At 74.9% G+C, this 113,417-nt stretch carries 100 protein-coding genes and 1 pseudogene (2 of these 101 cut by a window edge); 44 read left to right on the forward strand and 57 right to left on the reverse strand.

What is annotated here, in order from left to right; translation table 11 throughout:
- The 3 genes from ACI79P_RS04670 to ACI79P_RS04680 all read left to right on the forward strand — a co-directional run.
- Positions 1-319, forward strand: the 3' portion of a protein-coding gene (locus ACI79P_RS04670; protein WP_456579860.1) for a hypothetical protein. Its footprint begins 305 nt before the window's first position; only the last 319 of its 624 coding nucleotides appear in the window; its start codon lies off the left edge, out of view; it ends in the stop codon at positions 317-319.
- Positions 320-579: 260 nt separating this feature from the next.
- A complete protein-coding gene (locus tag ACI79P_RS04675; protein ID WP_456579861.1) occupies positions 580-813 on the forward strand; it encodes a hypothetical protein in 234 nt (77 codons plus the stop codon).
- Between the two features lie 51 nt (positions 814-864).
- Positions 865-1,071: a tautomerase family protein gene (locus ACI79P_RS04680; RefSeq protein WP_456579862.1), complete on the forward strand. Its 207-nt coding sequence runs from the start codon at positions 865-867 to the stop codon at positions 1,069-1,071.
- A gap of 21 nt (positions 1,072-1,092) precedes the next feature.
- On the opposite strand, the gene ACI79P_RS04685 is transcribed toward ACI79P_RS04680, so the two are convergent.
- On the reverse strand, positions 1,093-1,479 hold the full coding sequence (locus ACI79P_RS04685) for a hypothetical protein (RefSeq protein ID WP_456579863.1): 387 nt from the start codon (positions 1,477-1,479) through the stop codon (positions 1,093-1,095).
- Positions 1,480-1,626: 147 nt separating this feature from the next.
- Between ACI79P_RS04685 and ACI79P_RS04690 the strand changes: the two genes are divergently transcribed.
- From ACI79P_RS04690 to ACI79P_RS04700, 3 genes are all read left to right on the forward strand, one after another.
- A complete protein-coding gene (locus ACI79P_RS04690; RefSeq protein WP_456579864.1) occupies positions 1,627-2,427 on the forward strand; it encodes an alpha/beta fold hydrolase in 801 nt (266 codons plus the stop codon).
- Positions 2,428-2,435: 8 nt separating this feature from the next.
- Positions 2,436-3,323 carry an alpha/beta fold hydrolase gene (locus tag ACI79P_RS04695; protein WP_456579865.1) on the forward strand — a complete coding sequence of 296 codons (888 nt, stop codon included), beginning with the start codon at positions 2,436-2,438 and terminating at the stop codon, positions 3,321-3,323.
- Positions 3,324-3,443: 120 nt separating this feature from the next.
- Positions 3,444-4,688 carry an MFS transporter gene (locus ACI79P_RS04700; protein WP_456579866.1) on the forward strand — a complete coding sequence of 415 codons (1,245 nt, stop codon included), beginning with the start codon at positions 3,444-3,446 and terminating at the stop codon, positions 4,686-4,688.
- Positions 4,689-4,748: 60 nt separating this feature from the next.
- Here the strand turns inward: ACI79P_RS04700 and ACI79P_RS04705 are convergent, their stop codons facing one another.
- Positions 4,749-5,867, reverse strand: a complete 1,119-nt coding sequence (locus tag ACI79P_RS04705; RefSeq protein WP_456579867.1) for a hypothetical protein — start codon at positions 5,865-5,867, stop codon at positions 4,749-4,751.
- An 87-nt stretch (positions 5,868-5,954) separates the two neighbouring features.
- The gene (locus tag ACI79P_RS04710) at positions 5,955-6,845 is read right to left on the reverse strand and encodes a hypothetical protein (protein WP_456579868.1); all 891 of its coding nucleotides are present in this window, start codon (positions 6,843-6,845) and stop codon (positions 5,955-5,957) included.
- Positions 6,846-7,175: 330 nt separating this feature from the next.
- On the opposite strand from ACI79P_RS04710, the gene ACI79P_RS04715 reads away from it, so the two are divergent.
- Entirely contained in the window at positions 7,176-8,888 is a 1,713-nt protein-coding gene (locus ACI79P_RS04715; protein ID WP_456579869.1) for a putative bifunctional diguanylate cyclase/phosphodiesterase, read from the forward strand.
- 123 nt (positions 8,889-9,011) lie between these two features.
- Positions 9,012-10,250: a polyhydroxyalkanoate depolymerase gene (locus ACI79P_RS04720; protein ID WP_456579870.1), complete on the forward strand. Its 1,239-nt coding sequence runs from the start codon at positions 9,012-9,014 to the stop codon at positions 10,248-10,250.
- Between the two features lie 19 nt (positions 10,251-10,269).
- On the opposite strand, the gene ACI79P_RS04725 is transcribed toward ACI79P_RS04720, so the two are convergent.
- From ACI79P_RS04725 to ACI79P_RS04740, 4 genes are all read right to left on the reverse strand, one after another.
- Positions 10,270-11,400, reverse strand: a complete 1,131-nt coding sequence (locus tag ACI79P_RS04725; protein WP_456579871.1) for an aromatic ring-hydroxylating oxygenase subunit alpha — start codon at positions 11,398-11,400, stop codon at positions 10,270-10,272.
- Positions 11,397-12,548, reverse strand: a complete 1,152-nt coding sequence (gene solA / locus ACI79P_RS04730; protein ID WP_456579872.1) for an N-methyl-L-tryptophan oxidase — start codon at positions 12,546-12,548, stop codon at positions 11,397-11,399. Before solA ends, ACI79P_RS04725 begins: the two co-directional genes overlap by 4 nt.
- 2 nt (positions 12,549-12,550) lie before the next feature.
- The gene (locus tag ACI79P_RS04735) at positions 12,551-14,980 is read right to left on the reverse strand and encodes a GcvT family protein (protein WP_456579873.1); all 2,430 of its coding nucleotides are present in this window, start codon (positions 14,978-14,980) and stop codon (positions 12,551-12,553) included.
- A gap of 155 nt (positions 14,981-15,135) precedes the next feature.
- A complete protein-coding gene (locus ACI79P_RS04740) occupies positions 15,136-15,909 on the reverse strand; it encodes an IclR family transcriptional regulator (protein ID WP_456579874.1) in 774 nt (257 codons plus the stop codon).
- A gap of 112 nt (positions 15,910-16,021) precedes the next feature.
- Here ACI79P_RS04740 and ACI79P_RS04745 point away from each other — a divergent pair, with 112 nt between their 5' ends.
- Positions 16,022-16,243: a FitA-like ribbon-helix-helix domain-containing protein gene (locus tag ACI79P_RS04745; protein WP_456561283.1), complete on the forward strand. Its 222-nt coding sequence runs from the start codon at positions 16,022-16,024 to the stop codon at positions 16,241-16,243.
- The gene (locus ACI79P_RS04750) at positions 16,240-16,623 is read left to right on the forward strand and encodes a type II toxin-antitoxin system VapC family toxin (protein ID WP_456579875.1); all 384 of its coding nucleotides are present in this window, start codon (positions 16,240-16,242) and stop codon (positions 16,621-16,623) included. The genes ACI79P_RS04745 and ACI79P_RS04750 overlap by 4 nt, the downstream gene beginning before the upstream one ends.
- A gap of 36 nt (positions 16,624-16,659) precedes the next feature.
- Here the strand turns inward: ACI79P_RS04750 and ACI79P_RS04755 are convergent, their stop codons facing one another.
- Both ACI79P_RS04755 and ACI79P_RS04760 read right to left on the reverse strand, forming a co-directional pair.
- Positions 16,660-19,896 (reverse strand): DEAD/DEAH box helicase, encoded by a 3,237-nt coding sequence (locus ACI79P_RS04755; protein ID WP_456579876.1) that lies wholly within the window; start codon positions 19,894-19,896, stop codon positions 16,660-16,662.
- Between the two features lie 117 nt (positions 19,897-20,013).
- Positions 20,014-20,547: an NUDIX hydrolase family protein gene (locus tag ACI79P_RS04760; protein WP_456579877.1), complete on the reverse strand. Its 534-nt coding sequence runs from the start codon at positions 20,545-20,547 to the stop codon at positions 20,014-20,016.
- A 117-nt stretch (positions 20,548-20,664) separates the two neighbouring features.
- Here ACI79P_RS04760 and ACI79P_RS04765 point away from each other — a divergent pair, with 117 nt between their 5' ends.
- The 7 genes from ACI79P_RS04765 to fmdA all read left to right on the forward strand — a co-directional run bounded on the left by ACI79P_RS04765 (position 20,665) and on the right by fmdA (position 30,449).
- Positions 20,665-22,599 (forward strand): primary-amine oxidase, encoded by a 1,935-nt coding sequence (locus tag ACI79P_RS04765; RefSeq protein WP_456579878.1) that lies wholly within the window; start codon positions 20,665-20,667, stop codon positions 22,597-22,599.
- Positions 22,600-22,706: 107 nt separating this feature from the next.
- Positions 22,707-27,191 carry an HAD-IC family P-type ATPase gene (locus ACI79P_RS04770; RefSeq protein ID WP_456579879.1) on the forward strand — a complete coding sequence of 1,495 codons (4,485 nt, stop codon included), beginning with the start codon at positions 22,707-22,709 and terminating at the stop codon, positions 27,189-27,191.
- A gap of 85 nt (positions 27,192-27,276) precedes the next feature.
- Positions 27,277-27,516, forward strand: coding sequence for a ribbon-helix-helix domain-containing protein (locus tag ACI79P_RS04775; RefSeq protein WP_456579880.1), 240 nt, complete (start codon positions 27,277-27,279; stop codon positions 27,514-27,516).
- Positions 27,516-27,842, forward strand: a complete 327-nt coding sequence (locus ACI79P_RS04780) for a type II toxin-antitoxin system PemK/MazF family toxin (RefSeq protein ID WP_456579881.1) — start codon at positions 27,516-27,518, stop codon at positions 27,840-27,842. The genes ACI79P_RS04775 and ACI79P_RS04780 overlap by 1 nt, the downstream gene beginning before the upstream one ends.
- A 228-nt stretch (positions 27,843-28,070) precedes the next feature.
- Positions 28,071-28,355, forward strand: a complete 285-nt coding sequence (locus ACI79P_RS04785) for a zinc ribbon domain-containing protein (RefSeq protein ID WP_456579882.1) — start codon at positions 28,071-28,073, stop codon at positions 28,353-28,355.
- A gap of 86 nt (positions 28,356-28,441) precedes the next feature.
- On the forward strand, positions 28,442-29,125 hold the full coding sequence (locus ACI79P_RS04790) for an AmiS/UreI family transporter (RefSeq protein ID WP_456579883.1): 684 nt from the start codon (positions 28,442-28,444) through the stop codon (positions 29,123-29,125).
- 70 nt (positions 29,126-29,195) lie between these two features.
- Positions 29,196-30,449: a formamidase gene (fmdA, locus tag ACI79P_RS04795; RefSeq protein ID WP_456579884.1), complete on the forward strand. Its 1,254-nt coding sequence runs from the start codon at positions 29,196-29,198 to the stop codon at positions 30,447-30,449.
- A 58-nt stretch (positions 30,450-30,507) separates the two neighbouring features.
- Here fmdA and ACI79P_RS04800 read toward each other — a convergent pair whose 3' ends face one another.
- The 4 genes from ACI79P_RS04800 to ACI79P_RS04815 form a co-directional block, all read right to left on the reverse strand.
- Positions 30,508-30,987, reverse strand: a complete 480-nt coding sequence (locus tag ACI79P_RS04800; protein WP_456579885.1) for a hypothetical protein — start codon at positions 30,985-30,987, stop codon at positions 30,508-30,510.
- 192 nt (positions 30,988-31,179) lie between these two features.
- Positions 31,180-32,613, reverse strand: coding sequence for a DUF4407 domain-containing protein (locus ACI79P_RS04805; protein ID WP_456579886.1), 1,434 nt, complete (start codon positions 32,611-32,613; stop codon positions 31,180-31,182).
- 120 nt (positions 32,614-32,733) lie between these two features.
- Entirely contained in the window at positions 32,734-33,036 is a 303-nt protein-coding gene (locus ACI79P_RS04810) for a hypothetical protein (RefSeq protein WP_456579887.1), read from the reverse strand.
- A gap of 111 nt (positions 33,037-33,147) precedes the next feature.
- Positions 33,148-33,738, reverse strand: coding sequence for a TIGR03086 family metal-binding protein (locus ACI79P_RS04815; RefSeq protein WP_456579888.1), 591 nt, complete (start codon positions 33,736-33,738; stop codon positions 33,148-33,150).
- 54 nt (positions 33,739-33,792) lie between these two features.
- Between ACI79P_RS04815 and ACI79P_RS04820 the strand changes: the two genes are divergently transcribed.
- The 3 genes from ACI79P_RS04820 to ACI79P_RS04830 all read left to right on the forward strand — a co-directional run bounded on the left by ACI79P_RS04820 (position 33,793) and on the right by ACI79P_RS04830 (position 35,813).
- A complete protein-coding gene (locus ACI79P_RS04820) occupies positions 33,793-34,212 on the forward strand; it encodes a DUF1810 domain-containing protein (RefSeq protein WP_456579889.1) in 420 nt (139 codons plus the stop codon).
- Between the two features lie 90 nt (positions 34,213-34,302).
- Complete coding sequence (locus ACI79P_RS04825) at positions 34,303-35,337, forward strand: glutathione S-transferase family protein (RefSeq protein WP_456579890.1); 1,035 nt, start codon at positions 34,303-34,305, stop codon at positions 35,335-35,337.
- A gap of 50 nt (positions 35,338-35,387) precedes the next feature.
- A complete protein-coding gene (locus ACI79P_RS04830) occupies positions 35,388-35,813 on the forward strand; it encodes a hypothetical protein (RefSeq protein ID WP_456579891.1) in 426 nt (141 codons plus the stop codon).
- Here ACI79P_RS04830 and ACI79P_RS04835 read toward each other — a convergent pair.
- The 3 genes from ACI79P_RS04835 to ACI79P_RS04845 are packed head-to-tail and all read right to left on the reverse strand — an operon-like array spanning position 35,810 to position 39,585.
- Entirely contained in the window at positions 35,810-36,961 is a 1,152-nt protein-coding gene (locus tag ACI79P_RS04835) for an acyl-CoA dehydrogenase family protein (protein ID WP_456579892.1), read from the reverse strand. The genes ACI79P_RS04830 and ACI79P_RS04835 overlap by 4 nt on opposite strands.
- Positions 36,958-38,007 carry an LLM class F420-dependent oxidoreductase gene (locus ACI79P_RS04840; protein WP_456579893.1) on the reverse strand — a complete coding sequence of 350 codons (1,050 nt, stop codon included), beginning with the start codon at positions 38,005-38,007 and terminating at the stop codon, positions 36,958-36,960. Before ACI79P_RS04840 ends, ACI79P_RS04835 begins: the two co-directional genes overlap by 4 nt.
- Before the next feature lie 45 nt (positions 38,008-38,052).
- Positions 38,053-39,585 (reverse strand): class I adenylate-forming enzyme family protein, encoded by a 1,533-nt coding sequence (locus tag ACI79P_RS04845; protein ID WP_456579894.1) that lies wholly within the window; start codon positions 39,583-39,585, stop codon positions 38,053-38,055.
- Positions 39,586-39,727: 142 nt separating this feature from the next.
- Between ACI79P_RS04845 and ACI79P_RS04850 the strand changes: the two genes are divergently transcribed.
- The 4 genes from ACI79P_RS04850 to ACI79P_RS04865 all read left to right on the forward strand — a co-directional run bounded on the left by ACI79P_RS04850 (position 39,728) and on the right by ACI79P_RS04865 (position 43,524).
- Positions 39,728-40,318, forward strand: a complete 591-nt coding sequence (locus tag ACI79P_RS04850) for a DUF6318 family protein (RefSeq protein WP_456579895.1) — start codon at positions 39,728-39,730, stop codon at positions 40,316-40,318.
- 301 nt (positions 40,319-40,619) lie between these two features.
- The gene (locus ACI79P_RS04855) at positions 40,620-41,231 is read left to right on the forward strand and encodes a hypothetical protein (RefSeq protein WP_456579896.1); all 612 of its coding nucleotides are present in this window, start codon (positions 40,620-40,622) and stop codon (positions 41,229-41,231) included.
- Between the two features lie 93 nt (positions 41,232-41,324).
- On the forward strand, positions 41,325-42,794 hold the full coding sequence (locus tag ACI79P_RS04860; RefSeq protein ID WP_456579897.1) for a DUF222 domain-containing protein: 1,470 nt from the start codon (positions 41,325-41,327) through the stop codon (positions 42,792-42,794).
- Positions 42,795-42,903: 109 nt separating this feature from the next.
- Entirely contained in the window at positions 42,904-43,524 is a 621-nt protein-coding gene (locus ACI79P_RS04865) for a hypothetical protein (protein WP_456579898.1), read from the forward strand.
- A 10-nt stretch (positions 43,525-43,534) separates the two neighbouring features.
- Here ACI79P_RS04865 and ACI79P_RS04870 read toward each other — a convergent pair whose 3' ends face one another.
- From ACI79P_RS04870 to ACI79P_RS04900, 7 genes and pseudogenes are all read right to left on the reverse strand, one after another.
- Positions 43,535-44,587 carry a hypothetical protein gene (locus tag ACI79P_RS04870; RefSeq protein ID WP_456579899.1) on the reverse strand — a complete coding sequence of 351 codons (1,053 nt, stop codon included), beginning with the start codon at positions 44,585-44,587 and terminating at the stop codon, positions 43,535-43,537.
- Positions 44,588-44,606: 19 nt separating this feature from the next.
- On the reverse strand, positions 44,607-45,635 hold the full coding sequence (locus ACI79P_RS04875) for a hypothetical protein (RefSeq protein ID WP_456579900.1): 1,029 nt from the start codon (positions 45,633-45,635) through the stop codon (positions 44,607-44,609).
- Positions 45,632-47,077 (reverse strand): annotated as a pseudogene (locus tag ACI79P_RS04880) (UGSC family (seleno)protein). Before ACI79P_RS04880 ends, ACI79P_RS04875 begins: the two are co-directional and overlap by 4 nt.
- Positions 47,074-48,153 (reverse strand): acyl-CoA dehydrogenase family protein, encoded by a 1,080-nt coding sequence (locus ACI79P_RS04885; protein ID WP_456579901.1) that lies wholly within the window; start codon positions 48,151-48,153, stop codon positions 47,074-47,076. The pseudogene ACI79P_RS04880 and the gene ACI79P_RS04885 overlap by 4 nt, the downstream one beginning before the upstream one ends.
- Positions 48,150-49,286: an acyl-CoA dehydrogenase family protein gene (locus tag ACI79P_RS04890; protein ID WP_456579902.1), complete on the reverse strand. Its 1,137-nt coding sequence runs from the start codon at positions 49,284-49,286 to the stop codon at positions 48,150-48,152. The genes ACI79P_RS04885 and ACI79P_RS04890 overlap by 4 nt, the downstream gene beginning before the upstream one ends.
- 68 nt (positions 49,287-49,354) lie before the next feature.
- Positions 49,355-50,092 (reverse strand): enoyl-CoA hydratase/isomerase family protein, encoded by a 738-nt coding sequence (locus tag ACI79P_RS04895; RefSeq protein WP_456579903.1) that lies wholly within the window; start codon positions 50,090-50,092, stop codon positions 49,355-49,357.
- 31 nt (positions 50,093-50,123) lie between these two features.
- Positions 50,124-52,268, reverse strand: coding sequence for an acetate--CoA ligase family protein (locus tag ACI79P_RS04900; protein ID WP_456579904.1), 2,145 nt, complete (start codon positions 52,266-52,268; stop codon positions 50,124-50,126).
- A 104-nt stretch (positions 52,269-52,372) separates the two neighbouring features.
- Between ACI79P_RS04900 and ACI79P_RS04905 the strand changes: the two genes are divergently transcribed.
- Entirely contained in the window at positions 52,373-53,071 is a 699-nt protein-coding gene (locus ACI79P_RS04905; protein ID WP_456579905.1) for a TetR/AcrR family transcriptional regulator, read from the forward strand.
- A 139-nt stretch (positions 53,072-53,210) separates the two neighbouring features.
- Here the strand turns inward: ACI79P_RS04905 and ACI79P_RS04910 are convergent, their stop codons facing one another.
- The 4 genes from ACI79P_RS04910 to ACI79P_RS04925 are packed head-to-tail and all read right to left on the reverse strand — an operon-like array spanning position 53,211 to position 56,550.
- The gene (locus tag ACI79P_RS04910; RefSeq protein ID WP_456579906.1) at positions 53,211-53,984 is read right to left on the reverse strand and encodes a fumarylacetoacetate hydrolase family protein; all 774 of its coding nucleotides are present in this window, start codon (positions 53,982-53,984) and stop codon (positions 53,211-53,213) included.
- Entirely contained in the window at positions 53,984-54,772 is a 789-nt protein-coding gene (locus ACI79P_RS04915; protein ID WP_456579907.1) for an SDR family oxidoreductase, read from the reverse strand. Before ACI79P_RS04915 ends, ACI79P_RS04910 begins: the two co-directional genes overlap by 1 nt.
- Positions 54,773-54,776: 4 nt before the next feature.
- Positions 54,777-55,631: a fumarylacetoacetate hydrolase family protein gene (locus ACI79P_RS04920; RefSeq protein ID WP_456579908.1), complete on the reverse strand. Its 855-nt coding sequence runs from the start codon at positions 55,629-55,631 to the stop codon at positions 54,777-54,779.
- A gap of 31 nt (positions 55,632-55,662) precedes the next feature.
- Positions 55,663-56,550, reverse strand: coding sequence for a dihydrodipicolinate synthase family protein (locus ACI79P_RS04925; RefSeq protein WP_456579909.1), 888 nt, complete (start codon positions 56,548-56,550; stop codon positions 55,663-55,665).
- Positions 56,551-56,684: 134 nt separating this feature from the next.
- On the opposite strand from ACI79P_RS04925, the gene lhgO reads away from it, so the two are divergent.
- Positions 56,685-57,905, forward strand: a complete 1,221-nt coding sequence (gene lhgO / locus ACI79P_RS04930) for an L-2-hydroxyglutarate oxidase (RefSeq protein WP_456579910.1) — start codon at positions 56,685-56,687, stop codon at positions 57,903-57,905.
- A 10-nt stretch (positions 57,906-57,915) separates the two neighbouring features.
- A complete protein-coding gene (locus ACI79P_RS04935) occupies positions 57,916-59,157 on the forward strand; it encodes an MFS transporter (protein ID WP_456579911.1) in 1,242 nt (413 codons plus the stop codon).
- Positions 59,158-59,163: 6 nt separating this feature from the next.
- On the opposite strand, the gene ACI79P_RS04940 is transcribed toward ACI79P_RS04935, so the two are convergent.
- The 8 genes from ACI79P_RS04940 to ACI79P_RS04975 all read right to left on the reverse strand — a co-directional run bounded on the left by ACI79P_RS04940 (position 59,164) and on the right by ACI79P_RS04975 (position 68,984).
- Positions 59,164-60,057 (reverse strand): DUF1932 domain-containing protein, encoded by an 894-nt coding sequence (locus ACI79P_RS04940; RefSeq protein WP_456579912.1) that lies wholly within the window; start codon positions 60,055-60,057, stop codon positions 59,164-59,166.
- Positions 60,054-60,737 carry an RraA family protein gene (locus ACI79P_RS04945; protein WP_456579913.1) on the reverse strand — a complete coding sequence of 228 codons (684 nt, stop codon included), beginning with the start codon at positions 60,735-60,737 and terminating at the stop codon, positions 60,054-60,056. Before ACI79P_RS04945 ends, ACI79P_RS04940 begins: the two co-directional genes overlap by 4 nt.
- Positions 60,738-60,796: 59 nt before the next feature.
- Positions 60,797-62,080: an MFS transporter gene (locus ACI79P_RS04950; protein ID WP_456579914.1), complete on the reverse strand. Its 1,284-nt coding sequence runs from the start codon at positions 62,078-62,080 to the stop codon at positions 60,797-60,799.
- The gene (locus ACI79P_RS04955) at positions 62,073-64,247 is read right to left on the reverse strand and encodes an Ldh family oxidoreductase (protein ID WP_456579915.1); all 2,175 of its coding nucleotides are present in this window, start codon (positions 64,245-64,247) and stop codon (positions 62,073-62,075) included. Before ACI79P_RS04955 ends, ACI79P_RS04950 begins: the two co-directional genes overlap by 8 nt.
- On the reverse strand, positions 64,244-65,083 hold the full coding sequence (locus ACI79P_RS04960) for a DUF6282 family protein (protein ID WP_456579916.1): 840 nt from the start codon (positions 65,081-65,083) through the stop codon (positions 64,244-64,246). Before ACI79P_RS04960 ends, ACI79P_RS04955 begins: the two co-directional genes overlap by 4 nt.
- Positions 65,084-65,110: 27 nt before the next feature.
- Positions 65,111-67,354: a TRAP transporter permease gene (locus ACI79P_RS04965; RefSeq protein ID WP_456579917.1), complete on the reverse strand. Its 2,244-nt coding sequence runs from the start codon at positions 67,352-67,354 to the stop codon at positions 65,111-65,113.
- Entirely contained in the window at positions 67,351-67,884 is a 534-nt protein-coding gene (locus ACI79P_RS04970; RefSeq protein ID WP_456579918.1) for a hypothetical protein, read from the reverse strand. Before ACI79P_RS04970 ends, ACI79P_RS04965 begins: the two co-directional genes overlap by 4 nt.
- Before the next feature lie 80 nt (positions 67,885-67,964).
- The gene (locus tag ACI79P_RS04975; RefSeq protein WP_456579919.1) at positions 67,965-68,984 is read right to left on the reverse strand and encodes a TAXI family TRAP transporter solute-binding subunit; all 1,020 of its coding nucleotides are present in this window, start codon (positions 68,982-68,984) and stop codon (positions 67,965-67,967) included.
- Between the two features lie 209 nt (positions 68,985-69,193).
- On the opposite strand from ACI79P_RS04975, the gene ACI79P_RS04980 reads away from it, so the two are divergent.
- The 3 genes from ACI79P_RS04980 to ACI79P_RS04990 all read left to right on the forward strand — a co-directional run bounded on the left by ACI79P_RS04980 (position 69,194) and on the right by ACI79P_RS04990 (position 71,982).
- Complete coding sequence (locus ACI79P_RS04980) at positions 69,194-69,919, forward strand: GntR family transcriptional regulator (protein ID WP_456579920.1); 726 nt, start codon at positions 69,194-69,196, stop codon at positions 69,917-69,919.
- A gap of 31 nt (positions 69,920-69,950) precedes the next feature.
- Positions 69,951-70,706: an SDR family NAD(P)-dependent oxidoreductase gene (locus ACI79P_RS04985; protein WP_456579921.1), complete on the forward strand. Its 756-nt coding sequence runs from the start codon at positions 69,951-69,953 to the stop codon at positions 70,704-70,706.
- Between the two features lie 67 nt (positions 70,707-70,773).
- Positions 70,774-71,982, forward strand: coding sequence for an MFS transporter (locus tag ACI79P_RS04990; protein ID WP_456579922.1), 1,209 nt, complete (start codon positions 70,774-70,776; stop codon positions 71,980-71,982).
- 10 nt (positions 71,983-71,992) lie between these two features.
- Here ACI79P_RS04990 and ACI79P_RS04995 read toward each other — a convergent pair whose 3' ends face one another.
- From ACI79P_RS04995 to ACI79P_RS05020, 6 genes are all read right to left on the reverse strand, one after another.
- The gene (locus ACI79P_RS04995) at positions 71,993-73,216 is read right to left on the reverse strand and encodes a CaiB/BaiF CoA transferase family protein (protein WP_456579923.1); all 1,224 of its coding nucleotides are present in this window, start codon (positions 73,214-73,216) and stop codon (positions 71,993-71,995) included.
- A 4-nt stretch (positions 73,217-73,220) separates the two neighbouring features.
- A complete protein-coding gene (locus tag ACI79P_RS05000) occupies positions 73,221-74,291 on the reverse strand; it encodes an acyl-CoA dehydrogenase family protein (RefSeq protein ID WP_456579924.1) in 1,071 nt (356 codons plus the stop codon).
- The gene (locus tag ACI79P_RS05005; RefSeq protein ID WP_456579925.1) at positions 74,291-75,451 is read right to left on the reverse strand and encodes an acyl-CoA dehydrogenase family protein; all 1,161 of its coding nucleotides are present in this window, start codon (positions 75,449-75,451) and stop codon (positions 74,291-74,293) included. Before ACI79P_RS05005 ends, ACI79P_RS05000 begins: the two co-directional genes overlap by 1 nt.
- A gap of 113 nt (positions 75,452-75,564) precedes the next feature.
- Positions 75,565-75,867, reverse strand: a complete 303-nt coding sequence (locus ACI79P_RS05010) for a hypothetical protein (RefSeq protein ID WP_456579926.1) — start codon at positions 75,865-75,867, stop codon at positions 75,565-75,567.
- 72 nt (positions 75,868-75,939) lie between these two features.
- The gene (locus ACI79P_RS05015; protein WP_456579927.1) at positions 75,940-78,183 is read right to left on the reverse strand and encodes a SpoIIE family protein phosphatase; all 2,244 of its coding nucleotides are present in this window, start codon (positions 78,181-78,183) and stop codon (positions 75,940-75,942) included.
- Between the two features lie 19 nt (positions 78,184-78,202).
- Entirely contained in the window at positions 78,203-79,003 is an 801-nt protein-coding gene (locus ACI79P_RS05020) for an alpha/beta fold hydrolase (RefSeq protein WP_456579928.1), read from the reverse strand.
- A 267-nt stretch (positions 79,004-79,270) separates the two neighbouring features.
- Here ACI79P_RS05020 and ACI79P_RS05025 point away from each other — a divergent pair, with 267 nt between their 5' ends.
- Together ACI79P_RS05025 and ACI79P_RS05030 are read left to right on the forward strand one after the other, a co-directional pair.
- The gene (locus ACI79P_RS05025; RefSeq protein ID WP_456579929.1) at positions 79,271-80,026 is read left to right on the forward strand and encodes a hemerythrin domain-containing protein; all 756 of its coding nucleotides are present in this window, start codon (positions 79,271-79,273) and stop codon (positions 80,024-80,026) included.
- A gap of 391 nt (positions 80,027-80,417) precedes the next feature.
- Positions 80,418-82,739: a HelD family protein gene (locus ACI79P_RS05030; RefSeq protein WP_456579930.1), complete on the forward strand. Its 2,322-nt coding sequence runs from the start codon at positions 80,418-80,420 to the stop codon at positions 82,737-82,739.
- A gap of 85 nt (positions 82,740-82,824) precedes the next feature.
- On the opposite strand, the gene ACI79P_RS05035 is transcribed toward ACI79P_RS05030, so the two are convergent.
- Genes ACI79P_RS05035 through ACI79P_RS05045 form a run of 3 tightly spaced genes read right to left on the reverse strand, consistent with a single transcriptional unit; the run spans position 82,825 to position 86,416 of the window.
- Positions 82,825-84,054, reverse strand: coding sequence for a cytochrome P450 (locus ACI79P_RS05035; protein ID WP_456579931.1), 1,230 nt, complete (start codon positions 84,052-84,054; stop codon positions 82,825-82,827).
- A gap of 38 nt (positions 84,055-84,092) precedes the next feature.
- Positions 84,093-85,715, reverse strand: coding sequence for an SIR2 family protein (locus tag ACI79P_RS05040; RefSeq protein WP_456579932.1), 1,623 nt, complete (start codon positions 85,713-85,715; stop codon positions 84,093-84,095).
- 41 nt (positions 85,716-85,756) lie between these two features.
- The gene (locus ACI79P_RS05045; RefSeq protein ID WP_456579933.1) at positions 85,757-86,416 is read right to left on the reverse strand and encodes a hypothetical protein; all 660 of its coding nucleotides are present in this window, start codon (positions 86,414-86,416) and stop codon (positions 85,757-85,759) included.
- 115 nt (positions 86,417-86,531) lie between these two features.
- On the opposite strand from ACI79P_RS05045, the gene ACI79P_RS05050 reads away from it, so the two are divergent.
- Entirely contained in the window at positions 86,532-87,383 is an 852-nt protein-coding gene (locus ACI79P_RS05050; protein WP_456579934.1) for a DUF1206 domain-containing protein, read from the forward strand.
- A 35-nt stretch (positions 87,384-87,418) separates the two neighbouring features.
- Entirely contained in the window at positions 87,419-88,285 is an 867-nt protein-coding gene (locus ACI79P_RS05055; RefSeq protein WP_456579935.1) for a DUF1206 domain-containing protein, read from the forward strand.
- Here the strand turns inward: ACI79P_RS05055 and fabG are convergent.
- The 3 genes from fabG to ACI79P_RS05070 all read right to left on the reverse strand — a co-directional run bounded on the left by fabG (position 88,282) and on the right by ACI79P_RS05070 (position 90,870).
- Positions 88,282-89,043: a 3-oxoacyl-ACP reductase FabG gene (gene fabG / locus ACI79P_RS05060; RefSeq protein ID WP_456579936.1), complete on the reverse strand. Its 762-nt coding sequence runs from the start codon at positions 89,041-89,043 to the stop codon at positions 88,282-88,284. The two genes, ACI79P_RS05055 and fabG, sit on opposite strands and share 4 nt — an antisense overlap.
- Positions 89,044-89,133: 90 nt before the next feature.
- A complete protein-coding gene (locus ACI79P_RS05065) occupies positions 89,134-90,345 on the reverse strand; it encodes an acetyl-CoA C-acetyltransferase (RefSeq protein ID WP_456579937.1) in 1,212 nt (403 codons plus the stop codon).
- 120 nt (positions 90,346-90,465) lie between these two features.
- Positions 90,466-90,870 carry an STAS domain-containing protein gene (locus ACI79P_RS05070; RefSeq protein WP_456579938.1) on the reverse strand — a complete coding sequence of 135 codons (405 nt, stop codon included), beginning with the start codon at positions 90,868-90,870 and terminating at the stop codon, positions 90,466-90,468.
- Positions 90,871-91,086: 216 nt separating this feature from the next.
- Between ACI79P_RS05070 and ACI79P_RS05075 the strand changes: the two genes are divergently transcribed.
- Both ACI79P_RS05075 and ACI79P_RS05080 read left to right on the forward strand, forming a co-directional pair.
- Positions 91,087-91,410: a hypothetical protein gene (locus tag ACI79P_RS05075; RefSeq protein ID WP_456579939.1), complete on the forward strand. Its 324-nt coding sequence runs from the start codon at positions 91,087-91,089 to the stop codon at positions 91,408-91,410.
- Between the two features lie 211 nt (positions 91,411-91,621).
- On the forward strand, positions 91,622-91,993 hold the full coding sequence (locus ACI79P_RS05080; protein ID WP_456579940.1) for a hypothetical protein: 372 nt from the start codon (positions 91,622-91,624) through the stop codon (positions 91,991-91,993).
- Here ACI79P_RS05080 and ACI79P_RS05085 read toward each other — a convergent pair.
- A complete protein-coding gene (locus tag ACI79P_RS05085) occupies positions 91,951-94,983 on the reverse strand; it encodes a sacsin N-terminal ATP-binding-like domain-containing protein (RefSeq protein WP_456579941.1) in 3,033 nt (1,010 codons plus the stop codon). The two genes, ACI79P_RS05080 and ACI79P_RS05085, sit on opposite strands and share 43 nt — an antisense overlap.
- Positions 94,984-95,118: 135 nt before the next feature.
- Here ACI79P_RS05085 and ACI79P_RS05090 point away from each other — a divergent pair, with 135 nt between their 5' ends.
- The 3 genes from ACI79P_RS05090 to ACI79P_RS05100 all read left to right on the forward strand — a co-directional run bounded on the left by ACI79P_RS05090 (position 95,119) and on the right by ACI79P_RS05100 (position 98,788).
- Positions 95,119-95,547, forward strand: coding sequence for an ATP-binding protein (locus tag ACI79P_RS05090; protein ID WP_456579942.1), 429 nt, complete (start codon positions 95,119-95,121; stop codon positions 95,545-95,547).
- 65 nt (positions 95,548-95,612) lie between these two features.
- Positions 95,613-97,166 (forward strand): aldehyde dehydrogenase family protein, encoded by a 1,554-nt coding sequence (locus tag ACI79P_RS05095; protein WP_456579943.1) that lies wholly within the window; start codon positions 95,613-95,615, stop codon positions 97,164-97,166.
- Entirely contained in the window at positions 97,163-98,788 is a 1,626-nt protein-coding gene (locus ACI79P_RS05100) for a GMC family oxidoreductase (RefSeq protein WP_456579944.1), read from the forward strand. The genes ACI79P_RS05095 and ACI79P_RS05100 overlap by 4 nt, the downstream gene beginning before the upstream one ends.
- Before the next feature lie 100 nt (positions 98,789-98,888).
- Here ACI79P_RS05100 and ACI79P_RS05105 read toward each other — a convergent pair whose 3' ends face one another.
- Both ACI79P_RS05105 and ACI79P_RS05110 read right to left on the reverse strand, forming a co-directional pair.
- Positions 98,889-100,208 carry an MFS transporter gene (locus tag ACI79P_RS05105; RefSeq protein ID WP_456579945.1) on the reverse strand — a complete coding sequence of 440 codons (1,320 nt, stop codon included), beginning with the start codon at positions 100,206-100,208 and terminating at the stop codon, positions 98,889-98,891.
- A 380-nt stretch (positions 100,209-100,588) separates the two neighbouring features.
- On the reverse strand, positions 100,589-101,605 hold the full coding sequence (locus tag ACI79P_RS05110; protein WP_456579946.1) for a hypothetical protein: 1,017 nt from the start codon (positions 101,603-101,605) through the stop codon (positions 100,589-100,591).
- A gap of 189 nt (positions 101,606-101,794) precedes the next feature.
- Here ACI79P_RS05110 and ACI79P_RS05115 point away from each other — a divergent pair, with 189 nt between their 5' ends.
- Both ACI79P_RS05115 and ACI79P_RS05120 read left to right on the forward strand, forming a co-directional pair.
- On the forward strand, positions 101,795-102,226 hold the full coding sequence (locus tag ACI79P_RS05115; protein ID WP_456579947.1) for a helix-turn-helix domain-containing protein: 432 nt from the start codon (positions 101,795-101,797) through the stop codon (positions 102,224-102,226).
- A gap of 243 nt (positions 102,227-102,469) precedes the next feature.
- The gene (locus ACI79P_RS05120; RefSeq protein ID WP_456579948.1) at positions 102,470-104,053 is read left to right on the forward strand and encodes a DEAD/DEAH box helicase; all 1,584 of its coding nucleotides are present in this window, start codon (positions 102,470-102,472) and stop codon (positions 104,051-104,053) included.
- A 138-nt stretch (positions 104,054-104,191) separates the two neighbouring features.
- Here ACI79P_RS05120 and ACI79P_RS05125 read toward each other — a convergent pair whose 3' ends face one another.
- From ACI79P_RS05125 to ACI79P_RS05150, 6 genes are all read right to left on the reverse strand, one after another.
- Positions 104,192-105,199: a sugar phosphate isomerase/epimerase family protein gene (locus ACI79P_RS05125; protein WP_456579949.1), complete on the reverse strand. Its 1,008-nt coding sequence runs from the start codon at positions 105,197-105,199 to the stop codon at positions 104,192-104,194.
- Between the two features lie 25 nt (positions 105,200-105,224).
- Entirely contained in the window at positions 105,225-106,394 is a 1,170-nt protein-coding gene (locus ACI79P_RS05130; protein ID WP_456579950.1) for a Gfo/Idh/MocA family protein, read from the reverse strand.
- A gap of 68 nt (positions 106,395-106,462) precedes the next feature.
- The gene (locus tag ACI79P_RS05135; protein WP_456579951.1) at positions 106,463-107,488 is read right to left on the reverse strand and encodes a substrate-binding domain-containing protein; all 1,026 of its coding nucleotides are present in this window, start codon (positions 107,486-107,488) and stop codon (positions 106,463-106,465) included.
- Positions 107,489-107,592: 104 nt separating this feature from the next.
- Positions 107,593-108,792: an ABC transporter permease gene (locus ACI79P_RS05140; protein WP_456579952.1), complete on the reverse strand. Its 1,200-nt coding sequence runs from the start codon at positions 108,790-108,792 to the stop codon at positions 107,593-107,595.
- Positions 108,789-110,387 (reverse strand): sugar ABC transporter ATP-binding protein, encoded by a 1,599-nt coding sequence (locus ACI79P_RS05145; protein ID WP_456579953.1) that lies wholly within the window; start codon positions 110,385-110,387, stop codon positions 108,789-108,791. The genes ACI79P_RS05140 and ACI79P_RS05145 overlap by 4 nt, the downstream gene beginning before the upstream one ends.
- A gap of 261 nt (positions 110,388-110,648) precedes the next feature.
- Entirely contained in the window at positions 110,649-111,812 is a 1,164-nt protein-coding gene (locus tag ACI79P_RS05150) for an ROK family protein (RefSeq protein WP_456579954.1), read from the reverse strand.
- A gap of 137 nt (positions 111,813-111,949) precedes the next feature.
- Between ACI79P_RS05150 and ACI79P_RS05155 the strand changes: the two genes are divergently transcribed.
- The gene (locus ACI79P_RS05155; protein ID WP_456579955.1) at positions 111,950-112,453 is read left to right on the forward strand and encodes a hypothetical protein; all 504 of its coding nucleotides are present in this window, start codon (positions 111,950-111,952) and stop codon (positions 112,451-112,453) included.
- Here the strand turns inward: ACI79P_RS05155 and ACI79P_RS05160 are convergent.
- Positions 112,443-112,991 (reverse strand): helix-turn-helix domain-containing protein, encoded by a 549-nt coding sequence (locus ACI79P_RS05160; RefSeq protein ID WP_456579956.1) that lies wholly within the window; start codon positions 112,989-112,991, stop codon positions 112,443-112,445. The genes ACI79P_RS05155 and ACI79P_RS05160 overlap by 11 nt on opposite strands.
- Positions 112,992-113,045: 54 nt before the next feature.
- On the opposite strand from ACI79P_RS05160, the gene ACI79P_RS05165 reads away from it, so the two are divergent.
- Entirely contained in the window at positions 113,046-113,393 is a 348-nt protein-coding gene (locus ACI79P_RS05165; RefSeq protein WP_456579957.1) for a hypothetical protein, read from the forward strand.
- Position 113,394: 1 nt separating this feature from the next.
- Positions 113,395-113,417: the start of an alpha/beta hydrolase family protein gene (locus tag ACI79P_RS05170; RefSeq protein WP_456579958.1), read on the forward strand. It continues 913 nt past the right edge of the window; only the first 23 of its 936 coding nucleotides appear in the window; its start codon is at positions 113,395-113,397; its stop codon lies beyond the right edge, outside the window.

Here is a 113,417-nt window from a genome sequence, read left to right on the forward strand (position 1 = left end):
TGACAACGCCTGCGCCCGGGTCACCTGGTCCCGCGTCGACCCGGACCGCATCGACAAGGTCCTCGACGTCTTCCGCACCGACCTCATCCCGCGCATGGACGAGATGCCCGGCTTCTGCAGCCTCAGCCTGATGCTCGACCGGCAGACCGGCGACAACTCCCTCACCGCCGTCTACACCGACCGCCGCGCCCTGGAGGCGACCCGCCAGCGAGCCATGTACCTCCGCGACGAGTTCCGCCGGGCATTGCGCATGTCGGCCACGGACGTGGCCGAGTTCGACGTCGTCCTGCACCACCTGCGCGTCCCCGAGTTGGTCTGACCCGCACCGGCTGCTGACCGCACCGGCGACAGCCGCCTCGGCGGATCCCGGATCCGGCGGGTGCCAGGCCATCGGCCAGGGCGTCAGCACGCTGGCCAACACGGTCTTTCCGGAGGGTCAGTTCGTCGAGAACGCATCCACGGTGGCGACGTCGGGGCCGCGAGCCTTCCCGAAGGTGATCGTCCACCCGGAGCAGGACGCCGCCTGCCCGTAGGGCACCACCGGTCATGCAGTCCCTGCCGCCCGCCGATGAGGCAGCCATGACCAGTCGACACGTCGGTCCTGCGGAAGCGGCACACGCTGCGGCGGCCAGCGCCATCCAGGAGCTCTACGACGAGGCGCTCCGTCACCTCGACGCCGTCGCCCGCTCGCTGGAGGCGGCCGCCCCGGCGGCGCAGGAGGCCGGCCAGCCGCAGGAGCCCTCCACGGATGGGGTCCATCCGACCCTGGAGCTCCCCCGCCGGCTGCTCTCGCCGGTGGCCGACGCGGCCTGACCCTCACCGCGCCGAGTGGTCGTCCGCGGCCGGCTGGGTTAGGGATACCTCATGCCCTTCATCCAGATCACCATGATCGCCGGCCGCACCGAGCAGCAGAAGCGCGACCTGCTCGCCGCGGTCAGCCAGGCCACGACCGACAGCATCGGCGCTCCGCCGGAGACGGTGCGGGCCTGGATCGTCGAGGTGCCGCCCACCGACATCGCGGTGGCCGGCGAGACGCATGCCGATCGCCGCGCGAAGGCCGACCAGACCTGAGGCGCCGGACGCCGGAGTGCGTCAGTCGTCCAGCGAGCGGATCCACAGCGCCGCCGCGCCGTAGGCCAGCGAGCTGACGACGGCGCGCGTGGTGGTCCGGCCGCCGGCCTTCCCCGCGGTCGCCAGCGCGGTCAGCGTGTCGAGCGCGTTCATCGCCGCGACCGCCATCAGCCCGCGGTCGACCTCCTCGTCGGTCTTCGCGGTCAGCGCCAGCGCCGAGACCACCAGCGCCCGGCTGCCGAAGAGCCGCTGCAGCTGCAGCCCCGACGGCGTCACCGGGACGCCGTAGCCGTTCGCCACCTTGCGCGGCGCCAGGACGCTGATCGCCCCGAACGCGACCCCCACCGCACCCAGCGCCTGCGCCATCGACTTCTTCGACGTCTCCGCCGCGGTCTTCTTCTTGGCCATCGTCAACTCCCGGAACGAAGAGGGACGGCGTGCGCTCACCGCCACCGGCCACTCAACCAGCGGCGTCTCCGACCCGCAGCGCGAGCGACCCCGCCCGCGGCTAGCGTCCGAGCCATGACCGTCCGGCCGACCCGCGACCGGTAGACCGTGCCCGTCGAGCTGCAGCACCGCGCCACCCGCTGGGGCGCCATGCGCAGCCGCGTGGCCGGCACCGCACGACCCGGCGTCCCTGTGCTCGTCGTCGTCCACGGCCTCGCGGTGGCCGACTACCTCGAACCCGCCGTCCGCGAGCTCGGCACCTGGACCCGCGCCCACCTGGTCGAGCTGCCCGGCTTCTCCGGCAGCGCCGACCCGCCGCGGCCCATGGACGTCGCCGACCACGCCGACGCCGTCGTCGAGTGGCTGGCCGCGAGTGAGATGACCGACGTCGTCCTCGTCGGGCACTCCAGCGGCACCCAGGTGGCCGCGCACGTCGCCGTCCGGGACCCCGACCGGGTGCGGGCGCTGGTGCTCGCCAGCCCGACCATCGACCCCGCCTACCGCAGCATGCGCCGCGTCCTGCTCGCCTGGCGCCGCAACCACGAACTCGAGCCGCCCGACCTCGACGTCGCCCACACCCCCGACCGCCGGCGCGCGGGGCTGCGCCGGGTCCGGCACGCCCTCGCCGTCCACCTCCGCGACCCCCTGGAGGACACCGTCGAGCGCGTCCCCCAGCCGGTGCTCGTCCTGCACGGCGACCGCGACCGCCTCTGCACCGAGGCCTGGGCGCGCGAGCTCAGCGAGCGGGCCAGGGACGGCCGGTTCCGCAGCGTCCCCGGCGCGCACAGCTTCGTCTGGACGGCGCCGCACGCCTGGTCCACCCCGATCGCCGAGCTCGCCGGCGTCCCGACGATTGACCCCTCGCCACCCGGCCGCCACGATGACCCGACCGCCGACCGAGAACCGTGAGGGACACCATGAGCAGCACGGAGACGATCCAGATCCCGCACCTCGGTGGCTCGACCATCGGTCACCGGTTCGGCAAGGCCTACGACCCGTCGCTCCCGACGCTGGTGATGGTCAACTCCTTCACCACCTCCGTCGAGCTGTACCGGCCGCAGTTCGCCGACGAGCAGCTCGCCGCCACCGCCAACCTGCTCGCGATCGAGCCCTACGGGCACGGGCAGACCCGCGCCACCTACCGGCAGTACACCTACTGGGACACCGCCATCGCCGGGCTGCAGGTGCTCGACGCGCTCGGCATCCCCGACGCGTTCGTCCTCGGCACCTCGCAGGGCGGCTGGATCGCGGCCCGCATGGCGATGCTCGCCCCCGACCGGATCAAGGGCATCGTCCCGCTCGGCACCTCGATGGACTTCGAGAGCGAGCGCAGCCGCGAGCTGGGCTGCTGGGACGGCGTCGAGTTCTGCACCCCCGCCATCGACGCCCTCGCGCAGCCCGTCGGCGACGACTGGGTCGTCCCGACCGAGCTCGTCGACGCCACCCTCGCCGAGGGCATGGGCGACGACGTCCCGGACGACGAGCGCGCCTTCTGGCACAAGACGCACCAGCAGAACTACACCGGCGACGCCGGGCGCGAGCGGCTGCGCATCAGCAGCATCAACCTGCGCGACCGGGACGGCCTGCACGGCCGGCTGGACAGCGTCCGGTGCCCCGTCCTGTGGATGCACGGCACGGCGGACCGGGTCTACTCCGTGGAGAACGCCGTGGAGGAGATCAAGCTGTTCGTCGACAGCCCCCACGCCGAGCTCCGCGTCGTCGACGGCGGCCACCACTTCCTCAGCGCCACCCACCCCGAGGTCGTGAACCCCGCGACGGTCGAGTTCATCGACCGCTGGAAGTAGCCCTCGTCAGCCGGCGGCGCGCTAGGGTCGGCCCCGTCCCGAACGTCCGTGTGTAACTACCTGCTGCCGGCCCCGCCGGCGGATCAAGGCGGCACGCCCCGATCCGCAGCAGCAGAGGTCATGTTCCGCACGCGCCCCACCGACTCCGCGGTCATCCGCTCCGCCGGTCTCTCCTACTTCCCGCTCGCGTTCGTCGCGCGGCTCCCCTTCGCGATGATGATCGTCGGGGTCCTCACCCTGGTGGTTGCCGAGCGCGGCTCGGTCAGCCTCGGCGGGCTCAACTCCGCCGTCGCCGGCATCGGCACCGCGTTCGCCGGCCCGCTCCTCGGTGCCGCGGCCGACCGGTTCGGCCAGCGCCGCGTGCTCGTCCCCGTGAGCCTGGTCCACGCGGCCCTGCTCGGCGCCTTCCCGCTGGTCGTCGCGAGCACCGCCGCCGACGCCGCCGTCCTCGCGCTCTCGGTGCTGATCGGCATGTCCGCCCCGCAGGTCGCCCCCATGTCGCGCACCCGCCTGATGGCCGTCATCCGCCGCTCGGTGCACCGCGACCACCGCCGGCGGGCGCTGGACGGCACCATGGCCTACGAGTCCGCCGCCGACGAGATGGTCTTCATCGTCGGCCCGTTCCTCGTCGGGCTGCTGGCCACCGCGATCGCCCCGTGGGTCGCCATCGCCGGCGCCGCCGCCCTCACCCTCGTCTTCGTCACCGCCTTCGCGCTGCACCCCACCGGCCGGCTCCAGCCCGGCGCGCAGCACGGCAGGGCAGACCGGGCGCCCGCCCGCGAGCTGGCCCGCTTGCCGCTGCTCACCGTCGTCGCCGGCACCCTGGGCGTCGGCCTCTTCTTCGGTGCCACCCTCACCTCGCTCACCGGCTTCCTGGCCGCGGACGACGGCAGCGGCGAGCGGGCCGGCCTGCTCTACGGCGTCATGGGCATCGGGTCGGCCGTGCTGGCGCTGGGCACCGCGGCGCTCCCCCGGCGCTTCTCCCTGCGAGCGCGCTGGGCCACCTTCGGCACCCTGCTGCTCGCCGGCGCGATCCTCTACGCGACCGCGCGTTCGGTGCCGGCGCTCGTCGTCGCCCTCGCCGTCCTCGGCTGCGGGATCGGGCCGACGCTGGTCACCCTCTACAGCGTCGGCGCGCTGCTCAGCCCGGCCGGCCGCTCGGCCACCACCATGACGATGCTCAACTCCGCGGTCGTCGTGGGGCAGGCGCTCGCGGCCGCGGTGACCGGCGCCGTCGTCGACCGGCTCGGCGTGGGGACGGCGCTCGCCGCACCGGCGGTGGCCGCCGCGCTCGTGGTCGCCGCCGGCCTCGCGCACCGGGCGCCCCGGACGGGCGTCGCGGAACGGGAGCTCGTGCCCGCCTGAACCCGGGCGCAGCCCGACGGGCCCGACCACCCGTGGGTGGCCGGGCCCGCCGTCCCGGCATCAGCTGCGGACGGCGACCCGGCGGCGGCTGAGCAGCGTCAGTCCGATACCGAGGGCGACGGCCAGCAGCCCGGCGAACAGCGCCGGGTAGGCGGCGCTGCCGGTGTAGGCCAGCGCCGAGTCGCTACCGGCGGCAGCGCCGGCGGTCTTCGTTCCAGCGCTGTCCCCGTCGCCCGTCGACACCGTGGTGCTCGCAGGAACCACGCCCGGGTGAGCGACCGGCGGACCGGACGCCGGCCGGACGGGCGCAGCCGGCGCGACCGGGGAGCCCGGCGCGACCGGGGTGCCCGGCGGGACCGGGGTGCCCGGCGCGACGGGGGTGCCCGGCGCGACCGGGGCGGTGCACGTGGTGCCCGCACCACCCAGGACCGCGAGGCCGATCCCGCAGACCCTCACGGGCGCATCGACGCCGACGACCGGGTCGGTGCCGTCGGTCGAACCACCCGCGGCCGGAGCCGGGGCGGCGCAGTCCGCGGCGGCGTCACCGAGGACACCGGCGGCGAGGCCGCAGACGGTGATCGGCGCGTCGACGCCGACGACCGGGTCCGTGCCGTCCGTCGAACCACCCGCGGCCGGAGCTGGGGCGGCGCAGTCCGCGGCGGCGTCGCCCAGCACGCCGACGGCGGTACCGCACACGGTGACCGGGACGTCGGCATCCACGAGGGAGGCACCGGCGTCGGGCTGTGCCGCCGGGGCGGCACCGGGCGAGGAACCACCGGCGGTGGCGTCGCCCAGCACCCCGACGGCGTTGCCGGTCACGGTCACCGGCACGTCGGCGTCGACCACCGAGCCGGCGGACCCGCCGGCCGCCGGAGCGGCCGCGGGCTGGGCCGCATCCACCCCGGCGACGTCGGCGGCGTTCCCGCCGATGCTGATCGGCGCCTCGACCGCCAGGTCGCCGAGGTCGACGCCCACCGTGCCGTCGAGCGCCGGCAGGTCGATCTCGGCCGGCGTGGTCCCGGGCGCGGTGCCCAGCACCGCCACTGCGTTGTCGGTGACGGTGACCGGGACGGTCACCGCGACCGCGTTCTCGTCGGCGGACGCGAGGCCCGTGCCGGCGGTCAGCAGACCGCCGGTGAGCAGGGCCGTCTGCAGCCCGCGCTTCATCCACACGTTCATGAGCGATGTCCTTCTCTCTGACTGAGGGACCGGTCCGTCGGACCGGGTGGGATGGCCGCGGTCAGCGCAGGGCTGACCGGGGCGCCCTCAGTCGGGAGCGAAGGAAGGGTCGAGCGCGCGGTCGGCTGCCGTGCCGCGTGCGCCGTCGGCCGCGGCGTGCAGCGCGGCCGGGTCGACGAGACCGGCGGCCGGCGGTTCGTCCGCCGCCGGCTGGTCCGAGGACGACGGCCCGGAGGCCGCCGCCGGTGCCGGTGCGCCGGGCGGCAGAACCGGTCCGGGCACCGGCACGTGGCTCCCGCCGGGGACAGGGGCGGGAACGGCGGTGACGGCGTCGTCCAGGTACTGGGCGACGCCGACCCGAGCGGCCGCAGCGCGCTCGGCGGTCGAGGGATCGGAGCTGGTCGGGACGGCGGACTCCGGACCCGTCGAGGAGGCGGCAGGCGCCCCCACGACGGGCGAGCCGGTGATCACCCCGGCGGCGATCGGCGCGCCGGTCGCCGCACGCGTGGGTTCCACGACCTCACGGAGCACGGGCGCCAGCACCGGGGAGACCGCGGTGCTCACCGGCTCCAGGACCGGGGAGACGGAGTCGACCACCGGCGCGGTGACCGGCTCGACCGCACGGAGGACGGGCACGACCACGGTCTCCCCGACCGGCGCCAGCACGTCCGTCACCGGCGCGATGCTCCGGACGACCGGCGCCTCGCCCGCCGGCGCCACGGTCGCGTCGACGACGGGCGCCACGACGGGTGCGACCGGAGAAGCGACCGGCGCCGGCAGGCTGCCGGCTTGCTCCGCGATGTCCTGCACCGGGGCGGTCAGCGGAGCGAGGGGCGAGGGCGAGCCATCCGCGGCCGCCGACGCCGTCGCCGAACCCGCCACCCAGAAGCCGACACCGAGGCCGACCAGCACCAGCGTGCGCCGGCCCAGCGGGGGTCCCCAGGGCCGGCGGAGGGCGGCGGTCACACGCATGGCCATGCCGCCCCCCAACCGTCCGTGATCGATGCCTCACAGGCAGTCAAGACCTCGGTGCGCACAGCCGCCATCCGAACCGTGTCGCTCGATGGGGTGACGGCACCAGCCACCCCTCGCCGTGCGTGAGCATCGGCGCGAGTGAACGACATGCGCCCGCCGCTGCAGAGCCAGCGCATCGTGCCCGACGTCGTCCCCTGACCGGTCGCGGCGGGAACCACGAGGCGACCCACCGGTCCCCCCGGACGGGTGAGTGGGGTCAACGGCCCGCAGGTTCCGGTCGATGTCGTTCCCATGAGGTGGTCTGACGTCCCCGAGGTGGCGACACCGCGCGTCATGACGCAGACCGCCGCCGTCCTGTACCTGATCGGCGGCGTCGCCGGCATGCTCGCCACCCTCGGCACCGACCCCGGCGACCCGTCGCGCACCGCCCTGTTCGCCCTCGCCGGAGGCGTGCTCGTCGGCTCCGGGATCGCCTTCCGATGGGGACGGAGCTGGCCCCGGCAGGCCTTCCACGTCGCCATCGGCACGGCGACCACGGTCATCCTCGTCGCCGTCACCCTGAGCCCGGACCCGGTGACGGCGGTCGTGATCGGCTCCCTGGCCAGCTTCATCGCGATCGACGCCTGCTTCTTCAGCCTCCGTCTCGCCGTCGTCCACGTGGTCGCCGTCCTCGGGACCCTCACGGCCGCCCTCCTGCTCCGCGGCGACATCGCCCTGCCCACCGCCCTGGCGCTCGACGCGGTGGCCATCGGACTGAGCACGATCACCCGCGGCCTGGTGGTGCGCGCCTCCAGCGCCAGCCGCGACCCGCTCACCGGCCTGGCGAACCGGCGCGGCTTCGACCAGGCGATGGACGAGGCGATGGGAGCGGCGGCCCGCACCGGCGAGCCGATGTCGGCAGCGCTCCTCGACCTCGACCACTTCAAGGCCCTCAACGACTCCCAGGGCCACGACGCCGGCGACCGGATCCTGCAGCGGGTGGCCGACGTCTGGCGCACGGCCCTGCCGGCACCCGCCGTCCTCGCCCGGCACGGGGGTGACGAGTTCGCCCTGCTGCTGCCCGGGCTGACCGGGCCGGCCGCCCTGGACGTCGTCAGCCGCGTCCGCGCCCTGCACCCGGACATCGGCATGTCGTGCGGCGTGGCCGAGCACCGCCCCGGCGACAGCGCCGCGCAGCTCATGCGCCGCGCCGACCTGGCGCTCTACGGCGTCAAGACGGCCGGCCGGGGCGGGTGCCGGCTCGAGTGCGGCCCCACCTCCGACCTGGCCACCGATCTCGCCGCGGCGCTCGACACCGGCGCGGTGGCGGTGCACTACCAGCCGGTCCTCGACCTGCGCACCGACGAGGTGGTCGGCGTCGAGGCACTGGCCCGCTGGACGCACCCCCAGCGTGGCCCGGTGCCGCCGGGCGAGTTCGTCGCCGTCGCCGAGCAGCACGGCCTGATGCCGCGCCTCGGCGAGCACGTGTTCCGGACCGCCTGCACCGAACTGGCCGCGCTGCACGCCGCCACGGGGCGGCGCCTGCACCTCGGCATCAACGTGTCCGGGCGCGAGCTGTCCGACCCGTCCTACGTGCGGCGGGTCCGCGCCGTGCTGGCCGAGACCGGCTGGCGGTCCGACGACACCGTGCTGGAGGTGACCGAGAGCCTTCTGGAGGCGGAGTCCTCCCTCGCCGTGGCGACGCTGCACGAGCTGCGCGCCCTGGGGTTCGTCGTCGCCATCGACGACTTCGGCACCGGCTACTCGTCCCTCAGCCGCCTGGACACGCTGCCCCTCGACGTCCTCAAGCTCGACGCGTCGTTCACCGCGACGATCACCAGCTCGCCGCGGCGGGCCACGATGCTGCGCAGCATCGTGGGCATGGCGCACGGCCTGGGTCTCGACGTCGTCGCCGAGGGCGTCGAGACGGCGGAGCAGGACGCCGAGCTCCGCGCGGTCGGCTGCCGCTTCGGCCAGGGCTGGCACTTCGGCCGGCCCGCACCCCTGGCGGACGTCGTCGCGTCGCTGGACGACCGGTCCGCCCGCACCCCGGCCCTGCGGGCCTGACCAGGTCCCTTGCGCGACGCGCAGGAGCGAGCCGCCCTCGTGCGCGGCGTACGGCTCGTGGCCCGGTTACCGTGACGTGACGCAGATCTCACGCTGCGCCCGACGACGGAACAGGCGGATCGCATGCTCTACAGCGCCTACCAGTGGAACCGGCGGGCCACGGCGCCCCTCCTGACCGCATCGCAGCTGACCGCCCGGGCACTGGAGGCCGTCCCCGCCCCGCTGGCCCGTACGCCGGCCGTCCGCCACGTACGCGCGGCCTGCGACGTCCTCGGCCACGCGCGTCCGACGCACGACCGCCCGGCGTTCGGCATCGAGTCGGTGCTCATCGACAACGAGCCCGTCGCCGTGCAGGAGCGCCCGACGATGCGGACGCCGTTCGCCACCCTCCTGCACTTCGAGAAGCCCTCGGTCGCCGGTCAACCGCGGGTGCTCGTCGTGGGGCCCATGTCCGGGCACTTCACGACGCTGATCCGCCCGACGATCCACACCCTCCTCGCCGACCACGACGTGCACGTCATCGACTGGCACAACGCCCGCGACATCCCGGTCGAGCACGGCCCGTTCGGGCTGGACGAGTACATCGAGCACGTGATGGAGGCCGTCCGGTTCCTCGGTCCGGACACCCACGTCGTCGCCGTCTGCCAGCCCGCCGTGCCCGTGCTGGCCGCGGTGGCCCTGCTCGCCGCCGCGGACGACGCCGCTCAACCCCCGAGCGTCACGCTCATGGCAGGACCCATCGACACCCGGGTCAACCCGAACCGGGTCAACACCAGGGCCGCGACCAAGCCGCTCTCCTGGTTCGAGCGACGCGTCGTCGACACCGTGCCGAAGGGATACGCGGGCGCCGGGCGCCGGGTGTACCCGGGCTTCGTCCAGCTGACGGCCTTCATGTCGATGCACCCGATCCGGCACCTGTCCGCCCACGGGCGGCTCTACCGCGACCTGGTCGCCGGCAACACGGAGCGGGCGGCCGCCACACGGGCCTTCTACGACGAGTACGGCGCCGTCATGGACGTGCCTGCGGAGTTCTACCTCGAGACCGTCGGCCGCATCTTCCAGGAGCACGCCCTGCCGACCGGCCGACTGTCCTGGCGGGGGCAGCGCGTGGACCCCCGCGCGATCAGCCGGACCGCCCTCCTCACCGTCGAGGGCGAGAACGACGACATCTGCTCACCCGGGCAGACGGTGGCCGCCCACGAGCTGTGCAGCGGCATCCCGCAGGAGAACAAGCACCACCACCTGCAGCCGGGGGTCGGGCACTACGGCGTCTTCAGCGGATCCCGCTGGGAGGCGGAGATCTACCCGGTCGTCCGTGCCTTCATCGACCGCTCCTCCCAGCGGCTGGCGGCTCCGGCCTGAGCGACCAGCCCGTCGAGGCTCAGCCCTCGCCGAGCCGGTCGCGCAGCCAGTCGTGGAACAGCGCGAGGTGGTGCTCGACGGGCACCAGCACGCCGCCGGCCGCGTAGGCCCGCGAGCTCATGCCCGGCTGGGTGCGCTCGCAGGCGGCGAAGTCCTGCTGGTTGACCCGGTGGAACAGCTCCACCGACCGGGAGACGTCCAGCCCGGCGGCGACGACCTCGGGCGCGTACAGCCAGTCGCACTCGACCACCGTCCGGTCCACCGCGAGTGGGGTCATCCGCAGCAGGATGACGTGGTCGGGCACCAGGTTGAGGAAGACCGCCGGCTTGATCGTGGCCGCGTAGTACCGGCGGTCCCGGTCCGGGTCGATCCCCGGGAGCGCGGGGAACCCGGCGCTCCCGTCCACGGTGAAGCCCTCGGCGGCGGCGGCGAACTCCGCCCCGTGCCCGACGAAGGACTGCGCCGCGTACCCCCGGCTGAACTCCGGCAGGACGTCGGTGAGCTCGGGGTGGATCGTCGCGCAGTGGTAGCACTCCATGAAGTTCTCGACGACGAGCTTCCAGTTGGCCGCGACGTCGTAGCGGATCCGCCGGCCCAGGGCCAGCCGCCCGACGTCGTACTCCTCGATCGCCGCGGGGTCGCCGAGCCGCTCGGTCACCGCGCCGACGACGTCGTCCTCGAAGGACGGCGGGTCGTCGGCCAGGCACACCCACGCGTAGCCCAGCCACTCGCGCAGGTGCACCGGCACCAGGCCGTTGGCGACCCGGTCGACGTCGGGCATCCGTGCCAGGTTGGGTGCGGCGACCAGCTCGCCGTCCAGCCCGAAGGACCACGCGTGGTACGGGCAGCGCAGCGTGCGGGTCACCTGCCCCGACTCCTCGCTGCACAGCTGCGCCCCCCGGTGCCGGCACACGTTGAGGAACGCCCGCAGCGCGCCGTCCCGGCCGCGCACCACCAGCACGCTCTCCCGGCCGACCTGCACCCGCCGGAAGCTGCCGGCGGCGGCGACCTCGTCGGTGCGGGCCACGCACTGCCACATCACCTCGAACACCCGCTCCTGCTCGCGCGTGAACAGCGCCGGGTCGGTGTAGTACCGCCCGGCCAGGGTCGGCATCAGGCTCGCGGACGCAGCAGGGAGGGTGGCGGTCATGGGGTGGCCTCCAGTGCGGGCCGGCGGGGGTCGAACAGGCCGATCGGGTGCTTCGTCTCTCCCGTGGTGGCGACGTCGGCGAGGATCTCCCCGATCACCGGCACGAACTTGAAGCCGTGCCCGGAGAAGCCGCAGGCCACGGTCACCTGCGGGTGCGCGGGGTGCGGCGCGATGACGAAGTGCTCGTCGGGGGTGGTCGTGTACATGCACGTCGCGGCCTTCAGCAGCTCGCCCGGCAGGGTCGGCAGCACCCCCGCCAGGTGCCCCGCCATCGCCGCGACCTCCTCGGCGTGCACCTCCCGGTCGATCGTCTCCGGCGTGCACGGGGTCCCTCGCCGGAAGAAGGCCACCTTCGCCCCGCCGTCCGGGCCGTCGATCGCCGGGAAGCCGTAGACCTGGGTGCCGTCGGCCGCCTCGTGGATGTAGATCGGGTGCCGGTCCGGGGTCCAGGCACCGGTGCCGCCGGGGGGCTGGAACCAGTACATGACCTGGCGCTCCACGGTGAGCGGGACGCCGAGGTCGGCCAGCACCTCGGGCGCCCACGAGCCGGGGCTGACCACGAGCGCGCCCGCCTCGTACTCCCCCGCCGCCGTCCGCACCCGCACGCCGCCGCCCGGCGTCGCCGTCCACTCCAGCGCCGGCTCCTGGAAGCGCAGCTCGGCGCCGCGGGAGAAGGCCAGGTCCAGGTGCGCGGCCACGGTCGCCTCCGGCCGGGCGAACCCGGCCGCGGCCTCGAACAACCCGACCTCGTCGTCGGCCGGGGTCAGCGTCGGGAACCGGCGGCGGACCTCCGCGGCGTCGAGCAGTTCGTGCGCCAGCCCCCACTCCCGGGCGGCACCCAGGCTGCCGGCGACGGTGCGGCTGTCGGGCCGGCCGAGGAACACCCCGCCGGTGCGCACCAGCACGTCGGTGCCGGAGTCGGCGCACAGCTGGTCCCACAGCTCGTAGGCGCGCAGCAGCAGGGGCACGTAGGCCGGGTCCTCGAAGTAGGCCTGCCGGGTGATCCGCGAGCCGCCGTGGCTGGAGCCCTGGTCGTGCGCCGGGCCGAACCGCTCCAGCCCCAGCACCCGCTGCCCACGGGCGGCCAGGTGCGCGGCGGCCGCGCTGCCCATGCCGCCCAGCCCCAGGACGATGACGTCGTAGGTCATGGTCAGCACCTCATCCGGGCGCCGGCGGGGTCGACCAGCGGGTCGGCGGCGACGGTCGCCGGGACCGGCTCCCCGAACCAGTCGATCGTCACCGCGGTGCCGGGGCCCGCCACCGACGCCGGCAGCCAGGCGTAGGCGATCGACCGGCCGATCGTGTAGCCGACACCCGCGCTGGTGACGTGGCCGACCGGTGTCCCGCCCACCCGCACCGGCTCGCGGCCCAGCACCGTCGTCGCCGGGTCGTCGAGGACGAGGCAGGCCAGCCGCCGGTCGTGCGGACGGCGTTCCAGCGCCTCCCTGCCGACGAAGTCCTCGCCCTCGCGGACGGCGAACGACAGCCCCGCCTCGACCGGGTCGTGCTCGGTCGTCATGTCGACCCCCCACGCGCGGTAGCCCTTCTCCAGCCGCAGGCTGTCGAACGCCCGGCGTCCGGCGGCGACCACCCCGTGCCGCTGCCCGGACTCCCAGAGCGCGTCCCACAGCCGCAGCCCGGTGGCCGCCTCGGTGTACAGCTCCCAGCCGAGCTCGCCGACGTAGGAGATCCGCAGCGCGGTCACCGGCACGCCGTCGACGGACAGCTCGCGCGCCCGGAACCAGCCGAACGCCTCGTGCGAGACGTCGGTGCGCGTCAGCACCTGGAGCACGTCGCGGGCCCGCGGCCCCCACAGCCCGATGCCGCAGGTGCCCGCCGTGGTGTCCCGCAGCTGCACCGACCCGTCGTCCGGCGCGTGCTGCCGGAACCAGTCGAGGTCGAGCGGGCCGTTGGCCCCCACCTGGAACCGCTGCTCGCCCAGCCGGGCGACCGTCAGGTCGCTGCGGATCCCGCCCGCGCCGTCCAGCAGCAGCGTGTAGGTCACCCGGCCGACGGGCCTGGCGACGTCGTTGGTGGTCAGCCGTTGCAGGAAGGCGCAGGCCCCCGGACCGGTCACCTCGATCCGGGTGAGCGGCGTCATGTCGTACATCGCGCCGTGCCTCCGGGTGGCCAGCGCCTCGGCGGCCACGGTCGGCGACCACCACCGCGCCGCCCAGGGGTGCCGCGGCGGCAGGTCCAGCCCCTCGGCCAGCGGCGCGTTGGCCTCGAACCACAGCGGCCGCTCCCAGCCGCCCGCCTCGGTGAAGACGGCGCCGAGCTCCTGCTGCCGGCCGTAGAACGGGCTGGTGCGCAGCGGGCGCAGCACCGCGGGCGGGTCCAGCGGGTGGACGACGTCGTAGACCTCGACGAACTGCTGCGCCCCGCGCCCGGCCACGTACTCCGGCGAGAGCTGCACGTCGGTGAACCGGTGCAGGTCGCACTCGTGCACGTCGGTGCGCGGCTGGCCCTCGACCAGCCACTCGGCCAGCGCCTTCGCCACGCCCGCCGAGTGGGTCACCCACACCGCCTCGGCGACCCAGAAGCCGGGGAGGTCGCGGTGCTCGCCGAGCAGCGGCATGCCGTCGGGGGTGAAGGAGAAGACGCCGTTGAAGCCGTCGGCGACCTCGGTGGCGGCGAGCCCGGGCAGCAGCGCCAGGCTCTGCTTCCAGGCGTCGGCGAAGTCGTCGGGGGTGAAGGGCAGGCAGCTGTCCGGGTGCTGCTCGGTCTCCGCGGCGGTGACCGGCATCGGCCGGTGGCCGTAGGAGCCGATGCCGATCCGGTCGCCGTGCTCCCGGTAGTAGAGGTCGGCGTCCTGGTGCCGCAGGATCGGCGCGCTGATCTCCCGGGTGGCGCCGGCCAGCGCCGGCACCGGCGCCGTGGTGGCGTACTGGTGCGCCAGCGGCTGCAGCGGCACGGTCAGCCCGGCCAGCGCGCCGACGTCCGGGCCCCAGAAGCCGGCGGCGCAGACGACGACGTCGGCCGGCACGAAGCCCTGGTCGGTCTCCACGCCGCTGACCCGGCCGCGTTCCTGAGCGACCCCGGTGACGCGGTGCCGGGCGAGGAAGCGGGCGCCCCGCTCGATCGCCCGCCGCGCCTGCGCCTCCCCGGCCGGCACCGCGTGCGCCAGCCCGTCGCTCGGCACGTGCAGCCCGCCCAGCACGGCGGCCGGGTCGAGCAGGGGGTGCAGCCGGGCGCACTCCTCCGGGTCGACCAGCCGGGCCTCGATGCCCCACGAGGTGGCCAGGCCGTGCCGGCGGGCCAGGTCGGCCCAGCGCTCCGGCGTCGTCGCCGCCTCCAGGCCGCCGACCGGCCGGAAGACGGGTGCGCCGTCGAGCGCGAGGCCGCCCAGCTTGCCGACGGTGTAGCTCGCGAACTCGGCCAACGTCTTCGAGGGGTTGGTCTGGAAGACCAGGCCCGGCGCGTGCGAGCTCGATCCGCCGGCCGCGAACAGCGGCCCCCGGTCGAGCACGGTGACGTCGGTCCAGCCACGAGCGGTGAGCTCGTCGGCCAGCGAGCACCCGACGATCCCGGCGCCGATGACCACGACGCGGGGCGACGTCCTGCGGGGAGCCATGTCCATGGCCACGCCCTTCGCTCGTTGCGGATCCCGCAACGGCCCGCGGGATGCGCAACAGCCTCCGGAAGGGCTCCGCACCCCGTCAAGAGGCGTCCGCGTGTCGTCGCGCGTCCTGACACGGTGTTCACACCGCCGACACGGAACGCCGATCCCGCCACTCAGCCCAGCTGCCGGCCGGTCTCCGTGGCGACGGCGCACAGCCGCTCCGCGACCTCGGCGAACCGGTCGCGCGGCAGCCGGTAGGACGGCGCCGAGACGCTGAGCGCGGCGACCAGCCGCCCGTCCGGCGCGCACACCGGCGCAGCCACCGCGTTGAGGCCCAGCTCGAGCTCCCCCTCGGTGGCCGCCCATCCCTGCTCGCGCACCCCGGCCAGCACCTCGTCGAGGACCGCGACCTCGGTGATCGTCGACGGCGTGTAGCGCTCCAGCCGCGCGGCGGACAGGGTCGCGCGCGCGGCCGCCGGCCCGAAAGCCAGCAGCACCTTGCCGCTGGAGGTGGCGTGCAGCGGGGTGCGCCGGCCCACCCAGTTCAGCACGCCCACCGAGGCGCTGCCCTGCACCTGGCTGATGTTGACCGCGCTGTCGCCGTCCAGGACCGCGAGGTTGACCGTCTCGTCGAGCTCGGCGGCCAGCCGCTCGCACACCTCGCGCCCCAGCCGGGTGAGGTCCAGCTGCGCCGCGCTCGCCCCGGCCAGGCGCACCAACCCGAACCCGAGCCGGTAGGTGCCCCGCTCCCCCAGCTGCTCGACGAGCCCGTGGGCCTCCAGGGTGGCCAGCAGCCGGAAGGCGGTGGACTTGTGCACGCCCAGCTCGGCGCCGAGGTCGGTGACACCCGCGCTGCCGCGGTCGGCCAGGAGGGAGAGCATCGCCAGCGCCCGATCGACGGACTGGACGAGCGGGGGCTGCCCCTCGCCGTCCGCACCGTTGCGCATGACGCAACGCTAGCCGAGGACGTGCCCCCGCGGGGAGAGGGCAGGCGCTGGGCGCAGCTGCCGCGAACGAGGCTGTGTCGCATCCTGCTAGCACTGGGCTAGCATCTTGTCCATGCGGACGCTGTACCTGCGCAACGTGCCGGACGACGTCGCCGAAGCCCTCGAAAGGCTCGCGGCACGCGAGGGCATGTCGGTGAGCGCGGTCGCCCTGCGGGAGCTCACGGAGGTTTCCCGCCGGGCGGACAACCCCCGGCTGCTCGCCTCCCTGCCCGATCTCGGCGTTCCTACCGCCGACCTCCTCGCGGACATCGACGACGACCGCGCTGCGCGGTGATCGTCCTCGACGCGTCAGCCGCCGTGTCCGCGTTGCTGAACGACGGCCAGGCGCGGGCGGTCGTCACCGTCGAGTCGCTGCACGTGCCGCACCTGATCGATCCCGAGATCGCGCAGGCGCTCCGACGGCAGGTGGCCAACCGGACCGTGCGCCCCGACGACGGCTGGCGGGCGCTCGACACCTGGCGGCGGCTGGGTGTCACACGACATCCGGTCACCGGGCTGCTCGACCGGGTCTGGCAACTGCGGGACGACGTCTCCGCGTACGACGCCTCCTACGTTGCGCTCGCCGAAGCGCTCGGCTGCGCGCTCCTCACGGCGGACGGACGGCTCAGCCGCGTCCCGGGGCTGCGCTGCACGGTCACCGTCGTCCCGCGCTGACCCACCGATCCGGCCGCGGCCGGACGGACGACAGCCTCAGGCGAACAGGCCGCGGATGTCCTCGGCGGTCATCGCCCCGGAGAGCGTCCCGCCGTCGTCGTCCAGCACCCGGGAGAAGAGGTCGCGCTTGCGCTCCTGGAGCGCCAGCACCTTCTGCTCGATGGTGTCGGCGGCGACCAGCCGGTAGACCATCACCGTCTTGTCCTGCCCGATCCGGTGCGCGCGGTCGATGGCCTGCGACTCGGCCGCCGGGTTCCACCACGGGTCGAGGACGAACACGTAGTCGGCCTCGGTCAGGTTCAGCCCGAACCCGCCCGCCTTGAGGCTGATCAGGAAGACCGGTGCGCCGCCCTCGCGAAACTCCGCGATCCGCCGCGCCCGGTCCCGCGTGCGCCCGTCGAGGTAGGCGTAGGGCAGCCCGGCCTCGTCCAGCCGCCGGCGCACCGTGCCGAGGAAGCCGGTGAACGAGCTGAACACCAGCGCGCGGTGCCCCTCGGCGACCACCTCCTGCAGGTGCTCGAGGAACGCCTCGGCCTTGCTCGACCGGATGCCGGCGTAGGCGTCGTCCACCAGCGAGGCGTCGAGCGCCAGCTGCCGCAGCAGGGTGAGCGACCGGAAGATCGTGAATCGGTTGCTCTGCAGGTCGTCGACCAGGCCGAGCACCTTGCGCCGCTCCCGCTGCAGGTGGGTGTCGTAGACCTTGCGGTGCTTGGGGTCGAGCACCACCTCGAGCACCTGCTCCTGCTTGGGCGGCAGCTCGGCGGCGACCTGCTCCTTGGTGCGGCGGCGCATCAGCGGCCGGATGCGGCGGCGCAGCGCGGCCAGCACCTCCGGGTCCCCGCCGCGCTCGATCGGGTTGCGGTAGTGCTCGGTGAACCGCTGCGGGCTGGGGAAGAGCCCCGGCGCGACGATCGAGAGCATCGCCCAGAGGTCCATCAGGTTGTTCTCCACCGGCGTGCCGGTGATCGCCAGCTTGAACCGCGCCGGCAGCCGCCGGGCCGCCGCGTACGTCTTCGCCTGGTGGTTCTTCACGAACTGCGCCTCGTCCAGCACCAGCCCGCGCCACGGCAGCGCCCGGTACTCCTCCTCGCCGAGCCGCAGCAGGGTGTACGAGGTCACCACCAGGTCGGCGCCGTCCACCGCCTCGGCCAGGGCGGTGCCGCGCTTGCGGCCGGTGGCCTCGACGGTGCGGACGACGAGACCCGGCGCGAACCGGGCCGCCTCCCGCGCCCAGTTCCCCACCACGCTCGTCGGCGCCACCACCAGCACCGGCGCGGTCAGCTCCCCGGCCTGCTTCGCCCGGCACACCAGCGCCAGGGTCTGCAGCGTCTTGCCCAGCCCCATGTCGTCGGCGAGCACCCCGCCGAGCCCGGCGTCCCAGAGCACCGAGAGCCACTGGTAGCCCTCCAGCTGGTAGGGGCGCAGCCGGGCGGCCAACCCGGCGGGTGCCTCGGGCGGCGGCGCGTCGTCGACGTCGAGCAGCGCCGTGACGTCGCGCGCCCACCGCTCGCTCTGCTCGGCGACCACGCCGAGCTCGACCAGCTCCTCCCAGAGCCCCGCCTGGTAGCGGGTGATCCGCAGGCCGGGCCGGTCGGCGTCCTGCAGCGCCCGCGCCTCCTCGATCAGCGCGCGCAAGCGGTCGAACTCGGGACGGCGGACGTCGAACCAGGTGCCGCTGGGCAGCAGCAGGTGCTCCTCCCCCGCCGCCAGCGCCGCGAACAGGAGCGCGAACGGGATGTCCTCGTCGTCCACGCTCACCGTCACGCCGAGGTCGAACCAGTCGCCGTCCTCCCCGTCGGTGGCCGACACCGCCACCACCGGCGCGGCCTCGGACCGCCGGTACTCCACCGGCTCGCCGGTCACCTCGACGAGCACCCCGGCGTCCTCGAGCCGGGGCTGGAACTCGGTGACGAGGACGGCGACGTCCATCCCGGCGAGCTCGGCCTTCTCGATCGGCCGTGGCCGCGGGCCGACGTGCCAGATGCGCAGCAGCCGCTCCGGCGGAGCCGGCAGGGCGCGCAGCAGCTCGTCCTCCGCGGCGACGTCACGCCCCGGGCCGGTGGTGGCGACGGCATCGTGCGCCAGCGGCAGCCGGGGAGCGTCGTCGCCGTAGCGGACCCACCAGGTGAGCCGCGCCCGCTGGCCGGGCAGGTGCTCGACGGAGAGCCCCAGCCGGGGCCGTGCCACCTCCGGCAGCTCCACCGACCCGTCCGACGAGCGCACCGGCAGCGCGCGGCGCAGCGCCGGGTAGAAGGCGGTCAGGAAGCGGTCGCGGTCGGCCGCCGGCACCTGCACCGGACCGCTCTCCGCCAGCCGCTCCGCGCTCCGGGGCACCTGCTGCAGGGGCACGAGCACCAGCCCGTCCCGCGGGACGAGCTCCGCCGGGACGCCGTCGGTGCCGGCGACCAGGGCGGCGCCGTGCGGTGGGCTGCCGATCAGCAGCACCGACCCGACCGGGATGCGCAGGTCGTGCACCTCCACGACCGCCTGCAGCCGCAGGTCGCCGCCCTCGTCGCGGACGTCCACGGCCAGTTCCCCCGGCTCGCCGACCCGCACGGGGCCACCCCTCTTCGTCAGCAGGGGCACCCCGACGTCCACCGCCTGCCGCAGCGCCGGCCACAGCGCGGGACCGATCTCCTCGAGCAGCACCGGCGGTTCACCCGACCCGTAGTAGTAGCCGGGCCCGTCCGCCGCCTGGTGCGCCCGGTGCAGCCCGCGCAGCGCGGCCGCGTGCGCGGGGTCGCGCTCGGACCAGGAGTCGTGCTCGAGGTCCCGCCACGACACCCCGGTGCGGACCCACCGGCCCCTCGCGCCCGGCACGACCGGCCGCAGCCGCACCGACGCCGGGGGGCGGCCGGCCGCCGTCTCGACGTCGAACCGCAGGCCCACCGGGGTGCTGGAGCCCGGCGGCGTGGTCTGCAGCAGGTCGCCGAGGACGAGCTCCCAGTCGGGTGTCCGGGCAACCGGCGGTGGCGCCGCGGCTGCCAGCCGGGCGGTCAGCAGCACCGCCGCGACGTGCTTGCAGTCGTACCCGACGGGGCAGCTGCACTCGCCCCACCACCGGGCGGCAGCGGCGTCGTGGTGCGCCACGGTCTGGTAGATGCGGCCCTGGCTGCCGATCACGATCCCCGCGAGCTCACCGCCCGTGCGGGAGCGGGAGACCTGGGACACGCGACCGTCCCGCGCGTACGCGGCGCCGCGTCGCCACGCCTCGTCGCCGACCGACCGGCGGAGGACCGCATCGGTGAGGGCGGGGCGCAGCTCGTCGAACACCGGCCGAGGCTATCCGCGCCGGCGTCCGTCCCGGACGCTCGTCCACAACCCGGGGCGGGCGTGCGCCGCCGGTGCCGGGAGAGCGTGCCCGCCCACCAGCTCCACCACCGGGCGGGGTCAGACGCCGAGATGCGCGAGCGCCTGCAGCAGCAGCGTCGCCTGACCGTTGGTGAGCTCCGCGAGCACCGCCGGGTCGCGCGCCTCCAGCGGCGTGAACCAGGTCAGCTCGAGCGCGTCCTGCTGCGGCGAGCAGTCACCCTCCACCGGGACGACGTAGGCCAGCGAGACCGCGTGCTGGCGCGGGTCGTGGAACGGCGTCACCCCAGGGGTCGGGAAGTACTCGGCGACGGTGAACGGCTGCGGCGCCGGCGGGACCCGCGGCAGCGCCAGCGGGCCGAGGTCCTTCTCCAGGTGCCGCAGCAGCGCCGCGCGCACCCGCTCGTGGTACAGCACCCGCCCCGAGACCAGGGCCCGCTTGATCTGCCCGTCCTCGCCCGCGCGCAGCAGCAGCCCGATCGAGGTCACCGTGCCCTGCTCGTCCACCCGCACCGGCACCACGTCGACGTAGAGGATCGGCAGCCGCTCGCGCGCCGCGTCCATCTCCTCGCGGGCCAGCCAGCCCCCGCCTGTCGCCGTCGTCAGCTCGGTCATGGCACCTGTCTAGCCGACGCACCCGCCCGCCCGACACCCGCGCCGCCGGACCGGGGACGTGCTCCCGGTCACGCGGAGCCCTTCCGCTCCGGCACCGCCGGGAGTAGGCACATCACCATGACCGCCGTCACCACGCGCACCACCACCCACCCGCTCGCCCGGCTCACCGCCGAGGAGATCACCACCGCGACGGGGATCGTCCGCGCCGCGGGCCTCTGCGCCGGGTCGACGAAGTTCGTCTACGTCGGCCTCGAGGAGCCGCACAAGGCCCAGGTGCTGGGCCGGCAGCCCGGCGACGCCGTCGAGCGCCGGGTCCGGGCGCTGCTGCTGGACCGGGCCACCGGCGGCGGGCGCGACGTCACCGTCTCGCTCACCGCCGGCGCCGTCGTCCGGGACGTCGAGCTCGACGCGGTCGCCGACGGGCAGGTGCCGATCCTCGACGCCGAGTTCGAGGCGATCGAGCCGATCCTCGCCGCCGACGAGCGCTGGGTCGCGGCGATGACGAAGCGCGGGCTCGACGTCGCCCAGGTGCGCTGCGTGCCCCTGTCGGCCGGCTCCTACTTCGCCGACGAGGAGGGGCACCGCATGATCCGCGTGCTCGGCTTCCACCAGGCCGACGACGCGGACCTGCCGTGGGCGCACCCCGTGGACGGCGTCGTCGCGTTCGTCGACATGACCCGCGGCGTCGCGACGGCGGTGCAGGACCACTACGACCTGGCGGTCCCCGCCGAGCGCGCCGACCTCACCCCCGACGTGCACCCCGCCCCGGTGCGCGACCTCAAGCCGATCGAGATCACCCAGCCCGAGGGGCCGAGCTTCACCGTCGTCGACGACGAGGTGAGCTGGGCCGGCTGGCGGTTCCGCATCGGCTTCGACATGCGGGAGGGGCTGGTCCTGCACCAGGTCTCGATCGACGGCCGGTCGGTGATCCACCGCGCGTCGATCGCGGAGATGGTCGTGCCCTACGCCGACCCCTCGCCGGTGCGGTTCTGGCAGAACTACTTCGACACCGGCGAATACCTCTTCGCCCGGTACACCAACTCCCTGGAGCTGGGCTGCGACTGCCTGGGCGAGATCCACTACCTCGACGCCACGATCGCCGACGAGGACGGCGCCCCGCGCACCATCCGGAACGCGATCTGCATGCACGAGGAGGACTACGGCGTCCTCTTCAAGCACACCGACCTCTTCAACGGGATGGCCGAGACACGGCGGCAGCGCCGGCTGGTGGTCAGCTTCTTCACCACCATCGGCAACTACGACTACGGCTTCTACTGGTACCTCTACCTCGACGGCACCATCCAGCTGGAGAGCAAGGCCACCGGCGTCGTCTTCACCTCCGCCTTCCGCGGCGAGGAGCACCCGTACGCCACCGAGATCGCCCCGGGCCTCGGCGCGCCGTTCCACCAGCACCTGTTCTCCGCCCGGCTGGACATGGCGGTCGACGGGGTCGACAACACCGTCTACGAGGTCGACGCCGTCCGGCAGCCGGTGAGCGACGCCAACCCGTACGGCAACGCCTTCACCCGGCGCAGCACCCCGCTGACCTCCGAGGCGGAGGCCGCCCGGCTGGCCGACAGCAGCGTCGGCCGGGTGTGGCACGTGGTCAACGAGTCGAAGCGCAACCGGCTCGGCCAGCCGGTGGCCTACGCGCTGCACCCCGAGGGCGGGCCGGTGCTGCTGGCCGACGAGAGCTCCTCGGTGCACGCCCGGGCCACCTTCTCGACCAGGCACCTGTGGGTGACGCGGTACGACCCGGCGGAGCGGTACGCGGCGGGTGACTTCGTGAACCAGCACCCGGGGTCGGCCGGGCTGCCGGCGTTCGTCGCCGACGACGAGCCGCTCACCGACACCGACGTGGTGCTGTGGCACACCTTCGGCCTCACCCACTTCCCGCGGACCGAGGACTGGCCGGTCATGCCGGTCGACTACGCCGGGTTCACGCTCAAGCCGGTCGGCTTCTTCGACCGCAACCCGGCGCTGGGCGTGCCGCGGTCGGCGTCCTCGCACTGCGCATCGGCGGACGGGGAGCCCGGCGGGCACTGCGGGTGACCCCCGACGGGCCGGCCGCGCTCCGCCGGTGAACCGCCGGGTCGCGAACCCTGCGGTTCACCGGCCGTTCACGTACCGTTTCCCGTGACCGTCGTCACGGGGGCGCCATGACTCTGCTGCACCGGATGGGCTCCGCCGCCCGCCAGGCCACGCAGGTGGCCACCGGTGCGGCCGCGCTGGCCGCCGTCCCGGTGGTCGTGGGGGCGGGCCTGCTGGGCGGGACGGCGTCGGCCACGACGCGGGCGGCGCGCGCCGGGGTCGCGGGGTCGTTGCACCTGGCCCACGGCGTCGCCGTCTCCGGCACCCGCGCGGTCGGCACCTTGGTCAGCGGCGCCGACCCGCTGCCCAGCGGCCACCTGCACGACCTGGTCGACGCCGCCCGCGGCCTGCTGGAACCCCCGCAGACCCGGCACACGCGCCGCGTCTGGCGCGACCGCGACCGGCTGCAGATCGAGGTCGAGGACCCCGCCGACGACGATCCCCCCGCCGCCCGCGCCGCCCTGCGCCGCCAGCTCGAACGCCTCGAGGGCGTCGAGTGGGCCACGGTCAACGACGTCGTCGGCCGGGTGCTGGTCGCGGTCGACGCCCGCCGGGTCGGCATCGAGGACGTCGTCGGCGTGGTCACCGAGATCGAGCAGGCCCGCGGCGGCACCGGCGTCTTCCCGTACCGCCCCGACCACCCGGCCGACGTCGAGCCGCTGCTGGCCGCCGTGGCCGCCGCCGCCGTCGACGTCGCGGCCGTCGGCGTCGCCACCGCCGCGAAGTACCTGCCGATCCCCGCGGTGCACCGGCACGCCACGCTGGTCATGGCGCTGCTGGACACCCAGCAGTGGCTCAAGCGTGGGCTGTCGGACCGGATCGGCCCGGTCGGCACGGACCTGGTCTTCGAGGGCACCAGCGCGCTGCTGCACTCGCTCACCCAGAGCCCCACCCTGCCCGCGATCAACGCCGCCGCCGCGGTGCAGCGAGCGCTGGAGGTGCGCGCCCGCCGCCGGGTGTGGTGCCGACGCGAGCGGGAGCTGTGCGGCCCGGAGCCCGACGACGACCGCTCCCCCGCGCCGCCGCCCGGCCCGCGGCCCGGCGAGCTGCCGCGCGGCCCGATCGAGACCTACCGCGACCGCCTCGGCCCCACCGAGCTCGGCGCGGCGCTCGGCCTGCTCGCGCTCACCGGGCGCCCCGGACGCTCGGCCGACCTCATCCGGGCGCTCACCCCCAAGGCCGCCGTGCAGGGCCGCGAGTCCTTCGCCGCCACCCTCGACCTGCTGCTGTGCCGGCAGGGCGTGCTGCCGATGGACGGCTCGGTCTACCGCCGGCTCGACCGGGTCGACGCCGCCGTCGTCGACGCCGCCGCGCTCTGCACCGGCCCGCCGGTGGTCGTCGAGGCCGTCGCGGAGGCCGACGGGTGGGACGACGCCGCCGTCTGGTCGGCCGCCACCCGCCTGCTCACCGGCGACGGCGACGGCGACGACCGGCTCCGCCTCGGGCCGGTGCGCCGCAGCGACGACGCCCCCGGCGGCGAGGTGCGCTCGCTGCTGCAGGGCCGCCACCGGGTCGGCACGGTCACCGTTGCCGCCGAGCTCGACCCGCACGCCGAGTCGCTGCTCACCACCGTGGCCGACGCCGGCCTGCGGCTGGTGCTCACCCGGCACGTCGGGGCCCGCGACATCGCCGGGCTCGCCGACGACGTCGCCGATGCGGGGACGGCGCTCGTCGAGACCGTGCGGGGGCTGCAGGAGGACGGGCACGGCGTCCTGGTGGTCTCGGCCACCGACGGGCCCGCCCTGATGGCGGCCGACGTCGCGGTCGCACCTGTGCTGCCGGGGCGCGCGCCGGTGTGGGGCGCCGACCTGGTCACCGATCCCGGCCTCGCCGACGCCTGCCGCATCGTCGCCGCGCTCCCCGACGCCCGGACGGTCAGCCGCCGGGCGACCGCGGCCGCGCTCACCGGCAACGTCCTCGGCGGGCTGCTCGCCGCCGTCGGCAGCCCGCGTGCCGGCCAGCAGCGGGCCACGACACCGGGCAAGTGGGCGACCGTCACCACGATGGTCACCGGCACCCGCACCGCCGTGGTGGCCGCCCGCCGCCCGGTGCCGGCCCCGACCGCGCACACCCCCTGGCACGCGCTCGACCCCGACGAGGTGCTGCGCCGGCTGGCCGACGTCCCGGCTCCACCCGAGCACCCCCCGGGCCGGGTGACCGCGGCCGCGCGGCGGGCCGCCGCCTCCCGCGCCGTCCGGGTCCCGGCCCGGTTCGGCCGCACCGTCGGCGCGGAGCTCGCCGACCCGCTCACCCCGATCCTGGCCACCGGCGCCGCGGCCACCGCCGTGCTCGGCGAGGTCACCGACGCGGTGCTGGTCGGCAGCGTCACCGCCATCAACGCCGTCGTCAGCGGCCTGCAGCGGATGCGCGCCGAGAGCACGCTGGAGGCGCTGCTGCTCGAGCAGGCGCACTGCGCCCGCCGCGAGACCGGCCGCGGCACCGAGGAGGTGCCCGCCACCGCGCTGCGCCTGGGCGACGTGCTCCTCGTCGAGCCCGGCGACGTGATCGGCGCCGACGCCCGGTTGCTGGAGGCCGAAGACCTGGAGGTCGACGAGTCGAGCCTCACCGGGGAGTCGCTGTCGGTCGCCAAGTCGGTGCCCGCCACGCCGGGGGCGGAGCTCGCCGACCGCACCTGCATGCTCTTCGACGGCACCACGGTGGTCGCCGGGCGCGGGCGGGCCGCCGTCGTCGCCGTCGGGGCCGCCACCCAGGCCGGGCGCGCGGCCCGCGCCGCCGGGGGCGCCGCACCCCCGGCCGGCGTCCAGGCCCGGCTGGCCGAGCTCACCCGCGCCGTGCTGCCCCTCACCCTCGCCGGCGGCGGCGCGGTCACCCTGCTCGGCGTGCTGTGGGGTCGCCCGCTGCGGGAGTCGGTCGCATCGGGGCTCGCGATCGCGGTCGCCGCGGTGCCCGAGGGGCTACCGCTGGTCGCCACCGTGGCCCAGCAGGCCGCGGCCCGACGGCTGTCCCGGCGCGGCGCGGTGGTGCGCAGCGCGCGGGTGCTCGAGGCGCTCGGCCGGGTGGACACCGTCTGCTTCGACAAGACCGGCACGCTGACGGAGAACCGGCTGCGGGTCGCCCGGCTGCTCCCCCTGGACGACGGCACCGAGGAGGAGCTCCTCCGGCTCGCCGCCGCCGGCATGGGCAACGGCGACGACCGCTCCCACGAGACCGACCGGGCGGTGCTGGAGGCCGCCGGCGACGCGTGGAGCTCCCCGCCCGACGCGTGCCTGGCCTTCGCCGCCGGCCGCGGCTTCTCCGCCGCCGTCCGCGATGGCCGGCTGGTCGTGAAGGGCGCGCCCGAGGTGGTGCTGCGCCGGTGCGACGGCGCCCCGGAGCTGCGCGACCGCATCCGGCAGCTGGCCGGCGAGGGGTTGCGGGTGCTCGCCGTCGCCGACCGCGCCGTCGACGGGACACCCGAGGACCTGGACGGGGCGGCCACCGGGCTGGCGCTGCGCGGGTTGGTCGGGCTCTCGGACACCCTGCGCGAGTCCTCGGTGCGCGCCGTCGAGCAGCTGCGGGCGGCCGGCGTGCGGGTGGTGGTGGCCACCGGCGACCACCCCGAGACGGCCAGCGCGATCGCCGCGCAGGCCGGGGTCCCGGACGCCGACCGGGTGGTCACCGGCGCACAGCTGGCCCGGGCCACCGACGCCGAGCGGGCGCGGCTGGTCGCCGGGACCGCCGTCTTCGCCCGGCTCAGCCCCGAGCAGAAGGTCACGCTGGTGCAGGCGCTGCGCCGGGCGGGGGCGACGCTCGCGATGACCGGCGACGGGGTGAACGACGCCGCCGCGATCCGGCTGGCCGACGTCGGCGTCGGCGTCGAGGGCGCGGAGTCCCCCGCCGCCCGCACCGCCGCCGACCTGGTGCTCACCGACCTCGACCTCACCCGGCTGGTCGACGCGATCGCCGAGGGCCGGGCCATGTGGTCGCGGGTGCGCGACGCGGTGTCGGTCCTGGTCGGCGGGAACGCCGGCGAGGTGGCGTTCACCGTGCTTGGCACCGCCGTCGGGGGCCGGGCGCCGGTGAACACCCGCCAGCTGCTGCTGGTCAACCTGCTCACCGACATGTTCCCGGCGCTGGCCGTCGCGGTGGCCGCACCCCGGCAGGCCCCGGCGGGCGACGACGACGGGCCGCTGGCCGGCCACCCGCTGGCGCCGGTGCTGCGGGCCGGCCCGCACCGGGGTTTCACCACAGCGGTGCGGCGGATGGTGCTCGTGCGGGGCGCGGCGACGACGGCCGGCGCCACCGCCGCGTGGTTCGTGGGCCGCGCGACGCCGGTGTTCCCCGGCCGGGCCAGCACGATGGGGCTGGCCGCGCTGATCACCACGCAGCTGGCGCAGACCGCGTGGTCGGGGCGGCGCAACCCGCTGGTGCTGGTCACCGTGGCCGGCTCGCTGGCGGCCCTGGTCGCGATCGTGCAGACCCCGGGGGTGAGCCGGTTCTTCGGCTGCACGCCGCTGGACCCGGCCTCGTGGGCCGTGGTGCTGGGCTGCGCCGCCGCGGCCGCCGCGGGTGCCGAGCTCGTGCCGGCGCTCGTCTCGCGCCGGTCGCCCTGACCCCAGCCCCTGGTCCGTCCGTGGGGGATGAGCGCTGCGGCATCCGCCGGTACCGATCTGCATCCCGGATCGGTATGCTGCCGCCGTGAGCACCCAGATCGCCGTGCGGCTGCCGGACGAGCTGGTCGAGTTCCTCGACCGCCTGGTGGCCGACGGCCGGGCCCCTTCCCGGGCCGCCGTGGTCACCCGTGCGTTGCACCGGGAGCGTCGCCGCGAGATGGCAGCGCGTGACGCGGCGATCCTCGCCGCTGTCGACGACGGGGACGACGACCTGGACGCGCTCGCGGGGCACGCCGCCCGTGTTCCGCTGGACGATCTCGACTGATGAGGCCGATCCACCTGGCCGCGCTCGACAAGACCCGACCCGTCCTCGTCCTGACACGGGAGCTCGTGCGCCCCCACCTGGCACGGGTCACCGTCGCGCCCATCACCAGCACCGTGCGCGGGCTGTCCACGGAGGTCCCGGTCGGAGCGGACAACGGGCTCGACCATCCCAGCGTCATCAGCTGCGACAACGTCCTCACCGTCCCGAAGGCGGCGCTCGGCCGGCAGATCGGTCGCCTGCTCCCCGAGCAGGAGCCACACCTCACCGCCGCGCTGCACGCGGCCTACGACCTCGAGGACCTCATGCCGCTCCGTGGGGCACGCTGAGCGTCGCGCGCCCGTCGGAGCGGGCGGCGGGGCCGTCGGTCCCCCGCCCGTGACCAGCAGTCCCTGCCGTCGGTGACGGGGCAGCACGGCGGGTGAGGGCGCGCGCGTGCGCCTTCCCGGACGGTCGGCCGTGCCTGCGTCGCCGTCGCCCGAGGGGTTGACCAGCACTTCCACAGGCGAGCAGCGTGGCCGACGTCGACCAGGCACCCGACGTCAACGAGGACGGCGATGGCCCAGTACGTGTACCGCTGCGACGACCACGGGCTCACCGAGCGCTCGCACCCGATCGGCACCGCCGGGCCGACGACGCCCTGCCCCACCTGCGGGTCCGCCGCCGCGCGGGTCATCACGGCACCGCGGCTCTCCCTCGGTGACGCCACCCGCCGGGCGCTGATCGACCGCACCGAGCGCACGCGCGACGAACCCCGGGTCGTCTCCTCCCCCGGCCCGCGGCCGGTCCGCTCCTCCCCGGTCGCCGCCAACCCAGCGCTGCGCCGGCTGCCACGGCCCTGACCCGGGCGCCACGACACCGCACCACGCGACACCGCTACGCCGAACGGGGACCACGACGCCCGACCAGCGATGAAGGGGATGTCCAGATGGCCAGCGTGGGACTCCTGTACGTCGGAGCCGTCCTGATCCTCAACGGCCTGATGCTCCTGGGCCGGGTGGACGCCCGGGCGGCCGCGCCGCTGAACTTCTTCGTCGGTGGGTTGCAGGTGATCACCCCGACGTACCTGATCGTCACCTCCGGTGGGAACCCCGACGCGGTCCTCGCCGCCTCGGGGCTGTACCTGTTCGGCTTCACCTACCTCTACGTCGGGTTCAACCTGCTCGGCGGCCTGGACGGCACCGGGCTCGGGTGGTTCTCGGCGTTCGTCGCCGGGTGCGCCCTGGTCTACGCCGGCCTGAACTTCGGGCGCCTGGACGACCCGGCCTTCGGCGTCATCTGGCTCTACTGGGCCGTCCTCTGGGCGCTGTTCTGGGTGGTGCTCGGGCTCAAGCGCGAGGAGTGGACGCGCTTCACCGGCCTGGTCGCCGTCGTCGCCGGGGTGTTCACCGCCGCGATCCCCGCCTTCATGCTGCTCACCGGCGTCTGGGGCGACTACCTCACCGAGTCCGCGATCGTCCTCGCGGTGATCTGCCTGGCGTCGCTCGCGCTCGCCCCCAGGCTGCGCGTGCCCCAGCCGGCGGAGGCGCGGGCACCCGCGCCGGAACTCCGGGAGCCCGACGCGCCGCCGTCCCCCCGCTCCGGCACCCCCGCCGCCCACGAGAGGAGGTGACCCCCGCCCGCTGCCGGATCCACCCCCCGCTGCACCGGCGGTGCAGCGTCGCCCGACCAGGAGGCAAGCCGTGCCGAAAGTCGTCTACCCGCTGGACTCGTCCAAGAAGTTCACCGACCAGAAGTACGTGGGCCACAACCGCTGGCACCCCGACATCCCGGCCAACGTCACCGTCCGCCCCGGCGACACGTTCCGCGTCGACTGCCGGGAGTGGTTCGACGGGGCGATCCACAACGACGACTCCGCCGACGACGTCCGGGACGCCCCGCTCTCGACGGTGCACTGCCTGAGCGGCCCGTTCTCCGTCGAAGGAGCGCAGCCCGGTGACCTGCTGATCGTGGACATCCTCGACCTCGGCCCCATCCCCCAGGAGGACTCCGGGCCGCTCGCCGGGCAGGGCTGGGGCTACACGGGCATCTTCGCCAAGCAGAACGGCGGCGGCTTCCTCACCGACCAGTTCCCCGACGCCTACAAGGTGATCTGGGACTTCTCCGGTCAGACGGCCACCTCGCGGCACGTCCCCGGTGTCTCGTTCACGGGGATCGTGCACCCGGGACTGATGGGCACCGCGCCGTCGGCGGACCTGCTGGCCCGCTGGAACCGCCGCGAGCAGGCGCTGATCGACACCGACCCCGACCGCGTGCCGCCGCTGGCGCTGCCGCCGCTCCCCCAGGACGCCATCCTCGGCACGCTCGAGGGCGCGGAGTACGACCGGGTGGCGGGCGAGGCCGCGCGGACGGCACCGCCCCGGGAGAACGGCGGCAACCAGGACATCAAGAACCTGACCAAGGGCAGCCGCGTCTTCTACCCGGTGTTCGTCGACGGCGCGAAGCTGTCGCTCGGCGACCTGCACTTCTCCCAGGGCGACGGCGAGATCACCTTCTGCGGCGCCATCGAGATGGGCGGCTTCATCGACCTGCACGTCGACCTGATCAAGGGCGGCATGGAGACCTACGGCGTGGGCGAGAACGCCATCTTCATGCCGGGCAACGTCGACCCCCGGTACGAGCGCTGGCTGGCCTTCTCCGGGACGTCGGTCACCCTGGACGACGAGCAGCGCTACCTGGACTCGCACCTGTCCTACCAGCGTGCCTGCCTGCACGCGATCGACTACCTCACGAAGTTCGGCTACACGCCGGAGCAGGGCTACATGATCCTCGGCGCCGCGCCGATCGAGGGCCGGCTGTCCGGGGTGGTCGACATCCCGAACTCCTGCTCCACGGTCTACCTGCCGACCGGGATCTTCGACTTCGACGTGACGCCGTCGGCGTCGGGCCCCACCCGCATCGACCCCGGCATGGGCGTTCCGCGGTCGAGCTTCTGATCCGGAGAACCCGCGAGCCCCGCACCCGGTCGGGTGCGGGGCTCGCGTCGGGTCGGGATCAGTCGCCGGTGTAGGCGGCCACGCCGAAGTGCTGCTCGCCGTCCTCGTCCACCTGGACCAGCACGGTGTAGGCCTGACCGCCGATGATCGCGTCGCAGGTGTCGCCGTCGCACTCGATGGTCTCCACCTCACCGCCCTGCTCGGCCAGCGCGCGGGTGACGGCGGCCTCGGTGGCGGCGTCGTCGTCGTCGATGCCGCCGCGCCACAGGATCAGGCCGGCGATGGCGATCGCCGCCACGACGACGGCGACCAGCGCGGCGATCAGCAGGCCGCTGTTGCGCGCCGCCCAGCCCGGCTCGCCGGAGCCTTCCGGCTGCCCGCCCGGGGCGGATGCGCCGGCGACGCCGCCGCCGTCGAGGACGCCGCTGGTCACGCCGTCGGTCGGCCCGGCGACCGCCGGCACGGGCGGCGGGAAGGACGGGTTCGGCTGGCCCTCGCCCGCCGGGGGGCCGGTCGGGTTCGGGTTGTCGGTGCTCATGGGAGATCGTCCTTCATCGGGGTGCGGGGTCGTCGGGGCGCGGGTCATCGGGTGCGAGAGCGTCCGGCCGGCCGACGCCGGAAACCCTGCCACAGCGCAGCGGCCGCGCGGCCGCACGGTCGGTGTCCACGGCGGACTGCCGGCGGACGCGCGGCGCCCCGGACCTCGCGTGGAAGTCCGGGGCGGCGGGGGTCAGACGGTGGTGGGCGTCCGGTCGGCCGGGCGGCGGCGCACCGAGCGCACGGTGCGGACGGCGGCGCTGCGGGCGAGCTCGCGGATCGGGCCGGTGTCCCACAGCTGGCGCGGCTCCGCCGGCCCCTCGGCCGGTGGCTGCTCGGCGCGGGGGCCCTCGGCGCGGGCCGCCTCGGTGCGGGCCGCCTCGGTGCGGGCGGCGACCTCGGCCAGGGCGGCCCGGCGGCGGGCCAGGATCGCCTCCTTCTGCCGGTCGACCCGCTCGCGCTCGGCGAGCACCAGCAGCTCCTCCTTGGCCTGGGCCACGGTCCGCCGCGACTCCTGCGCCATCTCCTCCAGCTCGACGTCGCCGGAGTCGCGCAGCTGCACCAGCCGGTCGTAGGCGGTCGGCGGGCTGAAGTTGAGCAGCAGCTTCATGAGCACCGGCAGCACCTCGACGCACATGAACAGCAGCGAGAGCATGAACTGCGCGGCGGCCAGGGTCATGTTCCGGTCGCCCAGCCGGTCCAGGGCCTCCAAGCGCAGCAGGATGCCGCCGGAGCCCTCGTTCTCCGTGTCGAAGGCGGCCTGCTGCCGGTCGAGCTCGGCGGTCAGGCGGGCCAGCTCGGCGCGGTCGCCGTCCAGCGAGGACCCGGCGAGGGCGGCGCTGCGCCCCTCGGCGGCGGTCACCGCGGCGACGGCGGCGTCCAGCTCGGCGCGCGCCGCGGTGACGACGCCGGCCTGCGCGTCGGCGGCGGCGCGGGCCTGCAGGTAGGCCTCGCCGGTGCCGGCGTCACCGGTGCCGCAGGTGCCGTCCAGCTCGCACTGCGCCTTGGCGTCCAGCTCACGCTGCAGCGTCACGGCCCCGTCGTAGGCGGCCTGCTTCTCGGTGACGCCGGCGCGGACGACCTCCAGGCCGGCGTCGGCCGCTCCCCCGCTGGCGACGACCGCCTCCTGCGCGGCGATGCGCTCGCGCAGCTCGGGCAGGCCGGCGAACCGGCTGTCGGACTCCAGCGCCAGGCGGTGCGCGTCAGCGGCCTCGGCCTGCATCGACACGATCTCGGCGTCGATCTCCTTGTGGAACACCTGCAGCGTCAGCGGCGTCGCCACCACGACGCCGAGCACCAGCGCCAGCCCGACGCGCGGCACCGCCATGGCCACGTTGCGCTTGAGGGACGGGTCGTGCGCCATGCCGACCATCAGCATGCGGTCGAGGTTGACCACGACCGTGCCCCAGGCCAGCCCCACCAGCACCGCCAGCGGCCACCAGACGCCCAGCGCCATGGCGACGGCGAACGCCGCGGAGACCGCGGCCAGCGCGCCCGTGCTCAGCAGGACGCCGCCCAGCGCCACGAACCGGGGCCGCGCCCCGGGTGCAGCGGCCAGCACGTCCGGCCGGGCGCCGGCCAGGACGGCCAGTCCGTCGCCGATCCGTCCTCGTCGTCGCTCGCTCATGCAGTGCCCCCCGGGCGGCGGGGATCGTGAGGGACCGCCGCCCACCGCCCTTATCGGCAGGCCGGTCGGGGCACCGGCACCGTGACCGATCTCGCTACCGCCGCCCGGGGTGTCTGCGGGTCAGCCGACGTCGCTGGTGTCGTCGGTGTCGGGGCCGCCGTCCACGCTGCCGGCGTCCTCCTCTCCCGTGTCGCCGTCGGAGCCGGTGTTGTCGTCCTCGTCGATGCCGCCGGTGCCGCGGTCCACGCCGTCGGCGTCCTCCTCGCCGCCGTCGACCCGGTCGGGGCTGCCGACCTCCTCCTCGTCGAACACGGCCGGGACGCTCTCCTCGTTCCGGTCGAGTTCGTCGTCGCCGCCGCAGCCGCTGAGCCCCAGGCCCGCGGCCAGCACGGCTCCGACGACCATCCGTGCACTCCTGCGCATGGTCTCCTCCTCCTGCGGTGCTGTCCTCCCTCCGGTTCCCGTCCGGTGAGGCGCAGCAGCGGCGACGGCGGGAGATGACACGGCTTCGACATGTGCGCGGGCCGGGTGGCCCTACCGGTCGCCGGGCGCCCGCCAGCTCGGGTCGCGGCCGGTGCGGCCCAGCAGCCGGTCCAGCACGGGCGCGTCGCCGGGCACCGGCACCACCGGCCCGAAGAGGCCGTCGGGCTCGGCGGCGGGGTCGTCGCGGGGACCCACGAACTCCAGGCACGCCTCGACCGCGGCGGGATCCGGCCGGTAGGGCTGCCCGGTGGCGACGGCGAGGTCCCAGCCGTGCACGAGCACCTCGTCCAGGGCCACCAGAGCCATGGCCGCAGCGGGCATCCGGACGCCGGCCACCTCGGTCTCGCCCTGCCGGGCCTCCGGTCGCCGCCAGGCGGCAGCCAGCCCCTCGAGCCGGGCCGGCAGCAGGGTGCGCCAGTCGGAGGCCAGGCGGGCCGCGTCCGCCGACGGGCCGCCGTCGAACGGGGCCTTCTCCGCGGCGAGGCGGAACGCCAGGGCCAGGGCGAGGAGGTGGTCGAGCAGGCCGGCCACCGGCATCCCGGGGCACGGGGTCGGATCGCCCAGCTGGTCGTCCCGCACGCCGGCGACCACCCGCGCCAGCTCGGTCGTCGTCGGCCCCAGGTCCACGGTCGTCGTCTCCATGCGGTTCAGACGCCCGGGGTCCCGGGATCTCATCGCGTGCGGCAGGCTGGTCCGGTGAGCGACCCCTTCGGCCTCCGCCGCTTCGTCGACGCCCAGACCCAGACCTACGACCAGGCGCTCGCGGAGCTCCGCGCGGGCCAGAAGCGCACCCACTGGATGTGGTTCGTCTTCCCGCAGATCGAGGGGCTGGGCCGCAGCGGCATGGCGCAGCGCTTCGCGATCTCCGGCCTGGACGAGGCGCGGGCCTACCTCGCCCACCCGGTGCTGGGCCGGCGGCTGGTCGAGTGCGCCCGCGCCCTCACCGCGCTGGACACCGCGGACCCCGTCGAGGTGATGGGCGGGGTCGACGCGCAGAAGCTGCGCTCCTCGATGACCCTGTTCGCGCACGCCGCCCCCGACCGGCCGGTGTTCCGCGAGGTGCTCGACCACTACTTCGGCGGGGTCGAGGACGACGCGACGACGGCCCGGCTCTGACCGTGGTGGGGACGGCGAGGGCGACGACGGTCACCGGAACGCAACCGCCGCCGGCGTGTGAGCGGGCGCGGCACCGGGCACGGCCCACCGGTGAGTGAGAACCAGAGCGGATCCGGTTACGTCGAGGCGGAGTACTCCCGCGACTCCAAGTACATCTCCGACCGCATCACCGCCGATGGCCTCGGCCCCTGGCCGGTCGAGCCGGGGCGCTACCGCCTCGTCGTCGCCCGGGCGTGCCCGTGGGCCAACCGGGCGGTCATCGTGCGCCGGCTGCTGGGCCTGGAGGACGCCATCTCGATGGGGCTGTGCGGGCCCACCCACGACGAGCGCAGCTGGACCTTCGACCTCGACCCCGGCGGCCGCGACCCGGTGCTGGGCTACGAGCGGCTGCAGGAGGCCTTCCTCGCCCGCGACCCGGGGTACTCGCGCGGCATCACGGTGCCGGCGATGGTCGACATCCCCAGCGGTGCCGTCGTCACCAACGACTTCCCGCAGATGACCCTCGACTTCTCCACCCAGTGGACCGCCCACCACCGGGCGGGCGCACCGGACCTCTACCCCGAGCACCTGCGGGACGAGATGGACGAGGTGATGGAGCGGGTCTACCAGGAGGTCAACAACGGCGTCTACCGGTGCGGGTTCTCCGGCTCGCAGCGCGCCTACGACCAGGCCTACGACCGGCTGTTCACCGCGCTGGACTGGCTCAGCGACCGGCTGGAGGACCGCCGCTTCCTGATGGGCGGGCAGGTCACGGAGGCCGACGTCCGGCTGTTCACCACCCTCGCGCGGTTCGACGCCGTCTACCACGGCCACTTCAAGTGCAACCGGCAGAAGCTCAGCGAGATGCCGGTGCTCTGGGCGTACGCGCGCGATCTGTTCCAGCTGCCCGGGTTCGGCGACACGATCGACTTCCCGCAGATCAAGGAGCACTACTACGTGGTCCACGCCGACATCAACCCGACGCAGATCATCCCGCAGGGCCCCGACACCTCCGGCTGGCTGATGCCGCACAACCGCGACCAGCTCAGCGACCGCCCGTGGGGCGACGGCACGCCGCCCGGCCCTCCGCCGGTCGACGAGCGGGTGCCCGCCGACCACGGTCCCGGGGGGCTCGGCCACCGCTGACCTGTGGACAACGCCGTCGCCGGTCCCCGCGACCTGCCACGGTGACGGGCATGACGACCTCTCCGCTCGCCGATGCCCGTGTCCGCTCCGCCGCCGAGCTCACCGACCGCTGGTCCACCCTGCTCGGCCCCGACGGGTTCGGTGCCCGCAGCCTCTGGCTGACCTGGTTCGACGCCGACGGCCGCCAACTGCCGGTCGTCGTCCCCGTGGACGACCTGCCGGCCCTCCCGGAGCCCGCTCTGCTGGTCGGGCTCCGGGAGGTGCACGGCTCGGTCGTCCACGACCAGCTCGGCGGCACCGGGCACCTGGCGTTGGCGCTGTGCCGGCCGGGCGAGCCGGATGTCACCGCGGAGGACGAGGCCTGGGCCCAGGAGCTGCGGTCGGTGCTCGACGACGACCTCGTCGCGGGCACCTGGAGCCTGCACGTGGCGGTCGCGGGCAGGGTGCTGCCGCTCGTCGAGGAGCCGTGCCGCTAGATCCGGTGGCGGGCGATCCACTGGGCGGCGATCACGGTGCGCTGGATCTCGTTGGTGCCCTCGCCGAGGATCATCAGCGGGGCGTCGCGGAAGTAGCGCTCGACGTCGAACTCCTTCGAGTAGCCGTAGCCCCCGTGCACCCGCATGGCGTCCAGCGCGACCTGCATCGCCGCCTCGGAGGCGAAGAGCTTCGCCATGCCGGCCTCCATGTCGGCGCGGGCGCCGCTGTCGAGCTTCTCGGCGGCGTCGGCGGTGAGCAGCCGGGCGGCCTGCACCTTGGTCGCCATGTCGGCGAGCAGGTTGCCGACCGACTGGTGCTTCCAGATGGGGACGCCGAAGGTCTCCCGCTCCTGGGCGTACCGGGTGGCGGCGGCCAGCGCCGCCTGCGCGACCCCGACGGCGCGGGCGGCGACCTGGACCCGGCCGACCTCGAGGCCGCGCATCATCTGCACCCAGCCGCGGCCGGGCTCCCCGCCGAGGACGGCGCCGGCCGGCACGCGCATGCCGTCGAAGCTCAGCTCGCAGGCCTCGACGCCGCGGTAGCCGAGCTTGGGGATCTTGGCCGAGATCTCCAGCCCCTCCCCCGGCTCGACCAGCAGCACGCTCATGCCGGTGTGCGGCGGGACGGCGTCGCGGTCGGTGCGGCAGAGCAGGCCGATCAGCCCGCTGTGCTGGGCGTTGGAGATCCAGGTCTTGCTGCCGGTGACGGCCCAGCCGTCGTCCGTGCGGACGGCGTGCGTGCGCATCGCCTGCAGGTCGCTGCCGCCGCCGGGCTCGGTGAGCGCCATGGTGGCCCGGACCTCGCCGGTGGCCATGCGGGGCAGGTAGCGGGCCCGCTGCTCGTCGGTGCCGACGGTCGCCAGCAGGTGGGAGATGACGGAGTGGCCGCCGATCGCGCCGGCCAGGCTCATCCAGCCCCGCGCCAGCTCCTCGGTGACGCGGGCGAAGCAGGCGGTGCTCACCGCGCTGCCGCCGTGCTCCTCGGGCACGAGCAGGCCGAACAGGCCGAGCGCCTTCATCTCCTCGATGAAGGCCTCGGGGTAGCGGTCCTCTGCCTCGAACTCGGCCACCCGCGGGCGCACCCGCCGGTCGACGAACTCGGCGGTGAGCGCGACGAACTCCTGCTCGTGGGCGGGGAGCGGGATCACGCGAGCGCCTTCAGCGTCTCGACCGCGCGCAGCCGCTCGCCGTGCTCCGCGGCCAGGGGCGTGACGTTCAGCGTCGTGACCCCGGCTTCGCGGAAGGCGGCGAGCCGCTCGGCGACGTGCCCGCGCGGCCCGACCAGCGCGACGCCGCGGACGAACTCCTCGGGCAGCGCCGCGGCCGCCTCGTCCTTGCGCCCGTCGAGGTAGAGGTCCTGCACCGTCGTCGCCTCGTCGGCGAAGCCGTAGCGCCCCGCCAGCTCGTTGTAGAAGTTCTTGCCGCGGGCACCCATCCCGCCGACGTAGAGCGCGAGCTTTGCGCGGACCCGGTCCAGCGCCGCCGCCTGCTCGTCGGCGTCCTCGCTGATCAGCAGCTGGCTGTCGGCGACGACCTGGAGCGGCCCGAGCTCCGGGTCCCGCCGCGCCGTCCCCTCCGCGAGGGCGTCGCCGAACGCCGCCGCGCTGCCCTCGGGGAGGAAGAACGCCGGCTGCCACCCCTCGAACAGCTCGGCGGCCATCGCGACGTTCTTCGGCCCGATGGCGGCCAGCAGCATCGGGATGCGCTCCCGCACCGGCTGGTTGATCAGCTTCAGCGGCTTCCCGAGACCGCTGCCACCGCGTTCGCGGGTCAACGGGATGTCGACGTGCGCCCCGTGGTGGTCGACCTTCTCCCGGCGCCACACCGCGCGGCAGACCTCCACGACCTCGCGGGTGGTGGCCAGCGGCGCGGTGTAGGGCACGCCGTGGAAGCCCTCGACCACCTGCGGCCCGGAGGCGCCGATGCCGAGGGTGAAGCGGCCACCGGAGAGGAAGTCCAGGCCGGCGGCGGTCATGGCCAGCAGCGTCGGCGTCCGGGAGTAGATGTTGAGGATGCCCGAGGCGATCTCCACCGTCGTCGTCCGCGCGGCCAGGTAGCCGAGGTGGCTCACGGCGTCGAAGGAGTAGGCCTCGGCGACGTAGACGGTGTCGAGGCCGGCCTTCTCGAAGTCGGCGATGACGGCCGTCGTGCGGTCGTAGCCGCCGTCGTAGGAGATGGGCATGCCGATGCGCACGAGGTGCTCCTGTCGCCGAGAGGTCGGGCCTCCCGCAACGTAGCGCTACCGGGGGACGGTCACCCAGCCCTCCGCCTCGCGCAGCGGGGCCTTCAGCACCTTGCCGCCGGCGTTGCGCGGCAGCGGGCCGTCGATGACGCGGACGAACTGCGGGCGCTTGAAGTCGGCCAGCCGCTCGCGGGCGAAGGCGGCCAGGCCCGCGACCAGCTCGCCGGCGTCCGTGCCCGGCTTCGGCAGGACGACGGCGCCGACCTTCTCCCCCATCACCGGGTCGGGGACGCCGACGACGGCGACCTCGAGGACGTCGGGGTGCTCGGCGAGGGCGTTCTCCACCTCGACGCTGTACACGTTCTCGCCGCCGCGGTTGATCATGTCCTTGGCGCGGTCGACGATCCGGACGACGCCGTCGGTGAGGGTCGCGAGGTCGCCGGTGTGCAACCAGCCGTCGACGAACGTCTCCGCGGTCCGCTCCGGGTCGTCCCAGTAGCCGGCGACGACGTTGGGGCCGCGCACCAGCAGCTCGCCGACGCCGGTGACCGGGTCGGGGCGGTCGAGGCGCACCTCGTTCACCGGGGTGGGGAACCCGACGGCGTCCGCTTGGGTCTCGGCGTACTCGTGCGGGAGGAAGGTGGCCAGCGCGCTCGTCTCGCTCAGGCCGAACCCGTTGCCGAGCCGGGCGTTCGGGAAGGCCTGGCGGAGGCGGTGCACCAGCTCCGGGGCGATGGGTGCGCCGCCGTAGCTGAGGGTGCGGACGGTGGAGACGTCCGTCGTCGCCAGCGCCGGGTGGCGCAGCACCAGCTCGTAGATGGTCGGGACGCTGGTGAGCAGCGTGATCCCGTGCTCGGGGATGGCCGTCAGGAAGGCCGTGGCATCGAACTTCGGCATCAGCACGCTCCTGCCACCGAGCGCGATCTGGGTGAGGAACTGGGAGTTGCAGCCGGTGACGTGGAACAGCGGGACGGAGATCAGCGTGGCGTGGGCTGCCTCCGGGTCGCGGCTGAGCTCGCGGCAGCGGATGACCGACTCGATGTTGCTGAGGAAGTTCTCGTGGGTGGTCATCGCGCCCTTGGGCCGGCCCGTGGTGCCGCTCGTGTAGAAGAGCGCGGCGACGTCGGTGTGCTGCGGATCGGGGACCTCCCCCGGCTCGCCGTCGGGCAGCGGCTCCCCGGGGCGGATCACCCGGCGGGCGCCGCAGTCGGCGAGGATGAAGCCGGCCTCGGCGGGGGCCAGCCGGGTGCTCATCGGGACGACGACGGCGCCGGCGAGCTGGGCGCCCCAGAAGGCGAGCACCCAGTCGACGCCGTTCGGCAGCTGGACCGCGACCCGGTCGCCGGTGGTGACGCCCGCGGCGCGGAGACCGCCGGCGACGCGCAGGGCTCGCTGCCACAGCTGGGCGTAGGTGAGCCGGCCGCCGTCGAGCTCGACGATGGCGGTGCGGTCGGCGTGCTGCCGGGCCTGGTCGGCCAGCACGCGGACGATGTTCCGGGGCAGGCCGGTGTAGCGGCGGACGCCGTCGGGGCCGACCTCGATGCCGCTCGTGTCGAAGGGGCTGGTGCCCGTCGTCTGCTCCGTGCTCATGCGTCCCCCGTCTGCGGCTGGTCCCGGCTGGGGGATTCTGCGCCGGTGAGCCAGGTCTCGTGCGCGGGGGCGGTCACCCGATCCGGCGGCCTGTCCACAGTTACGGAACCGGATGCGAGCGAACTCTGCGTAGTCTCCCGCTGTGCGTGAACTCCGCGGGGGCCTGGTCCGGACGACGCTCGGCTGCCTGGTGGCCGGGACCGTGCTGCTGACCGGGTGCTCGGAGAAGCAGGAAGCCAGCACGAGCCTGCCGACGACGCAGGCGGCGCCGACCACGGAGTCGCTCCCGCCCCTGGGTCCGGCCGACTTCCCGGTTCCCGCCGAGGCGCGCGAGAACACACCTGGGGCGGCCGTTGAGTTTGTTCGCTACTACGTGGCTCTCACGAAGCACCTAGCGATGACTGCCCAAGATCCGCAGCCGCTCCTCCGCCTCAGTGAAGACTGCCGCACCTGCAACCAGATCGCACAGGCCTTGGCGTCTGACGCCGCCGCCAACTACAGCTATGCCGAGTACACGTACCAATTCGACGAGTACGGGCCAGCTCTCATCAACGGCGACATGGCTGAAGTCGGCTTTGCTTATGTGCAAGGCCCCATCACCGCAATCGATGAAGCCGGGCAGGTCGTCCCGGAACGATCCGCAGCCACCCCTGAAACCCTGCAGTCAGGTGCGACGCTGCTCTGGAAAGACGACCTTCGGAGTTGGGTCATCACCGGATTGACGGTGGGTTGACGTGCGGCGACTGGTCCTAACGGTTGTCCTGCTTGTAGGACTTATCGTGGGCGGCGGATCGTCGGCCCTGGCCTGCGTAGGGCTCGACTGCGACGGTCCTGATGTATCGACTGGCCCTGGTTCTCTTACCGCGACATACCTCGAGCAGAGGCCGGGTGGTTCATGGGCGGCTTCCAACAGCGCTCCCCTCGACCATCCGTACACCTACCGGCTGTCCCGCCCGTGCGTCGTCAGCGACCGTGAGAGCGGTGGATGCCGGCCGAGCGACTTCTTTCAGTGCCCATCTGCGCCCGGCCGGGTCGTGGAGAACCTGGTTGCCGAGCAACGACGTCTGGCGCTGCCGGGAGCTGACGGCACGACAACCACCATCGACGGCTTTCCTACTGGCGGTGCGCCCGTTGGAACGCAAGTGGGTCCTTGGATCGTCGGGACGCGGGCCTGCATCGACATCACCGCGTTGAACCCGCCGCCGTCGCCCGACGAGGTGTTTCGCTATTTCCAGACCTTGCCGCTCCCGCAGCTCACGACCCGGCACCAGCCGCCCGGGAATGGCCTGACGGGATTGCCGGTCATCTTCTACACCGACTCCCCCACGACCCAGACCTTCACCGTCGACATCCGCGGCTTCACCGTCGTCATCGAGGCCACCGCCGAGCAGTTCACCTGGCACACCGGCGACGCGGCCGGCCAGATCAGGACGACCGACCCCGGTGCCCCGTACCCCGACCACACCATCGAGCACAGCTACCGCCCCGGCACCTACACCGCCCATCTCACCGTCACCTGGGGCGCTACCTTCACCGTCGACGGCAGCGCCGAGGCCGACGTCCCCGGGACCACCACCACCGACGGCCCACCCGTGACCTTCGACGTCCTCCAGGCCCGCACCGTTCTCACCAATCCCTACGACTGAGCTGCGGAGACTGTCGGTGGCCGGCTCTACGGTGCAGGTGTGTTCCCCGGTGAGCCGCCCCGCGCGCCAGAAGACGGCGTCCCGATCCCCTGGGTGCCCGACACGCACGCCCCCGGGCTGAGCGACCTGGAACTGGTCGCCGACATCTGGGCCGCCGACGCCCGCGAGGCCCGGCACGCCGCCGAGCGCGCGGAGGCGATCGCCGCGCTCGCCCGGCGCCGCTCCATCGACCGCGACCGCGACTTCGGCCCGCTCGGCGGTCCGGGGCTGGACAGCCGGCTCCGCCGATCCGAGGTGCTGGCCCAGGTCAGCGAGACCTTCGTGTCCGAGCTCGCGCAGATCCGCAACTGCTCGGAGGTCGAGGCCGAAGCCCTCGCCGTCGAATCGATCCTGCTCACCACCCTGCTGACGGGCACCTGGGACGCCCTCTACGCCGGCCGCATCGACGTGCGCAAGATGCGCGCCCTGGTCGACCTCCTGTCCACGGCCACGCCGGACGTCATCGCCCAGGTGGAACGCCGCGTCCTGCCCGACGCCGGCCGGCTCACCGTCGCCCAGCTGCGCGCCCGCGTGTGCCGAGCGCTGGCCCGCCTGGACGCCGACGCCCTGGACCAGCGCCGCAAGCAGGCCGCCCAGCGGGCCGACGTCACCACCCGCCGCACCGGCGACGGCATGAGCCAGCTCGTCGCCGACCTCCCCGTCCACGTCGCCGCCGCCTGCGCCGACGCCATCGACCAGTACGCCCGCCTGCTGCGTGCCGACGGCGACTCCCGCCCCATCGGCGTTCTGCGCGCCGCCGTCGCCGCCGACCTGATCCTGCGCCCCTGGGACACCTCCCGGCCGGCGGTCACCGCCGTCCTGACCATCCACGCCCCGCTGCCCTCGCTGCACGACCCCGACGACGACGGCAGCAGCCAGCCGGCCGCAGAGGTCGCCGGCGAGGTCGTCACCGCCGCGCAATGCCGGAAGATCCTGCACGAACTGGACATGCTCGGCGTCGGTGCTGCACCGGCTGGCGGGTGCGTGCAGGTGGCCATCGGCAACCCCCTCGACGGGCGGCTCGTCGCCGTCGCCACCCGCAGCCAGCTCCGCCGCGCCGCCGGGCACCGCCGCCGCTCCCGCAAGCGCGGGAAAAGCGCGACCAGCCGGTTCACCGCAGGAGACGAACGGCCCGAGAGCGGGCCGGGTCTCGGCCCACCAGCACCGACCACCGCCTACGCACCGACCGCCGCGCAACGCCGCTTCCTGCACGTCCGCGACCGGCACTGCCGCATGCCCGGCTGCCGACGACGCCCCGGACGCTGCGACATCGACCACGGCACCCCCCATGCCGAGGGCGGCCCCACCGACTGCTGGAACCTCTGCTGCCTGTGCCGCCGCCATCACCGCATCAAGACCTTCGCCCGCGGCTGGCGCTTCCACCTGCACAAAGACGGTCGCCTCACCGTCCGCACACCCAGCGGCGTCTCCCGCACCACCCGCCCACCCGGCGGGAGCCACGACCCCGAACCCGACCCACCCTGGCTCGACGAGCAAGCACCACCCGACCCGCAGCGCCGCTGACCGACGGGACCCACGCGTCCGGATCCGTTCCCAAGGCGTGCTCGTGCGAGGACAGTGGACACCGCCGCATCGCCCTTCGACGCCGCCCGCTCACCAGAGGAGCCGTCGCATGTACGCGCGTTCCACCACCATCGCCGGCAACCCCACCCAGGTCGAGCGGGGCATCGTCTACATCCGCACCCGCGTCCTCCCCGCCGTCATGGGCATGGACGGCTTCATCGGCCTGTCGATGCTCGCCGACCGGCACTCCGGCCGCTGCATCATCACCAGCGCCTGGGAGGACACCACCGCTCTCCGCCAGAGCGCCCCGCAGGTGAAGGCCATGCGGGCCCGGGCCAGCGACATCCTTGGCGGCCCGGCCGTGATCGACGAGTGGACGATCGGCGTCCTGCACCGCATGCATCCCGCGCCCGAGACCGCCTGCGCCCGCGTCACCTGGACCGAGGGGAAGCCCGAGCGGCTCGACGGGATGACCGAGGCCTTCGGCATGAGCATGGTGCCGCGCCTGGAAGACATCCCCGGTTTCTGCTCGGTGAGCGTGCTGGTCCAGCCCGAGACCGGCCGCGCCGTCACCGCCGTCACCTACGACTCGCGCGACGCCATGCAGGCGGCGATCGAGCACGCCACCGAACTGCGCCAGGCGTTCAGCCGCCGGACCGGCGCGCAGGTCGTCGAGGTCGCCACCTTCGACCTCGTCGTGGCCGAGCTGCGGGTGCCCGAGACGGTCTGATCGGCGACGGTCAGCGCGGCACCAGGGCACGCACCGGCGCCGTCACCGACCGGGAGCCGCCCGGCCACGTCGGCAGGAGCAGCATCTTCACCCCGGCACCCCCGGTGACGACGACGTGCACGTCGGACGGCGACGCCGCCACGCGCAGGTCCCCGGCCGCGTACCGCGCCAGTCCCGCGTGGAAGGCGAGCACCGGTGCCGAGCCCTGCAACAGCGCGCTGCCCTGCTCGAACAGGAACTCCGCGATCCGCGCGTACCCCCACCCGTGCACCGCCAGCAGCTCGGCCGGCTCCGGCGGCAGCAGCAGGAACTGCTCCCCCAGCGCGGCACGCCGGGGGTCGCCCGACGCCAGCGCGACCCCCGCCATCGCCGCCGCGGCCGGCCCCAGCACGGACGGCGGCTCCCGATAACCCTCCCCGGGCAGCGCCTCCACCACGCTCCCGACGCCGATGACCGTCACCGCGTCGACGTCCACCCCGAGCCCCCGGCGCTGCGCCAGCGACGGCAGCGGGCGCGCCGCCTCGGCGGTGCAGCACGTGTACTTCGCCGGCTGCCCGATCGTCGCCATGTCGGTCAGCCCGGCCGTCCCTCCCCCGATGCCCGCCAGCGCCATCGACACCGCCCGCCCGATGCAGGCGTTCGCCCGGTTACCGGTCCCCAGCCCGCCGGCACCCGACGTCATGCCCAGCCGCCTCGCCACCGGCCCGTGCACCAGCACCGCGACCGCCGGCGCCCCCGTCGTCGTCGACAGCCCCAGCAGGTTGAACGGTTCCTCGAGCGCCGCGCGGCACGCGGCCACCACCACCGGCAGCTCCCCGGGCCGGCACCCCGCGAGCACCGCGTACCAGGCCACCGAACGCACGGTCAGCGGGCCGAACAGCGGCGGCACCAGCCCGAGCTCCTCGTCGGGCGCCGTGACGCCGTCCAGCATCGCCCCGAGCCGAGCCCCGGTCGGCGGCACCACCGGCAGCCCGTCCCCGTGCCCCGCGGCCAGCAGGTCGGCCAGCACCGCCCCGGGGTCGGCATCGGCCCCGACCAGCGGCAGGTCCGCCGCGTTCACCACGGGCCCGCGGGATCCGGTCTCACGGCCGCTCCGGTACCGCGCGCGTGACCGCCGCCGTCGCGCCGAACGAGGGGATCCACGCCGAGTGCTTGCCTGCACCGCCCGCGACCAGGATGTGCAGCATGTCCGGGCCGGTGCTGACCGGGTAGAAGTCCCCCTCGGGCTCCACGCCCCAGTCCAAGAACTGGCGCTGGTTCTCCTCCGACACCTTGGACACCGGCACCCGCGCCTGCTCCCACAACCGCTCGCGCAGCGACTCCGCCGTCCACCCGTCGCGGTGCAGGGTCGCCGCGTGCTCCGGGCCCAGCACCAGGAAGTGCGGCCCCTTCACGTAGAGGTTGTTCGACCCCGTCTGCGCCATCGTGCCGGCGATCGTCATCAGCAGGCCCTCACCGGTCGTGCTGCCGTGGTCGTTGATGTTGTGCGGCCCCTCGCACGCCGCCACCGTCACCGTCGACTCCCCCGGCGCGAACCCGCGGCGCACCGAGAACGGCTCGAACGGGCTCTCCTCCTCGTTCTCGCCGAAGCACCACGTGTACTTCGCCGGCCCGCCCTGCGTCGACCGGTCCATCGAGCCGGGCCGCGCCCCGCCGACGTGGGTCGTCACCAGCTGCACCGCCCGGCCGATCACCGCATTGGCCCGGGTGCCCTGGCCGAAGCAGTTGGTGCCGCCGTTGATCCCCAGCGACGTCCGCACCGGACCGTTCACGATGACCAGCGGCGCGCACGGGTGGGTCGTGGCCAGCACGCCATGCAGGTTGTACTCCGGCGCCAGCAGCGCGCGGACGGCGGCGAGCACCACCGGCAGGTCGGCCGGCCGGCAGCCGGCCATCACCGCGTTCGCCGCGAAGCTCTCCCGCGTCGGCACGAGCCCCGACGGCGGCACCGGCCCGAGCTCCAGGTCGATGCCCTCCAACGCCTCCAGCGCCGCCGCGACCCGCTGCGGGGTCGGCGGCACCGTCGGCAGCCCGTCCCCCCAGCCGCGTTCCCACGCGACCTCGTGCCAGCTCTCCTCGGTCACCCCGGGGAGGTCGATGACCTCGGTCATGCGCTCCCCCGAGCCTCGTCGGCCAGCGGCAGCAGCGCGCCGGCCGCGGCCTCGATCCGCTCCGCGAGCTCCTGCTCGTTGAGCCCGCCGACGGGGTGCGGCACCACGATCACCCGCGGCGTCACCCGCCGGGCCTTGGCCTGCGCCTCGACCAGCGGCAGGAACGTCGAGGTCACCAGCAGCGGTGCCACGACGCCACGCTTCTCCAGTTCCACCGAGTCGTGGAGACTCCACGACGAGCACGAGCCCTAGTCACCGACCGCCACCAGCACCATCTTGTAGCGCTGCGACAGCCAGTCGATGAGGTCCTTGTCGGCCGCGGCGGAGGCGTTGGGCTTGCTGGCGAACCCGAGCTCGGGCAGCTGCCAGTGCTCCTGCAGCCGGCCACCCACCCCGCGGAGCAGCTCGGTGGCGTTCGGCTTGGAGTTGGAGAACAGCGCCACCTCGGTCCAGTCCGCGCCGCCGCCCACCGGGACGACGCCCTCGGCGTCGTCCGCCGGCACGCCGTAGGTCGGGTCGACGATCTGCAGCCCCGGCCCGGCCGCCGTCCGGAACGCGGCCACCACAGTCTCCCCCGCCGCGGTCCCGTCCTCGACCGCAGCCGCCACCGACTGCGCCGCGCCCGACCGCGCGTCACCCGCCACCACCACCGTGCCGGCTCCCGTGCGCACCCCGTCGGCGAGCAACCGCCCGGCGCCGTCGGCAGGCACCGACTCGACCAGCCCACCCGGGCCCCGGCGTCCCACGTACGGGAAGAGCCCGTCGGCGCCGAGCTCGCGCTCCCCACCGGGGGTGTCGACGACGACGCCCGCGAGCAGGCCCTCACCCCGCAGGGCGGTCACGCTCGCGCCGGTCAGCACCTCGACCCGGTCCGCGGCGGCCAGCCGGCGGGCGCGGTCGGCGTCCCACCGCGGCTCCCCCGGCACGAGCACGGTGACCGCGGACGCGACCTCGGCCAGCTCCAGCGCCTCCTCGGCGGTCCACTCGTCGTCGCCCACCACCACCACCGGGCGGCCGCGGAACAGGGGGCCGTCGCACCCGGCGCAGGTGGAGATCCCGCGGCCGACGAGCTCCTCCTCCCCGGGCAGGCCCAGCCGCCTCGCGCCCAGCCCGGTCGCCACGACCACGGCGCCCGCGGTCGCCGCGCCCCCGCTCGTCTCCAGCCGCGCCGGGGTGCCGGGCCGCACCCGGGTGACCTCGTCGAAGGCCATGACCACCCCGGCGGCCTCCGCCTCGGCGACCAGCCGCGACATCAGCCCGGCCGACCCGACGACCTGCCCCGGCCGCGGGTAGTCGTGCACCGAGGTCAGGTTGACCAGCTGCCCGCCCGGGGCCATCCGGTCGTAGGCCACCACCCGCAACCCGGCCGCGGCGGCCACCCGTGCCGCGGTCAGCCCGGCGACGCCGGCGCCGACGACGGCGACGTCCCAGTCGGTGCTCATGCGCTCACCAGCCCCCTCGAGATCGTCGGCCACAGCTCGTCGGCGCCGGCGTCGGCCAGCCGCCGCCCGAGCTCCCGGCCCCACGTCCGCTCGCTGCCGAACTCGTCCCGCCACGACCACAACCGCCGGCTGAGCTGGCCGAGCTCGTACTCCTTGGTCATCCCGATGGCACCGTGCGCCTGGTGCGCCGCGCGGGCCGCGACGGTCGCCGCCTCGCCGGTCACGGAAGCGGCCGCCGCCACGTCGAAGAAGCCGGGCTCCGGCCGCGCGTTGCGCGCCGCCACCTCGACGGCCAGCCGGGCCAGCTCCGCCTCCTCGGCGATCGTCACCAGGTGCGCCTGCACCGCCTGGAACCGGGCCACCGGCCGGCCGAACTGCTGCCGCTCACCGGTGTACCGGACGGTCAGCTCGCCCACCCGCTCCAGCGCCCCCGAGATCAGCGCCGCCCGGCCCAGCGCCCCGCGCAGCCGCAGCGCGTCGGGGTCCACGCCGGCCGGCGCCGCGGCGACCGCCTCGTCGCCGAGCGGCACGTCGTCCCAGGCCAGGGAGTCGCGGGGCTCCGCCGCGAGGTTGCGGCCCGGCTCCACCCGCGCCGCCTCCGTCGGTGCGCAGACGACGTGCCGCTGGCCGCCGACGGACGCCAGCAGCACCACCCGGCTGCTCCGGCCACCCCAGGGCACCCGCTGCACCCGCGCCGTCAGCCGCCACCGCCCCGGCCCGCCGGAGAGCTCGACGGCGTCACCCGGCCGGCCCACCGCCACCGACACCGGGCCTTCCGGCAGCTCCAGCCCCGCGGCGGCCAGCGCCCAGCCGGCCAGCAGCCCGCTCTCGGCCAGCGGCACCGGTGCGGCGAACCGTCCGGCCACGGCGAGCAGCGCGCACGCGTCGGCGACGTCCCCGCCCGGGCCACCGGCCTCCTCCGGCACCGACACGTAGGGGAACCCCGCCTCGGTCAGCGCCGACCAGAGCCGGTCGCTCCACCCGGTCGCCTCCGCCGCGACGACGTCCTCCGGGGTGCAGAGATCGCGCATCAGCCCCGCAGCCACCTCGGTCAGCATCGTGCTGTGCTCGCTCATGCCAGCCCCTTCGCGGCCACGGACCGCAGGATCTCGGTGGTGCCGCCGCGCAGCGTGTAGGACGGCGAGGTGAGCACGGCCTCGGCCAGCAGCCGCTGGAAGAGCGTGCCCGTGCTCTGGTCGACCTCGGTCTCGGCGGCGACCCGCAGCGCCTCCACCAGGTCCTGCTCGAACCGCGTGCCGACCTCCTTGACCAGCGCCGCCTCGATGACCGGCACCGCCCCGGCGTCCAGGGCGCGAGCCACCGACAGCGACAGCGCCCGGATCGCCCAGGCCCGGGCGGCCAGCCGCCCGATGACCGTCGCCTCGTCGTCGGCGACCGCTTTGCCGGCCCCCTCCCGCACGAACTCCCGCAGCACCGGGAACGTCGAGAGCCACCGGTCGGGCCCGCTGCGCTCGTAGGCCAGCTCGCTGGTGACCTGCTGCCAGCCCGAGCCGATCTCGCCGAGAACCATGTCGTCGGGGACGAAGACGTCCTCGAGGGCGACCTCGTTGAAGTGGTGCGATCCGTCGAGGTACGGGATCGGCGAGACCCGCACGCCGTCGGCGTGCAGGTCGACGATGAGCTGCGACAGCCCGGCGTGCTTCCGACCCTCCTCCATCGGGGAGGTGCGGCACAGCACGGCGAAGAAGTGGTTGCGGTGCGCCTCGCTGGTCCACACCTTGGTGCCGGTCACGGTCCAGCCGCCGTCGACCCTGGTCGCCCGGGTGCGCACCGAGGCGAGGTCGGAGCCGGAGTCGGGTTCGCTCATCCCGAGCGAGAAGTAGATCTCTCCCGCCGCGATGCCCGGCAGGAAGCGGCGGCGCTGCTCCTCGGTGCCGAAGTGCAGCAGCGCCGGGCCGGTCTGGCGGTCGGCCACGAAGTGCGCCCCGATCGGGGCGCCGGCGGCGAGGAGCTCCTCGGCGACGACGAAGCGCTCCACCGCGCTGCGGCCGTGCCCGCCGTACTCGGGCGGGATCGCCATGCCCACCCACCCGCGGGCGGCGAGCTTCCGGGAGAAGTCCGGGTCGTAGCGGCCGGCGAAGCCGAGCGCCGGCCGGTGGTCCTCGGGCAGTTCCGCGGCCAGGAAGTCGCGCACCTCGGCGCGCAACGACTCCTCGGCGGGGGTGAGGGGGGTGGCGCCGAACTGCATGGCCGGTCTCCTCCGGTCAGGGGTTGCCCGCCGGGCCGCCGGTGGTGCGGCGGCCCGGCGGGGCGTGCTCAGGCGGTCTCGCGCCGCCGCTGGGACCACATCTGCGTGGCCCGCTCGAAGTGCAGGGCGGCCTCCCAGCCGATCCCGGGCGGGCCGGACTCGGTGCGGAACGAGCGCGCCGCCTCGCGGGCGAGCTCGGGGTCCTTGGCGGCGCGGCCGGCGAGCTCCATCGCGAGGTCCTCGACCTGCTCGTCGGGCACCGCCTTCCACGCCATCCCGATCTCCGCGGCGCGGACCCCGTCGATCTCCTCGCTGAACAGCCCCATGGCCGCGGTCGCCTCGCGGCCCGCGGTGCGGGAGCTGATGGTGAAGTAGCCACCGCCCGGGTGCAGGCCGATGCGGAGGAAGCCGGCCAGCAGCCGCGCGGACTCGGAGACGATCCGCAGGTCGGTGGAGAGGGCCAGGTTGATGCCTGCGCCCACGGCGGCACCGCGGACGGCGGCGATCGTGGGCACCTGCAGCAGCCCCACCCGGCGGAACGCCTGGTAGACCGCGCCCAGCTCCTTGTAGGTCTTGTCCTCTGCCTGGTCGGAGCCGGCCGTCCAGCGGCGGCGGTCGGCGCCCGAGCAGAACATGCCGTCCTTGCCGCGCACGACCGCGGCACCGATGGCGGGGTCGCGGTCCACCTCGTCGCACAGCTCCGACAGCTGCATGCCCATCTCGGGCGTCAGGCCGTTCTTCACCTCGACGTTGTCGATGGTGAGGACGGCGATGCCGCCCTGCTTCTCCAGGTGTACCTGTCCCACGCGGGGGTCCTGCCTCTCTGTGTGAGTGGTGCTATTCGCCGAGCGGGGCGCGGTGGCCGGTGGTGCGCACCAGCACGTCGACGGCGGTCGCCCCACCGCCCTGCGCCCCGACGATCAGGGGGTTGACCTCGAACTCCGCCAGCCTGTCACCTCCGGCGACCGCGGCCTGCGACAACCGCACCACCGCGTCGACGGCGGCGGCGACGTCGGCCGGCGGCGCGCCGCGGAAGCCGGCGAGCAGCGGCCAGGCGCGCAGGCCGCGCAGCATCGACCAGGCGTGCTCCGGGGTCACCGGCGCCAGGCCGGAGGCGATGTCGCGGTAGAGCTCGGTGGTGATCCCGCCGAGCCCCACGGTGACCACCGGGGGGAAGCCGTCGCGGCCGGCGGTCGCGGCGAGGATCAGCTCGGTGCCGGGCGGGATGAGCTCCTGCACCTGCACGCCCTCGACGCCGGGCACGTGGTGCCGGCGGGCCGCCTCGACCAGCTCGGTGAAGACGCCGGCGGCCTCCTCGGCGGCCACGCCGACGCGCACGCCGCCGACCTCGCTCTTGTGCGCCAGGTCGCCGGCGGCCAGCTTGAGCACGCCGGGGCCGGGCAGCGCGGCGACCGCCTCGCGGGCCGCCTCCGGCGTCGTCACCAGCGTGGCGGCGGGCTGCGGGATGCCGATGGCGCGCAGCAGCTCCGGCCCGTCGACGACGTCGGCGTGCAGCAGCTCGCGGACCCGGGCGACGGGCACCTCGGGGGCGGGCGGCAGGGCGGGCGCCGCCCCGCGGTGCGCCGGCGGCGCCATGCGCGCCGCGGCGCGGACCACCCCGCCGACCGAGCCGAAGACCGGGATGCCCGCGTCGCGCAGCACGCGCCGCCCCTCGGTGGTCAGCTCCTGACCGGCGATCCATCCGACGAGCAGCGGCACCGGCAGCTTCGCGGCGGTGAGCACCAGGTCCTCGGCCAGCCGGGCCCCGGCGTCGCCGACCACCATCGTCACGAAGACGGCGATCGCGTCCACCGACGGGTCGTCGGCCACGATCCGGCAGACGTCGCCGAACGCGTGCGCCCCCCGGTTGAACAGCTGGGCGGTGACGTCGACCGGGTTGGCGAGTGCGCCGAACGCGGGGATCAGCGGGCGCAGCCGGTCCTGGGTGTCGGCGGAGAGCTCGGGCATCTCCAGGCCGAGGTCCTCGCACTGGTCGGCCGCGAGGCTGCCGGCCCCGCCGGAGGTGGTGACGACGGCGACCCGCCGCCCCTCCGAGCGCTTGCCGGTGGAGAGCAGCGCGGCCACCGAGAGCAGCTCGTCGATGTCGTGGACGAGCACCACACCGTGCTCCTCGGAGGTGAGCACGAAGGCGACGTCGTCTCCCAGCATGGACCCGGTGTGGCTGGCCACCGCCCGGCGCCCGGCGCTGGAGCGGCCCGACCGGAGCACCACCAGGTGCCGGCCCGTCTCGCGCGCCCGGCGGGCGAGCGCGGCGTAGGCCTGCCCGTCGTCGGTGGCCTCCACGTAGAGCATGAGCACCCGGATCGCCGGGTCCTCCAGCAGCTCCCGCGAGACCTCCAGCAGGTCCAGGTCGGCCTGGTTGCCGGTGCTCGCCCAGAACGACAGGCCCAGCCCCATGTCGGTGGCGAGGTCGAGCACCGAGCCGCCGACCGCCCCGCTCTGCCCGACGTAGGCGACGCCGCTGTCGGAGGTCAGCGGCCGGTCGGCCGCCGCGGTGAAGGTGGCGACCACGCCGGTGGGCGCGTAGAGGAAGCCCTGGCAGTTGGGGCCCAGCACCCGCACGCCGGTCTCCCGCGCCACCTCGGCCAGCCGCTGCTGCAGCGCCAACCCCTCCGGCCCCACCTCGGCGAAGCCGGAGGCGTAGACGACGGCGGCCGACGCGCCGACCGCGGCCGCCTGCCGGATCGCGTCCTCCACCCGGTCGGCGGCGACGAGCACGAGCACCAGGTCGACCGGCCCGGGGACGTCGGCCAGCGTCGGGTAGCACTTCTGCCCGACCAGCTCCTCGTAGTTCGGGTTCACCGGGTACAGCGCACCCGTGTACCCGTGCTCGACCAGGTAGCGCAGCGGCCGGGACATGAGGTTGTCGGTGCGCCCGGAGATGCCCAGCAGTGCGATCCCGCGCGGCCGCAGCAGGGCACCGAACCCACCGGGGCGGGCGTCTGTCGGCGATCCGGTCAACGAGATCCGCCTTTCGGGCGGGCGACGGGGTGGGCAGGACCAGCTAAGTTGACACCGACGTCAGTGTCAACAGCGCCCCGGGCGTTACGGGAGGGAGGCCCCTGGTGCAGCACCCCGGCTCCGCCGGGCCGGGCGCGATCCCGGCCTCCCCCGGCGCGACCCCGGCGGCGCCGGCCACCGAGCGCGGCCGCGCCATGCGGGTCCGGCTGCTCGCCGCCGCCCGTCAGGTCTTCGAGCGGGACGGCTTCCTCGACGCCCGCGTCACCGACATCTCCGCCGCGGCCGGCGTCGCGCACGGCAGCTTCTACACCTACTTCCGGTCCAAGACCGACGTGTTCCGGGCCCTGGTCGCCGCCACCATGGACGACCTCTACGCCTCCCTCGGCAGCGGGGCGGAGGCCGGCAGCGGCGCGGCCGACGGCGGCATCCGTGACCGCCCCGCGGACCCCGTCGCCGCGATCGAGCGGGCCAACCGCCGGTTCGTCGCGATGTACCGGGAGAACACCGCCCTCATGGCGCTGTTCGAGCAGGTCACCACCTTCGACCCCGAGGTGCGCGCGGTGCGGCAGGCGGCCCGCGAGCGGATGGTCGGCCGGGTCCGGCACAGCATCGAGCGCTACCAGGCCGACGGCCTCGTCGCCGCCGACCTGGACGCGGAGTACAGCGCCCACGCCCTCGTCGCCATGGTCAACGGCCTGGTGCACTACTGGCTCGTGCTCGGGGGGGACTTCGAGGAGGAGCGCCTGGTGGAGACGCTCACCCGGCTGTGGGCGCAGTCGCTGGGGCTGGCCACGACCCGCTGAACTCCCCTCGTCCCGGTCGGCCCCGGGCCACGTCGAGCCGCTCCATCCACCGTTGAGCCGCGTGCGGACGCGGCTCGACGTCGCGCGAAGCGGCTCGACCCGCGGGTGGGTGCTCGCCACCTCCCGTTGAGCGCTCGGTTCAGCCGGTGATGCGGGTGGCCAGCGTGCCGATGCCCTCGATGGTCACCGCGATGTCGTCCCCCCGCTGCAGCGACCCGACCCCGGCCGGCGTGCCGGTCAGCACCACGTCGCCGGGCAGCAGCGTCATCGCCTGGCTCACCCACGAGACGCACTCGGCGACGTCGCGCAGCATGTCCGCGGTCGTGCCGTCCTGGCGGACCTCGCCGTTGACGGTGGACCGCAGCGCCAGCGCGGAGGGGTCGAGGTCGGTCTCCACCCACGGCCCCAGCGGGCAGGCACCGTCGAAGCCCTTGCCACGGGTCCACTGCCCCTCGCGCTTCTGGACGTCGCGCATCGTGAGGTCGTTGGCCACCGTGTAGCCGAACACCACGGCGGCGACCTCCCCGGCCGCCACCGCCTTGCAGCGCCGGCCGATGACGACCGCGAGCTCGCCCTCGTAGTGCAGGTCGGAGGTGAGCGCCGGGTACTCGACCTCGGCGTCCGGGCCGACGACCGAGGTGGACGGCTTGAGGAAGACGATCGGCACCTCGGGGACCTCGTTGCCGAGCTCCTTCGCGTGCTCGGCGTAGTTCCGCCCGAACGCGACGACCTTGCTCGGCTCCACCGGCGCGAGCAGCCGCGCCTCCGCCAGCCGCAGCTGCTCGCCGGTCCGGCGCACCCCGTCGTAGGGCAGCCCCTCGAGGGCGTGCAGCACGGCGTCGTCGCCGTCGCCCTCGACGACGGCGTAGGAGGCGGCGCCGCCGGGAGCGGTCTCGTAGCGGGCGATGCGCATCAGATGGCCTTGACCAGGCCGCCGTCGACGAGCAGGTTCTGCCCGGTCAGGTAGGTGTTCGCGCCGGAGACGAGGAACGCCGCCACCCGGCCGAACTCCTCCGCCTCCCCGTAGCGGCCCAGCGGGATGGTCTTCTCCGACTGCGCCCGCACCTCCTCGATCGAGAGGCCGGTCTTCTCCGCCCGGGCGGCGTCCAGCGAGGCGACCCGGTCGGTGGCGATGCGCCCCGGACCGACGGTGTTGACCAGCACGCCCTCACCCGCGAACTCGATGGCCAGCGACTTGGCCAGGCCCACGACGGCGACCCGGTAGGTGTTGGACAGCAGCAGGTTCTCGATCGGCTGCTTGATCGACGACGACGTGACGACGGCGATGCGGCCCCAGCTCTGCTCGCGCATGTGCGGCAGCACGCCGCGGATCAGGCGCACCGTGCTCATGAGGTTCAGGTCGTGCGCCTGGTACCACTTCGCGTCGTCGACCGCGTCGAACCCGCCCGGCGGGGGGCCACCGGCGTTGGCGACCAGCACGTCCACGCCCCCGAGGCGGTCCCGCGTCTCGGCCAGCAGCCGCTCGACGTCGGCAGGGTCCGCGACGTCGGCCGGGCAGTGCTCGACCTGCGCCCCGGTCGCCTCGGCGATCTCGGCCGCGGTGCGCGCCAGCTGCTCCTCGCCCCGGCTGGAGATCATCACCCGAGCACCCTCGGCGGCCAGCTGGGTGGCGGTCGCCCGCCCCAGCCCCTTGCTCGCCGCGGTCACGAGCGCGGTACGACCGGTCAGCTGCAGGTCCATCGGTTCACTCCACAGGGTTCGAGAGGTCGCGGAAGCCCGCGATCGAGACGCCGGCGGTGTCGCCGGGCCGGATGTGCACGGCGCCGGGGGTGCCGGTCGAGATGACGTCGCCGGGCAGCAGGGTCATGACGCGCGAGTGGAAGGCCACCAGCCACCACGGCCGGAAGGTCATGTTGGAGACGACGTTGCGGCGGTGCACCTGCCCGTTGTGGATCGTGGCGACCTCGAGCGCGTCGACGTCGGCGACCTCGTCCACGGTGACCAGCTCCGGGCCGAAGCTGAAGAAGGTGTCGAAGCTCTTCGACCGGGTGAGGTACCGCGGGTTCTTCTCGAGGATGTCCTCGGCGGTCATGTCGACGACCGTGGTGAACCCGGCGACGACGCCCGGCGCGTCGGCCTCGTCGACGTCCTTGCACTCGCGGCCGATGACGACGCCGAGCTCCCCCTCGGCCGTGGTCCGCTGCGACTGCGGCGGGATCCGGATCACGTCGCCGGGCCCGATGATCGCGGTGTCCGGCTTCATGAACGACGCCGGCTCCGTCGACGGGGCCTTCTCGGACAGGTCCGCCGCGTGCTCGACGTAGTTCAGCCCGATCCCCCAGATCTTGCGGGGCCTCCGGTAGAGCGGCGCGTACGCCAGCTGCTCCTGCGGGATCGCCAGGTCGTCGAGCAGCCCCGCCGGGGCCCCGCCCACCCACTCCCGCAGCGGCTCCACCTGGCCCTGCTCCAGCAGCTCCTGCACCGTGCCCGGCCAGGTGGTGCCCAGGGCTTCGTTCACGGCCGTGAGGAGCACGGCGCCGGAGGGCCGGACCAGCGCCGCCGGTTCGGCGCCGTCGATCCGCAGGGAGGTGAGTCGCACAGGGGTGTCCCGTCTCTCGGGTGGTCGCCGGTCAGAGACCGACGGCCGCGATCAGGTCGTCGAGCTCGGCGAGGGTCACGTCGTCGACCGGCGGTGCCGGGAAGCGGGCGTGCGGCGAGCTGATCGCGCCGCGCCGGGCGAACACCTGCTTGCGGATGGTGACCCCGCCGACGCCCAGCTGGGCCTCGTAGCGGATCAGCGGCAGGTGCCGGAAGAAGTACTGCTGGGCCTCCGCGCGCTCACCGGCCACGAACTTCTCGTAGGTGCCCACGAGGACCTGCGGAAAGCCGAAACCGGTCATGATCCCGTCGGCCCCGCGCAGCAGCTCCTCGTACAGGTACACCCCGCCGAGGCCGCCGAAGATGCCCACCGGCGAGGTGACCGACTTCCGCACCGCGGTGATCTTCGGCAGCGTCGGCGTCTCCTCGAGCTTGAGGTACCGGCACCCCTCGATCTCGTCGAGCAGCCGCACCAGGAAGGGGGCCGGCATGGTGACGCCTGTGTTCACCGGCTCGTCCTGCACGACCACCGGCACCGAGACCGCCTCGGCCACCCGGCGGAAGTGCTCGAACACCAGGTCGAGGTTCTTCGTGCCGTCCGGGGGCGCGAGCATGACCGCCGCGGCACCGGCGTCCTCGGCCCGCCGCGCGTAGTCCAGCGCCATGTGCGTCGCGCGGGCCGACACCCCGGCGACGACCGGCACCCGGCCGGCGGTCGCCCCGACGTAGCGGCGGAGCACCCGCTCCCGCTCCTCGTCGAGGAGCTTGGCGGCCTCGCCCATGATCCCGAGGATGGTGAGGCCGTGGGCCCCGGCGCCGAGGTAGTCCTCGACCAGGGTGTCGATGCTCCCCTCGTCGACCGCACCGTCGTCGGTGAACGGGGTGAGGGTGATGGGCAGGACCCCCTGCAGGGAGGTCATCGCCGGGCACCCCGCGCGGACGCGCCCTGCGACGGGCTGGAACACTCGGTGATCGACATCACACGGTCACCGTAACGGTTCCTCGGGCGATGCTCAGGGCGGGTCCCACCGGGTGGACCCAGATCGGAGGATCCATGTCCGCGGCTCGCTTCGCCGTCGTCGGCGGCGGCATCATCGGGACGGCGGTGGCCCGGCGGCTCCTCCAGCTGCGCCCCGACGCGCAGGTCAGCGTCCTGGAGAAGGAGGACCGCCTAGCGGCCCACCAGACCGGGCGCAACAGCGGCGTCGTGCACGCCGGCCTCTACTACGAACCCGGGTCGCTCAAGGCGGTCCTCTGCCGCCGCGGCGTGGCGCTGCTCAAGGAGTTCTGCGCCGAGCACGACCTGGGCTACGACGAGATCGGCAAGGTCCTCGTCGCCCTCGACGACGCCGAGCGGCACCGGCTGGGCGCGATCGCCGAACGGGCCCGCGCCAACGGGGTCCCCGGCATCCGCATCATCGGCCGGGACGAGCTGGCCGAGCTCGAGCCGAACGTCACCGGCCTCGGCGGCCTGCACTCCCCCAGCACCGCGATCGTCGACTACGCGGGCATCACCCGGCAGCTGGCCGCCGACGCCACCGCCCGGGGGGCGACGATCCGCACCGGCTTCGCCGTCACCGACCTGCGGCACACCACGGGCGGCCCCGCCGAGGAGGTCGTCGTCCGCGGGAGCACCGGCGAGGAGCTCGTCGTCGACCGGGTCGTCCTCTGCGCCGGGCTGCAGGTCGACCGGCTGGCGCAACTGGCCGGAGACGGGGCGGCCCCGCGCATCGTCCCCTTCCGCGGGGAGTACTTCGCCCTCGTCCCCGGCAAGCGCGAGCTGGTCAACGGCCTCGTGTACCCGGTGCCCGACCCGCGGTACCCCTTCCTCGGGGTGCACCTGACCCCGCGGTTCGACGGCGAGGTCCTGGTCGGCCCCAACGCCGTCCTGGCGCTGGCGCGCGAGGGCTACCGCCGTCGCGACGTCAACCTGCGGGAGCTGGCCGAGACCGCTCGCTACGCCGGCTTCCGCCGGTTCGCCCGGCAGCACTGGCGCACCGGGGTCGCGGAGATGTACGGCTCGCTGAGCAAGCGGGCCTTCACCCGCGCCGCCCAGCGCTACGTGCCCGCGCTGACGGCGGCCGACCTGGTGCCCGCCGACGCGGGGATCCGCGCCCAGGCCCTCGAGCTCGACGGCAGCCTGGTCGACGACTTCCGCATCACCCGCACCGGCGCGGTCGTCGCCGTGCGCAACGCGCCCTCCCCGGCCGCCACGTCGTCCCTGGCCATCGCCGAGCACATCGTCGACGACCTCCTCGACCGCTCCGACGCGTGAGCGCGGCGCGGTGGGCCTGACCGCCGTGCGCGGGCGGCGGGGCCGCGGCCCGGCGAGCTCGACCGCGGCCGCGGTCGCCGCGGTGACCGTGACGACGGTCGGGGTGCTGCCGATCTACATGGTCGGCGTGCTGTGGGTGCAGATCCGCGAGGAGCTGGAGTTCGGCCCCTCCCTCCTCGGCGTCCTGGTGGCCTGCTTCTTCCTCGTCTCGGCGGTCTCGGCGCTCACCGCCGGCGTCGTGGTGCGCCGCTTCGGCACCTCGCCGGTGGTCCGGCTCTCCGCCCTCGTGGGCGGCCTGTCGATGCTCGCCGTCGCCCTGGCCGCGCAGCACACCGCCGTCCTGGTCGGGGCGCTGCTGGTCGCCGGCTGGGGCAACGGCGTCGGCCAGCCGGCGAGCAACGACCTGATCGCCCGGGCGGTGACCCCGGGCCGCCACGGCCTCGCCTACGGCACCAAGCAGGCGGCGATCCCGCTGGCGACCATGCTCGCCGGGGTCGCCGTCCCGCTCGTCGCCATCCCGCTGGGCTGGCGCACCGCCTTCGTGATCGGCAGCGTGCTGGCCGTGCTGGTGCTGCTCGGCGTCCCCGGGGGCGCGCGGCTGCCGGCCCGGGACGCCGCCCAGACCTCGGAGGCGGCCGGCCCGTTCCACCGGGCCGCCCTCGTCGTGCTCGCCGTCGGGCTCATGCTGGGCGCGGCCACGGGCAACGCGCTCGGGTCCTTCTTCGTCGCCACCGCCGTCGACTCCGGCATCGCCCCGGCGACCGCGGGGGTGCTCGCCGCGGTGGCCAGCGGCGCCGGCGCGGCGGCGCGGGTGGCGTTCGGCTGGCTGGCCGACCGGGTGCGCACGCGGTGGCTGCTGGTCGTCGCCGCGCAGATGTCGATCGGCGGGCTCGCCTACGCCCTGCTGGGCACCGGCGTCGAGGTCCTGGTGGCCGCGGGCGCGGTGATCGGCTACTGCACCGGCTGGGCCTGGGCGGGGCTCTCCACCTACTCGGTGACCCGCATGCACCCGGGCATGGCCGCCCGCGCCACCTCCATCACCCAGGGCGGGATGGGCGCCGGGGCGGCGCTCGGGCCGCTGGCGTTCGGCGTCGTCGTCACCTCCACCTCCTACGCGGTCGCCTGGTACGCCACCGCGGCCGTCTCGGTGGTCGCGGGCGCGGTGGTCGTCCAGGGCCGGCGCATGCTCGTGCACGACCGGCCGCAGCTCGTGGCGGCCCAGCGGCTGCGCCGTCAGGCCCGCCACGGCTGAGTAGCTTCACCCCATCGGGTCGCTGGGCAGCCGCCTCAGGACGTCGAGGGCCTCGGCCAGCGACTGCGGCACCTCGCCGGGCTCGTGACCGGCCGCCGCCAGGCCGCGCGCGGTCAGCTCGTGCCGGGCCAGCAGCCCGCTCGAGAGCAGCGGCGGTACCCCGCTCCCGGCGACGGTGTCCCGGGCCATCCGCACCTCGACCTGGCGCCGCCCGGCGTGCCCGACGTGGGTGGTCACGAGCATCGTGGCGAAGTCCCGGGTGGGGTAGCGGTCCAGCGTCTCCTCGACCATGGCGATCAGCGGCTCGACGACGTCCAGCTCCCGCGCGGCCAGCAGCGCCTCCACCCAGAGCCCCTCCATGCCCTTGACGACGACGCTGCGCAGCATCTTCAGCGCCGCGGCGGCCCCCACCTCGCCGCCGACGACGCCGGCCTTCAGCCCCACCCCGCGCAGCAGCTCCGCCGCCCGGGCCGCCTGCGGGCCGGCGAGCGAGATCGGGATGGCCGCGCCGTCGAGCCGGATGCCGCCGCCGGTCATCACGCCGTCGACCACCCGGTCGCCGCCGAGGGCCTCGGCGACGGCCCGCTTGTCGCCCGGCGCGGTGGAGTTCAGGTCGACGTAGAGCAGGTCGGGGCGCGTGCCGACGGCGCACTCCACCGCCGCCGCCACCGCCGTCGCCGGCGTGACCAGCGACAGCACGACGTCCCGGTCGGCGAAGGCGGCGAGGTCTCCGGCCGCGCGGGCACCGGTCCGCTCGATCGCCGCGCGCGCCGCCGGCCCGCGGGCGGGGTCCAGCAGGACCCGGTCGTGCACCAGCAGGTCGGCGCCCGCGGCGGCGACCGCCGCGCCGATCACCCGGCCCGCCTCGCCGAACCCGATCAGCCCCCAGCGCGGGCTCACCGCGCGGCCCGCTCGCCGGCCGGGGACTCGGTCAGCGCCGCGGTCACCCAGGAGCGGTCCAGGGTGCCCGCGGCGATCTGCCGGAACATCTCCTCCTCGGCGGCCAGCCGCTCCTCCCCGGCCCCGACCACCTCCGCGGCGCGCTCGTGCGGCACGACCACCACGCCGTCGCCGTCACCGACGACCAGGTCGCCGCAGCGCACCACCGCGCCACCGGCCTGCACCGGGCCGCGGAGCTCCCCCGGGCCGTCCTTGTACGGCCCGAGGTGGTTGATCCCCCGCGCGAACACCGGCACGGGGCCCTCTGCCAGCCCCTCGCGATCGCGGACGGCGCCGTCCACCACCAGCGCCGCCAGACCGCGCGCGGCGGCGTAGCGCGCCATGATCTCGCCCAGCACCGCCCGGTCCAGGGCACCACCGCCGTCGACGACGAGCACGTCGCCCGGCTCGGCGAGGTCCAGGGCGCGGTGGACCACGAGGTTGTCGCCCGGGCGCGTGCGCACGGTGAACGCCGGCCCGGCGACGCGCGGCCAGGAGGCGCCCGGCACCCAGTGCAGACCCGTCGCACCCTGGGCGCGCTCCATGCTGTCGGACAGGATGCTGGTGGGCAGCGCCCGGGCCCGGGCCAGCAGCGCGGGATCGGGCCGGGGACCCGGCGGGTGCAGCCGGCAGGTGCTCATCGGGGTGCTCCTCTCGTGGTGCGCGGGGCGCCGGAGGGGGTCCGGGCCGGGTGCGCCGGTCAGGTCGGGGAGTGCAGGTCGGGCACGGCCGCCGGCCGCCACGGGTGCCGCAGCGACGTCACCGGCAGGCCCCGGGACCGGCGGACGGTGCGGCGGGCCGAGCGGACCGTCAGCGCCGCCGCCAGGCTCAGCACCGCGGCGGTGGACCACGCCGCGCGGTAGGAGAAGGCCTGCGCCACGACGCCGAACAGCAGCGGCCCGCTCGCCGCGCCGAGGGACAGACCGGTCTGCACGAAGCCGGTCACCGAGGCCGCCGCCGTCCGGTTGTCGCGGATCACCGCGAAGTGGAACAACCCGGTCCAGGCCCAGCCGAGCAGGTAGGCGCCGAAGGACCCGGCGACGAACAGCGGCGTGGCGCCGGTGGCCAGCAGCAGGTAGGCGACCGAACCACCGGCCATCAGGTTGGCGATGAACAGGTAGCGGCTGCGGTCGGGGTACCGGTCGGCGAGCCATCCGAACCACACCCGGGCGCCGAGGCCGACCACCGAGCAGGCGGCGAACAGCAGGCCCGCGGCGCCCGGGCGGAGGCCGGCGGCGACGGCGGAGTCGACGAGGAACACCCCGGTGGAGGTCGCCGCCGCCGAGCCGAGGAACCCGCCCACGGTGAGCACGACCAGCCCCCGGCGGGGGATGCCCTTGTCCGGTCCGCGGTCCGCGGTCGCGGGGGCCCGGGACCGGGCGTCCCGGCCGGTGCCGACCGCCCACAGCAGCAGCCCGAGCGCCAGGCCGATCGCGGCGAGCACCGCCCAGCGCCAGCCCAGCACCAGCGCGATCCCGGGCACGGCCAGCCCGCCGAGCAGCGTCGCCGCCGGGATCGAGGACTGCTTGATCCCGAACGCCAGCCCCAGCCGTGCCTCGGTGACCAGCTCGGAGATGCCGAGGTTGGCCGAGGGCTGGGCGACGGCGTTGCCGAGGCCGCCGATCGCCAGCCCGACCATCAGCCAGGCCGCTGACTGGGCGAGCGCGATCACGCTGAGCGAGGCGATGGACAGCAGCGCCGCCAGCGCGGTGCCCCGGCGGGAGCCCAGCCGCTGCACCAGCCGGCCACCCGGCCGGGCCAGGGACCCGGAGACGGCGAAGAGGGTGGCGGCGGCCAGGCCGAAGACGCCGAGACCCACCCCGAGGTCGGCCCGGATCTGCACCGCGAGGGCGCCGACGAGGAAGGCCGGCAGCACGCCGAGCACCGAGACCGAGACGCCCTGCACCACGGCGCGACCGGAGGCGACCGGGACGGCGGCGGGTGCCGCCGGCCCGGTGGGGGCGGCGTCGGTCCCCTCAGCCACGGGCGGCGGCCCCCAGGGGCCGGCCCAGCTGGTCGCCGACGGCGACCAGCGCCGCGTGCGTCTCCCGGTCCAGCGGCACGCCGTCCGCCCGGCGACGCGCGCGCTCGGCGGCGGCGCGCTGGCCCGGCGTCCGCACCGGCAGCTCCTCGTCGACGGGGAGCAGCGCCCGCAGCTGGGCCAGCATCCGCCGCATCTCGCCCCGCATGCGGACGGGGTCACCCAGCCGCGCCGGGTCGAGCACGACGACGAGGTGGCTGGTGCCCGGCGGCCGGGGCTCGGACCGGAAGGTGAGGTTCCCGACCTCCGGGCCGAGGGGGCCGCCGGCGAGCACCGCGGTGAGCACCTCCACCAGCAGGCCCAGGCCGTAGCCCTTGTGGCTGGAGCGCTCGCGGTCGCTGCCCAGCGGCAGCAGGGCGCCCTTGCCCGGGAAGACCGCCGCGGGGTCGGTCGTCGGCCGGCCCTCGGCGGTCAGCCCCCAGCCCAGGGGCACGGGCAGCCCCTGCCGCAGCGCGATCTCGAACTTGCCGCCGGCCACCGCGGAGGTGGCCATGTCGAAGACCATCGGGTCCTCGCCGTCCACCGGCACCCCGAGAGCCAGCGGGTTGGTGCCGAAGTACGGCCGCCCGGTGCCCGTGGGGGCGACGATGGGACCGGTGTTCGTGGCCACCAGCCCGAGCAGGCCCTGGGTCGCGACGTCGTGGACGTAGGAGCCGCTCGCCCCGTGGTGGCTGCTGCGACGCACGTTGACCCAGCCGACGCCGTACCGCCGCGCCCGCGCCACCGCCTCGTCCAGCGCCAGCGCCGTGACCGGGTGGCCGAGCAGCCCCTGCCCGTCGACGAGCGCGACGGCCCCGCCGTCGGAGTGCACCACCGGCTCGCCGTCCGCGGCGATGGCCCCGGTGCCGATCATGGTCACGTAGGCGGGCAGCCGGGCGATGCCGTGCGAGTCGATGCCCGAGAGGTCGGCGTAGCCGAGCACGTGCGCCACCTCCCGGGCGTGCGCCGGGCGGACGCCGACGGACTCCAGGACCTCGACCGTCCAGGCCTCCAGCACCTCGGCCGGCACCCGGACGTCCGGCTCCGAGACCCCTCCCGCCGTCCCGCCCGCGCCGCCGGGTGCGGTCGCGTCGAACGCGGCGAGCACGGCATCGGCGACCTCGTCGGTGGAGGCCGGCGCGACGCCGGCCGGGGCGAGGTCGTAGGTCCAGGGGCCGTGCCGCAGCACGGTGTGCGTGGCCGCGCGCAGCCGGTCGCCCAGCGCCCGGGTCGTGTCGAAGTGCCGGAGCAGCGCGACCAGGGCGAGGAAGCCGCCGAGCGGATCGACCTGGCGGAGGCCGGCCCTTCGCGGCGCCGAGCCGTGCGCCGGTTCGAACAACCCCTGGCAGCGTCCGTGCGCCGGCGGGCCGGGGTGGATCGACGCCGACCCGCACAGCGCCGGCGAGCCGGCCCGGCCGGCGGCGAGATCGCTGAGGATGTCGCCGAGCAGCCCCTCGGTGACGATCACCGCGGGCACCTCCGCGCCCGAACCCAGCTCGAAGGCGGCGCGGTCGACGTAGCGGTGCTCGACGGGGACGCCGCGGCGGCCGGCGACCTCTGTGGCGACCTGCCGCCAGAGCCGACCGGTGGCGTAGAGGTTCGCCTTGTCCACCGACACCAGCCGGCCGCCACCCCGCTGCAGCAGCCGGTCGATGCCGAGCTCGACCACCTCGCTGATGCGCCCGGGGGTCAGCCGCAGCACGTCCGCGGCCTCGCCGCCGCCCTCGGAGTACGTGCGGTCGGCCGGCCCGGTGCCGTAGGAGCCGCCGATGAGGTTGCGGACGACGGTGAGCTCGCCGTCCTCGCCGAGCGGGATGTCGCGCACCGAGATGCGCAGGTCGTAGCGGGCCCTGAGCCGGTGCAGCGCGACCTCGGGTCGCGGGCAGACCTCGGGCGGGACGGCGGGGTCCTCCCCCACCGCGCCGAGCAGGATCGCGTCCGCGTCGTCGCAGGCGGCGAGCGTCTCGTCGGGCAGCACCTCGCCGGTGACGGCCGCGGCCTTCGCCCCGACCGGCCACGGCCCGGTGACCTCCACCAGGCCCCGCTCGGCCAGCCGGTGCAGCAGCCGGGTCGGCCCGTCGAGCACCTCCGCGCCGACGCCGTCCCCCGGCAGCAGCGCGATCCTGATCACCGCCGCACCAGCCGTCGCCCGACCGTGGTCAGGATGAGCTCGGCGTCGGCCTCCCCCACCGACCGCTCCAGGCCGGCCAGCCAGCCCGGCAGCGCCTGCTCCATCGTCGGGTGGTGCGCGTGCCCGAGGTCGCCGCCGAAGGCAAGCATGTCGTGGGGGTACACCTCGCCGAGCGTCGTCGAGGGCGGGCCGTCGGTGGTCAGGATGTCGGGCAGGATGCCGAGCTCCAGCACCACCCCGAGCCGGGCCAGCTCCGGCGCCGCGTCGTCGTCCCACTCGAGGAACGGCATCCGGGGGTGGTTGAACAGCATCCGGGTCACCCCCGCCGCCTTCGCCGCGCGGAACAGTGCCAGGGCCTGCGCGCAGGTGAGGTGGCCCGAGGCCAGCACGAGGTCGTGGGCGGCGACGACGTCGAGCACGTCCTGCCACGCGGGCAGCAGCGCACCGGCGTCGTCGACGACGTCGACCTGCCGGAACACCATGCCCCGGTGGACCGACCGGGCCGGGCTGGACGGCGAGGCGATGTGCGCCGGCGCCGACACCGTCGGCATCCACACCACCCGGCCGCCCAGCCGTGCCGCCACCTCGACCGCGTCCGGGTTGGCGCCCCCGACCGGTGAGTTGAGCACGATGCCGCCGTACACCTCGACGCCGGCCGCCTCCCCGCGCTGGGCGGCGAACACCGCCCGCTCGACGGTCGAGCCCTCGTGCGCCTTGAGCACGGCCAGGTCGACACCGACCGACCCGTGCGCGCCGACGACCTCGTGGTCGAAGCCGTGCCGCTCCACCAGGCTCGGCGCGCCGTGGACGTGCAGGTCGGCGACCCCGGAGATCACGACGCCACCCGCCCGGGGGCTCCCACCTCAGCGCTCCCCGGGACGGTCGGTGCCCGACGCGGTCGCGCCGGCCGTGGTGCCGCTCGGGGGCGTGGCGTCGCCGTCGGTTCCGCCGCCGCCCCCGGGGACCATCCCCTTGACCTTGCCGGCGACGTCGTCGCCCGCACGCCGGCGCATCACGAGGTGCACCGCGGTGCCGAGCACGCCGCACGCCAGGCCGACGGCGATCCACAGCGGCTCCATGACCAGCAGCGCGATCGCCGCGCCCAGGAAGAACACCCGCTCCGGCCAGCCGGCCGGCCCGATGAGCCACTTGCCGGTGACCACCGCGAGCGCACCGACCGCGAGCGAGGACGCGACGAACGCGATGGCGACCGTGCTCGCGCCGCCCTCGAAGAGCAGGCCGACGCCGTTGGGCGAGAGCACGAAGATGAACGGGACCAGGAACGCCGGCAGCGTGTACTTCCACGTCAGCCACATCGTGGGCACCGGTTTGCCGCCGGTGATCGCCGCGGCCGCGAACGGCGAGAGGGCCGTCGGCGGCGAGACCTCGCTGAGCACCGCGTAGTAGAAGATGAACATCGCCGCCGCGAACGGCTCGACGCCGACCTGCTGCAGCGCCGGCGAGATGATCACGAAGGAGATGATGAAGCTCGCCGTGACCGGCACCGCCAGGCCGAGCAGGATCACCACGATCGCCGAGAACAGCGCGGTGAGCACCAGGCTGCCGCCGGAGAAGTCGACGATGATGCCGGCCAGCCGCAGCGCCAGACCGGTGAGGGTCATGACGCCGACGATGATGCCGGCGACGGCCATGACCGGGATGACCGAGAGGGCACCGACCGCGCCCTGGCCGAGCGCGTGCCAGACCCGCTTCGGCGTCATCCAGTGCTCGCGGTCCAGCCAGCTCAGCAGGAAGGCCAGGACCGTGGCGTACACGACGGCGCGGAAGGGCGTGTAACCCAGGGCGAGGAAGAAGACGATCGCGGCCAGCGAGCTGAAGTGGTACCCGAACCGGAGCAGCAGCCGCCACGCCGACTTCTCCTCCACCTCGACCTGGTGCGTGCCGTGCCGGCGGGCGTCGAACTCGATCGCGAGGACGATGCCGAGGTAGTACAGGATCGTCGGGATCGTCGCCCAGATCAGCACCTCGAGGTAGGAGACGTTGAGCAGCTCGGCGATGATGAACGCCGCGGCACCCAGCGTCGGGGGCGACATGATCGCGCCGATGCCGGCCGCGGCGAGCACACCGCCACCGGCCTCCGCCGGGTAGCCGGCCTTGCGCAGCAGCGGCCAGCCGAAGCCACCGAGGGTCACCGTCGTCGCGACGCCCGAGCCCGACACCGTGCCGAGCAGGAAGCCCGAGAGCGTGACGGTGCGGCCCGGACCGGCCTTCGACTGACCGAAGGCGGCGAAGGACAGGTCGATGAAGAACTTCGTGGCACCGGAGGCCGCCAGGACGGCGCCGTAGATGGTGAACAGGATGATGTAGGTCGCGGCGACCTCCAGCGGTACGCCGAAGATCCCCTGGGTGCCCATCACGTTGTGGCCGATGAGCCGCGTCCACTGGAAGTCGGCGGTCGTGAACGGGCTCGGCATCGCCGAGCCGAAGTAGGCCATGGCCAGGAAGCCGAGCACCACGAGCGGCACCAGCAGACCGACGGTGCGGCGCGCGGCTTCCAGGATCAGGACCACCAGCAGGGTGCCGACGACGAGGTCCATGTCGGTCGGGGTGATCGCCCGGCGGAAGAAGCCCTGCCAGTCGTAGACCATGTAGAGGCCCGGCACCAGCGACACGAACGCCAGCAGCCAGTCGAGGACGTTGGGGTGGTCGGCCCTGCCCTTGAGCTTGTCCTTGTCCGACCGGCCCCAGCCGCGGTAGGTCAGGAACGTCAGGAAGAGCCCGATGCTGAGGAACAAGGGCAGGTAGACCTGCCGCGGCATCGGGTTGAACACCCAGTACAGGGCGAAGGCGGACAGCCCGACACCCACGACCGCCACCACGTGGCCGGGGATCCCGGTGAGGTGGCGCGCCGGCTTCTCCGCTTCGAACTCGGCGAGCAGCGCCTCCTCGTCGATGGCCTCGTCGTCGACGTCGCGACGCCGGTTCAGGCTCTTGTCGATGGTGGAGGCGTCCTCGTCCCCGCGCTCGGCACCCGGGCTCGACGGAGGTGCGCCGGGGACGTCGCCCGGCGGGTCGTCGGCGACGCGGGTGGCCCCGGCGGTCGTCCCCGGCCCGGCCTGCCGATGCGTGAGTCGTCGGAGATTCATCGGTTCTCCTCGATGTCGAGAATCACGGTGGGGTCGTCGGTGACGACGAGCTGCCAGATCGGGACCGGCTCGGCGCCGGGCACGTGGAGCGTCCGCTCGCCCAGGTCGGTGGCGGCGATGTTGAGCTCGTCGAAGACCGCCGGCCGGGCCGGGTCGGGCGGGACCACGTACGCCAGGCGGTCGCGGGGTGGGGCGGGGCGGGGCGGGCCGGGCACGGCGTAGTACTCCTCGAGCACCGCGACCTGCTCCGCAGCCAGTTCCACCAGCTGGAACCTGCCGTCGGGGAGCACACGGTAGCGCTCCTCGGCGAGCGTCCGGTAGATGCTGTTGCGGTAGCCGACGGCGAACGTGTCGCCGTCCAGCGGGACGCGGGCGATCTCCGCGCCGTCGGGCGCGCGCACGGTGACCGCCCGCGTCCCGTCCCCCACCGCGACGGGCCCGCCCTCGGCCGTCGCGACCGCGACCGCGACCCCCGCCGCCGTCACGGTGACGAGCACCGCGACGACGGCGAGGACGAGGTGGCGTGCCACGAGCGGGCGTCGGGAGGGCCCGGGGTCGCCGGGGCCGGAGAGCTCTCCGGCACCCGGCAGCGCACGGGTCGGGCCGCCGGTCAGCCGACCGAGTCGAAGTAGGCCTGCGCGCCGGGGCAGGTCTCGATGAACCCGACCTCGTCGGCGGTCTCCGCGTTCAGCTCCTCGGCCGCCGGGTGCACGGTGAGCAGCTGCTCCTTGTTCTCGAAGATCGTGCGGGTGATCTCCTCCTGGAGGGCCTCGTCCATGTCGGAGCGGACGACGAGGATGTTCGGCGACACCACGTTGGGCACCGCCTCGTCCTGGCCCTCGTAGGTACCGGCCGGGATGTCCTCGGCGAAGTAGAAGTCGCCGTACTGCTCGGCGAGCGGGTCGGCGTACTCGCCCGTGGGGATGAGCACCAGGTCGCTGGTGCTCGCCAGGTCGACGATCGCACCGGTGGGCAGGCCGCCGGACCAGGCGCCGGCGTCCACCGTGCCGTCCTGGATGGCGGCCACCGTCTCGGCGACGCCGAGCTGGACCCGCTCGATGTCGGCCTGCGGGTCGATCCCGGCGGCCTCCATGATCCGGTCGGCGGTGACCTCGGAGGCCGAGCCGACGGCGCCGGGCGAGACGCGCTTGCCCGCCAGGTCCTCGATCGAGGTGATCCCCGTGTCGGCGGTCGTGAAGAAGTGGACGAAGTTGTTGTACGTGTTGCCCAGCGAGCAGATGTCCAGCGGCTCGGTGAAGGTGTTCTCCCCGTTCGCTGCGTCGGACACGACGTCGCCGAGCGCCAGGGCCATCTGGGCCTGATCGGTCTCGAGCAGCTTCATGTTGTCGACGGAGGCGTTCGTCTCCTGGACGGTGACCGTCAGGCCGGGGATCTCCGAGCTCAGCACGTTGGCCATGCCACCGCCGTAGGGGTAGTACACGCCGCCGGTGCCGCCGGTGGCGAAGGTGAGCTGCTCGTTGAACGTCTGCGCCTCACCCTCGCCGCCGCCGGAGGCCGTGTCGTCGGCCGAGTCGCCGCCGCACGCCGTGAGTGCCAGCGTGGTCGCCGCCCCCAGGGAGAGGAGGAGCCGCGACCGCTTGCCGGAGTGGGGGCCGGGAGTCGGGAGCATCGTGTGCCTTCCTGTCGGTGCCGACCCGGCGGTGGCCGGGGCACCGGATGCGGGACCTCCCGCATGCCGGCCCACCCGCTGCCGGAGGGGGCGTCAGCAACATGCTGTTGATGAGATCACAGGAGTGAAGCAGCTCACATTCGGCAGTGTCTACTGTTTACAGTGTCACGGGACGATGACATTTCCGAGCGTCGCGTGGAGGCCGGCCGATGTCCGACGCACTGCCCATCGCCGCCCTGCCCCTCCGCGAGCACGTGTACGAACGCCTCCAGGAGCTGCTCATCAGCAGGTCCCTGGCACCCGGCGACCACCTCGTCGAGGAGCGCCTCGCCGCGCAGCTCGGCGTCAGCCGCGGGCCGGTGCGCGAGGCGCTGCAGCGGCTGCACCGGGACGGCTGGATCACGCTGCGCCCCCGGCAGGGCGCGTTCGTCAACAAGCCCACCCGGCAGCAGGTCCACGAGTTCTTCGAGGCCCGCCAGCTGGTCGAGCGCGAGGCGGCGCACCTGGCCGCGGTGCGCCGCACCCCCGAGGACGCCGCCGAGCTGCTGAGGATCTGCGACCGCGCGGACGCCGACTGGCGGCGGGGAGTGCCCTCCCAGGAGATGGCGGCGCACACGGCGAGCTTCCACCGGGCGGTGCTCGTACACGCCCGCAACCACCTCCTGCTCCAGTTCGGCGAGCAGCTCTCCCACCGCAGCCGCTGGTTCTTCGCCCCCCTGGTCTCCTCCATCGCGCCGCGCGCCTGGCACGAGCACCGCCAGGTGGCCGAGCTGATCGCCGCGGGCGAGGCTGCCCGTGCGGCCGAGGCGATGCACCGGCACGTCGCGCTGTCGCGGAACTCCTACCTGGAGATCCACCCCGACGGCGACGTGCACGAGGCCGACCTCACCCCGGTGACCGCCACCGGAGCGCGCCCGGCCGACCCCGGCCGGTGACCGTCCCACCCCTCCTACGGAAGCAGGCCCCATGGCAACCACCCGTGTCGTCCTCGTCACCGGCTCCTCCAGCGGCATCGGCCGCGCCTGCGTCGCCGCCTTCCTCGCGCAGGGGGCGCGGGTGATCGCCGCCGCCCGGCGCACCGACCGGCTCGAGGAGCTGCAGGCCGAGCACGGGGACGCCGTCCTCCCGGTGGCGCTCGACGTGCGCGACCGGGCGCAGGTCGCCGAGGTGATCGGCTCGCTGCCCGACGGCTGGTCGCCGATCGACGTGCTGGTCAACAACGCCGGCCTGGCCCTGGGGAAGACGCCGCTGCACGAGGACGACCCGGACGACTGGGACCGGATGCTCGACACCAACGTCCGCGGGCTGCTGAACGTCTCGGGCGCCGTGCTGCCCGGCATGGTCGAGCGCGGTTCGGGCCACGTCATCAACATCGGGTCGAACGCCGGGCGCGAGGTCTACCCGGGCGGCGCCGTCTACTGCGCCACCAAGGCCGCCGTCGAGCGGATCACCCGGGGCATGCGCATGGACGTGCTGGGCAGCGGTGTCAAGATCAGCCAGGTCGACCCGGGCATGGTCGAGACCGAGTTCTCCGAGGTGCGCTTCCACGGCGACAAGGCGGCCGCGGCCTCGGTGTACGAGGGCGTCACGCCGCTGGCGGCCGCCGACATCGCCGACGTCGTCACCTGGGTGGCCGGCCAGCCGCCGCACGTGGTGATCGCCGACGTCCTCGTCTACCCGCTCGACCAGGCCGGCTCCGGCAAGATCGCCCGCCGGAAGTGAGCCCGCGCTGAGCCGCGGCGGGCGCACCGCGCCGGTCACCCGCCGCCGGGACTTCCCCGGCTGGCGCATGGTCTGGGCGCTCGCCGTCACCGAGACGGTCTCCTACGGCGTCCTCTACTACTCCTTCGCCGTCTTCCTCGTGCCGATGCGCGAGGAGCTGGACGCCTCCACCGCCCAGCTCTCGGGGGCGCTGACGCTGTCGCTCGCCCTGAGCGGGCTGGGCGCGGTCGTCGTCGGGCGGTGGCTGGACCGGTGGGGTGCGCGATGGGTGATGACCACCGGCAGCCTGCTGGGCGGCGCCTCGGTGCTCGCGTGGTCCCAGGCGCAGGACCTCCCGCAGCTGTACCTGGCGTTCGCCGGCATCGGGGTGGCCAGCGCCGCGGTGCTGTACGAGCCGGCGTACGCGGTCATCAACACCTGGTTCCGGCGGGACCGGCCGCGTGCCCTGCTGACGCTCACGGTGGTCGCCGGGTTCGCCTCGACGATCTTCCTGCCCACCTCCCAGCTCCTCATCGAGGGCGTGGGCTGGCGGCCGGCGCTGGTCGTCCTCGCCGCCGCCGTGGCGGCGTGCGCGCTGCCGCACGCGCTGGTGCTGCGCCGGTCGCCGGCCGACCTGGGCCTGCTGCCCGACGGTCGTGCGCACGACGACGCACCGCCCGCCCCCGCGCCGGCCGCGGCCGACGTCGACCTGTCGCCGTACCGCGGCCCGGGCGCCGCGTACCGGCGGCCCGCGGTGCGCTGGCTGACGCTGGCCGCCGCCCTGCAGATGGTGGCCAACGCGGCCGTGGCCGTGTTCCTCGTGGCCTACCTGCTCGAGGCCGGCGCACCCGCCGGGCTGGCCGCGGTGGCGGCCGGCGGGCTGGGCGCGCTGTCGGTGACCGGGCGGGTCGTCCTGACGGTGCTCGCCGCGCGGGTGGGGATCGGCCACGTGACGGCGGCGATGGTCCTCGGTCAGGCCGTCGGCGTCGCCGCGCTCTTCCTGCTGCCCCAGCCGGCGGCCACCGTGGTCTTCGTGCTGCTCTTCGGCGTCGGCTTCGGCGTCCTCAACATCGCCCGGCCCGCCCTGCTGGGGCAGTCCGTGCCCCAGCCGGTGTTCGCAGCCGTGTCGGGTCAGCAGGCGCTGGCGGTCCAGTTCGGCCGCGTCGTCGCGCCCGTCGCCGTGGGAGCGCTGATCACGACGGTGGGCTACGGCGCCGGGTTCACCGCGATCGCCGGCTGCGTGCTGGCCGCCGCCGTCCTGCTCGTCCTCTCCGACCGCGCGGCCGCCTCGTCGTAGGCGCCGCGGGTCAGGCGGGTGGGCCGGCGTGCGGCTCGCCGGCGGGGTGGTGCGGCCGGCCGGTCGCCGCCCGGATCGCGTCGTCGTCCAGCCCCACCGAGCGCAGCACCGGGTCGGAGTGCTCCCCGAGCGCGGGGGCCCCCGGGAGGTCCGGCGCACCGCTGCGGGAGAAGGTCCACGGCAGGCGGGCGTGCACGAGCGGCCCCTCGGTGGGGTGCTCGACGTCCTCGAACAGGCCCACCGCCGCGAGGTGCTCGTCGGCGAAGAGGTCCTCGATCGTGTGCACCGGCATCGCGGGGATCGCCTGCGCGCGCAGCAGCTCGATCCACTCGCCGGTCGTCCGCCGGGCGACCGCCTCCTCGACCAGCGCGTAGAGCTCGTCGATCCGCTTCGTCCGCCCCCGGATGCTGTGCAGCTCGGGATCGTCCGCGAGGTCCGGCCGGTCGATCAGCCGGAAGAAGGTGCGCCACTGGCCGTCGGTGTAGAGCAGCACCGAGATCGTGCCGTCGGCGGTGCGGTAGGGCTTGCGGTAGGGCGAGGCGGTGCGTGCGTACCCGGTGCCGCCGGTGCGCCCGGCGTAGACCCGCTGCCCCTGCTGCTCCATGAGCAGGAACGTCGCCATCGACTCGAACATCGGCACCTCGACCGCCTGGCCCTCGCCCGAGACGTCCCGCTCGTGCAGCGCGGCGAGGATCGCGGCCAGCGCCATGACGCCGACGGTCTTGTCCACCACCTGCGTCTTCACGTACTGCGGCTCCCCCGCGCCGCCCTGCACCGCCGCGATCCCCGAGACGCCCTGGACGACGTCGTCGTAGGCGGGCTCGTCCCGGTACGGGCCGGCCGAGCCGTAGCCGACGGCATGGCAGTACACCAGCCTCGGGTTGCGGGCCCGCACCGTGCCCGGGTCGATGCGCAGCTTGCGCATCGCGCCCGGGCGCATGTTGTGCAGGAAGACGTCGGCGGTGCCGACCAGCCGGTCCAGGGCGTCCCGGCCGGCCGCCGTCGCCAGGTCGAGGACGACGGACTCCTTGCCCCGGTTGAAGGTGAGGAAGGCCGGGCCCAGGCCGGAGCGCCGGTCGTCGGCCACGTACCGGATGATGTCGCCCTCGGGCGGCTCCACCTTGATCACCCGGGCGCCCATCTGCGCCATCAGCTCGGCGCAGTAGGGGCCGAGGAAGGTGGACGTCAGGTCCAGGACGGTGACGTCGGCCAGCGGGCCCCGCCCGGCGGACACCCGCTCAGACCGCCCGGGTGAGCGCCGGCCAGAACTCGTCCGGCCCACCGGCCAGCAGCCCCGACGCCAGCACCCGCGACCACACCAGCTCGCTGCCGGCCTCGTCCCGCCACGACCACAGCCGCCGGGTGAGGTGGTGCAGCTTGTGCTCCTGGGTGAACCCGATCGCCCCGTGCACCTGGTGCGCCAGCCGCGCCACCACCTCGACGGCGGCACCGGCCCGCACCTTCGCCGCCGCGGCGGCCAGCACGACGTTCTCACCCCGGTCCAGCGACTGCACCGCGGCGTCGGTCAGCGCCGTCACCGCCGTCACCTCACCGGCCATCTCCGCGAGCTCCATCTGGATGGCCTGGAACTTGCCCAGCGGACGGCCGAACTGGTGCCGCTCCCCCGCGTACTGCACGGTCCACGCCAGCACCTGCTCCAGCGCCGCCGCCAGCTGCACCGCGCGCGCCAGCGCGTACCGGGCGCGGAGCTCCTGCGCCTGGACCTCGGTCAGCAGCGCACCGGCGGTCCCGACCTGGTCCAGCACCAGCGACCCGCGCGGCTCACCGGCCAGGTTGAACGCGTCGGTCGCCGGCAGCGACGACGCATCGACCAGCGCGAGCACGGAACCCTCGATCCCCGCCGGGGCCGGCGCCAGGACGACGACGCGCCGCGCCGCTCCCGCCCACGCCACGTCGGTCACCGTGCCGTTGAGCGTGAACCGCCCCGGCCCGTCACCGTCGTCGACCGGGTGGACGGTCACCGAGTCCGCGATCGCGAAGGTCGTCGGCTCCTCCGGCGAGGGCAGCTCGAGGTCCGCGGCGAGCAGCGCCGGCCCCGCCACCAGCAGCTGCTCGGCGACCGGCACCGCCGCGGCACCGGCGGCGAGGGTGCGCACGATCGCCACCGCGTCGGCCAGCTCGCCACCCGAGCCACCGGCCTCCTCGGGCAGCCCGACCCCGGTCAGCCCGGCATCGGCCAGCGTCGACCACAGCCCGGCGTCCCAGCGCCGGTCCGCCGTCAGCACGAACGGTTCGAAGCCGCTCAGGATGTCCCTGACGGTCTCGATCACCAGGTCCTGGTCGGACATCAGCGCAGCCCCAATCCACGAGCCACGATCCCGCGAAGGATCTCGTTGGTCCCACCGCGCAGCGTGAAGCCCGGCTGGTGCAGCTGCGCCTCCGCCAGCGCCCGGGCCAGCGGGTCCGGCGAGTCCAGCGACGGGGTCACGTCGACGACCTTCCGGATCTCCTCGATGACGTCCGCCTCGAAGGTCGTCCCCACGTCCTTGACCAGCGCCGCCGGGATGTTGGGCAGCTCCCCGCGGTCCAGCGCCGCCGCGATCCGCAGCGACATCTGCCGCAGCGCCAGCAGCCGCGCCGAGAGGCGGCCGAGCACGGCCAGCTGCCCGGCATCTCCCGTCTCGGCGACCCGGCGCCCGAACTCGGCGACGAGGGGATATGTCGACAGGAACCGCTCGGGTCCCGACCGCTCGAACGCCAGCTCGGCCGTCACCTGGTGCCAGCCGTTGCCCTCGTCGCCCAGGAGCATGTCGCCGGGGACGACGACGTCCTCGAACACCACCTCGTTGAAGTGGTGGCCGCCGTCGAGGATGCGGATCGGGTTGATCGTGATGCCCGGCAGCGACAGGTCGATCAGCAGCTGCGACATGCCGGCGTGCCGGCTGGCGGGGTCCGCCGGCGAGGTGCGCACCAGCACGATCCCGTAGTGCGAGTGGTGCGCGTTCGACGTCCACACCTTCGCGCCGTTGACCACCCAGTCGCCGTCGCCGTTGCGGGTGGCCTTCGTGCGGATCGAGGCGAGGTCCGAGCCGGAGTCCGGCTCGCTCATCCCGATGACGAAGAAGCACTCGCCCGCGGCGATGCGCGGCAGGATCTCCTCGCGCTGCTTCTCGGTGCCGTAGGTCAGCAGGTTCGGCCCGGACTGCCGGTCGGCGATCCAGTGCGCCGCGACCGGCGCCCCGGCGGCCAGGAGCTCCTCGGTGACGGCGTAGCGCTCCATCGCCGAGCGCTCGTGCCCGCCGTACTTCTTCGGCCAGGTCATCCCGAGCCAGCCGCGCTCGCCCAGCTTCCTGGAGAACGCCGGGTCGACGCCGGACAGCCAGGTGTCGACGTGCGTCTGGAAGGTCCCGGCGGCCAGCTCGGCGGCGAGGAACTCGCGCACCTCCGCCCGGACCTGCTCCGCCGATTCGGACCGCGGAGCGGGCGCCAGTGTCAACGAGTTGCTCATGCGACTCCCTCGTGGGTGGCCGTGCTCACAGCCGTGCTCACAGCCGTTCTACAGGGCCGGTCCGGGAGCCGGATCGCCGGGTTCCCCACCGGCGGGCGCGGCCGGTCGGCGCCTCACCGTCCGGAGTCGTCGTCCCCGTCGCCGCGGGTGAGCTGGCGCAGCTCGGTGACGACGTCGGTGGCCACCGCGCCCAGCGACACCAGCGCGCCCGAGACCAGCCGCCGCACCCCCTGCACGTCCAGGCCCAGCGCCGCCCCGACACCCGAGCCCGCCTCCAGCCCGCCGAGCTCACCGGTGGCCGGCATCCGCTCCGCCAGCTCGGGCGACCAGCGCATCGCATCCCCCGACAACGTCCAGTCGCCGGTCGCGCCGTCGATCGCATCCGTGACCGGGTTCCCACGGGCCGATGAGTCCATCACCGCCTCCTCCGGGGTCGCCCACCCATGGTGACCCGAAACCGCGGTGTCCGGAAGGTGGTGACCCGCGTGTCAGGTGCGGGTCAGCGCCAGCAGGGCGATGTCGTCGGCCCGGTGCGCCCCGGTCAGCTCGCCCAGCAGCCGGTCGCACAGCTGCTCGGGGTCGCCCGCCCACGCCCGCCCCGCCACCTCGACCAGCCGGGCCAGCCCCGCGTCGATGTCGGCGCCCCGGCTCTCCACCAGCCCGTCGGTGAACAGCACCAGCGCCGCCCCCTCCGGCAGCACCCCCGACCACTCCTCGGCGGGCGCCGGCGGCGCACCGAGCATGCGGGTCGGCCGGACCGGGAGCAGCTCCGCCCGGCCGTCCGCGCACAGCAGCGGCGGCAGGTGCCCGGCAGAGGCGATCCGCAGCTCGCCCGACGCCGGGTCCAGCGTCGCGAACAGGGCCGTCGCCATCCGCTGCAGCTCGAACAGGTCCCAGTTCTGCTGCAGCCGCTCGATCAGCACGGCCGGCGAGGGCCGGTCGGCCGACATCGCGCGGGTCACGCTGCGCAGCTGCCCCATCGTCGCCGCGGCCGTGATGTCGTGGCCGACGACGTCCCCGACCGTCAGCCCGACCTGGTCACCGGGCAGCCGGACGACGTCGTAGAAGTCGCCGCCGACGTCCACGCCCTGCGTCGCCGCCAGGTACCGCACGGCCGTCGACAGCGCCGGGATGTCCGGGGGCGACGGCGGCAGCAGGCTGGCCTGCAGCGTGTGCGAGGTCCGCTCCTCGAACTCCAGGCGCAGCGCTTTGTCGACCACCTGCGACAGCTGGAGGGCCAGCTGCTCGGCCACCTCGACGTCGGCGGCGGTGAACGGCGCCCGGTCCCGGTCGGCCCCGAACGTCACCACGCCCAGCCGCCGGCCGTCCACGATCATCGGCACGCCGACCACACCGACCAGCTCCAGGTGCGCGACCACCTCCCGGAACGCGTCGTCGGGAGCGACCGCGTCGAGCACCGCCCGCGCCTCGTCCAGGTCGCGGATCCACTGGGTCCGGCCCTCGCGCAGCGCGCGCACCGAGGGGTGCTGCGGGGACCGCGCGGGCGGGTGGTTGCCGCGCAGCCGGTCCAGCACCGGCTGGCGGCCGGGGTCGCGGTGCCGCGCCACCGGCTGGTGCAGCCCCTGCTCGGTGACCATGTCGATCACGCAGACGTCGGCCAGCCGGGACACCACCAGCCCGGCCAGCCGGTGCACCGTCTCGGTCACGTCCCGGGCCTCGCTCATCAGCCGCGCCGCCTCGAGCAGGAACGCCGCGCGCTCGCCCTGCTGGCGGGTCTGCTCGTGCAGCCGCACCCGCTCCAGCGCCTGCCCGGCCTGCCGGCCGAGCGTCCACAGCAGGTCCACCTCGGCCGGGCTCAGCGGCCGGTGCTCCCCCGGCTCCTCCAGGCTGATCAGGTGGCCGCGGGCCGCCGCGCCGCGCGCCAGCACGAGCACCCCCAGCCGCTTGGAGTCCGCCGACACCGGGACGACGACGAGGTCGGTCAGCCCGTCGGCCGCCATCGTCGTCGCGAGCTCCGGCTGGTCGGTCCGCAGCCGGGCGTCCAGCACGATCGACCGCAACCCCTGCGCCAGCTCCAGGGCCAGCCGCCCACCGGCCGCGTCCCGCAGCCGCCGCAGCAGCTCGCGCGACACCCCCTCCGAGCGCACCGGCCGCAGGACCGGCAGCTCCTCGGCGTCCGCCTCGCCCTCTACCAGCACCAGCGCCGCCCCGCTGGCCCGCAGCGCCGCGCGCCCGCGCTGCACGATCACCGTCGCCACGTCCTCGGGCGTCGCCGCGGCCGCGAGGTCGAATACGACCTTCTGCACCACCCGCGACCGGGCCTCGGACTCCTCCGCCAGCCGCTGCGCCGCCAGCAGCTCCCGCTCGTAGCGGCGCCGCGCCGTCGCCTCGAACAGCGTCGCCCGCACCAGCAGCGGGGCACCGTCCTCGTCGCGCACCTCGACGGCGTTGAGCAGGCAGGGCAGCAGCGTGCCGTCGATCCGGGTGACGTCGATGGCGATCTCGCGCACCGCGCCCTGCATGCGCAGGAGCGGCACCAGGTGGGTGTTGTAGAAGACCCGGCCCCCGACGCTCAGCAGGTCCTGGAACCGGTGGTCGCGCAGCTCCTCCGGCGCCCGGCCGGTCCACGCGCAGAAGGTGCGGTTGACCTTCACGATCCGCCCGTCGGGCAGCGCGGAGAGGTACCCCATCGGCGCGTTCTCGTAGAGGTCGGCCGGGTCCTCGTCGAGCAGGCGGTCCAGCGGGCTGCCCCTGTCCTCCGGGCCGGTCACCGGACGCCGTCCGAGGCGGTCACGGCGTCAGGAATTCGCGGATGGCGGCCGTCGTCTCCTCCGGCGCGGACAGCTGCGGCACGTGACCGCTGGCCCGCATGCGCACGAGCACGCTGCCGGGGATCTGCCGGTGCACGTACTCACCGACGGTGTCGGGGGCGATCGCGTCGGCGCTGCACTGCAGCACCAGCGTGGGCAGCTCGATGCCGTGCAGGTCGTCGCGGTTGTCCGACAGGAAGGTGACCCGCGCGAACTGCCGTGCGATGTGCGGGGCGGTCCGGCAGAAGCTGTTGGTGAGCTCCTCGGCCAGCTCCGGCCGGTCCGGGTTGCCCATGATCACCGGGGCCATCTGCGCCGACCAGCCCAGGTGGTTGCTGTCGAGCGCGTCGAGCAGGCCGGCGACGTCGCTGCGGCTGAACCCGCCGACGTAGCCCTCGTCGTCGACGTACCGCGGGCTGGGGCCCACCATGACCATCGCGCCGAACACCTCCGGCGCCCGGTGGTAGGCCAGCACGCCGATCATGGCGCTCACCGAGTGACCGACGAAGACGACGTCGGTGAGGCCGAGCTCGCAGAGGATCTCGACGACGTCGGAGGCGTACCCGTCGAGCGAGTCGTACTTCTCGGGGTCGTACGCCGAGAGGTCCGACTGCCCCGATCCGACGTGGTCGAAGAGCACCACGCGGTGGTCGACGGCGAAGTCCGGGGCGACGAGCCGCCACAGCGTCTGGTCGCAGCCGAAGCCGTGCGCGAACACCATCGGCCGCCCGTCGGGCAGGCCGCTGACGTTCACCCGGTTCCGTGTGACGACGCTCCCCACGGACCCGACCGTAGTGGAACCGACGCCCGCCGTGGTCGATCCGCGCGATCGCTGCGGAACCGTTCCGCCCTGATCCGCCGCACCGCCGGTCACCCCGGGTGACCTCGGGACGACGGAGTGCCGCGCGCCGCCGTACGGCCGCCGGACCGCGTGCCCCGCCCGGAAAACGGCTGTCGACGCCGTCCCGGGCGGCCCTACCCTCCGCGGCATCCTGCGCTCCGGCCGATCCCGGAGCACCGGCCCGAGCCGCTGAACGAGGTGCGCGCCATGACCGCTACCGCGGTCCTTCCCCCCACCGTCCCGCACCCGCGGCGCCCGGCCGAGCCGGCGCCCCCCGCCGCGACCGCCCCCTCCTCCGGCCGGGCCGCGGACTACCAGCGGGTGCTGCACCAGCTCGTGCGCCGCGAGCTGCGCACGCTGGCCGACGTCGCCACCTGGGCGCCCGACGGCGAGTGCGCCCGCACCGGGGTGCTCACCTCCCACGCCGGGCTCGTGGCCCGGCTGCTGCTGCACCACCACGCCGTCGAGCGGGACGCCGTCTGGCCCGCGCTGCTGCGCAGCGCGCCGGAGTCCGCCCTCCCCGCCGTGACCGCCGCCGTCGCCACCTGGACCGCCTTGTGCACGGGCATCGACGCCGCGCTGCGCGACCTGGACACCGCGGCCCGCCAGTGGGCCTGCTCGGGCAGCGGCCGGGCCCGGGAGACCTTCGCCCGCGCCTGCCGGCGGCTGGCCGACGACGTCGAGGCGCAGACCGCCGAGGAGGAGGCGACCCTCCTCCCGCTGCTCGACGCCCACCTGACCGACGCCGGGTGGGCGTCCGTGGTGCGCACCGCGCGCTGCGGGCTCTCCACGCGGCAGCGGCTGCTCGTGCTGGGGCTGGCCCTCGAGGACTGCAGCGCGGCCGACCGCGCCCGCATGCTCGACGGCGTCCCGCGCGGCACGCGGCTCGCCTGGCGGCTCTACGGCGGGGGCCGCTACCGCGCCGCCGTCGTCCGGCTGCGCGGCGCCCCGCCCGCCGCCTGAACCGCTACCCGCTCAATAGCGGGACGTCCCGCAGTCGCGGCAGCGCTTCCGGGCGCTCATCTCGCGCCCGTGGCAGTTGTCGCAGACCCAGGTGGTCCGCTCCTTCGTCGCCGTGCTCATCGCTGGCCCTCCCCTCGTCGTCGTGCCGACGACGCTAGGAGGCCGATGTGACGTGGAGGTGTCCACAGAGTTGCGATGGAGCGCGAACTAATCTGGCCTGCCCCACGTCCGCCGGCCCCGCGGCGGCGCCCGCTGCCGCAAGCCTCTCCGCGGGGCGCCGGTGCGCGCGGCACGGTGCGCTTCCGCCCTGGTCGGGCGCAGAATGAGGAGTTGCCCTGAACGGCACGACGCACAGGACGTGCACCACCACCGCGACGAGAAGGCGGAGAGCGTGACGACAGTTCGTGCCGACGGGTCCCTCGACGCCGAGATCGCGGCGGAGCAGACCTACGTCAGCGGGCTGCACGGCCGGCTCGACGAGGTGCGCGCCCGCACGGTCGCCCGGCTCGACGAAGCCCTGGCGACCGTGCCGCACAACCCGCAGGCCGTCGGCGAGCGCGAGGCCGCGGTCGAGATGTACGCCCAGCGGATCGTGGCGCTCGACGCGGCCGACAGCGGGCTCTGCTTCGGCCGCCTCGACCGGCACGGCAGCGACGTCCCGCGGTACGTCGGCCGGATCGGCCTGAACGCCGAGGACGGCCGCGAGGAGCCCCTGCTGGTCGACTGGCGCGCCCCGGCGGCGCAGCCGTTCTACACCGCCACGCCCCTGCACGACCTCGGGGTCCGGCGCCGCCGGCACATCCGCACCCGCGGGCGCACCGTCGTCGGCGTCACCGACGAGACCCTCGACCTCTCCGACCCCGACCTCGCCCAGCGCTCCGGGTTGGCCGGCGAGTCGGTGCTGCTGGCGGCGCTCAACGCCAACCGCACGGGGCGGATGAACGACATCGTCCGCACCATTCAGGCCGAGCAGGACCGCATCATCCGGGCCGACCACCGCGGCGTCCTGGTCGTCCAGGGCGGCCCCGGCACCGGCAAGACCGCCGTCGCCCTGCACCGCGCGGCCTACCTGCTCTACACCCACCGCGAGCGGCTGGCCCGCAGCGGCCTGCTCATCGTCGGCCCCTCCCCCACCTTCCTCGGCTACATCGCCGACGTGCTCCCCTCCCTCGGGGAGACCGGGGTGGTGCTCGCCGACATGGGCGGGCTGCGCCCGGGGGTGCAGGCGCACGCGGCCGAGGCGCCGGAGGTCGCCGAGGTCAAGGGACGGCTGGCGATGGTCGACGTCGTCACCGCGGCGGTCCGCAACCGCCAGGCGGTTCTCGACGGGCCCGTCGCGCTGACCGTCGACGGGACGCCGCTGCGCTTCACCAAGGCCGACGCCGCCCGCGCCCGCAGCCGCGCCCGGTCCGTCTCCCGGCTGCACAACGAGGCCCGGCCGGCGTTCGTGCGCGCGGTCATCGACCTGGTCGCCGGCAAGTACGCCGACAAGCTCGGCGCCGACGTCCTGGACGGCGGGAACCTCCTCGGCCAGGGGGATCTCGCTGCGCTGCGCCAGGAGGTCGCCGCCGAGCCCGCGGTGCACGCCCTCGTCGAGCGGCTGTGGCCCCGGCTCACCGCCGAGCGCCTGCTGCGCGACCTCTTCGCCGACCGCCGGCGCATCGTGGCGGCCACCCGCGGCTGGTCCGAGGCCGACCGCGAGCTGCTGCTGCGGCCGCCGTCGGCGCCCTGGACGCCGGCCGACGTGCCCCTCCTCGAGGAGGCCGACGAGCTGCTCGGGGTCGACGACAGCGCCGAGCGGGCAGCGGCCCGCCGGGAGCGGCAGCGCCGGCTGCGGCACGCGCAGGAGACCCTCGACCTGCTGCACGGCTCCCGCTCGACCGACTGGGAGACCGAGGAGGAGTCCGAGGAGCTCTCCGCCGGCGACCTCCTGGACGCGGAGGGCCTCGCCGAGCGCCAGGAGGAGCGGGACAGCCGGTCGACGGCGCAGCGCGCCGCCGCGGACCGCACCTGGACCTACGGGCACGTCATCGTCGACGAGGCGCAGGAGCTCTCGGCCATGGCCTGGCGGGTGCTGCTGCGCCGCTGCCCCACCCGGTCGATGACCCTGGTCGGCGACGTGGCGCAGACCGGCTCGGCCGCCGGCGCCAGCAGCTGGGCGGAGGTGCTCGAGCCCGCGCTCGGGCCGCGGGACCTGCGGGGCTGGCGCCTGGAGGAGCTCACCGTCAACTACCGCACACCCGCGGAGATCATGGACGTCGCCGCGGACGTGCTCGCCGCCGGAGGGGCCGCCACCACGGCCGGCCGGTCGGTGCGCTCCACCGGTGAGCGGCCGTGGGCGCGCGCGGTCACCGAGGAGGAGCTGGTGGGCGCCGTCGCCGAGGCCGCGGCCGAGCTCGACCGTGAGGAGGGCACCCTCGGCGTGGTCGTGCCGCGCAGCCGGCTGGCCGCCGTCACCGCCGCCGTGCGCGCCCGGGTCCCCGCGGCGTCCGCGGACGGCGACCTGACCGCCGGCCCCGTGGTGCTCACCCCTGAAGGCAGCAAGGGCCTGGAGTTCGACTCGGTGCTCGTCGGCGACCCGGTCGGGATCCTCACCGAGGGCGTGCGCGGCCACAACGACCTCTACGTCGCGCTCACCCGGGCCACCCAGCGGCTCGGCGTGGTGCACGCCGACGAGCTGCCCCCGGAGCTCAAGCGGCTCGACCCCTGCTGACCGGCCGGCCGGGTGCCGGTCCGGCGGCAGTCCCGCTCTGCCCACGCCGGCGGGGCAGAGAGCGACTGCCCGCCGGAGAAGTACCTCAGGCCCCGCCGCGCACCCGCAGCCGCACGCCGCTCCTCGGCTTGGCCGGGATGCGGTGCAGCGCGATGGTGAGGTCCTGCTCGGGCACCTCGTAGTCCAGCCGCGCCAGGCGGGCGGCGAGCGCCGAGAGCAGCGCGACGGTGATCTGCTCGCCCGGGCAGCGGTGGTTCGTGCGCGGGTCCCCCCCGCCCTGCGGCACCAGCTCCCACTGACCGATCTCGCGGTCGAGGAACCGCTCGGGCCGGAAGGCGTACGGGCTGTCCCAGAGCGCCGGGTCGTGGTTCTGCCCGTACAGGTCGAGCAGCACCATGGCGTTCTCCGGGATCTCCACGCCGTCGAACTCCCTGCGCGCCGGCGACCGGCCGCCGATGAAGGGCGCGAACGGGTAGAACCGCCGCACCTCGTGCGCCCACGCCTCGGCGAACGCCGGGTCGCCGCTCGCCAGCTTCTCCCGGTTGCCCGGCCAGCGGATCAGCGCGTGACCCGAGAAGGCCATGAACCAGGCGACCGCCGTCGTCGGGCGGATGATGTTGAGCAGCTCCACCGCCGCCACGTTCGCCGGGAGCTGGGTGCCGTCGGCGTCCCGGTGCCCCGACACCACGTCGACCGCCGACCCCTCCTCGACCCGGGTCCGCCCGCTCCGCACGTCCTGGACCAGCTGCGTCAGCCACCTCTCCCGGCGGCCGCGGGCCCGGCGGGCCCGGAAGTGGCGGGGGCCCCCGGTGGCGAAGCCGTCGACCAACGCCACCAGGTCGCGCGCGAGGTCGCGCACCTCGTCGTCGCGCACCGGCAGGCCGGCCCAGCGCGCCACGGAGCCGGCCAGCACGCGGCTCGACTCGTCGAACAGCACGATCTCGGGACGGCGGGACCACTCCGGCACCGCGGCGTCCCAGGCGGCCGTGGTGCGCTCCACGAGCGACGCGATGCCGTCCTCGCGCATGAGCAGGGCGACGAACATCGCCTTGCGCACCCGGTGCATCTCACCGTCGAGCGTGTGCACCGCCCCCTTGCCGAAGAGCGTCCCCTGCACCGGCTCGGGGATGGCGTGCGCGCGGCGCACGTGGTCCTCGTCGTAGAGGTAGCGCGCCGCGTCGGGGCCCTCGATGCCGACCGCGGGCATGCCACCGAGCCGCACCCCCACCGCGTGCCTGCCGGCCCGCCGGCGCTCGTCGGGCAGCCAGGCGTAGCCCTTGGACAGCAGTTTCAGGCTGTTCTCCAGACGAGGCATGGACGGTGCCGTGCCCATCCGCGCAGGCGGGCAACCGCTCAACCCGGTCGCTGCTCCTGGGTCCGGTCGTCACGGGGGCGGGTGGCGACGTCCGCGGGCGGGTCCTCCCCGTCGGCGGCCGAGCTGCCGTGGCCCAGCCGGCGCAGCAGGTCGGCGACCTCCTGCCCGACCGTGGAGGAGGCGTCCTCGGGCAGCGCCTCCGCGACGCCGGCCAGCGCCTCGGCCAGCGCCCGCTCCTCGTCGTTGAGCAGCCCGCGGTACGCCGGGTCGAGCAGGTAGCCGGTGGGCGGCGTGGAGAGGCAGCCGATGAGGTCCAGCAGCACCTCCAGCCGGCGCGCGGCCTCGGCGGGCGATCCGTCCGCGGGGCTCATCGCCACCGTCTCGACGTCCTGCTCCCACAGCCGGGCGCGGGCCGGGTCCTCCCGCAGCGCGAGCACCGTCCCGGTGCGCCGGGCGATCCCCGGGCCCTGCGTCTGCAGCGCGGTGCGCACCTGGTGGGCGATCCGGATCAGATCGTCGTCGAGCATGGAGGTGCCGACGAACAGCACGTGCCGGGTGAGCAGCAGCGAGTGCAGCACCCCGGCCAGCGCGGCGCCGGTGTTGCCGAACTGCAGGTACTCCTCGCGCGTCAGCACCACGCTCTCCGGGTGGGCGGCGTCGCCGTGCAGCTTGAGCAGCCACGGCGCCCCCGGCCGGGCCTCCTCGTGCGGCAGCACCGTCACCTGCCGGCCGATGTCACCGGCGGCCAGCTCCACCAGCGGGTCGTAGTTGGTGGTGACGAACTCCTGCACGGGGAGGTCGGCGATCAACGCGTGCGCCAAGGCGTAGGGCCCCGGGCCGAAGCGCTCCTCGACGAACGCCGCCAGCTCCGCCGACCCCAGCTCGCGGGCCAGCAGCGCCGCCGAGTCCTGCGCCGGCAGCCGGGAGAGCCCTGCGCGCAGCGCGTCGTCCAGGCCCGACCGGGTCGCCAGCTCGTCGACCAGCTGCTCCCAGGTGGGCAGCCCCGCCGCCGCGCTGACCCCCGCGCCGATGAAGAGCGCCAGCTGCCCCCGGCGGGCCCGCTCACCCAGGTCCACGGCGAGCTCCCGCAGGTGCGCGGGCAGGTCCCAGCCGCCCTCCTCGCCGCGCCGCACGCGCTGGGCGGCGGCGAGGTCGCTGGGCCGGCGCAGCACGAGGGCGACGTCGAAGCCGTGCTCGTCGGCGGCCTCGCGCAGCACCGGCAGCAGCTGCTGCAGCAGCGCCCCGCGCTCGCCGGCGGCGCCGCCCCAGCCGGTGCCCAGCGCCGGCAGCCCGACCAGCCGCCGCGCGCGCTCGTGCACCGGCCGGCGCACCTCCCGCCGGGCGACCGCGGCCAGCGCCTCGCGCGCTCCGTCGAGCAGCCACGACAGGCCGTGGCTCCCCGTGCCGTCGGCGCCCCCGTCGACGGTGTCGACCAGCCACGCGCGCCGCGGGCCGTCGCCGGGCACCTCGATCACCCGCTCGTCCCCCGACCAGGACAGGGCGATGCAGTCGCCGTCGGCCCCCCGGTCGGTGATCAGCTCGTCGGGCAGCAGGGAGCACCAGCCGCGGGCCACCCGCAGCGCGCGGTCGGTGGGCACCAGGACGTCGTCGCACGACAGCCTCGTCAGGTCCGCCCCGGCGACGAAGACGTGTCCGCTCACGGGCGGGCCCATACCCAGGGCCCGCCGACCATGCGCTCCGGTCAGGCCCCGCAGCCGCCGGCGCCGCAGGCGCACCCGCCGCAGCCGCCGCCGGCCGGCGCCGGGGCGGGCGTGGCGGCCACCGTGCGCAGGTTCGCCGCGCCGACGAGCAGCGGCACCCCGAGCACCGCGACGGCCAGCGCGGCCACCACGGTGGCGACGTCGGCGGCCCGGTCGAAGCCCTGGACCACACCCGTGACCACCAGCAGGGCGGTGACCAGCAGCGTCCACACCAGCAGCGCCAGGCCGCCGCGCCGCGCCGCCCCGCCCCGGCCCAGCAGGCCGAGGGAGGTGACCAGCAGCAGCAGCGGGACGCCGACGAGGAGGACCGTCGCGGACAGCGAGGCCGAGGCGACGGCGACGACGAGAGCCGCGGCACCCGCCACGACGGCGACGCTGCCGAGCGACCGCGCCCGCCCGGCGACCTCGCCGGGGAGCGCACCCGAGCGGGCACCGCGCAGCAGCACCGTGCCGCGCGCGGCCAGGAACGCCCCGAGGGAACCGAGGAGCAGGCGGGCGCCGGCGTCCCAGATCACGGCGACCACCGCGACGGCGATCATGGCCACGCCCAGGGCCAGCCACCGGGGCCAGGTGCGGCGGGCGACCTCCGGGGTCGCCGCGCTGACCGTGCCGGCCGAGAGGATTCCGGTTCCGTTCGCCACCCGCCCAGTGTCCCTCACGCCGCGCGCCCGGTGGGGAGGCACCGGGACGTGCGCCGTGCCACGCTGATCATCTCCGCGCCCCCGCGGCCGGGACCGAGATCAGGAAGGCACCACCATGAGCGTGCAGGGCAGTGCCCGGTCGGCCGCCGGTGCGGCCGGGCGGGCCGGGAACAGCGACGGTCTCGAGCACCTGGCCCGCATCGGGCTGATCGCCTACGGGCTCGTGCACGTGCTCATCGCCTGGCTGGCGCTTCAGCTGGCGTGGGGCCGAGCCGGGCAGGAGGCCGACCAGTCGGGGGCGCTGGCCACGCTCGCCCAGCAGCCGCTGGGCAAGCCGCTGCTGTGGGTGCTCGCGGTGGGGTTGTTCGCGCTGGCGCTCTGGCAGGCCGCCGAGATCCTCCGGTGGCGGCACGGCTGGTCGGCGTCGGGCGACGCCCGCAAGCGGGCGGTGGAGAAGACGGTGAAGGCGGCGGCCAAGGCGGTCGTCTACGCCGCCCTCGCCGTGCTCGCCATCCGGTTCGCCACGGGAGGCGGGCAGTCCAGCGGCGGGGCCCAGCAGCAGCAGGCCACCGCGGGCGTCTTCGGCTGGCCCGCCGGCCGCTGGCTGGTCGGCGCGGCGGGGCTGGCCGTCGTGGCCGTCGCGATCTACCTGGTGCACAAGGGCGTCACCAAGCGGTTCCTCAAGGAGATCGACCTCACCGACTGCTCCTCCTCGGCCCGGCGGCTGGTCACCCGGCTCGGCCAGGTCGGCTTCCCCGCGAAGGGGGTCGCCCTCGGGCTGGTCGGCGGGCTGCTGGTCTGGGCGGCGGTCACCGTCGACCCCGACAAGGCCGCCGGCCTGGACGGCGCCCTGCAGACCGTGCTCACCGCACCCGCCGGGCCGGTGCTGCTGACGCTGATCGCCGTCGGGATCGCCGCATTCGGCGCCTACTGCTTCGTCCGCGCCCGGTACCCCGAGCGCACGTGACGGCCCCGCTCCGGGGTCCCGCCACGAGCTCGCGAGTGCTGGGGGGAAGCGGGGTCCTTCGTCGTCTGCACGACGTCGTCGTCGGCATCCGCCGGGTCACCGACCACCCGGTGCTCGTGCACCTGGCCCGCGCCGGCCTGATCGCCTACGGGGCCATGCACCTGCTCATCGCGGTGCTCGCGCTGCGCATGGCGATGGGCCTGCGCGGCGCCGACGCCGATCAGACCGGCGCGCTCCTCGTCGTCGCCGGCGGGCCCGGCGGCCGGCTGCTGCTGGTCGCCATCGGCCTGGGCATGCTGTCGCTGGCCGTGTGGCAGGCCGCCGAGGTGCTGCTCTGGTGGCACGGCCTGCTGGACGGCGACCACCGGGTGCGCACCGCCGTCGTCTGCGCCAAGTGCCTGGCCAAGGGGGCGGTGTACGGCGTCCTCGGCGTCACCGCCCTGCTGTTCGCCCTCGGGTTCGACTACGAGGCCGACGAGCGGCTGCGCGACCTCACCGGCGAGACGCTGGCGATCCCCGGCGGCGCGTTGCTGGTCGGCGCGGTCGCGGCCGGGGTCGTCGCCGTCGGTGCCTACGTCTTCGTCCGGGGCTGCACCGGCGGCTTCATGCGGGACATCGACCTGGCGGCCGCCCCCGACCGCTGGGAACCGGTGATCGAGGTGCTCGGCCGGGTCGGCTACCTGGCGAAGGGGGTGGCGTTCGCGCTGGTCGGCGTCCTGCTGTGGCGGGCGGCCACCTCGCACGACGTCTCGACCGCCACCGGGCTGGACGGGGCGATGACGGCGATCGCGGGCGTGGGCGCCGGACCGTGGCTGCTCGGCGGGGTCGCGGCCGGGTTCGCCGCGTTCGGGGTCTACGCCCTCACCCGCGCGCGCTACCCCGACCGCGACCCCTCGTCCTAGACCTTCGGGCCGCCCGCGACGTAGACGACCTGACCCGAGACGAACCCCGCGCCCTCGCTGACGAAGAAGGACACGGTGTGCGCGATGTCGTCGGGCACACCGGCGCGCGCCACCGGGATGGCGGCCGCGCGCTTCTGCACGTAGGACTCCCACTCCTCGCCGATCCGTTCGGCGGTCGCCTTGGTCATCTCCGTCTGGATGAAGCCCGGGGCGATGCAGTTGGCGGTGACGCCGAACTTGCCGAGCTCGATCGCGAGGGTCTTGGTGAAGCCCTGCAGGCCGGCCTTCGCGGTGGCGTAGTTGGCCTGCCCCCGGTTGCCCAGCGCAGAAGTGCTGGACAGGTTGACGATCCGGCCCCACTTCTGGTCGATCATGTGCTTCTGGGCGGCGCGGGTCATGAGGAACGAGCCGCGCAGGTGCACGTGCATGACGATGTCCCAGTCGGCGTCGCTCATCTTGAACAGCAGGTTGTCCCGGGTGACCCCGGCGTTGTTCACCAGCACCACCGGCGGCCCGAGCTCCGCGGCGATCCGGTCGACGGCCGCCTGCACCTGCTCGGCGTCGCCGACGTCGGCCCCCACGGCCAGCCCCCGGCCGCCGGCGGCCTCGATCGCCTCGACGGTGCCGCGGGCGTCGTCCTCCTTCAGGTCGATCACCGCGACGGCGAAGCCGTCCTGGGCCAGCCGCAGGGCGGTCGCGGCGCCGATGCCGCGGGCGGCGCCGGTGACGATCGCGACGCGGGGCGAGGACTCAGACATACAGGCTCCTTGCAAGAGGTGGGTGGGGGCGGCCCCGCTGCAGGGGCCCGCCGCGAGCGTGCGAGTGGTGGGGGGCAGCGGGGTCCTTGTTCACACCCGCTCGAACAGCGCGGCCAGGCCCTGACCGCCGCCGATGCACATCGTCTCCAGGCCGTAGCGGGCGTCGCGGCGGTCCATCTCGCGCAGCAGCGTGGCGAGGATCCGGCCGCCGGTCGCGCCCACCGGGTGGCCCAGGGAGATGCCCGAGCCGTTGACGTTGGTGCGCTCCCAGTCGGAGTCGGTGAAGCCCCACTCCTTGGCGACGGCGAGCACCTGGCTGGCGAAGGCCTCGTTGAGCTCGATCAGGTCGACGTCGGAGAGCTTCAGGTCGGCCTGGGCGAGCGCCTTGGCGGTGGCCGGGACCGGGCCGATGCCCATGGTCTTCGGCGGCACCCCGCCCACCCCGAAGCTGACCAGCCGCGCCAGCGGGCGCAGGCCCAGCTCGGCGGCCTTCTCCGGGGTCGTGACGATGGCGACCGCGGCGCCGTCGTTCTGCCCGGAGGCGTTGCCCGCGGTGACGGTGGCGTCCGGATCGTTCTTGCCCAGGATCGGGCGGAGCTTGGCGAGGGTCTCGACGCTCGAGTCGGGGCGGATGTGCTCGTCGCGGTCGACGACGGTGTCGCCCTTGCGGCCCTTCACCGTGACCGGCACGATCTCGTCGGCGAACCGGCCCTCGGCGGTGGCGGCCGCGGCCCGCTGGTGGCTGCGGACGGCGTACTCGTCCTGCTCCTGCCGGCCGATGCCGTAGTCGCGCCGGAGGTTCTCCGCGGTCTCCAGCATGCCGCCGGGCACGGGGTGGTTCTGCCCGCCGGCGGTGACCCGGCCGCGGGCGAGCCCGTCCTCGAGGAGCACGCCGGGCCCGGGCTTGACGCCCCAGCGCATGGCGGTGGAGTAGAAGGGCGCGTTGCTCATCGACTCCGCGCCACCGGCCAGGACGACGTCGGAGGCGCCGGACTGCACCTGCAGGGCGGCGTAGATGACCGCCTGGAGGCCCGAGCCGCAGCGGCGGTCGACCTGGATGCCCGAGGCCGTCACCGGCAGGCCGGCGTCGAGGGCGGCGACCCGGCCGAGGGCCGGCGCGTCCATCGTCGGGTAGCAGTGGCCCAGCAGGACGTCGTCCACCGACTCGGGCGGCAGGCCGGTGCGCTCCACGAGCGCCCGGATCACCGTCGCCGCCAGCTCCTGGACGGGGACGTCGCGCAGCGAGCCCCCGAACCCGCCGACCGGCGTCCGCAGGGGCTCGCAGATGACCGCATCGCGCACGGTGGTCCTCCTCGTTCGTCCGCTCGGGGAACCCGGTCCGGCCCCCGGCCTGGGTTCCGAGTCTGCCCCTCGGGCGACGGCGGCGCGCCCCCGACCCCCGCGAGGCGGTGCGGCGAGGGGTCAGGAGGCGGCGGTGCCGACCCGCTCTCCGCCGAGCAGGTCCCACAGACCGGTGATCTGCAGCGGCCGGATGACCGCGCGGGTGGCGGCGAGGATCCGGAGCCGCCCGCCGCCGGCCAGTGCCTTGCGGTGGGCGACGGCGAGGGTGCACAGCCCGGCCGAGTCGAGGAAGGTGACGGCGGTCAGGTCGACCACGACCTCCCGCGGCGCGGCGTCGACGAGCTCGTCGAGCACGGCGCCGACCTGCGGGGCGGAGGTGCAGTCGACCTCACCGGAGACGGTGAGGCGGGGCAGGGAAGCGGAGCCCGCCACCTCGAGGGTGAGGGGGGCGGCCGGGAGGACGTCCGTCCCGGCGGGGATCGCAGCGGATCCGGTGAGCGAACGGTCGAGCGAGGATGCGGTCACGGGTTTGCCTCTCGGGCGAGAACCGGACCAGTGAGCCTGCGGACGCGAACGACACGACGACCAGCACTGGGTTCACGGCTGCTGCTGAACCGCAGCTCCGACCGTAGGCATCGCGGGGTCGCGGCGCAAGGGTCGCGTTGCAGGTCACCGGGCGTGCGCGGCGCCGGCCGCGGGGCGCTCCGCCGCCGGCCCCGCGCGGCGACGGATACTGGTCCGGTGACCGAGCCGCGCCCCTCGTCCCGCCGCCCGTCCCCGCTGCTGATCGTGGGCGGGCTCGTCGCGCTGGCGGTCTCGGTGGGCGCGTTCGCCGTGCTGGACCCGGTTCTCGCCGCGGCGGTCGCCATCGGCGCGCTCACCCTGCTCGCCATGGCCGCAGCGGCGGCGGACTGGGAGTCCCACGCGACGTTCGAGGAGCGCGAGCTCGCCCGCGCGCGGCGCCGCAAGGAGAAGTGGGAGCGCAACGCCGACGCCCGCGCGCGGGACCGCGCCCGCTGGGAGGCCCACCAGGCGCGGAGAGCCGCGCGCGACGCCTCCCGGTAAAGAGTTCGACGCCCGGGCGGCTCCGGCCTAGCGTCCCACCCCATGCGGTACTCCGTGCGCCTGCGCACCTCCTGAGCTGACGCGCCGCGGGCCGGTTCCCCCGCCCGTCGTCCGCGCCCGGTCCTTCCCGGGCGCCCGCTCCCCTGCGCCCCCGCCCCGGGCCCCGTCGTGCCCGCGGGGCGCTCCCCACCGCACCCTCCCGGAGGCACCCGTGCCGCGCAGCACCCCTCGTCCCACCGGTCCGGCCGCCGAGGCGCGCGCCGCGCTCCCCGAGAGCGAGACCGCCGACTTCGACCGACTCGCCCACGCCGTCCTCGCCTCGCCGTCGGCCCCGCTGGGCCCGCTGCTGCGGGCGCAGCTGCCCGGGACGGCCGGCGTCCGGTGGCTGCGCCAGGAGGGCCTGGCGCCCACCGCCCGCCCGACGGCGCTGACCGCCGACCGGTGGTTGTCGCTGTTCCGCTGCTGGCGGTCGGTGGCCCCGGCGCCCGGGGCAGCCGGGGCGGGCAGGCAGCGGGGTGGCGGCCGGCCGGCCACGCACGGTCACGCGCCCGGCGCGGCCGCCATCCCCCGCTGGGGTTCCTGACGGATCCCCACCGCGTCCTCGGCCGCCAGGTCGAGGGCGCGGTCGGGGTCGGCGAACGCCTCGGCCAGCGCCTGGCGCAGCCCCCACGCGCCGGTCCGCCAGGCCAGGGCCCGCCCGAGCGCGCCGGGCGACCCGTCCACGTGGTCGACGTCCTCGCCGGGCCACCACGCCGCCGGGCGACCGTCGACGGTGAGCCGCTCGTGCACCGCCACCGCGCCGGGGAGCGCGGCGCGGCCGAGGCGTGCGGCGGCCAGCGCGGCGCCCGGCACCTCCGCCCACTCCAGCCGGCGCAGCGGCCGGCTGGTCACCCGTGGCTCGCCCACGAGCTCGCCGGCCAGCGGGAGGTCCAGCAGGTCGGCCACCGCCTCGGGCGCACCGCCGGCGGGCACGACCGGCAGGTCCACGAGCGGCAGCAGGTGGGGCGCCTCCAGCACCACCGCGCGCTCGGCCACCCGGTCCGGTGCGACGCGCACCCGGTCCGGTGGCTCGACGTCGAACCCGTCGAGTGCGGCGGCCAGCCGGGCGTGCACCGTGCGGAGCACCGCGGGCGGCACGGTGCGCGCCGGGTCGCCCAGCCGGCGGAGCAGGTCGCGGGCGTCGTCGGGGTCGGCGAGCACGTCGCCCAGCACGGCCGGCGGGCGCAGCAGTCCGAGCAACGGCTCGTCGCCCGGCGCCGGGTCGTAGAGGCCACGCAGCTCGGTGCTGCCGGGGTGCGCCAGCCGCCCGGGCCGGCGCCCGTCGAGGACCGGGTGGGTCAGCAGCCACCAGCGCAGATACCCCGGCACCGTCTCCCCGCCGACGACGACGTCGGCCCACGCCTCTGCCGGCCCCGCGGCGAGCAGCGCCAGCGCCCCGGGCCAGTCGGCCACCAGCTCCAGGTCGCGGACGGCCACCAGCGGCGGCCACACCGGCGGGGCGTGGCCGGGCAGCCGGTCGAGCACGGCGTCGGCCCACTCGTCGGCGCCGTCCACGTCGAGGTCGTCGGGGTCGTCGGCGCGCACGAGCGCGAAGCCGTCGAGGACGCCGACCGCGCGCAGCGCCCCGGCGTCCGCGGCCGCGGCGAACCCCGGGTCGAGCACGCCCAGCGCACCCTCGGCCAGCACGTCGGCGAGCGGCGACCCCGGTGCCAGCAGCTCCCCCGCCGGCGCGTACCCGCCGTCGGCGTCGGGCAGCGCCAGCTCGGCCAACCAGGGGGCTCCGGCCGCCTCCGGCGCGGCGGCGACCAGGGCGAGCACCGCGTCGGCCAGGTCGTCGGGGTGGGGCGCGTCGGCGGCGCCCTCGTCGGCGGCCTCCAGCGAGCCCTCCACCGCCGTCCGCACCGCGGGGTCGGTGAGCACCGCCTCCGCCGTCGCCGGACGCGCGCCCAGGCGCTCGAGCAGGCGGCGCGCCGCCCGGGGAGCCACCGCCGCGGGGTCGGCCAGCCGCACGGGCAGCGCCGCCAGCCGCTCCACCGGCAGGCCGGGCTCGGGCAGCAGCACCCCGGCGGGGCCGTGCGCCGTGCGCCCGTCGGCCAGCGGCACCGGCAGCGCCGCGAGCTCCTCGCGGTCGGCGTCAGCGAAGGCGGCGTAGAGCTCCGCCCACCACGCGGCCGGGCGGGCGACCTGGCGCACCGCCTCGACGACGTCGGCCAGGCCCGCCCGGCGGACGCCGAGCGCGCCCAGCACCGGCAGGTCGGTGCGCCGCGACCAGGCGGCCGGCAGCAGCCCGGGCAGCACGCCGGTGAGCGCGGCGACCCGCTCCTCGGTGGCGTCCTCCAGCACCACGGCGCGGGACGGCGGCCGGCGCTCGCCGGGCTCCCCGGCGACCGGCAGCCACGCGGTGCGGCCCAGCCGCTCCAGGGCGGCCGCGGTCAGCGCGGCGTCCAGCGCGGCGCCGGCCAGCGCGGGGCGCGGGACCAGCGCCAGCAGCGCGGGGTCGGCGGGCAGGCGCGCGACGAGCTCCACCAGCGCCTGGACGGCCTCGGCCACCAGCAGGTCGGTGACCGGGCCGGGGAGCACGTGCCGCCGGTCGGGGCCGAGCGGGAAGGGGGCGATCAGCCGCAGCGGCAGGGACAGCGGCTCGTCGCCGGGCGTCGGGGCGTGCACCACCTGCGGACCGGGCAGAGGCCGCGGCCGGCCGTCGTCGTCGATCGGCACCGCCCACGTCACCGTCCAGGCCCGGCGCCCGCGCTCCTCCACGGGGCGGCCGGCCAGCAGCTCCGCCGGGAGCTCGCCCGTCCGCTCGGCCATCGCCCACCGCGTCGGCACGCCGTCCTCGGCGAGCCGCACCTCCGGCTCCGCCCCCTCCCGGGTGAGCACGCGGCGGTCCCCGTCGGCCACCACCTCCACCGCCGCCAGCCCCGGCAGCGCCAGCAGCAGCTCCGCCCGCAGGGCGCGGAGGGCCGCGGCGACGCCCGCCCGCGCGCCCGGGCGCAGCGGGAGCACCACCTCGGTGTCGAAGCCCTCGGGAGGCGCGCCGGCGGCCGGCCAGGGCAGCCGCAGCACCGGCACGGCGCCGTCCCGGCGGGCCAGCTCGGGGGCGAGCGCGGGCAGCGCCGCGACCTCGGCCCGCGTGCCCTCGGCGCTGAACCGGACGCCGCCGGTGCGGGAGAGCACCGCCGGCTCGTCGCTCACCGCGAGCACCGCGGCGAAGCCCACCCCGAAGCGGCCGACCGCCGCGGCGTCGTCCCGCTTCGCCGACGCGCGCAGCGTGGCCAGGCCCTGCACCCCGCCGTCGTCCAGCGGCGCGCCGGTGTTGGCGGCGCGCAGCTCCTCCCCGGCCAGCCGCAGGCGCAGCCGGCCGGGCACCCCGGCCCGGAGCGCGGCGTCCGCGGCGTTCTGCGCCAGCTCCACCAGCAACCGGTCCCGGTAGCCGCCCCGGACGAGGTCCTCCTCGGCGTTGGCGTCCTCGCGGAAGCGGGCCGGCGAGGCGGCCCAGGCGGCGAGCACCCGGCGGCGCCGGCCGGCCGTGCCGAAGGGGTCCGCCGGGTCCCCGGGAACGGTGGCGGCCATGCACCGGACCCTAGGCGCCCACTGCCCGTCGGCCCCGCCACCTCTTCGGGGTGAGACGAGGGTTCGCACCTTCCCGGAACGGGCAGGGTGCCGCCACGACCGGTCGGCGGAGCCGGTGAGGAGAGGCGGTGACGGGTGGCGCTGTGGCAGGCCGCGCGACCGCCGGGACCGTTCGCGGAGATCTGGTGCCAGGAGCTCACGTCCCTGGGCGAGCTGGCCGCTCTGCGCAGCCGTCTCCGGGAGTCCACGACCGGTAGCCGCACCGTCGCCCACCCCGAGCGGGACCACTGGTCCGAGCGGCTGGTGCTGATCGCCGACGAGCTCACCTCCAACGCCCTCCGGCACGGCGGGGCCCCGGTCGCGACGGTCCTCGGCCGCGACGGGGACCGCTGGCTGGTCGCCGTCCGCGACTCGGCGGCCGAGGTCGTGCCGGCGCCGGCCCAGGGGCGCGATCCCGGGCTCGGCGGCTTCGGCCTGTACCTGGTCGCCGACCTCTCCCTCGCGCACGGCTGGTTCGCCGAGCCCGGCACCAAGACGGCCTGGGCCGTGGTGGACGGCCGCTGACCGGTCGTCCCCGACCGGGCGAACCCCTGCGCAGGTGTCTGTGACCCGCGGGTAACGTGCGCCACATGTCGCTCGCCGATCAGCTGGACACGGTCACCGGCTCCGCCGCGGGAACGGTCGACCGGCACGCCACCACCGAGACCTTCGAGTCGACGGCGCCGGCCAGCGGCGCGGTCGTCGGCGTCTTCCCCGTGCACGACGAGGCCGCCGTCGGCGAGACGGTCGCCCGCGCCCGCGTCGCCGCCCAGCAGTGGGCGGGGCTGGGTTTCGACGGCCGCAAGCAGCGGCTCTCGGCCTACCGCGGCTACGTCGCCCGGCGCATGCACGAGCTCGCCGACCTGGTGCACCGCGAGAACGGCAAGCCGCACGCCGACGCGATCCTCGAGATCAGCCTCGCCGTCGACCACCTCGCCTGGGCCGCCGGCCACGCCCGCAAGGCCCTCGGCCCGCGCCGGGTGAACCCCGGGATGCTGGCGGCCAACCACGCCGCCTACCTGGAGTACCAGCCGCTCGGCGTCATCGGTGTCATCGGCCCCTGGAACTACCCGGTGTTCACGCCGATGGGCTCGATCGCCTACGCCCTCGCCGCCGGCAACGCCGTCGTCTTCAAGCCCTCCGAGCACACCCCCGCCGTCGGCGCGTGGCTGGCCGCCGCCTGGCGGGCCGCCGTCCCCGACTGCGCGGACGCCTTCCAGGTCGTCACCGGCTACGGCGCCACCGGCGCGGCGCTCTGCCGCGTGCCCGTCGACAAGCTCGCGTTCACCGGGTCGGCGGCCACCGGCAAGAAGGTCATGGCCGCCTGCGCCGAGACCCTCACCCCGGTGCTCATGGAGCTCGGCGGCAAGGACGCGATGATCGTCGACGACGACGCCGACGTGGCCGCCGCCGCGGACGCCGCCGTCTGGGGCGCGATGAGCAACGGCGGCCAGACCTGCATCGGGATCGAGCGGGTCTACGCCACCGAGGCGGTCTACGACCGCTTCGTCGACGCCGTCACCGCCCAGGTGCGCACGCTGCGCCCCGGTGCCGACGGCGAGGCGACCTATGGCCCGATGACCATGCGCTCGCAGATCGACGTCGTCCGCCGGCACGTCGCCGACGCCGAGGCCGCGGGCGCCCGCGTCATCACCGGCGGCACGGACGCCGACGCGTTCCCCGCCGAGGGCTACGTCGCGCCGACCGTGCTGCTCGACGTCCCCGAGGACTCCTCGGCGGTCACGGAGGAGACCTTCGGCCCCACGCTGACCATCACCAAGGTGCGCGACGCCGAGGAGGCCCTGCAGCGGGCCAACGACACCACGTACGGCCTGGCCGGCGCGGTCTTCTCCGCCTCCAAGGAGAAGGCCATGGACCTCGCCCGCCGGATGCGCAGCGGCATGACGTCGATCAACTCGGTGCTGACCTTCGCGTCGGTGCCGGCACTGCCCTTCGGCGGCGTGGGCGACTCCGGCTTCGGCCGCATCCACGGCGAGGACGGGCTGAAGGAGTTCACCCGCGCCAAGGCCATCACCCGCCAGCGGGTGGCGCTGCCGGTCAACCTGATGAGCTTCGGCCGGCCGGAGAAGGCCGCCGACGCGATGGCCCGCGTCATGGGCATGGTGCACGGGCGGCACCGGTGAGCGGCGAGGTGCGCGTGGCCGACGAGTACGACGTCGTCGTCGTCGGGGCCGGGTCGGCCGGCAGCGCGGTGGCCGGGCGGCTCTCCGAGGACCCCACGATGCGGGTGCTCGTGCTGGAGGCCGGCGGCACCGACGACGTGCTGGAGGTGAAGATCCCGGCCGGGCTCTACAAGGTCTGGCGCACCCGCCACGACTGGAACTACACCACCGACCAGCAGCCGGGCCTCGGCGGCCGCAGGCTCTTCTGGCCCCGCGGCAAGCTGCTCGGCGGCTCCTCGTCGATCAACGCGATGATCTACGTCCGCGGGGCGCGCGCCGACTACGACGAGTGGGCCGAGCTGACCGGTGACCCGTCCTGGTCCTACGACCGCGTGCTCCCGCTGTTCAAGCGGATGGAGGACAACGCCCGCGGCGCCGACGAGTGGCACGGGGTCGGCGGCCCGCTGCGCGTGGAGGACCTGCGCTCCCCCCACCCGTGGACGACGGCGGTCGTCGAGGCGGCGGTGGCCAGCGGCTACCCGCGCAACGCCGACTTCAACGGCGCCGCGCAGGAGGGCGTCGGCCGGTACCAGGTGACGCAGAAGCGCGGCCGCCGCTGGTCGGCCGCCGATGCCTACCTGCACCCCGCCGCGAGCCGGCCCAACCTCACCGTGCGGACCGGGGCGCTGACCACCCGCGTGCTGGTCGAGGGCGGCCGCGCCACCGGCGTCGAGTACCGCGCGGGCGGGCAGCTGCGCACGGTGCGCGCCACCCGCGAGGTGGTGCTCTCCGGTGGCGCGGTGAACTCTCCGCAGCTGCTCATGCTCTCGGGGATCGGCCCGGCCGACCACCTGCGCGAGGTCGGCGTCGACGTCGTCCACGACCTCCCGGGGGTGGGCGCCGGCCTGCAGGACCACCCGCTCGTGCCGGTGGTCTGGAACGTGCGCTCGGGGAGGTCGCTGCGGTTGGCCGAGACGCCGGTCAACCTCGCGAGGTGGAAGGTGGCCGGCCGCGGCCCGCTCACCTCGAACCTCGCCGAGGCGGGCCTCTTCACCCGCTCGAACCCGCAGCTCGCCGAGCCGGACCTGCAGATGCACTTCCTGCCCGTGAAGTTCTGGAAGCAGGCGGAGGTCGACCCCGACGCCGAGGCGTTCACCTCCGCCGTCGTGCTGGTGCGCGTGCACTCGCGCGGCTCGGTGCGGCTGCGCTCGGCCGACCCGACGTGGGCGCCGGCCATCGACGCCGGCTACCTCACCGACGAGCGGGACCTCGACGCGCTGGTGTCCGGCGTCGAGCAGGCGCGGGAGATCGCCCGGGCCGCACCGCTCGCGTCGGTTCTCGCCGAGGAGTGGTCGCCGGGCGGGACGGTGCGCGGCCGGAAGGCGCTGCGGCAGTCGGTGCGCGACACCCTGGAGTCGCTGTACCACCCGGTCTCCTCCTGCCGGATGGGCGCCGACGACATGGCCGTGGTCGACCCGCAGCTGCGGGTGCGCGGCATCGAGGGCCTGCGCGTCGTCGACGCCTCGGTCATGCCGACGCTGGTGCGCGGCAACACCAACGCGCCGACGATCATGATCGCCGAGCGGGCGGCCGACCTGATCCTGGGCCGCTCCCCCGCGGCCGTCCTCGCCACGGCGCGCTGACGCCGTCCCGCGCCGGGATCAGGGGACCTGATCCCGGCGCGTCCTCCCTCGCGGTCGGCGGTGAGGGAGGACGCGGCGCGGTGAGGGAGGAGCCCCTCGCTCACCCGTGGGCCTGGGCGGCAGCGGCCTCCCCGCGCTCGGCCGGGAGCGCGGTCGGAGTGGGCGGGGGCAGGTTCCGGCGGATGGAGATCGACGCCGCCGCGGCCAGCAGGCACAACCCGCCGGCGAGGAGCCAGGCCAGGTCGTAGGAGCCGGTGAGGTCGCGGATCACGCCCCCGCCGAACGCCGCGACCGCCGCGCCGACCTGGTGGGAGGCGAAGACCCAGCCGAAGACGACGGGCGCGCGGGCGCCGAAGTGCTCGCGGCAGAGCGCCAGCGTGGGCGGCACCGTGGCCACCCAGTCCAGGCCGTAGAAGACGATGAACGCCATCATGCTGACGTGCAGCTCCGGCCCGAACAGGGTGGGCAGCGCGAACAGCGACAGCCCGCGGAGGCCGTAGTAGGCCAGGAGCAGCACCCGCGGGTCGACGCGGTCGGTGAGCCAGCCGGAGAAGATCGTGCCGGCGATGTCGAAGAGCCCGACCACGGCGAGCAGGCCGGCCGCCGTCGTCACCGGCATGCCGTGGTCGTGCGCGGCCGGGATGAAGTGCGGCTGCACCAGCCCGTTGGTCGACATGCCGCAGATGAAGAAGCCGGCCGCCAGCAGCCAGAACGGCCGTGACCTCGCCGCGAGCACCAGCCCCTGCACCGCGGCGCGGGCGGCCCCGGCGCGGACGGGCTCGACGTCGTCGGCCGCCGTCCCGCCGTAGGGGACGGCGCCCACGTCGCGGGGCCGGTCGCGGAGCAGCCAGGCCACCAGCGGGAGGACGGCGAGGGCGGCGGCCGTCGTCCCCAGGGAGGCCGCCCGCCAGCCCCAGGCGGAGTCGATCCAGGCCACCAGCGGCAGGAACACCAGCTGCCCGGCGGCGCCGCCGGCGGTGAGGATGCCGGAGACCAGGCCGCGGCGGGCGACGAACCAGCGGCCGGTCACCGTGGCCACCAGCGACAGCGCCATGGACCCCGAGCCCAGGCCGACCAGCACGCCCCACAGCAGCACCAGCTGCCAGCTCGCGGTCATGAACACGGTCAGTCCGCTGCCGAGCGCGACGACGACGAGCGCGGCCATGACCACCCGGCGGATGCCGAAGCGCTCCATCAGCGCGGCGGCGAAGGGAGCGGTCAGCCCGTACAGCGCCATGTTGACCGCCACCGCGGCCGAGATCGTGGAGACCGACCAGCCGAACTCCGCGCGCAGCGGGTCGATGAGCACGCCCGGCACCGCGCGGAACGCAGCGGCCCCGACGAGCGCCAGGAAGGTCACCGCGGCGACCCACCAGGCCGGGTGGATCCGGTGCGTGCGCGGCGGGGCGGGGGCGGTCACGGCGGAGAGCATGACGGGCGGGCGGCCTGCCGGGCGAGTGGCCGGACGGCCAACCTGTGCAAAGATCCGGCCACCAGTTCCTGGGCAGTGCTGTGGACGCCGACGACAACAGGCTCTCCCGGGTGTGGGTGGCCAGCCTCGACGGCGGGCAGGTGCGCACCTCGGCCGGCTTCTCGCTGCTCGAGGGGCACGGCGCCTCGACCCTGGAGACGGCGGAGACCGTCGTCGCGCCCGGGGTCTACGGCACCTCCGCCATGCGGGACGGCACCGTGCGGGTGGCCGTCCAGCGACCTGCCGCGTCGGGTCAGGTTCTCCGCCTGGCCCGGCGTCAAGTGGCCCGGATCTACGCCTTGCCGCTGATCCTGTCGATCAGAGGACCGTCACTGACGCTCCGCGGCGATCGTGGCTCGCCGACTGTAAAGGAACGCCGCGATCGAGATCGAGAAGTTGATCAACCATCCGCCGACGACGAGAATGAGACTCACAGTTGCTCCCGTGACGCCGACGACTCGACCAATCGACTGGAACGCGAGGTCTTCCTTGCTCGCCAAGTCCTTCGGCTGGATCTCTCGCGTCGCGAAAAAGGTCGCTGGGAGCTTGTCCCCCGAGACGATGGGTGGCTGTGTGCCGTCCGCACTTATCCAGGCATTGCCGGGATTGAAGTTCGTGGCATATTGAGCATCGAACTGCACCGTTTCGTCACTTCTCTCGTAGTCGACGCGCAGCACTCCACCCTCGCCCGTAGTACCTTGGCTTTCCACTCCGTCGTAAGAGATTGCCAGCATTCTGTCCGTTATACCTTTGTTATCTTCCGCATCTTTGAGAGTCGCTTCTAGAAAAACGCGGGTCGCCGTTGCTCGGCGGACGCTGAGTCTTATGTAGATCTGCCGGTTGATCTCCGAGAAGTACTCCTGGTTCCCCTCGGGGTCGGCTGCATCAGCGGCGGCGCACAGTTCGCGAGCTCTAGCAAGCACGACCTGATCCGGCACGCGAGATGGGCTCAAGTCAAATCCGCCTCCCACGTTCCAGATGCATAGCTGCACCGCTTGATGCTCAAGCCAGTACTCCAGGGGAGTCCCGACCCCCTCGAGGTGCTGGCGGGCGAGCCAGTGTGCCGTATAAACCCCCGTGGCCCCCACGGCCCCGGCGGTGCCCATTACATAGTCCGCTCCTGCTTCCGGGACCACCTCGGGGCTGATCGTGTATATGACCGATAGTTGAGATTCTAATTCATTGAGTAGGCGACTCGTAAGAATGCGTCTACGACCGCCTTCTTCGTCTATGTATGCACCCACTCCTCCATGGCTTATTGCGGCAATTTGACCCGTCGCGGTCTGGCTCTCCTGCGCCCTTGCAGAAGTCAGATCCAGGATCATGAAGCTGGTCAGGAGCGACATGGTCAGGGCGGCGCGGGCGATTGTTTGCAACGGGTGCCTCCCCCAGAGATGCTCGGGTCGCATACGACCGCCACGAGGTCGGGCCGTCAAGGGGTTGCCGCCCGAGCAGGCATCGCTGCGAACTATTGGCGACGCGGAGGTCACTCACCCGGCCGGCCGGCCGGCGGTGTCTGGGACCACGGCAGCGAGGTGGCCGGCCGGGTCGCCCGGCGCAGCGCCGTCGCCCCGTGGCGGGACGGCGGCCAGTCGCAGTTCATCGAGCGGCCCGTGCCCGAGCTCGGTGACTCCGGCACGGCGGCCACCCGCGCCTGGGCGCTGGAGCACCTCGCCGAGCCGCTCGCCCTGGCCGACCTCGCCGCGCACGCGCGGATGAGCGTCCGCACCTTCACCCGGCGCTTCCGCGAGGAGACCGGGTCCTCGGCCACCCGGTGGCTGGTGCAGCAACGGGTCGCCCTCGCCCGCCGGCTGCTGGAGTCGACCGACGTGCCGGTCGAGCGGGTCGCCGAGCGGTCCGGCTTCGGGACGACGGCGTCGATGCGCCAGCACCTGCACGCCGCCATCGGGGTCGCGCCGCTGGCCTACCGCCGCACCTACCGCGGACCGACGGCTCACCCGATGTGACGGGGGACTCCCCCCACCTGGGACCACGACGCGGTGATCTCTGGTTGAGTACTACGTACCGGCGCCGCCCTCGCTCATCCGGAGCGGCAGGAATCGACGTCGGGCTGAGGCTGCGCCACCTTGGTGCGCCCGGCTGACCGACGTCTCGCCGACGATGCGAGCCCGCCCTGCCACCGTGCAGACGTGCCGGCGCTCGCGCTCGCCGAGGTGCTCGTGCGGCCACTCGAGCGTCGAAGGACCCCAGTGACCTCCATCAGCAACTCCCCTGCCTCCTCCGAGACCCCCCGCCGCCGCCGCGGTGGGCGCGGCCGCGGCACCCGCCCGGCCGGCGAGCAGCAGGTCCAGCACCGCCCCGCGCCCGCGGCCGTGCCCGCGCCCGTCGTGGTCCCGGTCGGCGCCGACGCCACCGTGCTCCCCACCGACACCAGCTTCGAGGCCCTCGGCGTCCCCGCGCCGCTGGTCGAGGTGCTCACCGGCAGCGGCATCACCGCGCCGTTCCCCATCCAGGTCGCCACGCTGCCCGACAGCCTCGGCGGCCGCGACGTCCTCGGCCGCGGGCGCACCGGCTCAGGCAAGACCTTGGCCTTCAGCCTGCCGCTCGTCGCGCGCCTCGCGGCGTCGGACAGCAAGCGGCAGCCCAAGCGGCCTCGTTCGCTGATCCTGGTCCCGACCCGCGAGCTGGCCAACCAGGTCGCCGCCGTCGTCGACCCCATGGCCCGCGCCCTGGGCATGAAGACGACGACGATCTTCGGTGGCGTCGGCCAGAACCCGCAGGTGCAGGCCCTGGCCCAGGGCGTCGACGTCGTCATCGCCTGTCCGGGCCGGCTCGAGGACCTCATCGGCCAGGGGCACTGCGACCTCGGCGGCGTGGAGATCACCATCCTCGACGAGGCCGACCACATGGCCGACCTGGGCTTCCTGCCGGGCGTCAAGCGCCTCATGGACCGCACGCCGAAGACCGGTCAGCGGCTGCTGTTCTCCGCCACGCTGGACAACGGCGTCGACGTGCTGGTGAAGCGCTACCTGAGCAGCCCGGTGACCCACTCGGTCGACCCGGCGGTCGCGCCGGTCAGCACCATGACCCACCACGTCTTCCACGTGCAGACCGCCGACAAGGGTGAGGTCGTCCGCCAGCTCGCGTCCGGGCTGGGCCGCAGCGTGCTGTTCACCCGCACCAAGCACCAGGCGAAGAAGCTCGCCAAGCAGCTCACCGCCCAGGGCATCCCCGCGGTCGACCTGCACGGCAACCTGAGCCAGAACGCGCGCGAGCGCAACCTCGAGGCGTTCAGCAACGGCTCGACCCGGGTGCTGTGCGCGACCGACATCGCCGCCCGCGGCATCCACGTCGACGACGTCGCGCTGGTCGTGCACGTCGACCCGCCGACCGAGCACAAGGCCTACCTGCACCGCTCGGGCCGCACGGCCCGCGCCGGTGCCGGTGGCATCGTCGTCACCATCACCACGCCCGACATGGTCGGCGAGGTGCGCACGCTCACCCGCCAGGCCGGCATCAACCCGGTGGTCAGCCAGGTGCGCCCGGGCTCCGAGGAGATCGCGGAGCTCGCCGGTCCGGCGGCCCCCTACGTGGAGCCGGCCCCCGCGCCCGAGCCGCAGCCGCAGGGCTCCGGCGGTGGACGCCGCCGTCGTGGCGGCTCGGGCTCCGGTTCGGGCTCGGCCGCGGCCAAGCCGGCCGGCTCGTCCGGGCGCAGCGGCGGCTCGGGTTCCGGCCGGCCCAGCGGCCCGGCCCGCACCCGCGCCGAGCTCGCCGCCCGGGCCGGCTCGTCGTCGGCCGCCTCGTTCAGCGCCCGCTCCCGCCGAGGCCGCTGAGCACACGGGTGGGGTGGCCGGACGTCTCCGGCCACCCCACCCGTCCTCCCTCACCGCCGCGCGTCCTCCCTCACCGCCGACCGTGCGGGAGGACGCTCGGTGATCAGGTTCCCTGATCCCAGCGGCGGCGCGGAGTGCTCAGTTCCCGCTGGAGAAGGCGGCGTCGAACGCCGCCGACGGCGGGTCGAACGCCAGCCGGCGGACGAACTCCAGCGCCTCGGGGGCGCCGACCAGGCGGTCCATGCCGGCGTCCTCCCACTCCACCGAGATCGGCCCGTCGTAGCCGATGGTGTTGAGCATGCGGAAGCAGGCCTCCCACGGGACGTCGCCGTGCCCGGTGGAGACGAAGTCCCACCCGCGCCGCGGGTCGGCCCAGGGCAGGTGCGAGCCCATCCGGCCGTTGCGGCCGTTGCCGACCTGCTTCTTCGCGTCCTTGCAGTCGACGTGGTAGATCCGGTCCTTGAAGTCCCAGATGAAGCCGACCGGGTCCAGGTCCTGCCACACGAAGTGCGACGGGTCCCAGTTGAGGCCGAACGCCTCGCGGTGCCCGATCGCCTCCATGGTGCGGACCGTCGTCCAGTAGTCGTAGGCGATCTCCGACGGGTGCACCTCGTGCGCGAAGCGCACCCCGACCTCGTCGAAGACGTCGAGGATCGGGTTCCAGCGGTCGGCGAAGTCGCGGTAGCCGTCCTCGATCATCGACTCAGGCACCGGCGGGAACATCGCCACGGTCTTCCAGATCTTCGACCCGGTGAACCCGACGACGGTCTTCACGCCCAGCTTCGCCGCCGCGCGGGCGGTCAGCTCCATCTCCTCGGCGGCCCGCTGCCGGACGCCCTCGGGGTCGCCGTCGCCCCACACGCGCGGGTGCACCATGCCCCGGTGCCGCTCGTCGATCGGGTCGTCGCAGACGGCCTGGCCGTTGAGGTGGTTGGAGATGGCGAACACCTGCAGGTCGTGCCGCTTGAGCAGGTCGAGCTTCTCCTGGACGTAGGAGTCGTCGTTCGCGGCGCGCTCGACGTCGAGGTGGTCGCCCCAGCAGGCGATCTCCAGGCCGTCGTAGCCCCAGCCGGAGGCCAGCCGGCACATCTCCTCGAAGGGCAGGTCGGCCCACTGGCCGGTGAAGAGGGTGACGGGACGGGGCATCAGCTGTCTCCTCGCGGGTCGGTGATCATGAGGGAATCTCGGTCCAGGCCGAGCGATCGGCGGCGCTGCGCTCGACGGCGTCGAGCACCCGCTGCACCTGCAGGCCGTCGGCGAACGACGGCGCCGGGTCCTCGCCGGCCGCGATCGCGGTGACGAGGTCGACGACCTGGTGGGTGAAGCCGTGCTCGTAGCCCAGGCCGTGCCCGGCCGGCCACCAGGCGCCGACGTAGGGGTGCTCGGGCTCGGTGACGATGATCCGGCGGAAACCGGCGGTCTCCGCGGGCTCGCTGCCGTCGAAGAACTGCAGGACGTTCATGTCCTCGAAGTCGAAGGCCAGGCTGCCGGCCGAGCCGTTGATCTCGATGCGGATACCGTTCTTGCGGCCGAGCGCGAAACGGGTGGCCTCGAAGACGCCGAGCGCTCCCCCGGTGAACCGCGCGAGGAAGGCGGCCGCGTCGTCGACGGTGACCTGTCCGGTCCCCGCTCCCCCCACGCCCCCGAGCTTGCCGCTCTCCGCGGGCAGCGGGCGCTCGGTCACGAAGGTCTCCAGCGCCGCGCTGACCCCGGTGAGGGTCTGGCCGGTGATGTACTGCGTCAGGTCGACGACGTGCGCCCCGATGTCGCCGAGCGCGCCGGAGCCGGCCTTGTCCTTCTCCAGCCGCCACGACATCGGGGCCGACGGGTCGGCGATCCAGTCCTGCAGGTACTGCGCGCGGACGTGCCGGACCTCCCCGATCCGGCCGTCGGCCACCAGCTTGCGGGCCAGCCCGATGGCGGGCACCCGCCGGTAGGTGAAGCCCACCATCGACCGCACGCCGCGGGTCGCCGCCTTGGCGGCGGCCTCGGCCATCGCCTCGGCCTCGGCGACGGTGTTGGCCAGCGGCTTCTCGCACAGGACGTGCTTGCCGGCCTCGAGTGCGGCGATCGCGATCTCGGCGTGGGTGTTGCCGGGGGTGCAGACGTCGACCAGGTCGACGTCCTCGCGCTCGACCACCCGGCGCCAGTCGGTCTCGGTGCCGCGCCAGCCGAGCTTGCCGGCGGCCTCGGCGACCTTGGCGGGGTCCCGGCCGGCCAGCACGGTCAGCTCCGGGCGCAGGGGGAGGTCGAAGAAGTGGGGGGCGGTGCGCCAGGCGTGCGAGTGCGCGGCGCCCATGAAGGCGTAGCCGATCAGCCCGATGCCGAGGGTGGGGGTCATCTGCAACTCCGGAGCGGGGGTGGCGCGGCAGGGGAGCGCGAACGCTCCCCTGCCGCACCGTGGACGGATCAGGACTCGAACGCGCGGTCGATGTAGTCCTCGACGTTCTCGGCGGTGACGACGGGGGCGTTGAGCACGATCTCCCGCGGGACCTCGGGCGAGACCAGGTCGGACAGCGACTTGCCCTGCGCGACCAGGCGGGCGAGCGCGATGCCGTCAGCGGCCTGGGTGTGCGGGTAGATGACGGTCGCCTGGAGGACGGAGTCGCCCTCCTGGATCTCGCGCATGGCGTTCGCCGACCCGGCGCCGCCGACCATCACGAACTCGTCGCGGCCGGCGTTCTCGATCGCGGCCAGGACGCCGACGCCCTGGTCGTCGTCGTGGTTCCACAGGGCGTCGATCTGCGGCGCGGCCTGCAGCAGGTTGGCCGCGGCCTCCTCGCCGCCCTCGACGGTGAAGTCGGCCGCGACGCGGTTGTCGACGTCGAGGCCGCAGTCGGCGAGCGCGTCGGCGAAGCCCTGGCTGCGGTCCTGGGTCAGGGGCAGCGAGTCGATGCCGGCGATCTCGGCGACGACGGCGTCGGGGTTGTCGCCCACCTGCTCGCAGATGTAGGTGCCGGCGGAGACGCCCATGCCGTAGTTGTCGCCCAGGATGGTGGCGCGGGCGGCGAACGGGCTGTTGAACTCGCGGTCCACGTTGATCACCGGGATGCCGGCCTCCATCGCCTGCAGCGCGACCGGGGTCATCGCGGCGCCGTCGAAGGGCAGCAGCACGATCGCGTCGACGCCCTCGTTGATGAAGGTCTCGACCTGGCTGATCTGCGTGCTGACGTCGTTGGTGCCCTCGGCGACGATCAGGTCGACGTCCTCGTAGTTCTCGGCCTCGGCGCGGGCGGCCTCGGTGATGCCCGCCATCCAGCCGTGGTCGGCGGCCGGTGCCGAGAAGCCGATCCGGACGGTCTCGCCCACCTCGTCGTTCGAGCTGGCGACCGCGTTCCCGCCGCCGCCACCCTCCGACGCGGGGGTCTCCGGCTCGTTGCTGGTGCAGCCGGCGACGAGCACGCCGGCGCCGGCCAGGGCGACCGCGGTGGACATCAGGCGACGGTAGGGGCGCTGCCTCGCTGCAGACATGTTCTCTCCTCGGGGTGCTTCTCCGGCGGGTCGCCGGCAGGTGCGGGTGGGTGGGACGGGTGGTTCGGTCAGGGGGTGGGGCCGGCGCCGGGCCGGTCCCCGCCGGGGGCACCCGGCACGCTCGTGCCACCGGCCACCGCGCCCGCCGGGGAGCCCCCGGCGACCGGTCCGCCGGAGGACGACTCGCCCCGGCCGGAACGCAGGCGGTGCAGCCAGCCCGAGCCGCCCCCGCGGCCCTCGGCGAGCCGCATCTGGAGCAGGACGGCGACCACGATGATCACGCCGCGCGCGACCGCCTGGACCGAGCTGGAGAGGTTGTTGAGCGTGAAGATGTTGCCGAGCGTGACGAAGATCAGCACGCCCAGGACGGTGCCGACGATCGTGCCGCGCCCACCGGTGAGCAGGGTGCCGCCGATCACGACGGCGGCGATCACCTCGAGCTCCAGCAGCGTGCCGTGGGTCGAGCTACCGGTCGTCGTCCGGGCCATGAGCATCACGGCGGCGATGCCGCAGGTGATGCCGGAGAGCACGTAGAGCTTGAGGGTGTGCCACTGCACCCGGATCCCGGCGAGCCGCGCGGCCTCGGCGTTGCCGCCGACGGCGAAGGTGTGCCGGCCGAACGTGGTGCGGTTGAGCAGGATCCAGCCGCCGATCGACACCAGCGCCCAGATGATCACCAGCATCGGGACGCCCAGGACGTCGCCGCCGAAGAAGTCGAGGAAGCCGTCGTTCTGCACGATCTGGGTCCGGCGGTTGGCGATGATCTCGGCCAGCCCGCGCGCCGCGGCGAGCATGGCGAGGGTGGCGATGAAGGCCACCAGGCGCCCGTAGGCGATGACGACCCCGTTCACCAGCCCCGCCCCGGCGCCCACCGCGATCGCCGTGAACACCATGACGATCCAGTGGAAGTCCTCGGCCATGGCCTGGGTCGCCAGCGTGGTCGCCCACACCGACGAGAGCGCGACCAGCGCACCGACCGAGAGGTCGATGCCGCCGCCGATGATCACGAAGGTCATGCCGATGCTGACCACGCCGACGACCGCGGCCAGCCGCAGGATGGTCAGGACGTTGTCGATGTCCACGAACCGCTCCGGCGCGGTCACCGCGCCGACGACGCAGAGCAGGGCCAGGGCCACGACGAGGCCGAGCAGCGGCCCCGCCGACCCGGCCATGAGACCGGGACGCTTGCCGTTGGTGCCCTCGGGTGCGCGGTCCTTCGAGGGCGCGGGCGCGCCCGCTCCCCCGGTCGTCGCGGTGCTGCCGGTCATGCCACGTCCCCTTCGTGCGGCTGTGCGGTGGCCTGCTGCCGGTTGCCGCGTGGGCGCGGGCCGACCGTTCCCTCCATGACGAGGTCGAGCACGGCGTGCTCGTCGAGCGCGTCGGCCGGTTGCTCGGCGACGACCGCTCCGTCGGAGATCACCAGCACCCGGTCGGCGAGGCCCAGGACCTCCGGGATCTCGCTGGACACGACGACGACGGCGACCCCGCGGTCGGCCAGCTCGCGGATCAGCGCGTAGATCTCCGAGCGGGCCCCGACGTCGACCCCGCGGGTGGGCTCGTCCAGGAGCAGCACCCGGCAGTCGCGCAGCAGCCAGCGGGCGAGCACGACCTTCTGCTGGTTGCCGCCCGAGAGCGTCCGCACCTCGCGGTTGACGTCGGGCGGGCGGACGTCGAGGGCCTGCACCTGCTCGCGGGCGGCCTCCTTCTCGCTGCTGCCGGAGAGGAAGCCTCCGCGGGCGAAGCGGGCCAGGCTGGCGATGCTGATGTTGCGGTAGACGGCGTCGCCGAGCAGCAGCGCCTGGCTCTTGCGCTCCTCGGGGGCGAGCCCCACCCCGGCCGACACCGCGGCGGAGACGCGCCCCGGCCGCAGTGGCTTCCCCGCGACCGAGACGGTGCCGCTGGTGGCCCGGCGCGCGCCGTAGATCGTCTCGAGGATCTCCGAGCGCCCCGAGCCGACGAGGCCCGCCAGCCCGACGACCTCGCCGGGCCGGACGTCGAAGGACACGCCGTGGAAGGTGCCGCGCAGGCCGAGGTCGCGGACCGAGAGCAGCGGTTCGGCGGCGGCGACCGGCCGGCGGTCGGGGAAGACGTACTCGATGTCCCGGCCGGTCATCAGCTCGATCACCTGGCGGGTGGAGGTGTCCCGCACCGGCAGCCCGGTGGCCACGGTGCGCCCGTCCTTGAGCACGGTGATCCGGTCGCCCACCTCGCGGATCTCCTCGAGCCGGTGGGAGATGTACACGACCGCGACACCGTCGCGGGTCAGGTCGCGGATGACCTCGAACAGGTGCTGGACCTCTTCGTTGTCGAGGACGGCCGAGGGCTCGTCCATCACGATGAGCTTCGCGTCCTGCGAGAGCGCCCGGGCGATGCTGACCATCTGCTGCGCGGCCGCGGGCAGCGAGCCGACCTCGGCCGTCGGGCTGATCTCCGGGTGCCCGAGGCGGGCCAGCAGCGTGCCGGCGGCCTCGTTCGCCGGTGCCGGGCGGGCCAGGCCGAACCGCGAGAGCTCCCGCCCGAGGAAGATGTTGTCGGCCACGGTGAGGCCGGCGACCAGGTCGAGCTCCTGGTAGATGGTGGCGATCCCGTGCTTCATCGCCGCCTGCGGGTTGGTCAGCGCGACGGGCTCGCCCCGCCACTCGATCCGGCCGCCGTCGGGCTGGTGCGCCCCGGCGAGGACCTTGATCAGCGTCGACTTGCCCGCGCCGTTCTGCCCGAGCAGGCAGTGCACCTCACCGGCGCGCACGTCGAGGTCCACGCCGTCGAGCGCCCGCACGCCCGGGAAGGTCTTGACGATGCCGTGCATCTCCAGCAGGGGCGCCCCCGCGCCGTCCCTGCTCCGTGCACCCGGTGCATCGGCCACGTCGCCACCTCCGGAAGACTTTTGCTCAGCGCTGACCATTAGTCCGTTGAGGCGACAACATATGGGGGGCGTCACACGGGGTCAAGGCTGCTGGGCCGCGGTTACCGAACCGAGACCGGCGATTACTTCGTCGGCCTCCGGCCGACACCGCGACCAACGGCCGTCCCCGATCTGCTCGGAGCCGTTGCGTCGCCCCTGCGCGGACCCCTGCGGGGCCCACTCGGCGCGACCGGGCACACCCCACGGCGGGGTGGGTGGGCACTACCTGGCGAGGGCGTCGACGGAGTCCTCGTCGAGGAACTCCTCGATGGCCATGAGCGCGGCTCCCACCCGTCCGGAGAGGTCGGGCGCCTCGCTCACGGTGATCTCCAGGGTCCGGGCGGCCAGCGGCATCGCCCGCCGGTAGACGGCCTCGCGGATCCCGGCGAGCAGCGGGACGCCGGCCTGCGCCACCCCGCCGGTCATGACGATGCGGTGCGGGTTGAAGAAGTTGACCAGCGAGGCGAGCACCGTGCCGATCGTGCGCCCGGCGCCCCGCACCAGCTCCAGCGCGACCCCGTTGCCCTCGGCGGCCAGCCGCACGACCTCGCGGACCGTCTCCACCGGCAGGCCGGCCGCGACCGCGTCCCGCAGCAGCGCACCGCCCCCGGCGATCGCCTCGAGGCAGTTCTCCTGCCCGCACCGGCAGACGACGGTGCGCCCGTCGGGCTGGGCCACGTGGATGTGCCCGATGTCCCCGGCGCTGCCCTGCGCTCCGCGGTAGACGCGGCCGTCGACGATCACTCCGCAGCCGATGCCGGTGCCGACCTTGACGACGAGCAGGTCCTGGGAGGAGCCGGCGACCCCGATCTCGCCCAGCGCCATCACGTTGACGTCGTTGTCCACGTAGACGGGGCACTCGTAGCGGCCGAAGGCGGTCGGGATGGGGTGGTCGTGCCACCCCGGCATGATCGGTGGGTGCGACGGCCGGCCGGTCGAGAACTCCACCGGCCCGGGCACGCCGACGCCGACGGCGCAGACGTCACGCGGGGTCAGCCCCACGTCGGCGAGCACCTTCTGGGCGAGCCGGTCGACCTCGGCGAGCACCGGGCCCGGCCCGTCGGCGATGTCGATCGGGTGCCCCACGGTGCCCAGGATCTGCGCCGAGAGGTCCGTGACGGCGACGTCGACGCTGGTGACCCCCAGGTCGACGGCGAGGACGCACCCGGCCCGGCTGTTGAACTGCAGCAGCGTCGGCGGGCGGCCACCGGTGCTCCAGCCCCGGCCGCCCTCCTCCAGGAGGTTCGCCGCGATCAGCTGGTCGACGCGCGCGCTGATCGTGTTCCGCGACGCGCCGGTGAGGGCCACGAGGTCCGCGCGGCTGCGCGCGCGGCCGGTGCGCACGTGACGCAGCAGCACGCCGGCCGAGGCAGAAGTGGACGCCACGCCGCCATAGTGGCACGCCCGCGGCGCCGTTCCGGGTGACGTGGACCGATGGGGGGACGGCGGCACGGTTGACGACCGGCGCACGGGGCACGCTCGTTGAGCACTGGACCAGCCCCCGACCCGAGAGGTGCACACCCATGGGCCTGCCCATCACCCTGTCCGAGATCGCGCCCCGCATCTCCGCCGGCGCCTTCATCCTCAACAGCGGCCTCGGCAAGCGCGGCGCCGACGAGGAGGCCGCGGCCGGCATGCACGGCTTCGCCGCCGGCACCTACCCGTTCCTGGGCAGCGTGGCGCCGCAGCAGTTCGCGAAGGCGCTGTCGACGGCGGAGATCGCCATCGGCGCCGCGCTGCTCACCCCGTTCGTGCCGACCGCCGTCGCCGGGGCCGCGCTCACCGCCTTCTCCGGCGGGCTGCTCGGCCTCTACCTGAAGACGCCGGGCATGCGGAAGGAGGGCAGCCTCGCCCCCACCGAGCAGGGGCTGGCGATCGCCAAGGACAGCTGGCTCCTCGGCATCGGCATCGGCCTGCTGGTGCGCGGCACCGTCGACCGCGAGCCCCGGCGGGTGCGCAAGGCCGCGAAGACGCTGGACAAGGCGAATAAGCGGGCGGCGAAGGCCCGCAAGCGCCTCAACGGCTGACCGGCCCCGGGGGCTCCTCCCCCGGCAGGTTCACCAGGCCGACCAGCCGGCGCCGGCGCCCGTCGCCGGGCCGGTTGGCCAGCCGCTCCCGCAGCACCGCGCGCAGGTCGGCCAGGAGCTCGCCGAACTCCGCGTCGGTGAGCCACAGCCCGACCTGGCGGTAGCCGACGCCGTCCCGCGCCAGGTCGGGCTCCCCGCGGTCGAGGTAGCGGTCGAAGTCGGCGAGCAACGAGGCGACGAAGGCGGTGAACGCGCGCCGGTGGTCCTCGGCGGTCATGGCGGCGAGCTCCTCGGCCGGCACGTCCGCCGCCTCGAGCACGAGCCGGTAGCTGCGCTCGGCGGCGCCCCGGACCTTCCGCTCCCCCACGACCGCCAGCACCCCGGCGTCGGCCAGGACGCCGACATGCCGGTACAGCGACGCGACCGGGACGTCGGGCAGCGCCGACCGCAGCTCCCCGGTGGTCAGCGTGCGGTCGCCGAGGAACGCCTGCACGACACGCAGCCGCACCGGGTGGAGCAGTAGGTCGACCGAGTTCACGCGTCACCGTTCTCATGTTTGACAACAGTCTCAGATCTGAGAATAGTGACTGGCATGGCCACGCTGCAACTGACGCCCTCCACCCTGTCCGTCCGCCTCACCCGCACGGAGAAGATCGCCGGCCTCCTGCGGGACGTCGACGTGCCGCGCTCGGCGATCCGCTCCGTCGAGGTCGTCGCGGACGCCCTCCCCGCGACCCGCGGTCTGCGCGCCCCCGGCCTGGCGCTCCCCGGCGTCCGGAAGGTCGGCACCTGGCGGCGCCCCGGCGAGCGCACGCTGGTCTGCGTGCGGCGCGCGCAGCCGGCCGTGCGGGTCCGCCTCGAGGGCCAGCGCTACGGCACGTTGCTCGTCGGCGCCGACGACGCCGACGCCGTGGCCGCCTCGCTCCGGCCGGTCCGCTGACGTGCGCGACGTCGCAGTCGAGGT

Source organism: Blastococcus sp. SYSU DS0510 (assembly GCF_054050835.1).

What these genes read in the sequence shown, in the direction of transcription:
- ACI79P_RS04745 (WP_456561283.1), top strand. Translation starts at nt 16,022, where the DNA reads ATGCGGACGCTGTACCTGCGCAACGTGCCGGACGACGTCGCCGAAGCC.
- ACI79P_RS04790 (WP_456579883.1), top strand. Translation starts at nt 28,442, where the DNA reads ATGGCCAGCGTGGGACTCCTGTACGTCGGAGCCGTCCTGATCCTCAAC.
- ACI79P_RS04815 (WP_456579888.1), bottom strand. Translation starts at nt 33,738, where the DNA reads ATGGAGACGACGACCGTGGACCTGGGGCCGACGACGACCGAGCTGGCG.
- ACI79P_RS04830 (WP_456579891.1), top strand. Translation starts at nt 35,388, where the DNA reads ATGACGACCTCTCCGCTCGCCGATGCCCGTGTCCGCTCCGCCGCCGAG.
- ACI79P_RS04705 (WP_456579867.1), bottom strand. Translation starts at nt 5,867, where the DNA reads ATGAACGTGTGGATGAAGCGCGGGCTGCAGACGGCCCTGCTCACCGGC.
- ACI79P_RS04720 (WP_456579870.1), top strand. Translation starts at nt 9,012, where the DNA reads ATGCTCTACAGCGCCTACCAGTGGAACCGGCGGGCCACGGCGCCCCTC.
- ACI79P_RS05000 (WP_456579924.1), bottom strand. Translation starts at nt 74,291, where the DNA reads ATGTCCGACCAGGACCTGGTGATCGAGACCGTCAGGGACATCCTGAGC.
- ACI79P_RS04865 (WP_456579898.1), top strand. Translation starts at nt 42,904, where the DNA reads ATGTACGCGCGTTCCACCACCATCGCCGGCAACCCCACCCAGGTCGAG.
- ACI79P_RS05095 (WP_456579943.1), top strand. Translation starts at nt 95,613, where the DNA reads ATGTCGCTCGCCGATCAGCTGGACACGGTCACCGGCTCCGCCGCGGGA.
- ACI79P_RS04810 (WP_456579887.1), bottom strand. Translation starts at nt 33,036, where the DNA reads ATGCGCAGGAGTGCACGGATGGTCGTCGGAGCCGTGCTGGCCGCGGGC.
- ACI79P_RS04735 (WP_456579873.1), bottom strand. Translation starts at nt 14,980, where the DNA reads ATGGACATGGCTCCCCGCAGGACGTCGCCCCGCGTCGTGGTCATCGGC.
- ACI79P_RS04715 (WP_456579869.1), top strand. Translation starts at nt 7,176, where the DNA reads ATGACGCAGACCGCCGCCGTCCTGTACCTGATCGGCGGCGTCGCCGGC.
- ACI79P_RS05140 (WP_456579952.1), bottom strand. Translation starts at nt 108,792, where the DNA reads ATGACCGGCAGCACCGCGACGACCGGGGGAGCGGGCGCGCCCGCGCCC.
- ACI79P_RS04785 (WP_456579882.1), top strand. Translation starts at nt 28,071, where the DNA reads ATGGCCCAGTACGTGTACCGCTGCGACGACCACGGGCTCACCGAGCGC.
- ACI79P_RS05110 (WP_456579946.1), bottom strand. Translation starts at nt 101,605, where the DNA reads ATGTCGCTCCTGACCAGCTTCATGATCCTGGATCTGACTTCTGCAAGG.
- ACI79P_RS04845 (WP_456579894.1), bottom strand. Translation starts at nt 39,585, where the DNA reads ATGAGCACGGAGCAGACGACGGGCACCAGCCCCTTCGACACGAGCGGC.
- ACI79P_RS05035 (WP_456579931.1), bottom strand. Translation starts at nt 84,054, where the DNA reads ATGCCTCGTCTGGAGAACAGCCTGAAACTGCTGTCCAAGGGCTACGCC.
- ACI79P_RS05025 (WP_456579929.1), top strand. Translation starts at nt 79,271, where the DNA reads ATGACCGCTACCGCGGTCCTTCCCCCCACCGTCCCGCACCCGCGGCGC.
- ACI79P_RS04680 (WP_456579862.1), top strand. Translation starts at nt 865, where the DNA reads ATGCCCTTCATCCAGATCACCATGATCGCCGGCCGCACCGAGCAGCAG.
- ACI79P_RS04965 (WP_456579917.1), bottom strand. Translation starts at nt 67,354, where the DNA reads ATGAATCTCCGACGACTCACGCATCGGCAGGCCGGGCCGGGGACGACC.
- ACI79P_RS05165 (WP_456579957.1), top strand. Translation starts at nt 113,046, where the DNA reads ATGGCCACGCTGCAACTGACGCCCTCCACCCTGTCCGTCCGCCTCACC.
- ACI79P_RS04725 (WP_456579871.1), bottom strand. Translation starts at nt 11,400, where the DNA reads ATGACCGCCACCCTCCCTGCTGCGTCCGCGAGCCTGATGCCGACCCTG.
- ACI79P_RS04890 (WP_456579902.1), bottom strand. Translation starts at nt 49,286, where the DNA reads ATGCAGTTCGGCGCCACCCCCCTCACCCCCGCCGAGGAGTCGTTGCGC.
- ACI79P_RS05135 (WP_456579951.1), bottom strand. Translation starts at nt 107,488, where the DNA reads ATGTCCACCGCGGTCGCCCTGGCCGGCGCCGGCGTGCTCGTCGCCGGC.
- ACI79P_RS04875 (WP_456579900.1), bottom strand. Translation starts at nt 45,635, where the DNA reads ATGACCGAGGTCATCGACCTCCCCGGGGTGACCGAGGAGAGCTGGCAC.
- ACI79P_RS04770 (WP_456579879.1), top strand. Translation starts at nt 22,707, where the DNA reads ATGACTCTGCTGCACCGGATGGGCTCCGCCGCCCGCCAGGCCACGCAG.
- ACI79P_RS05010 (WP_456579926.1), bottom strand. Translation starts at nt 75,867, where the DNA reads ATGGACTCATCGGCCCGTGGGAACCCGGTCACGGATGCGATCGACGGC.
- ACI79P_RS04980 (WP_456579920.1), top strand. Translation starts at nt 69,194, where the DNA reads ATGTCCGACGCACTGCCCATCGCCGCCCTGCCCCTCCGCGAGCACGTG.
- ACI79P_RS04975 (WP_456579919.1), bottom strand. Translation starts at nt 68,984, where the DNA reads ATGCTCCCGACTCCCGGCCCCCACTCCGGCAAGCGGTCGCGGCTCCTC.
- ACI79P_RS04675 (WP_456579861.1), top strand. Translation starts at nt 580, where the DNA reads ATGACCAGTCGACACGTCGGTCCTGCGGAAGCGGCACACGCTGCGGCG.
- ACI79P_RS04985 (WP_456579921.1), top strand. Translation starts at nt 69,951, where the DNA reads ATGGCAACCACCCGTGTCGTCCTCGTCACCGGCTCCTCCAGCGGCATC.
- ACI79P_RS05050 (WP_456579934.1), top strand. Translation starts at nt 86,532, where the DNA reads ATGAGCGTGCAGGGCAGTGCCCGGTCGGCCGCCGGTGCGGCCGGGCGG.
- ACI79P_RS04925 (WP_456579909.1), bottom strand. Translation starts at nt 56,550, where the DNA reads ATGACCTCCCTGCAGGGGGTCCTGCCCATCACCCTCACCCCGTTCACC.
- ACI79P_RS05005 (WP_456579925.1), bottom strand. Translation starts at nt 75,451, where the DNA reads ATGAGCAACTCGTTGACACTGGCGCCCGCTCCGCGGTCCGAATCGGCG.
- ACI79P_RS04685 (WP_456579863.1), bottom strand. Translation starts at nt 1,479, where the DNA reads ATGGCCAAGAAGAAGACCGCGGCGGAGACGTCGAAGAAGTCGATGGCG.
- ACI79P_RS04915 (WP_456579907.1), bottom strand. Translation starts at nt 54,772, where the DNA reads ATGGACCTGCAGCTGACCGGTCGTACCGCGCTCGTGACCGCGGCGAGC.
- ACI79P_RS04805 (WP_456579886.1), bottom strand. Translation starts at nt 32,613, where the DNA reads ATGAGCGAGCGACGACGAGGACGGATCGGCGACGGACTGGCCGTCCTG.
- ACI79P_RS05155 (WP_456579955.1), top strand. Translation starts at nt 111,950, where the DNA reads ATGGGCCTGCCCATCACCCTGTCCGAGATCGCGCCCCGCATCTCCGCC.
- ACI79P_RS05085 (WP_456579941.1), bottom strand. Translation starts at nt 94,983, where the DNA reads ATGGCCGCCACCGTTCCCGGGGACCCGGCGGACCCCTTCGGCACGGCC.
- ACI79P_RS04945 (WP_456579913.1), bottom strand. Translation starts at nt 60,737, where the DNA reads ATGAGCACCTGCCGGCTGCACCCGCCGGGTCCCCGGCCCGATCCCGCG.
- lhgO (WP_456579910.1), top strand. Translation starts at nt 56,685, where the DNA reads ATGTCCGCGGCTCGCTTCGCCGTCGTCGGCGGCGGCATCATCGGGACG.
- ACI79P_RS04800 (WP_456579885.1), bottom strand. Translation starts at nt 30,987, where the DNA reads ATGAGCACCGACAACCCGAACCCGACCGGCCCCCCGGCGGGCGAGGGC.
- ACI79P_RS04885 (WP_456579901.1), bottom strand. Translation starts at nt 48,153, where the DNA reads ATGAGCGAGCACAGCACGATGCTGACCGAGGTGGCTGCGGGGCTGATG.
- ACI79P_RS04760 (WP_456579877.1), bottom strand. Translation starts at nt 20,547, where the DNA reads ATGACCGAGCTGACGACGGCGACAGGCGGGGGCTGGCTGGCCCGCGAG.
- ACI79P_RS04910 (WP_456579906.1), bottom strand. Translation starts at nt 53,984, where the DNA reads ATGCGCATCGCCCGCTACGAGACCGCTCCCGGCGGCGCCGCCTCCTAC.
- ACI79P_RS04765 (WP_456579878.1), top strand. Translation starts at nt 20,665, where the DNA reads ATGACCGCCGTCACCACGCGCACCACCACCCACCCGCTCGCCCGGCTC.
- ACI79P_RS04700 (WP_456579866.1), top strand. Translation starts at nt 3,444, where the DNA reads ATGTTCCGCACGCGCCCCACCGACTCCGCGGTCATCCGCTCCGCCGGT.
- ACI79P_RS04710 (WP_456579868.1), bottom strand. Translation starts at nt 6,845, where the DNA reads ATGGCCATGCGTGTGACCGCCGCCCTCCGCCGGCCCTGGGGACCCCCG.
- ACI79P_RS04695 (WP_456579865.1), top strand. Translation starts at nt 2,436, where the DNA reads ATGAGCAGCACGGAGACGATCCAGATCCCGCACCTCGGTGGCTCGACC.
- fabG (WP_456579936.1), bottom strand. Translation starts at nt 89,043, where the DNA reads ATGTCTGAGTCCTCGCCCCGCGTCGCGATCGTCACCGGCGCCGCCCGC.
- ACI79P_RS04740 (WP_456579874.1), bottom strand. Translation starts at nt 15,909, where the DNA reads ATGCGCAACGGTGCGGACGGCGAGGGGCAGCCCCCGCTCGTCCAGTCC.
- ACI79P_RS04990 (WP_456579922.1), top strand. Translation starts at nt 70,774, where the DNA reads ATGGTCTGGGCGCTCGCCGTCACCGAGACGGTCTCCTACGGCGTCCTC.
- ACI79P_RS05130 (WP_456579950.1), bottom strand. Translation starts at nt 106,394, where the DNA reads ATGACCCCCACCCTCGGCATCGGGCTGATCGGCTACGCCTTCATGGGC.
- ACI79P_RS04780 (WP_456579881.1), top strand. Translation starts at nt 27,516, where the DNA reads ATGAGGCCGATCCACCTGGCCGCGCTCGACAAGACCCGACCCGTCCTC.
- solA (WP_456579872.1), bottom strand. Translation starts at nt 12,548, where the DNA reads ATGACCTACGACGTCATCGTCCTGGGGCTGGGCGGCATGGGCAGCGCG.
- ACI79P_RS05125 (WP_456579949.1), bottom strand. Translation starts at nt 105,199, where the DNA reads ATGCCCCGTCCCGTCACCCTCTTCACCGGCCAGTGGGCCGACCTGCCC.